This window comes from Enterobacter wuhouensis, from assembly GCF_004331265.1.
GTDB classification, from domain to species: domain Bacteria; phylum Pseudomonadota; class Gammaproteobacteria; order Enterobacterales; family Enterobacteriaceae; genus Enterobacter; species Enterobacter wuhouensis.
In genome coordinates, this window is sequence record NZ_SJOO01000001.1 from 1 (window position 1) to 110,241 (window position 110,241).

The following is a 110,241-nucleotide window of genomic DNA, read 5'->3' on the forward strand; positions in this document are numbered from 1 at the left end:
AGGCGCATATTAATGACCCCGCTAAATTGTGTCAACACTAAAATTAACGTGCTGATTCAATTGATTAATTAACCCGCAAACTGCTGTTTTAGTGTACCTGAGCGGAGAGATTATCGCCATACTCGCCGTTTTTACGTAAACGCTGCAGCGGGTCCTGCTGGTAAAAATGGCAGAAACGTTGCCACAGCGCCGGAAAGCGTGGGGCAAAAAGCTCAGGCGCGCTGAAGAAATATTCGGACAGCACGGCAAAACACTCTGCGGGATCGGTTGCGGCATAGGCGTCGATGCTGGCCGCGCTCTCACCCACGAGATCAATCTCGTCCTGGATGTTGTCCATTGCCGCATGCAGATCATGCTCCCAGCCCGCGACCTCGCGCAGCGGGATGAACGGCACGCCGCTGGCCCGGTCCCCGTTGCGGGTGTCAAGCTTATGCGCTACTTCGTGAATAATCAGGTTGAAGCCCGAGGCGTCAAATGAATCCTGAATATCCAGCCAGTTGAGAATGATGGGACCCTGCTGCCAGCTTTGCCCGGACTGAACCACGCGCTGGTTATGCACCAGGCCGATATCATCCTGCCACTCGTCGTCCACCACGAACGGGGCAGGATAAATGAGCACTTCATGAAAACCATCCAGCCATTCGATACCCAGCTCCAGCACCGGCAGGCAGAAAAGAAGAGCGATACGCGTATTTTTGAGGGGGTCCAGCTCAAAACCCTGCAGGGGAACCAGGCGCTTTTGCTGCAAAAAACGATCTGCCAGTTGGATCAGTTTTGACTGTTCATCCGGCTGGAGATTAGCCAGAACGGGTATCGCCAGCGCTTCATCCCACGGCAGCGCCATGTTTCGACCAGCTTCATTCGATTTCCAGGGCCACTTAATCATCGTTTTGCTCGCAAACTCGTCACTTGAACAAAATTGAAAGGTCAGGTGCTACACACGTTACCACTTCGCTTGTCATCCACGGTAGTGCTTTACCACTATGTCATTCATTTTGTGAAGTATGTCGTAGCATCCCTCGCCATCCAGGAGGCTAATTCATCCGCGCGAACGGGCGGCGAGAAGAAATACCCTTGAAAGTAATCCACTTTCTTTTTCCGCAGATACTCAACCTGGTACGACGTCTCCACCCCTTCGACCAGCACGCTTAACTTCAGCGATTTGGCCATATCGATGACCAAATCAATGAGCCGCGTTGAGGTATCCTCATACGTCAGCCCGTTGATGAATATCTTATCAATTTTAATCAGGTCGATGGGGAGCGCATTAAGATAGTTCAGATTCGAATAGCCGGTGCCAAAGTCATCCAGTGCGATGGTGACGTCATGCGCCTGCATCAGGGCGAGGGTTTCCTTGAGCGCCGCCACTTTCTCAAAAGGTTCGCGCTCGAGGATTTCTGCGGTCAGGCGAATACGTTCTTTCGGAAACCGCCCGAGAAAGGTGCGGCAATCCTCAATAAACGTATCGCTTTGAATATGTGAGGTGGTGAAGTTAAAGCTTACGTGAAAAGGGTTTTTGCTCGTTGCCAGTATGGCCGGCAGCTCGAGCGCGGCCTGCGCCATCAGATTACGGGTGAGTGGAATAATCAGCCCGCTCTCTTCCGCCATCGGGATAAAGCTTGCCGGTGAAACCAGCTCGCCTGACGGAGTGGCCCACCGGGCAAGCACTTCGACACCATAAACGTCGCCCGTATCGCTGTGCACAATCGGCTGATAGAGCGGCACAATTTCATTCTGCTCAATGGCCAGTTCAAGATCTTCATAGGGATTAGGCTCGCGAATAACGTATCGCCACAGCACGGCGGCGGTAATGAACGTCATTAGCACGGTCAATAAGACCAAAATCCAGACAATCGGCACGTTGAACGCCACCAGTACGGCTGCACAGAGCAAAATAGCCAGCATGCAGCACAGGGCGAAAATTATCTTAACTTTCTGTTTTGCCATAATTTTTATAGCCTATAAAGTGACATTTTTCGCAGCGTATTTCTCGCAGGCGTCCGTGCGGTTTTCCTTTTTCCGATTACGCCTCGGCGGCGGGGCGGTTGCCGCTTATGCATAACTCGCTATTATGAATGCATACATTTCCCGAAAGCGCTAAGGATTGCCAGAAAAAAATGCCCGTCAATTTTGACCTTAACGATCTTTATGCCTTCAGAGCCCTGGTGGAATACGGCAATTTCCGCATTGCCGCAGAATCTATCTGTCTCTCCCAGTCCGCGCTAAGCCGACGCATTGAGAAGCTGGAGACGGCGGTCGGCGCGAAGCTGTTCGACAGGACCACCCGACGCGTGGCGCTGACGTTTTTCGGGCAACGCTTTGCCGAAAGCTGCGGGCAGCTTCTGGGAAGCGTGGAGTCGATGCTGGCAGATATCGATAAAGTCAGCGAGGAACGTACCGGATCGATCACCGTTGCCGCAGTGCCTTCGGCGGCCTGCCATTTTATGCCGGAGGTGATCCGCCAGTTCCACGCCCGCTATCCGCGCGTGCGCATCAAGCTTATCGACAGCAGCGCGGGCAATGTCATTGAGGCGGTCGCCAGCGGCCAGGCGGATTTTGGCATCTGTTTTGCGAGGAGCCTTCAGCCGGATATCACCTTTATCCCGCTGGTGGAGGATGTTTATGTCGCCGCGTGCCGTCGCGATCATCCCCTGGCGGGGCGAAGGAGCCTGACATGGCAGGCGTTCTACCAGCAGGATTACATCAGCCTGGATATCACGTCCGGGAACCGTAATTTGCTCGACCAGATGCTCGGCCATATAAAGCCAGAGCGGCCAGGGATTTGCGAAACCCGCCACGTCACGACCATGCTGGGTATGGTCGAAGCGGGGATTGGCATTGCTGCCGTCCCCGCGATGTCGATGCCGCGCTCTGAGCATTCATTTCTGACGCATATCCCGCTGACCGAACCCGAAGTCAAACGCACCGTTGGGCTGATTCGGCGCAGCGGGCGCATTCAGTCGTGGATTGCCGCCGAGCTTGAAGCGCTCATTACGGAACGCTATCGCGAGGTGTAGCGACGGGGATCATCCCGGTTGCGGAGATGGTTTCCCGTGCCTTCGCAGAGGAGAGGAAATCCAGCAGCGCCTTGCCCTCGGTAGGGTGCGCCGCGCGGGCGGTCACCGCCCCGGCAAAACGGGTAATGTACTGCAGATTATCCGGCAGCTTGCCGACAAAGGTCACGCCGGGAACGGGCAGCAGCTCGCTTACCTGCTGGAAACCGATGCTGTCTTTGCCTTTCGCCACTTCGGAGGCAACCGGAATACGCTCTACCCTGTGCGCTTTTCCCTCCATTTGCTCATTAATCCCCAGCGTTTTGAACAGCTGGCTTTGTACGTACCGGCCGCTGGCGCTGTCGGAGTAGGCGACGGTGCTGGCCTGCAGCAGGGTCCGGCGCAGGGCGGTATCCGTTCCGATGTCCGGCACCGGAGACCCCGCTTTTACGACCATGCCAATCGGCGAATCCGCCAGCTCAACGCGAGAACCGTCTTTGACCATCCTGTCGTGCGCCAGCGCGTCCAGCGCGTCGCCAACCATAATCACCACGTCCGCACTTTCACCTCGCGCCAGGCGGTTGGGGATGGCCTGGGGCGTTTTTCCCATCGACGGACCCGATATCAACACGATGCGATCGCCGCTTTGGGCTTCATACCGTGGCGCCAGCTTTTCCAGTGCGGCTTTGAAACCGCCTGAAATCATGACCGTCACCTCCTGAGCCAGCGCGCCTGCGCTGGCCGCCATCAGTACCAGACCGGTCAGTCCTGAACGCATAAATGGGTGCATAATTTTCCCTCTGTATTAACGTGCGGTTTGCAGGGTTAAGGCGCTGCGACGATAGAGATAGAGCGTTGCCAGCAGCGCGCAGATCGCGGCGAAGCTCATCCAGTATCCCGGGGAGGCTTTATCACCGGTGTACTCAATCAGGGCCGTTGAAATGACGGGCGTAAACCCACCAAAGATCGCGGTGGCGAGGCTATACGCCAGAGAGAACCCGGCGACGCGCACCTCAACCGGCATGATCTCCGTCAGCGCCGGGATCATCGCGCCGTTATACAGGCCGTACAGGAAAGAGAGCCACAGCAGCATGCTCAGCATCATGGAGAAGCTCGGCGCCTCTGCCAGCAGCGTCAGGGCCGGATAGCTGGTCGCCAGCGCAAGCAGCGTCATGGCAATCAGCACGGGCTTACGTCCGAAACGGTCGGACAGCGCGCCGCCTATCGGTAGCCAGATAAAGTTGGCGATGGCGACCAGCAGCGTGACCAGCAGGCTGTCAGAGGCGCTAAGCATTAAGACTTTTTTACCGAAGGTTGGCGCGTAGACGGTGATCAGATAGAACGCCGTGGTGGTCATCGCCACCATCAGCATGCCCGCGACCACAACCGGCCAGTTTGCCAGCAGGGTAGTAAACACCTGACGCATCGCCAGGGTATGGCTGCGGGCGCGGAACGCGTCGGTCTCTTCCAGCCTGCGGCGCAGGAAAAAGATAAAGGGCACAATCATGCAGCCGAACAGGAACGGAATGCGCCAGCCCCACTCACGAATGGCGCTCTCTTCCATCAGCGCGTTCAGCGCAAAGCCCATTGCGGCGGCCACCATAATTGCTACCTGCTGGCTGCCGGATTGCCAGCTGGTGAAAAATCCCTTGCGGCCCGGGGTGGCAATTTCGGCAAGATAGACCGACACGCCGCCAAGCTCTGCCCCGGCGGAAAAGCCCTGCAGCAGTCGCCCGACCAGCACCAGCAGCGGAGCCCACAGGCCGATGCTCTCATAGGAGGGGATCAGCACAATCAGGAAGGTTCCGGCCGCCATAATCGACAGCGTAGTAATCAAGCCTTTGCGCCGACCCACCTTATCGATGTACGCCCCAAGGACGATTGCGCCGATGGGGCGCATCAGGAAGCCTGCGCCGAAGACGGCGAAGGTCATCATCAGCGAAGCAAACTCGCTGCTTGCCGGGAAGAACGTATGCGCGATGTAGGTGGCATAAAACCCGAACAGGAAGAAGTCAAATTGCTCAAGGAAATTGCCCGAAGTGACGCGAAGTATCGCGCCCGCTCTGGCGCGAACGGTTGCAGGTAAGGGTGAGGAAATCATCGTAGTCTCCAGTTTATTATTGACGTGTTGTCCGTCTGTTTCTGAAAACTGGATCAGGAAAGGTAAATAGATAAGCGCATTTGGCACATAGGCTGATGCGTTCTGTGCATCAATGGCAATATGTTGTTGGGAAGTTATTTGCTTAACAATAACTTAACAAAAAGGGCGGTTATTGAATCTCCGGGTTTATGTAAGTCATTGATATTGCGATTTTGTGAAGTCGCGCAGGGGAAAAGCCAGGCGTAGCCTGGCTTACAGGATTCAGCGCAGCGCGTTGGCAATGGCGCTAAACATCAGCGATGCCTCCAGCGGCTGGGCGCTGAATGACGGTTCCGCCTGGGGCCAGGTGGACCACTGAACGATCGTCAGGTTTTCCGCTGGGTTAACCATGATCATCTGGCCAAATATCCCCAGCGCCCAGAGCGAGCCTTTCAGCGAGGCCTGCGCGCTCGGCTGAACGTTGGCGGCATTGACCGGTACTTCGTTGTTCCACCACTGATAGCCGTACAGCCCTTGAGGATGCGCGTCCGACACCGATCCTGTGGCACGGGTCCAGCGTGACGACTCTTTCACCCAGCCGTCAGGCAGGATCTGTTTACCGTTCGGCAGCGTGCCGTTATGCCGGATAAACTCGCCAAAGCGCCCCCAGTCCTCAAGAGTAGCGTTGAACCCGTGGGCGCCGACATCGTGCTGACCTTTGCTATAGGCATGCCACACGCCGTCGCTCGCCATGCCGTACGGCTGCCAGATGCTTTGCTCCAGATACGCGGCGAGCGTCATGCCGGTGGCGCGCTCGAGCACGTCACCCAGCAGCCATGCGCCGCCGGAGGAGTAGGACCAGTGCTCTCCGGCCGGGTGTTCACGGCGTAAGCCTGAAACCAGCTTGCGCACGCAGTCGTAAGTACCGGGCCTGGCTTCGCACTCGGTGAGCTGCGCGAAGTCGGAGTTCGGGTTGGTGTAATCCTCATTCCACGCCACGCCCGAGGTATGGGTAATCAGCTGCTTCAGCGTCACGCCGTCCCAGGCGGTGCCCTTTAAATCCGGTTCGTATCGGGTGATGAGATCGTCCAGCGAGTGGATTTTGCCCTCTTTAATCGCCACGCCGACCAGCGCCGATACCACCGATTTGCCCACCGAGCGCGACGTCCAGAGCGTGGAGTCGGTGTTGCCTTCGCCGAGATATTTAAAGGCGACCTTACCGTCTTTCAATACCAGCATGCCGCTCACGTTCTGGCGCTTAAGGTAATCCTGAAGGCTGTAGGTCTTACCGTTCACCTGATAGCGGGCATCCGTCAGGGGTTTCTCTGCCGCCAGCAGCGGCGTGGCGTTGCCGTGACGGAACACATCGCCGGCGTAGTTGCGGTAATCATTGCGAAAGCCGACGACGCGATCGGCCTGGCTCCAGGTGAGCATGCTGTGCGTGTCCGGCAGTTTGCTATCGAAAGGAGCCGGACAGGCGTTCAGTTCGGTGCCTTTGCAGGCGGCCATGGCGGCAGGGGATAACAGGCTGCCGAGAACCAGGCCCGCCAGCAGGGTGATGTTTAACGGTGTGTTTTTCATATCGATCTCATTTAGCTCTTAAGTGACTTCAGTTTAAGAACCTGAGGCCTATAATAAAAAACGCGTAATGGGGGAAAATCCCCCGAAATTTCACATGGAGAAGAGTGTGGCGACGTTGAGCTATTCCTTTGCGCAGCTTGAGGCGTTTACCGCCGTGGCCGAGCACGGCAGCCTGAGCCAGGCGGCGGTTAAGCTGAAAAAAGACCGCACTACGCTGCGCGATCTGATTGATTTTCTGGAGGATGGACTGGGATATGCGCTATTCCTTCGCGAAGGACGCACCCTGCGGTTAACGCCGGAGGGGGAGCAGCTTCAGCGGCAGGCACATCTGCTGATGCGGCAGGTGAGGGCATTTGAAGCCTTCGCCCGGGAGGTGCCCGCCAGCCCAGCGCAGGGTATTTCCCTCGTTTACGATCCCTTTACCCCGAGAGCATTTTTACAGACGCTGATTGCCGACATGGCTAAACGCAACATCCGCCTGAGCCTGACCTGCGCCTCGCGCGATGAAGCGGAGAGCCTGCTTGCCGCGGGCAGGGCGGATCTCGGCATTTGCCAGGCGCGCAACCGCAGCGTGGGCAATGAGATGGAGTGGCGGGCGCTCGGGGCGATTGATATGGATTTCTATGCCTCTGCGACGCTTTTTACGGATATCACCTCCCCGCTGTCGCTGCTCGATCTCTCTCTGGTGCCGCAGGTGATTATGCACGCGGCCTCAGACGAACCGGTGGCGCGCCGCCTGCAAATCTCAGGGCACACGATTTTTACCAACGAGCTGGAGATGCTGCGTGGCCTGCTGGTCCAGGGCTGCGGCTGGGGATTTCTGCCGACGCATTTTCATGCGGCCGAGTGGGAAAACGTAAAAAGGCTGCGCACCGAAGTGGGCAGCCAGGGGATTAGTCAGACGATGGTCACCATCTGGAAGCCAGGCAGCGACAAGCGCGCCATCATTGCTGACGCGCTGGGGCTATTGCCGGACCTGTGGAAGCACTCAGCGCTGTGAACAGCCTTTGCACTGTTTGTTCTGGATCTGCTGGAAGAAATCATTGCCTTTGTCATCCACGAGGATAAACGCCGGGAAGTTTTCCACCTCAATTTTCCAGATCGCTTCCATACCCAGCTCAGGGTAGGCCACGCACTCCAGGCTCTTGATGCTGTTTTGCGCCAGCACCGCCGCCGGGCCGCCGATGCTGCCGAGGTAGAAGCCGCCGTGCTTGTGGCAGGCGTCCGTCACCTGCTGGCTGCGGTTGCCTTTTGCCAGCATGATCATGCTCGCGCCGTGGGATTGCAGTAAATCCACGTACGAGTCCATGCGGCCTGCCGTGGTCGGGCCGAGTGAGCCAGACGCGTAACCTTCCGGCGTTTTGGCCGGGCCCGCGTAGTAAATCGGATGATCTTTGACGTACTGCGGCAGTTCTTCCCCGTTGTCGAGCAGCTCTTTCAGCTTCGCGTGGGCGATATCGCGTGCCACGATGATGGTGCCGTTCAGCGACAGGCGGGTGGAGACCGGGTGCGCGGAAAGCTGCGCCAGGATCTCGCCCATCGGCTTGTTCAGGTTGATGCTCACCACCTCGCCTTCGCCCTGCTGGCGCAGGGATTCAGGAATGTACTGGCCCGGATTGTGCTCCAGCTTCTCGATCCAGATCCCGTCGCGGTTGATTTTTGCCTTGATGTTGCGGTCCGCAGAGCAGGAGACGCCCATGCCGATTGGGCAGGAGGCACCGTGGCGCGGCAGGCGGATCACGCGGATATCGTGGGCGAAATATTTCCCGCCGAACTGCGCGCCAAGGCCGAGGTTCTGCGCTTCCTGGAGCAGTTCCTGCTCGAGCTGAACGTCGCGGAACGCCTGGCCGTGCTCATTGCCTTCGGTCGGCAGCGCGTCGTAGTAGCGGGTGGAGGCCAGCTTCACGGTTTTCAGCGTGGCTTCCGCTGAGGTTCCACCGATCACAAACGCGATATGGTACGGCGGGCAGGCCGCGGTGCCCAGGGTGCGCATCTTCTCAACCAGGTAGTTTTTCAGCTTCGCCGGGGTAATCAGCGCCTTGGTTTCCTGGTAGAGATAGGTTTTGTTGGCTGAACCGCCGCCTTTGGCCATGCACAGGAATTTATACTCGTCGCCGTCCACGCTGTAGAGGTCAATCTGCGCGGGCAGGTTGGTGCCGGTATTCACCTCTTTATACATATCCAGCGCGGCGTTCTGCGAGTAGCGCAGGTTGTCTTCAATGTAGGTGTTATACACGCCCTGGCTCAGGGCCGCTTCGTCACCGCCGCCGGTCCAGACGCGCTGGCCTTTTTTGCCCATAATGATCGCGGTGCCGGTATCCTGACAGGTTGGCAGCACGCCTTTTGCGGCAATTTCAGAGTTACGCAAGAACTGCAGGGCAACGTATTTGTCGTTCTGGCTGGCTTCCGGGTCGTTCAGGATCGCGGCAACCTGCTTCTGATGGGAAGGACGCAGCATAAACGCGGCATCGTGGAAGGCCTGCTGCGCCAGCAGGGTAAGCGCTTCCGGCTCCACCTTCAGGACTTCCTGACCGTCGAACTCGGCAACGGAGACGTGCTCGTTGGTCAGCAGATAGTATTCGGTGTCATCGTGCGCGAGCGGGAAGGGGTTCTGGTAGAAAAACGGTTTATTCGACATAGCGTATCGCTCCATAAAAATAAAACCGCCGGAGGAGAAGTCCGGCGGTCAGGAATCAGAACATCATGGACATCCATGGATAGCCAATCAGCAGCAGGGCCGCCAGGAAGATGGCACCGAAGATGGTGCCGAGGCGCCAGTAGTCTTTGGTTGGCAGGTAGCCGCTGCCGTAGTAAATCGGGCTTGGGCCAGTACCGTACGGGGTGATGATCCCCATCACGCCCAGCGAAGTCACCATCAGCAGGACAAACACTTCCATATTCATGCCCGGAATGGTGGAGGCGATGGTCAGCATCGCTGGCAGCAGCGCGGTAGTGTGCGCGGTGGTGCTGGCAAACAGGTAGTGCAGCAGGTAGAACGCCAGCAGCAGGACGATGGTGGCCACACCCGGCGAGATACCGCTCATTAACAGACCGCCTTCTTTACCCAGCCAGGCAATGAAGCCGGTGGAAGAGAGGCCGTCCGCCAGCGCCACCAGCGTGGCGAACCAGACGAAGGTGTTCCACGCGGCTTTGTTACCGGTGATATCGTTCCACTCCAGTACGCCGGTCCACAGCATCAGGCCCACGATGAGCAGGGCAGCCATTGCCGGTTCAATCCACGCGGCAGCGAAGATCCACATCAGCAGCGCACAGCATACGAACACCAGCAGCAGAATTTCGTTGCGGGACAGTTTGCCCAGTTTTTCCAGCTCGCGGGTCGCCCACAGCGGTACTTCGTCGTTCACCTTCACTTCAGGCGGATAGAACCAGTAGGCCAGCAGCGGCATGGTCAGGATCAGCAGCACGCCCAGCGGCAGGAAGGCGATGAACCAGGTACCCCACGAGATGTTGATCCCGACAGTGCTTTTCACCAGCGCCAGCGCCAGCAGGTTAGGTGCCAGAGCAGAAAGGAACATCGAACTGGTGATACAGGCCGCGGTGATCGCCACCCACATCAGGTACGAACCAATCTTACGCGCGCTTGGGTCATTAGGTTTTGAACCGTACAGCGGCGGCAGGTTAGCGATGATTGGGTAGATTGTCCCGCCGCTTCGCGCGGTGTTGGACGGCGTAAACGGTGCCAGCAGCAGGTCCGCGAAGGTGATGGCGTAGCCGAGCGTCAGGCTGCGGCGGCCGAGGTATTTCACCAGGATCAGCGCCAGACGGCGGCCGAAGCGGGTTTTGTCATAGCCCGCGGCGAACATAAAGGCGCCGAAGATCAGCCAGACGGTGGAGTTACCAAATCCGCTTACCGCCCATTTAAAGGAGGCACCCGCCAGCTTGAATTTTGGGTCAGCCAGCTGTTCCGGGCTGAACAGCACCCACTGGCTGCACAGCGCAATGGCGACAACGCCGGTCAGACCGATCACCGCGCCCGGCAGCGGTTCGAAGATTAGCCCGACGATCACGCCGACAAAGATGGCGAAGTAGTGCCATGCGTAAGGCGGCAGCCCTTCCGGGACGGGAACAAACAGCAGCAGCACGGCGACGATAATCGGCAGCGCCATCATGAGCAGACGTTTTGCGTTCCCGTCTGTTGCTTTACTCGCCGCAGGAGGCGTTACAGCAGTTTTTGTATTCATAGTTTCACGTCTTAAGTTGTCAAAAATTCGTCGTACGGTGAAAACACAAATTCTGTTTTTTTAGTTTCTTTGCTTTTTTTAGTTATTAAAGGTGTGGATTCGTATTTTCAGTAATAGCGATTTAACGCATTTTCGTGAGCGCTAAATTAAAAAATGATGATGTTTTTATATTGCGCCTTTGGATGCCATAACTATTGATCGCGATCAAAAAAACAGAATTGAAGGCGTATTTTTATGCTTTTTAAAATAACCACTTTGGCTGGTGTGGTTATTATCTGATTTTTAGTAATCTATTTATCAATTTGATAACATATCAAAAATGGAATCATCTTTATCTATTGATTTATAGGCTTATTTTGTGGTTTTGGTGTATTGGTTTGACCATTGATAATTTAACGAACTTTAAATTGTTGTGAATTGATGAAACATCTTCACTAACACCAATGTGTTATTAATGTTATTGCAGGGATTAAATAGTTTTTTAACTAACGTAATGGCTTTAGAAACTAAAAAAAGCATTATATTAATATCATGACATCGGCATAAAACATCGAAATAAAATTCAGCCCGATAACGAATTCTTAATTTTTAAAAGTTTGGAGTTTCTATTATGAGCACTAACGAACGCATTCTAAGCCCCTTCACTTTACCGAATGGCACTGAACTGAAAAACCGTTTGTTAATGGCGCCTATGACCACCTGTACGGGCTATTATGATGGTACGGTCACCAGCGAGCTGGTGGAGTACTACCGGGCACGTTCAGGCAGCATCGGCACCATCATTGTGGAGTGCTGCTTTGTTGACGATCTCGGTCTTGCTTTCCCTGGCGCGATTGGTATCGATAGCGACGAAAAAATTGCCGGTCTGGCGAAAATCGCTGAGGCCATCAAATCCAAAGGGTCTAAGGCGCTCCTGCAGATCTACCACGGTGGCCGCATGGTCGATCCGAAACTGATCGGGGGCCGTACGCCGGTTGGCCCAAGCGCCGTTGCTGCACCGCGTGACGGTGCCGCGACCCCGGCTGCGCTGACCGCAGAAGAAGTAGAAGGCATGATCGGCAAGTTCGGTGAAGCCGTGCGCCGCGCGATTCTGGCCGGTTTTGACGGCGTGGAGATCCACGGGGCGAACACCTATCTGATTCAGCAGTTCTATTCCCCGAATTCAAACCAGCGTGACGACGAGTGGGGCGGCAGCCGCGATAACCGCGCGAAGTTCCCGCTGGCCGTGCTGGACATCACCCACAAAATGGTGCGCCAGTACGCCGACGATGCCTTCATTATTGGCTACCGCTTCTCGCCTGAAGAGATGGAAGTCCCCGGCATTCGCTTTGACGACACCATGTACCTGCTGGAAAAACTGGCGGCGCGCGGCGTGGATTATCTTCACTTCTCCGTTGGCGCTACCCTGCGTCCATCCATTGTGGATACGCAAGACCCAACGCCGCTTATCGAGAAATACTGCGCGATGCGTTCCGAAACCCTGGCTCAGGTGCCGGTGATGGGCGTGGGCGGCGTGGTGAATGCCGCTGACGTCAATGAAGCCCTGGACCACGGTTACGATCTGATTGCCGTTGGCCGCGCGACCATTGCCTACCCGGACTGGACCGACCGCATCGCGGCAGGCGAAAGCCTTGAGCTGTTTATGGACAGCACCCAACGCGAGGCGCTGAACATCCCTGAGCCGCTGTGGCGCTTCTCGCTGGTGGAAGCGATGATCCGCGACATGAGCATGGGCGAATCCAAATTCAAACCCGGTACTTTTATTGAGAAAGTGCAGGACGACGTCAACGAGCTGGTGATTAACGTCAGCCTTGAGACCGACCGCATTGCCGATATCGAGCTGGCATCAGGCCCGAACGACGACGTGGAGTTTGTCACCAGCTTCGAAGAGATCCGCACCCGTATTCTGGATGCCAATACCCCGCACGTGGACGCCATCACCGGCGCGACCAGCCAGAGCGAAGCGGTGAAAAAAGCGGTGTCGAAAGCGATGCTGAAATCCAGCAAAGCGCTGGCGGCGGAAGAGGGCGTTGACCCGAACGAAGCGAAAAGCGTAGACGTTGTCGTTATCGGCAGCGGCGGCGCAGGGCTGGCGGCAGCCATTCAGGCCCACGACGAAGGCGCAAGCGTGCTGATCGTCGAAAAAATGCCGACCATCGGCGGGAACACCATCAAAGCCTCTGCCGGGATGAACGCGGCGGAAACCCGCTTCCAGCGCGTGAAGGGCATTCAGGACAGCAAAGAGCTGTTCTATCAGGAAAGCCTGAAAGGCGGCGGTAACAAGAACAACCCGGAACTGCTGCGTCGCTTTGTGGAGAACGCGCCGGAGGCCATCGAGTGGCTGGCAACGCGCGGCATCATGCTGAACGACATCACCACCACCGGCGGGATGAGCATCGACCGCACCCACCGTCCAAAAGACGGTTCTGCGGTGGGCGGCTATCTGATCAGCGGCCTGGTGCGTAACGTTAATAAACGTAATATCGATGTGATGCTGGATACCTCCGTCAGCGACATCATCTTCGAGAACGGCGAAGTGACCGGCGTGCGTCTGACCACCGAAGAGAACGAAACCGTCACCGTGGCAACCAAAAGCGTGATTGTGGCGACGGGCGGCTTCAGCGCCAACAGCCAGATGGTGGTCAAATACCGTCCGGATCTGGAAGGGTTCGTCACCACCAACCACAAAGGGGCAACGGGGGGCGGCATCGCGCTGCTGGAACGTATCGGCGCAGGCACCGTGGATATGGGCGAAATTCAGATCCACCCAACCGTTGAGCAGAAAACCTCGTACCTGATTTCCGAATCCATCCGCGGCGGCGGGGCGATTCTGGTTAACCAGAAAGGGGAGCGCTTCTACAACGAAATGTCGACCCGCGATAAAGTGTCGGCGCAAATTATCGCGCTGCCGGAGAAATACGCGTACATCGTCTTCGATGAGCATGTCCGTACCAAAAACAAAGCGGCGGATGAGTACATCGCGAAAGGTTTCGTGACCAGCGCCAGCTCGCCGAAAGCTCTGGCGGAAGCGCTGGGTATGGACCCTGACGCCTTCCTCGCAACGCTTGAGCGCTACAACGGTTTCGTTGAAAAACAGCACGATGATGATTTTGGCCGTACCACCGCGCTGCGTGCGCCAATCAATGAAGGGCCGTTCTACGCCATTCAGATTGCGCCGGGCGTTCACCACACCATGGGCGGCGTGACCATTAACACCGACACCTGCGTGCTGGACAGCAACCACAACGTGCTGCCCGGGGCGTTTGCCGCCGGTGAAGTGGTTGGCGGTATCCACGGCGGTAACCGCATCGGCGGTAACGCAGTGGCAGATATCATTATTTTTGGTACGCTTGCAGGACATCAGGCGGCTATGCGTTCGAAAAAGCAGTAAGACCCCTGTGTTGTATGCCGGACCCGCGCAGCGCGATCCGGCATTTTCCCCGGCGGCGCGGTGCTTGCCGGGGCTACATCTAAGGACTCATGCTATGCCTGATGACCATCGCGTTTACAGTTATTCCGCCGTCCTGATGGGATCGCCCATCCTCCTCAAACTCTTTTCCCATGATGAAGCCCTCGCGTCGCGCGTCTTTCGCCTGATTAAACAGTATGAAGATCTGCTTACCGTCAACCGCGCGCATTCGCAGGTGATGGATATCAACCATGCTGCCGGCCAGCATCCGGTTGCGGTTAGTCGTCCGGTGTTCGAGCTTATCCGCTGCGCGAAAGCGGCGAGCATGCTCAAGGACAGCGCTTTCAACCTTGCCATCGGCCCGCTGGTGAAGCGCTGGAAAATTGGCTTTCGGGGTGACAGCGTTCCGCCTGCCGATGAAATTACGGCGCTGCTGGGCATAACCGATCCTGCGGATGTGGTGCTGAATGAACCGGACAGCAGCGTCTTTCTGGTGAGAGAGGGAATGGAGATCGACCTCGGAGCAATCGCCAAAGGCTATATCGCCGACAGGGTGCGGGATTATCTGCGAAAAGAAGGGGCCGATCTGGGATTGATTAACCTCGGAGGAAATATCCAGACGTTAGGCTCGCCGGAAGGGGGCTGGAGCGTAGGGCTGAAAAAGCCCTTCGCGGGTGATGCGCTGATTGGCGCGATGACGGTAGAGAACAGGTCCGTCGTCACTTCGGGAACCTATGAGCGCTACTTTGAGCAGGACGGCAAACGCTATCATCACATCCTTGACCCGCGAACCGGGTATCCGCTGGACAACGAGCTGGACAGCGTCACCATCGTGTCGAAGGACTCCATCGACGGGGATATCTGGACCACCCTGATGTACGGCATGGGCGTGGAGAAAGGCTGTGCCGCGCTGCGCGCACGCCCCGATATCGAAGCCATCTTTGTGACCAAAACAAAAGAAGTGGTGATCTCTTCAGCGCACCACTTCCGCTTTGCCTTGCTTGACGACAGCTATCGCGTTACTGGCAGTACTGTTTAAGTAACGCCGTCTGCTCGGGCTGGAGACGATAGCGATACACCGGACGCCCGGTGGCGCCGTAGTGGATGCTGGTGAACAGAATATTAATCTGCGCCAGCCAGATCAGGTACTTGCGGCAGGAGACGCGCGAGATGTTCACCGCATTTGCCAGATCGTCGGTGGAAAACTCCGTGCCGGGGTGGGCGTCGATCCACTGGCAAATGGTGCGCAGCGTTTGCGGAGTTAATCCCTTCGGCAGCTTCTTGCTGTCCGCCAGCTCTGGCGCGCCGCCGTGCAAAAGCCTGTCCACATCTGCCTGCTCATAGTACTGGTGCGAGCCCATCAGGCTGTGCTTTGCCTTCCAGCCGTTCAGCGCCTCTTCAAAGCGCGGGAACTGGAAGGGCTTGATTAAATAATCCACCACGCCGTAGTGCATGGAGGTCTGGATCGTAGTCGCATCGGAGGCTGAGGAGATCATAATGACGTCGATCGGGCGGCCTGAGGCACGGATGATCGGCAGCAGATCCAGGCCATTATCCTGCTGCATATAGACATCCAGCAGCACCAGATCCACCGGCTGGTCGGGATTGCTGATAATGGCCTCAGCCTGGTTGAGCGTGGAGGCGACGCCGCAGCAGCTAAAACCCTCAACGCGGTTGACGTACAGACGGTTGAGGTCGGCTACCATGGCGTCATCATCGACAATTAATACATTTATCACGCGATATTCCTCTCGCTATCCCAGGGGATGTGAACAAAAAATTGGGTAAATACGCCAGGTTCAGACTCAACGGAAATGTCACCGCCCAGATTCTGAATTTGCTGACGCGCAAGGAACAAACCAACGCCCCGGTTTTCACCTTTTGTTGAGAAGCCCTTGGTAAAAATATCGTCCAGCTGGACGGGATCGATGCCGGGACCGTCGTCGCTGACTTCGCAGCTGAGCCAGCCGTTTTGATAGTGTAACAGCAGAGTGATTTCGCCTTCCGGCTGGCCTTCCATCGCGTCCAGCGCGTTTTCGATCAGGTTGCCGAGGACGGTAACCAGCACCGCAACCTGCTCTTCATTGGCGGTATCGGGTATCTGGCACTCGTCTGCCAGGCTAAGCGTAATGCCCGCTTCTTTCGCCCGGTTGATTTTACCCAGCAGGAACCCGGCGATCACCGGCGATTTCACCTTGCTCTGGATAGTGCCGATATCCGTCTGATAGTTTTGCGCCGTCTGGATGATGTACTCTTCCAGCTTGTCGTAGCGCTTCATGTGCAGCAGGCCCAATATTACGTGCAGCTTGTTCATAAATTCATGGATGTGGGCGCGCAGGGCATCGACATAGTTGACCATGCCGTCGATACGCTGCATCAGCTGGCTGATTTCCGTTTTATCGCGGAAGGTCGCGATCGCCCCAATCACCCGGTTTTGACTTTTGACCGGCACCATATTGCACAACAGAAGCCTGCCGTTGCAGCTGATCTCCCGGTCCTGTCGGGCGACGCCGGTTTGCGACACCTCGCGCAGGCTGGCCAGCAGCGGGGCGCTGGCATTCTCGGATTGCTGGCCGGAAGGCAAAAGCAGGATCTCCCTGGCGGTGTGGTTGATCATCGTCACGCGCCCATGATTGTCGACGGCCAACACCCCCTCACGCAGCGACTGCAGCATCGCCTGCCGCTGCTCAAACAGGGCGGAGATTTCGTATGGCTCAAGCCCAAACAGGATGCGCTTGAGCACCCGCACCAGCCCCCAGATGGCCAGCGAACTCATCAGGATACTGAACAAAATGGTCCACACGGCGTTCAGGCGCCCGCGCGCGATCTGGTTCTCAACTTTGTGCAGCGAGATACCGACGACGACAACGCCGATTTGCTCATGCCGGGCGTCATAGACGGGTGTGAAAACGCGTAGCGCCTCGGCGAGCGCGCCCCGGTTAACCGAGACATTCTCTTTTCCTTCCAGCGCGGGCGTCAGATCGTCGCCGATAAAGTGCAGGCCCAGCAGCGCTTCGTTGGGATGCGAGTAGCGAATACCGCGCATATCGGTCACCACGGTAAAGAGCAAATCGTTGCGCTGCGTTACGGCCTGAGCGATGGGCTGAATGATATCGGCCTGAGGCGCCTGCATCAGGCCACGCTTAACCTCCGGGCTATCGGCAAACGTCCTTGCGATCCCCAGCGCCGTATCTTTGACGTCATCGCGGGTGGCTCGCGTGATTTGGGCCGAATAGAGCGCGAAGACCAGCAGCAGCACGGAACCAATAATGGCACACACCATCAGCGTGACCAGCGTGTTCAGCTTCATTGGGCGCTTGCGCGTCAGGGGAAAGGGCTGCAAATCGCTCATCAACACTCCGCGATATTTATCAAAGGGCTAATTATCGCTGATGACGGGCGTTTCATAAAGCCATGCGTTTTCGTGATGCTCCTCGCAGGTCAACCATATAAAACACTTTATAGTGTGTGGGAACTCATAATAAGGAGGCTGTTTATGAGCATTATGCTTACCGGTTCGGTCAAGGAAAGACGGCACGCCAGCACGATGAATATCGACAGATTGTCCACGCTGGACATGCTGAACGTCATTCACCAGGATGATGCCCAAATCTCTGAAGCTCTCACCCCCTGCTTAACAACAATTGCCCGCACGGTGGATAACGCGGCGGCGACGCTGAGTCACGGTGGTCGTTTGGTCATCGTTGGTGCAGGCCCATCCGGCGATGTGGCAAAGCAGGCGGCCGATGAGTATGCGCCTGGTAAAACCCCTGTTATTGCTATCACAGCAGGCGATGATGCCGGAAGCTACGAGCGCGGCGTCGCCGATCTACAGGCCATGAAGTTTGGCGAGCACGATATGATGCTGGCGGTGACCGTCAGCGGAAAAACGCCGTGGGTATGGGGGGCAATGCGACATGCGTGGTCGCTTGGCGCAACGGTTGCCGTCATCACCAGCGATGCGAAAAGTGAGGCTGCACAGCTGGCGAGCATGGTGATTGCGCCCGATGTAGGGCCGGACGTGGTTGCCGGGTATATCAATACCAAAGCCGGGATCGCGCAAAAAATGATCCTGAGCATGGTGACTACCGGGCTGGCGATCAGAACCGGGCGCGTTTACAGCAATCTGCGCGTGGATCTGGAGGCGAGCAGCACGAAGTGGGCCGAGCGTCAGATCGCGATCGTGATGGAAGCGGGGGGATGCACCCGGGCGGTGGCGAAGGCCGCGCTGGAGGCCTGCAACCATAACTGTAAAACGGCGGTGCTGATGGTGCTCACCGGTCTGGACGCCTGGAAAGCGCATGACCTGCTGGCGCAGAACAATGGGTTTATTCGCGTGGCGCTGCAGGAAGCGCCGTAGTGATGCTTTGGATATAAAAAAGCCCGCGAATGCGGGCTTTGACGTTTTTGGGGATTAGAACTGGTAGGTCATGCCTACGCCAACGATGTCGTCGGTCGCAATGCCGTTTGCTTCGTAGAAGCTTTCATCGTTGTCCAGCATGTTGATTTTGTAATCAACATAGGTGGAGAAGTTCTTGTTGAAGGCGTAGGTCATGCCCAGGTCGATGTAGTTAACCAGGTCCATGTCGCCGTGCTGACCCTGTGGATTGGAGCCGTTACCCAGGTAAGACATGTCCTTACCTTTGGAGTAAACCCATGCCAGGGAAGGGCGCAGACCGAAGTCGAACTGATACTGGGCCACGGCTTCGAAGTTCTGGGTCTGATCCGCAATACCGTAGTCACCGTACGGCGTCATGTTGCGGGTTTCGGCGTACATCATCGCCAGGTATACGTTATTGGCATCGTATTTCGCGCCCAGTGTCCATGCTTCTGCGCGCTCACCGCCCGCATAACGCGCGCTGTAGCGCTTGCCATAAGCTTCTTGCTGATTTGAACGGTCAGAAGAGGAGTAAGCCGCACCCAGGCTCAGGCCAGACAGGTCGCCAGAGAAGTCGTAGGAGGTAGACATGCCAAAGCCGTCGCCGTTCTGGAAACGTACGTCTTTATGACCGTTTTTGGTTCCTTCCTGATCTTCCGTTGCATCCTGTCCTTCATTCGCACCCTGGTACTGCAGCGCAAAGTTCAGGCCATCAACCAGACCGAAGAAATCTGAGTTACGGTAGGTAGCCAGACCGTTAGCACGGCCATTCATAAAGTTATCGGTCCAGGTATATGAATCACCGCCGAATACCGGCAGCATATCCGTCCAGGCCTCAACGTCATACACTACGCCGTAATTACGGCCGTAATCAAACGAGCCGTATTCGCCATATTTCAGGCCAGCGTACGCCAGACGGTTAAATGATTTGTCGTTCGCGCCTTCGGTATCGTTGGCGTAGGTTTTATATTCCCACTGACCATAACCTACCAGTTCATTAGTAATCTGGGTTTCGCCTTTGAAACCAATCTGCACGTAGGTTTCGTCGCCGTCGTCGCCCGCGTTATCAGAGAAGGTATGACGCGCATCGACTTTGCCATACAGGTCGACTTTGTTGCCGTTCTTGTTGTACATCTCTGCCGCATTTGCTGCGCCAGCCATTAATAAAGCGGGTACCAGAATTGCCAGAACTTTTCTTTTCATTATATATTCCCTTTAAATATAATTCATCTGAATATATGTAATTACCCTCCGTAATTACACCGTCGATACTATTCTACGGATTGTTATTTTGGTTCAAAAATAAATGTAATTAAATTGGTAAAAACATTGCAAAATATTTCAATTAATCTCTTTATTTTTCTCATGAATTAATTAATTGAAAATATAGGAGGTAATTATTATTAAGTATTTCGCATGTCTATTTTTTAACTGAGTTAATTTGGCTATGTTATAATTCACCCCATAATTTTGTGTAACAGGAAGGATTGATGGAACTCACTCAGTGGCAGCAGCGCTTCGAATCCTGGCTTAATGAACATCACGCTTCCGACGACACCGCGCACGATATTTCGCACTTCCGGCGCGTCTGGTTGACGGCGCAGAAAATGATGCCTCATCACAGCGTTGACCCGCTGGTGGTGCTGACCGCCTGCTACTTTCACGACATTGTCAGCCTGCCGAAAAATCATCCCGAACGCAGCCGGTCCTCACGGCTGGCCGCGCGTAAAACGCGCGAGATTTTGCAGCGCGATTTTCCGGACTTTCCCGCAGAGCGCTACGCCGCCGTCGAACATGCTATAGAAGCGCACAGCTTTAGCGCGGGGATCGCCCCCCTCAGCGCGGAAGCGAAAATTGTTCAGGATGCCGATCGGCTGGAAGCCCTGGGGGCGATCGGTCTGGCGCGGGTGTTCGCCGTATCCGGGGCGCTGGGCGTCCCGCTGTTTGATGCGCGCGATCCCTTTGCAGATTCCAGAGCGTTAGATGACAAAGCCTTCGCGCTCGATCACTTCCAGACGAAGCTGCTGCGCCTGCCGGAGTCGATGCAAACGGACGAGGGGCGCGAGCTTGCCCGCCACAATGCCGATTTTCTGATTCAGTTTATGGCGAAACTGAGCGCCGAACTGCAGGGTGACTGCCTGGGGCTGGATAGCCAGGTATTGAGCCGCTTCCGCCGCAGTTTGCGTTCATGAACTGTGGTAATCTGTTTCCAGTCTTTATTGTGCGGTTAATAGAATGCAGGAAAATCGATCAGTGACCGAGCCCGCGCCCCAGCAGGCCGAGAAATCAACGGCAACGGTGCAGGCGTTATTGCACCAGCTGCTGGCCATCTATGATGTCAAATCCCTGGCTAACCAACTGGTGGCACAGGGCGAGAGCCACTGGAGTCCGGCCATCCTCAAGAGGCTGCTGACCAGCGAGCGCGCAGGGCACCGCCTCAGCGAAGGAGAGTTCCGGTATCTGCAAACCCTGCTGCCGCGTCCTCCAGCGGCGCATCCCAGCTATGCTTTCCGATTTATCGATCTGTTTGCCGGTATCGGCGGCATCCGCCACGGCTTTGAGGCCATCGGCGGCCAGTGCGTGTTTACCAGCGAGTGGAACAAACATGCGGTGCGCACCTATAAAGCCAACTGGTACTGCGATCCCGATGCGCACAGCTTCAACGCCGATATTCGCGATGTGACCCTGAGCCATAAAAGCGACGTATCCGATGCCGAGGCGGCCCGGCATATTCGCGACGCGATCCCGGCACATGACGTGCTGCTGGCCGGCTTCCCGTGCCAGCCTTTTTCGCTCGCCGGAGTATCTAAAAAGAACGCGCTTGGACGCGCCCACGGGTTTGCCTGCGACACCCAGGGAACGCTGTTTTTTGATGTGGTCCGCATTATTGATGCCCGCCGTCCGGCCATATTTGTGCTGGAAAACGTTAAGAATCTTAAAAGCCACGATGGCGGTAAAACCTTCCGCATCATCATGCAGACCCTGGACGAGCTGGGCTACGACGTGGCTGACGCAGAGCACATGGGCGCAGACGATCCCAAGATTATTGACGGTAAGCACTTCCTTCCGCAGCACCGGGAACGCATCGTGCTGGTGGGCTTCCGCCGCGACCTCAATCTGAAGGGCGATTTCACCCTGCGCGATATTCCGGCGCTGTACCCGGCGCGCCGTCCAGCCATTGCCGACCTGCTTGAGCCCGCCGTCGATGCGAAATTTATCCTGACCCCGGTGCTGTGGAAATACCTTTACCGCTACGCCAAAAAGCATCAGGCAAAAGGCAATGGCTTTGGTTTTGGCATGGTCAACCCCAACGATCCGCACAGCGTGACCCGCACGCTCTCGGCCCGCTACTACAAGGATGGCGCAGAGATCCTTATCGACAGAGGCTGGGATAAGGCGCTTGGCGAAAAAGACTTCGACGATCCCCACAATCAGCAGCATCGTCCGCGCCGCCTGACGCCGCGCGAATGCGCGCGACTGATGGGGTTTGAAGCGCCGCAGGGCTACAGCTTCCGCATTCCGGTGTCGGATACGCAGGCGTATCGTCAGTTTGGCAACTCCGTCGTGGTGCCTGCGTTTGCGGCAGTCGCAAAGCTGCTGGCATCGCGCATCAGGCAGGCCGTTGCGCTGCGCCAGAGCGAGGCCGTCAATGACGGATGTGCACAATAAAGCAACGCGGAGTAAAAACATGCGTGCCATCGGCACGCGTGATACCGCAATTGAAAAGCGGCTGGCCGGGCTGCTGACCGAGGCCGGTTTTGAGTTCCGGGTTCAGGACGCGGCCCTCGCCGGACGGCCTGATTTCGTCATCGACGCGTATCAGTGCATTATCTTTACCCACGGCTGTTTCTGGCATCATCACGACTGCTACCTGTTTAAGGTTCCCGCCACGCGCACTGAATTCTGGCTGGATAAAATCGGCAAGAACGTCGCGCGCGACCGGCGCGATCTGTCCGCCCTTATTGCGCAGGGCTGGCGGGTGCTGATCGTCTGGGAGTGCGCGCTGCGCGGCAGGCTAAAGCTCAGCGATGCGCAGCTGACGGAAAGGCTGGAAGAGTGGATCTGCGGCGGCGGTCAGACCGCGCAGATCGATACCCAGGGTATTACGGTTTCTCCACCCCGCACGGGGTGATAACCGGCTTTGCGGGCAGGAGATATTTGCCCAGCGTCACCAGCACGACGGCAAAGACAATCACGCCCAGCGCCAGCCACTCCACCGGCGACAAGACTTCACCGGCAAAACTGGTGCCGAGCAGTACCGCGACGACCGGGTTAACGTAGGCATAGCTGGTAGCAACCGCGGGCGAGACGTTGCGGATCAGGAACATATAGGCATTAATGGCAATGATAGATCCAAACAGCGCCAGATAACCGACCGCCAGGAAGCCAGAGAGATCCGGCATCGTCGTCAGCTTTTCGCCCGTCAGCGCGAAGGCAGCCAGCAGCACAATCCCCGCAGCCAGCATCTCAATCGCACCTGCCATCATGCCGGAGGGCAGCTCAATGCGTGAGCCGTACACGGAACCAAAGGCCCAGCTCATCGACCCGATAAGGATCAGCAGTGCTCCCCACGGATTACCGCTCAGGTTACCGCCGCTGTTGAGCAGGATAATCCCGGCAAGCCCGATGCCGATGCCCAGCCATTCCAGCTTGCGGGTACGAATGCCAAAAAGACGGCTGAAGCAGAGCGTAAACAGCGGAACCGTGGCAACCACCACCGCGGCAATACCGGAGGGGACGTTCTGGTGCTCGGCGACGGTGACAAAACCGTTGCCCACGGCCAGCAGCAGCAGGCCAATAAGAGCGGCGTTAAGCATGGGGCGCAGAGAGGGGAGCTTATGCCCGCGCAGCAGCAGGAAGGCCAAAAGCAGCACGCCGGCAGACAGGAAGCGAATTCCCGCCATCATCAGCGGCGGCCAGCTTTCCACCCCGATACGAATGACGAAATAGGTGGAGCCCCAGATGATATACAGCGAAAAAAGCGCTCCAATGAGCGGTAATAATTGCCGGAAACGCATAATCCCTCACGACGAAATAAAAAGGTCGCTGATAGTAAACGTCAAAACTATCGGCGTGGCGAGTCCTTTAATTGTGTAGTTGATGTGAATTTTTTGTTGACGTGAGGTGCCTGTTTCAGGGTTTGCGCTTTTGCTCCATACTATTCACTTAATTACCAAAAAAAGAAGGATAGAGATTTTGGCAGGAAGTAGCTTATTAACATTGCTGGATGATATTGCCACGTTACTCGATGACATTTCGGTGATGGGAAAACTGGCAGCCAAAAAGACGGCGGGCGTGCTGGGAGACGATTTATCGCTAAACGCGCAGCAGGTGAGCGGGGTAAGGGCGAACCGCGAGCTGCCGGTGGTCTGGGGCGTGGCGAAGGGGTCGTTCCTCAACAAGGTGATACTGGTTCCGCTGGCGCTGCTGATCAGCGCGTTTATTCCCTGGGCAATCACGCCGCTGCTGATGATTGGCGGGGCATTTTTGTGCTTCGAGGGCGTTGAAAAGGTGCTGCACACCTTTGCGTCGCGCAAAGAAAGCGATACGCCAGAGGTGCGCCAGCAGCGCCTTGAGGCGCTGGCGGCGCAGGACCCCAAAACCTTTGAGCGCGATAAGGTGAAAGGCGCTATTCGCACCGACTTTATACTCTCGGCTGAGATCGTGGCGATTACGCTCGGTATTGTTTCGGAAGCGCCGCTGCTCAATCAGGTGCTGATCCTCTCCGGGATTGCCATTCTGGTCACCGTGGGCGTCTACGGCCTGGTGGGGCTGATCGTCAAGCTGGACGATATCGGCTACTGGCTGGAGGAAAAATCGAGCGCGGTTGCCAGGGGTATCGGCAAAAGCCTGCTGGTGCTGGCACCCTGGCTGATGAAGAGTTTGTCCATCGTGGGTACGCTGGCGATGTTCCTCGTTGGAGGCGGCATCGTGGTTCACGGTATCGCACCGCTGCACCACGCCATCGAAGGCTTCGCCTCTGAGCAGGGGGCCGTGGTGGCCGCCGTTCTGCCGATGCTGGTCAACCTGGTGCTGGGCTTTATCATCGGCGGCATCGTGGTCGCGGCGGTAAAGCTGGTCGAAAAGATGCGCGGCACGTCGCACTAATTGTTACCCGCAGCAGGATGCAGAAAGGCCATTCCTCGTCTAAATTGAAAACGTTTCACCCTGATACAGGAGGCAGGTATGGTCTTTGTAGTCAGTGATGAAGTTAAGCCTAAGAACGGCGGTCCTCGCATGATTGTCACCGGTTACGCCAGCGGAATGGTGGAATGCCGCTGGCATGATGGTTACAGTATCCAGCGGGAAGCGTTTCGTGAAGACGAGCTTCAGCCGGGAGACGGAAGGCAAAAGCGCGATAAGGCTTAATCACGTAACGCCCGGTTTTACCGGGCGTTTTTACTGACCATACGAGCGAAGGGTAGCAATCAGGGAGAGAGTGTGCAGCGCGATACTTATGTTTTAAAACGGTCTTTTCTGCAATGGCTGCACAAGCGCAGCAATCCTGGCCTGATAGTTAACCTCTGTTTTTTGGTCGTCCTGATCTTCTCAACCCTCCTCACCTGGCGCGAGGTAGTGGTGCTGGAAGAAGCCTACATCTCCAGCCAGCGCAACCATCTCGCTACGGTCGCCACGTCACTGGACAGGCAGCTGCAGTTCAGCGTCGACAAGATGCTTTTTTTTCGCAACAGCATGCGCGACGCGCTGCAGACGCCGCTGGCATTTGGCGTACTGCACGATGCCGTCGGGCGTTTTGAAACGTTACGTCACACCGCCAACTGGCAAATCGCCGTCGATAAAAACCGCACGCTCCCGATTAACGGCGTTTCCGATGCCTTTGTTGAAAAGACCACGCTGCTCAACCGTGATGAAGAGCATCTGACCAACGAGCTCTCCGCCGCGCTTGAAGTGGGCTATCTGCTGCGGCTGGCCTCGTCCGGCACGCGGAAAGAGGAGAGGGTGGTCTATGTCTCGCGCGCCGGATTTTTCCTCGCAACGGATACGCCTGCACGGCCGCAGGATATTTCTCCCCGCTATTATCAGCTGGTCACGCTGCCCTGGTTTAGAGAGCAATCTGACCGGGATAACCGTGCGCGGGCGGTGCGCTGGTTCATTTCACCCGCCTCAGTCTTCGTCGGCAACCAGCCGTTCATTACCGCCAGCGTCCCGATCTATTACAACCATTACTGGTATGGCGTGGTGGCGATGGACTTCACCTTTGCAACCATGAAGCGCCTGCTGGTGGATGCCATGGACGATCGCGCCGAAGGGGAGTATCAGCTTTACGATACCCGCCTGAATATGATCGCCACCTCGGAGACGCCCGCAGCCACGGGAAATCAGTTTGACGAGCGTGAGATGGCGCAGATTGCACGTGCGATAGAAACCGATACCCAGGGCGGGATTCGTCTTGGAAGCCGTTTTATCAGCTGGGAGCGCCTGGACCACTTCGATGGCGTTGTCCTGCGGGTACATACCCTTCACGAAGGCGTACACGATGAGTTCGGCAGCATTAGCATCGTGCTGGCGCTCCTGTGGGCGCTATTTACCGCGATGCTGCTGATCTCCTGGCTGGTTATCCGTCGGATGGTCAGCAACATGTACACCCTTCAGCACACGCTGCAGTGGCAGGCGTGGCACGATCCCCTCACCCGGCTGAATAACCGTGGCGCGCTGTTTGAGCGGGCAAAAATGCTGGCTAAGCAGTGCCAGCAGCAGTCGCTGCCGTTTTCCGTAATCCAGATCGATCTCGACCACTTCAAAAGCATTAACGACCGGTTCGGCCACCAGGCGGGCGATAAGGTGCTGTCGCACGCGGGAGGACTGATTGCCAGCGCGCTGCGTCCCAACGACGTCGCGGGACGCGTGGGTGGGGAGGAGTTTTGCGTTGTGCTGCCGGGAGTCGGGCTTGCGGAGGCGAGCGCGGTGGCTGAACGCATCCGCGCGCGAATCGACAGTAAAGAGATACTGGTGCAAAAAAGCACAACCCTGCGCATCAGCGCGTCGCTTGGCGTGAGCAGCGCGCAGGAAAAGGACAACTACCAGTTTGAACAGCTACAGTCTATTGCAGATGCACGCCTGTATGAGGCCAAGCAGGGCGGGCGTAACCGGGTTGTGTCGAACGGTCACGAGAAGAAGTGATTGAGCCCTTCACGCCAGCCTGCCGGGCCGGAGTGTTGCGTATGATACACCCGGGCCGGGTTATCATCCTTGAGCGTAATGCCGTGGCGGTTGATACCCTTTATCGCCACCGCGAAGTCCACGCTGTCCAGAAGAGGGGCATCATTGGGGCCGTCGCCGAGTCCTAGCGTCGTGGGCACGGCGCCCTCGCGCGCGCGGTATTGCTCAACCAGCCAGCCGATCGCCACGTCCTTACCGCAGCGCGCGTCCAGCACGTGCCAGAAGCGTGCTCCCTGCAGGCACTGCAGGCCATGACCGGCCAGCGCCTCTTCAAAACGCACCATATTCTCATCGCTGTCGCGCCAGATAAGGGTAACGGAGGCTTCGTGCTGGCGAGCAAGCAGAGAACGATGTCGGTTCAGCCCCGTCCACTCGGCGATTACCCGCTCATCCACATCGTCAAAGGTGGTGAATTTGAAGCCTGTCTGCTCGCGAAGTTGCGCAAGTAGCGGATAAATCTCGTTATGCTTCATCCCGTTAAGATGACGCTTAACACTCTCCCAGCGCACGTCTGGCTGAATCACCGCACCGTTTTCGGCAATAAAGGGCAGGCCTTCCATGCCGAGATCCTGCTGAATATCCAGCATTTCGGCGGCCGTCTTGCTGCTGCAGAGAATGACCGGCACCTGATAATTTTGCAGTTTATCCAGCCAGGGTTGCGCTGGCTGCCATTCATAGGTGTGAATATCCAGCAGCGAGCCGTCAAGATCGGAAAAAATCAGCAGCGGGTCCTGAAGTGAAAGCATAAGGTCTCCTGATACAAAATGGATGTCATCCTAAGAATATTCCTAAAAACATTCCGGGTGGCGAAGCGAAAGAGATGGAACCGATCCCGGCAAACCCGCGCGCGATGCATGCTGAACAACATAAGAAAAATTTATATGCATAAAATATAATATTCACTATGAGAATATATCCTTGTCATACAAATTCGTTGGGGATAATGTTTTGCGTACATCAGATTTCCTGGTGTAACGAATTTTCAAGTGCTTCTTGCATAAGCAAGTTTGATCCCGGTCATCCCCATGACCGGGATTTTTTTCGCCCTAACGGTTCGCTTCAGACACGCTAAAGTCATGGATGTCGAGTTCAAAGGCCTCGGCCAGCTCGCGGTAGGTGTGGTAGTCCCTACCGTTGACGATGACCCTTTCGGACCGATCGTCGGTGCGACGGACGTCAGACTCGCTTATCTCATTGATGGCAGCCAGCAGGGCATCGACGTCCACTTCAACGTCGCGTTTGATGGTGTCGCTGTACGCTTTCTCGGTTTTCATTACGGAGTCCTCATTCAACCGTGTTCACGGTAAGTATAGACTGCACACAAAAACGCCATTCGCGCCCCGTAGCGATGTGTGTTTTTGCGTTTTGTTCTACACTGGCTCAAAACCACAGGAGGAACGTATGAAGGTCAACGATCGGGTAACCGTTAAAACGGACGGTGGGCCGCGCCGCCCGGGGGTGGTGCTGGCAATAGAAGAGTTTAGTGAAGGCACAATGTACCTGGTATCTCTGGATGACTACCCGCTCGGCATCTGGTTCTTTAACGAACTGGGGCATCCGGACGGCATCTTCGTGGAAAGAGCAGAATAGCATCACGTCGGGCGGCCATCTGCGTGCCCGACCCCTGCTGTAAACGCAAAAATCTCTGGCAAGGCCAGAGATCGTGTAGGGTACTAAAGGTTAAAAAATGACTAGCGCATATTGACGAAAATCCCGTTCGTCACATTATCCGTCAGGCGAACGACGTGATAGATCACTTGCTTATTATGCGTTTTAATTTTCCGTTTAATATTTCCTTTATGTGACGAAACGGTCTTGGCTTTGATATTCATCTGGTCAGAAATTTGAATCGTCCCTTGTCCTGCCATCCACATCCTCAGCATGCTGGATTCAGTCCTGCTTAATGAAAGCGTGGGTAAGTTAATCGCTCCTACATTCTTAACTTCTTTATTCAAATAATCACCCAGAATGTCATCCAGCGACTCTGGCTTTATCGATTTAGAACTGATCAATAAATTTTTTCGGACCAATAAATACTCGTCGAAGTGAATATTAGCGATAGCCATAAACACAATAAACAAGGTCTTAGGATGCTGATTAATGATTTGCTTAATGTGCTGACTGTTGGCCGGATCGTGAATAAAACAGTCCTCATTAATAAACACCACGCCTGGCTTGTGTTCATCACAAGCGGCTGCGAGTTCGTCAACGGTGTGTGCATCGTTGATGTCTCTCTTTCTTACCCCTCTGCTTGCCAGATACCCGGTTAACCCTAGCCGGGTGTAGCTGCATAAATCCATAATGATCGTTGACATGGCATACCCTCACTCAATGCGTAACGATAATTCACCATCTGCCTGAGAGCTCATAAACAGCCATACGGGATGGAAAAACGTAATAAAACCTGTGAGCATGACAAAGACTTTCAGGCGGACTCACTATCCCGTAAAGTTACGTATAATTTGCCAGGAATCTTCTTAAAGTAAAGTAAATATTAAGTATTGTGAGGTGCTTAGAAACAATTAAACCGCGTCAGATATATCCTGGTAGATGTTTTTCGTGATTTATTTTAGGAATATCCTCAGAGAGACAATATAAACGGTGAGGTCTATTATTTACGCGGCAGTTCGCTGACAATATCCGCTAACAGATTGAATATCTCGCTGAATAAATGTTCGCAGAAGGGGGCGATAAGTGGCATTAGCAATGACATTAATAAAAGACCGACGGTCAGCGTGACCGGAAAACCAATTACGAATACGGACAATTGCGGTGCCATTCTGTTCAGTAAACCTAATGCAAGGTTAACCGTCAGCAGCAGGGTGATAACCGGCAGCGCCAGCATCAGCCCGTTGAGGAAAATCAGCCCTGCGGCGCGCACGAGCGCCAGAAACGCATTGCTGTTCACCGGGTTCTCGCCAATCGGCAGCGTGTGGAAGGTATCAACCAGCATAGAAATGAGCCACAGGTGCCCGTTGAACGACAGGAACAGCAGCATGGCCAGCAGATCGATAATGCGTGCCAGCACGGGCATGTTCAGGTGGCTGCCGGGATCGACGAAGGTGGCAAAGGATAGCCCCATCTGCAGGCCGATCAGTTCCCCGGCGGTACGCACGGCGGCAAAGGCGAGCTGCATGGTAAAGCCGACGGCGACGCCAATCATAACCTGCTGCAGCGCAACCCATACCGCATTGGCCGAGAAGATCGGAATGTCGACGGGGGGCAATGACGGGGCAACGATGATGGTTATGATAATGCCCAGCCCGACCTTAACGCGCTTGGGAATCGATTTTTCACTCAGAATAGGGGCCGTGGAAATCAGCGCCATAATGCGCAGCATCGGCCAGAAGTAGAGGCCGAGCCACTGTACCCATTGATCGCTGGTGATCTGCAGCATCGTTGTCTCAGCCGATGATGTACGGCAGATTGGTAAACAGGTTGCGCATATAGTCCAGCAACAGGTTCAGCATCCACGGGCCGGCGACAATAATCGCCACGAACACGGCGATGATTTTCGGAATGAACGACAGCGTCATTTCGTTAATCTGCGTGGCGGCCTGCAGAATACTGATAATCAGGCCGGTCACGAGCGCGACAAGCAGCAGCGGCGCGGCAACGGCAATCGCGACCTTCATCGCCTCCGTGCCCATCATCATGACCGATTCGGGTGTCATCGCGCGCTCCTCAACTGTAGAAACTTTGCGCCAGGGAACTCACCAGCAGCTGCCAGCCGTCCACCAGCACGAAGAGCATGATCTTGAAGGGCAGGGCAATGGTGGCGGGCGGCACCATCATCATGCCCAGCGCCATCAGGACGCTCGCGATAACCAGGTCGATAATCAGGAACGGGATAAAGATCGTAAAGCCAATCTGGAAGGCGGTCTTCAGCTCGCTGGTCACGTAGGCGGGCAGCAGAATACGCATAGGCACGGCTTCAGGCCCCTGCAGCTCGCCCGTGTTGGCAAGCCGGGCAAACAGCGCTAAATCCGCCTCGCGCGTTTGACGCAGCATAAATTCGCGCAGCGGCTGCGCCCCTTTTTCCAGCGCGACCTGCATCGAGATTTTATCTTCACTGAACGGCTGATAGGCGTCGGTATAAATCTTATCGATCACCGGCGACATAATGAAAAATGTCAGAAACAGGGCCAGGCCAAGCAGCACCTGGTTCGGGGGGGCGGAAGGCGTACCCAGCGCGTTACGCAGCAGGCCAAAGACGATAATGATGCGGGTGAAGCTGGTCATCATCAGCAGGATCGCCGGAATAAAGGTCAGCGAGGTGATGAATACCAGGGTCTGTACCGGGAGCGACCAGCTTTGCCCGCCACCGGCCATCGGCGTCGATATCAGGCCCGGCAGTTGCGCGTGCGCGGCAGGCGCGAACAGGACAAGACCCGCAAGCGTAAGGGATAACAAACGGCGCATCAGGATCTCCCGGAACGCTTTAGCAAACTCTTCATCACGGACTGAAAATCCGCAGGGACTTCTGCGCTCTCGTCACCGGTTTGGGGTGCAGGCGGCAGTTTATGTAATACGCTGATATTGGAGGACGTCACGCCCAGAACCAGACGGGCGTCCTCGACCTCGACGATGACCACGCGCTCGCGCGGCCCCAGCGACGCGCTGGCGCTGACCTTCAGCCCGCGAGTGCCGGCGGTTTTACCCGCCAGGCCAAAACGCTTTGCCAGCCAGGCCGCGATAAGAATAAAGGCAATAATACCGAACAGCGCGCCGCTCACCTGGAGCAGCGGTGAACCGGGAACGGCAGAGGGTTGTGATACTGTTGCCTGGGTTTTCATTCTTAACGGCTCAGACGACGCATACGTTCAGAGGGGGTAATGATGTCGGTAATACGCACGCCGTATTTATCGGCGACGACCACGACCTCACCCTGGGCAATCAGATAACCATTGATCAGAATGTCCAGCGGCTCGCCCGCTAAACCGTCCAGCGCCACCACGGAACCCTGCGTCAGGCGCAGCAGCTCTTTAATGGTCATGCGGGTGCGGCCCAGCTCTACGGTCAGCTTAACCGGGATATCCATAATCAGGTCGATATCCTGCAGCGTGCCGCTCACGTCGCCGCCGCCCAGCTGCTGGAATACCGCATCCGCCGCGCTTTTGCTCGGGGTGGATTGTTGCTCGTTTAACGCGTCAGCCCACAGATCGTCCAGTGCTCCGCTGTTCTCATCGGACGGATTGTTCATGTCACTCATTTGGGCTGTTCCTCATTCAGCGAATTCAATATCGGGTTGATCAAGTGCTCAACGCGTAACGCATACTGGCCGTTAAGTGTGCCGTACTGACTGGTCAGAACCGGGACACCATCCACATGGGCAATAATGCGGTCGGGTTTTTCTATCGGCAGCACGTCGCCGGGTTGTAATTTCAGTATCTGGGATAGCCGCAGCGGGATATCGGCAAAGCTCGCGATCAGCTCAAGCTGCGAGTGCTGCACCTGGCGCACCAGGTTTTCGCGCCAGTTCTGATCTTCGTGACGAGAGTTTTCCAGCGGCGGGTTAACCAGCAGCTCGCGCAGCGGTTCGATCATGCTGAACGGCAGGCAGATGTTGAACTCGCCGGTCAGGTTGCCGATCTCCACGTGGAACGGGGTATTCACGACGATATCGTTCGGCGAGGTGGTGATATTGGTAAATTTCACCTGCATCTCGGAACGCACGTACTCCACTTCCAGCGGGTTAATCGCCTTCCACGCGTCGCTATAGGACTCCAGCGCCAGCTTCAGCATGCGGTTAATGACGCGCTGCTCGGTATGGGTAAACTCGCGGCCTTCCACTTTGGTCGGGAAACGTCCGTCGCCGCCGAACAGGTTATCCACCGCAATGAACACCAGGCTTGGCGAGAACACCACCAGACCCGTGCCGCGCAGCGGCTTCAGATGGATCAGGTTAAGGTTGGTCGGCACCGGCAGGTTGCGGGCAAACTCGTGGTACGGCTGAATGCGGATCGCGCCGACGGTGATATCCGGACTACGTCGCAGCAGGTTAAACAACCCCATACGGAACTGACGCGCAAAACGTTCGTTGATGATCTCCAGCGCCTGCAGACGTTCACGCACCACGCGGCGCTGGGTATTCGGGTCATAGGGACGAATATTATCGTCGCCCGTCAGCCCCGGCTGGGGATCGTCACTCTTATCGCTGTCGCCGTTAAGCAACGCATCGATTTCTGCCTGTGAAAGAATACTGTCGCCCATGTCGTTACCGCAGAATGAAGGCTGTATACAGAACGTCAGTGACTTCCTGCTTAGGTTGGCCGTTTACCAGCGGGGTCGCCAGCGTTTGCTTAATGGCATCGACCAGTTTTTGCTTACCGTCATCGGTAGCGAGCGTAGACGCGTCCTGGCGAGAGAACAGCAGCAGCAGACGGCTGCGCACTTCCGGAAGATAGTCGTTCAGACGAGCACGGGTCGCTTCGTCCTTCAGGCGCAGGGTGATACCCACATAAAGCACGCGATCCGCATCGCCCAGGTTCACGGTAAAGGTATCCAGAGGGAAGAATACCGGTGCCGGCGGCGGAGGGGGTTCAGCTTTGGCTGACGCAGTGGAAGGTTCCTGCTGCATACGCCAGTAACTGTAGCCCGCGGTAGCGCAGGCGGCGAGCGTGATCAACACCAGCAGCGGGATCCAGATGGAACGCTTACTTTTTTTGGTGATAGCGGAGTCAGTCATCTGATACGAGCTTCCTGTTTCGGTACAGCTTAATACGGTGATTATCCCGTGTCCGCCTTATCTCAAAGCGTGGAAAAGACGGGGATAATCACGCTACCTCTGGCGTTTAGGCGAAGATATCTACCGCGCCGTTGCCGCGCGCGGCGGATTGCAAGGCCGCCGGGACAGCCAGCAGCTCGTCATTTTCGTCGTTAAAACCCTGCTGGCCGGAGCGTGAAGACTGTTGCTGCTGCTGAGAAGCAGACTGCTGCTGGCCGGAGAAACTCTCGCTGCTGACGCTGCTTTGTGACAGCTGTATACCGCTTTCCGCCAGCGACGTGCGCAGCATCGGTATAGCCGCCTCCAGCGCCGCGCGCACGTGGCTGTGCGGGGACATCATCTGCAGCTGGGCCTGGTTATCGTCCAGCTTGAGCGAGATCTGCACCTGGCCGAGATCGTCCGGATGTAAACGCAGCTCCGCCGTCTGCTGGCCCTGCTTCGTGAACAGCGTGATGTGCTGGCTCAGGTTCTGCTGCCATTCTGGCGTGCCCAGCGGCTGGCTGAGTACGGGTGCCGTGGCGACGGTGGCGGCAGGCTGGGCGGTTGCCTGGCTCGTGACGACAGGGGCCAGCGTGGCCGTCGGCGCTGTTGTGGAAGAGGCGCTGGCGAGATCCTGCTTCTCTGCCGCGACGGCGACAGCCGGTGTCGCCGGCACGCTGGCGGGTACGGCGGTATCGACGTTTTGTGCCTGATACGGCGCGGCGGTCTGCGCTTTTTCATGGCCCGTCAGCGCGTTGCTCAGGGTCGGCTGCCCCGCACTCTTTTGCGTCAGCGCGGCGGCGGGCAGGGCTGAGATGTCGCTACTGCCTTCTGCCCGTGGCGTGACGGGTGTGGTCGTCTGCTGGTGCGGCAGCATGGCCATCAGCGCGCTCAAGCCCGCAAGCTCTTCTTCGCTGAGGTCGGTTTTCGCGTCGTCTTTTGCCGCGGACGTGGTCAGCGACTTGAGGGCATCGCCGTGAGAGGTGGGCATCAGCCCGGACGCGAGCGTTTGCAGCGAGGTGGCCTGCAGCGCGTCATCGTCCGTCAGCGTCGTCTGACGAGCGAGCAAATCGGCAATTTTTGCCTGCAGGGTGGTATTTCCCTCGGCGTCCTGCGCGACCTTAGAGAGCTTGCCGCCTGCGGCTTTCAGATCGGCCAGCGTCAGCGGCGCCTCTTTGCCCTGAGCGCTTGCGTCGGACAATGCGCCCGCCAGCAGCGCAAGAAAGTCTTGTGCGCCGTCGGCCCCTTTACCCGTCTGCGCGCCGCCTGACGTATCGCTGTCGGTCATCAGCAGTTGTTGCAGTGTGATCATTCCGGTTTCCTCATTGATGCGCGCTGGGCAAACTCATCCATTTTCTTCTGATCCTGACGGTTTTCCGCCAGGGTTGCGGCCGCGATCTGCCTGTCCTGTAACGTCTGCCAGGCCTGCAGCCGCTGCTTTTTCTCGCGCCAGAAATTGAGCGCGGTGTCGACTTTTTGCGTCCACTGGTTCAGCTGCTGGCGATGCTGCTCAATCGCCTTTTCCAGGGTCTGGATAAACTGCTGATAGTTAATCCAGCGCTGGCTGCCAATGCCCTGCGTCATGTCGGTATTCAGGCTGGTGCGATACTCGTGCTGGTAGTCGATTAACATCTTCAGCTGCTCTTCCGCCTGCTGGCACCCGCGCCGCATTGCGCCAAGCTGCAGTGCGGCATCATCCACTTCTTTTTCAGCCAGATCTTTTAGCGTTGATAACGCGCTATTTTGCGCCATAACCTTCGCCCTCCACCTGTGTTACGCCTGCGGGAAAATCAGCTCCAGAGCCTGGATCGAGTCATCCCAGTCGGCGCGTTCAAAAATACCCTGTTGCAAAAACGCCTCCAGCTGCGGCCACAGGGTAATCGCTTTGTCGAGCATCGGGTCGCTGCCTTTGGCATACGCCCCGACGCTCACCAGGTCGCGGTTGCGCTGGAAGCTGGAGAGCAGTTGTTTGAAGTTACGCACGCGGGCGTAGTGCTTCTCGGTTATCAGCGCCGTCATTGCGCGGCTGATGGACGCTTCAATATCGATGGCCGGATAGTGCCCGGCTTCGGCCAGACGGCGCGACAGCACGATGTGACCGTCGAGGATCGCACGCGCGGAGTCGGCAATCGGGTCCTGCTGGTCATCGCCTTCGGTCAGCACCGTATAAAACGCGGTGATAGAGCCGCCGCCGCTGATGCCGTTCCCCGCACGCTCAACCAGCGCCGGGAGCTTGGCAAAAACCGAGGGCGGATAGCCTTTGGTCGCGGGCGGTTCGCCGATGGCCAGCGCGATTTCACGCTGCGCCATCGCGTAACGGGTCAGGGAGTCCATGATCAGCAGGACGTGCTGGCCGCGGTCGCGAAAATCTTCGGCGATGCGGGTCGCGTAGGCGGCACCCTGCATACGCAGTAAGGGTGATACATCCGCCGGGGCGGCGATCACCACCGAGCGGGCGCGGCCTTCCGCACCCAGAATGTTTTCGATGAAGTCTTTCACTTCGCGCCCACGCTCGCCGATCAGCCCGACGACGATCACATCGGCCTGGGTATAGCGCGCCATCATGCCGAGCAGCACCGACTTACCGACGCCAGAACCGGCGAACAGGCCCATACGCTGACCGCGCCCCACGGTGAGGAGGGCGTTGATCGGACGCACGCCGGTATCCAGCACGTGTTCGATGGGGGTACGCTGCAGGGGGTTAAACGGCTGGGTGATCAGCGCGCCGGTTTCGGTGGTGTCCGGGGAGGGCAGGCCGTCGAGCGGCTTGCCGCTGCCGTCCAGCACGCGCCCCAGCAGGGCCGGACCGAGCGGTAACTGCTTGCCGCTCTGCAGACCGTCGCCGGAACTGTTTTTCGCATAAACGCGCGCGCCGGGCAGGATGCCTTCCACCTCTTCAAGCGGCATCAGGAACAGGCGCTGGCCGTTAAACCCGACCACTTCGCTTTCGACTTCACGCATTTCCAGCCCGTCCTGACGTTCAATCACGCAGGTTGCGCCCAGCGGGAGCTGGAGGCCGGTCGCTTCGAGCACCAGGCCGGTCGCGCGGGTTAATCGCCCGTAACGACGAACGGACGGCAGCTGGGCCATCTTCGTCTCAAAATTATCGAGGGTGTTGAGCCAGCGCGTAAGGCGTGCGGTCATCAGACGACTCCCGGCGCCGCCAGGCGGCACAGTTCCTGCCAGCGGGTGGCAACGCTGGCGTCCAGATCGCCCTCATCGGCAGAGACTTTACAGCCACCGTGATGCAGGGACGGATCGCCGCGCAGCCGCCAGCCGTGCAGGCTTAACGTGGCGCCCAGGCTCTCCTCGACGCGCTGGAGATCGTCCGGGTGCACGCGCAGCTGCGGCTTGCCGCTGAACAGCGGCTCCTGCTGGAGCAGCCCCTGGATCTGCTTAATCAGCGCCGAGTTATCGACGGTTGGCGTCTGGCCGATGACCTGACGCGCGGCTTCCAGCGCCATCTGCATCAGGCGCGACGCGATCACGCTGTCGAGCGCATCCAGCGTGTGCTGGAACTCGCTCACCAGCTGCTGCATACGCGCATGAATAGGCGCCTGCTGCTGGCGCGCCTGCTCTATGCCTTGTTCAATGCCTTTGGCAAGGCCTTCCTGATAACCCTGCTCCTGGCCTTTCATCCGGCCTTCGTTCATACCGGCGTTGAAGCCCTGCTCGTGCGCCTGCATCTGCATCTGGGCCAGCATCTGCGCACGCTGTTCTTCCTCGCTCAGCTCCGGTGCCACGGCCTCGCTGTCGCCCTCGTCGGACGACAGGATGGCGGGGGTAAACTCGGAGAGGGGAGGCGCCAGATCGTCAGGCGTCCAGCGCTTCCACGGCAGCTCGTTAGACATAGGTGTCGTCTCCGCTGCCAATCACCATCTCGCCGGTTTCCGCCAGACGACGAACGATAAGCAGGATCGCTTTCTGCTCGTTTTCCACCTGGGACAGACGCACAGGGCCGCGGTTGGCCAGGTCGTCGCGCAGGATGTCTGCCGCACGCTGGGACATGTTGCGCAGGAACTTCTCGCGCAGCGGCTGCTCGGCACCCTTGAGGGCGATAAGCAGCGACTCGGAATCCACTTCCTGGAGCAGGCGCTGGATGCTGCGATCGTCCACTTCGACCAGGTTTTCGAACAGGAACATCTCGTCGATGATTTTCTGCGCCAGCTCGCCGTCGAATTCGCGAACCGCCGTAATGACCGCTTCTTCCTGCTGCGTTTTCATCAGGTTGATGATCTCCGCTGCCGTTCTTACGCCGCCCATTTTGCTGCGCTTGAGGTTCTGGCCGTCGAGCAGGTTGTTCAGCACTTCGGTCAGCTCGGCCAGCGCGGCCGGCTGGACGCCGCCAAAGGTGGCGATACGCAGCATCACATCGTGGCGCAGGCGCTCTTCGAACAGCGCCAGGATATCGGCCGCCTGGCCGCGCTTGAGGTGGACCAGGATGGTGGCAATAATCTGCGGGTGCTCGTCGCGAATAAGGTCGGCGGCACTCTGCGGCTCCATAAAGTTGAGCGTTTCGATACCGCTGGCGGTATCTCGCGTTTCCAGAATATCTTCCAGCAGGCTGGCGGCACGCTCTTCGCCGAGCGCCTTGACCAGCACGGAGCGCAGGTATTCGTTGGCGTTGACGTTGAGCGCGGCAAACTGTTCGGCTTCCTGCTCAAACTCCGCCAGCACTTCGGTCAGCTGCTTGTTGGAGATCTGACGCACGTTGGCCATGGCCGCACTGAGAATTTGCACTTCTCTTTGCGAGAGGTGTTTAAACACCTCTGCCGCGCGATCTTCGCCAATGGTCATCAGCAGGATGACGCTTTTATCCGTACCCGTAAGCGTATTACTCATGTTCGTTACCCATCCAACCGCGGATGACCAGCGCGACGACGCGCGGATCGTTATCTGACATTTCGCGAATGCGCTGGCTCATCACCTCAGCGCCCATGCGCTGGTTAGCACGGCGCTGCTGCATCTGCTCGTCCTTGCTGAGACGAACCTCAACCGCTTCTTCCACTTCCTGGCGATTGTTCATCTGTTCCTGTGCGATCTTCTCAGCGGCGGCACGACGCTGGAGCTGAGGACGAACGCCCTTACGCCACAGCAGCCACGCGACGATCAGCACCAGCAGCCAGCGGCCAGCCGACATCAGCTGATCGATAAACGCCTGCTGTTGCCAGAACGGCAGTTCACCACCCGTTTCATCCACCGAGTTAAACGGTGAGTTGACCACGTTAAGCGTGTCGCCGCGCTTTTCGGAGTAACCCATCGCTTCGCGCGTCAGGTCTTCAATCTGCTTCATCTGGTCGGCGGTGAGCGGCAGCGGTTTACCGTCCGGCAGCGTTTTGTAGTTCACCACCACGGCCACGGAAAGGCGCTGAATATCGCCCACGTTCAGCTTGGTGTGGCGAATCGTGCGGTCGACTTCATAGTTAGTCGTTTCGTTACGGCTGGTGGTGCGTGGACCAGAGCTGTTCGCCGTCGTGGTCGTCTGCGGGTTATTCTGCTGACCGTTCTGCTGGTTTGCAGGAGGGGTAGAAATTGGCGCTGAGTTTGCCGGAGCAGGCTGGTTAGCCAGCGCGCCCGGTACGCCACCCGGATATTGACCGCCAATCTGTTCGTTCGAATTAATCTGGCGGGAGCGCATAACGGCCTGAGACGCGTCGCCGTTCGGGCTGTACTGCTCTTCTGTTTGCTCTTTATTGGCGAAATCTATCTGTGCGGTGACCTGGGCATGCACGTTGCTGTTGCCCACGACCGGGCCGAGGATCGCTTCGATACGGCGCTGCAGGCGGCCTTCCACATCGGCGGCATATTTCAGCTGCGCATCATTAAGGTCACGACCGGCGCTGTTGTTTTGCGTCAGCAGATGGCCGCTCTGATCGACCAGCGTTACGTTGCCCGGCGGTAAACCCGCCACGGCGCTGGAGACCAGGTGCGTGACCGCGCTGATTTGCCCTTCGTCCAGGGCACGGCCCGGCTCCAGGTTGACGGTAATGGAGGCGGAAGGGGATTTTTGCTCGCGGACAAACAGCGACGGTTTCGGCATGGCAAGGTGCACGCGGGCACTTTTCACCGGGCCTAAGGTTTCAATGGTACGAGCCAGTTCGCCCTCCAGCGCGCGCTGGTAGTTAACCTGCTCGCTGAACTGGCTGATACCGAATTTTTCCTGATCCAGCAGCTCAAAACCGACCGCGCCGCCTTTCGGCAGACCCTGCTGCGCCAGACGCAGGCGAAGTTCATGCACCTTATCCGCAGGCACTTCCAGCGCGCCGCCGTTATCAGCGAAGCGATAAGGGATGTTCATCTGGGTAAGCTGGGTGACGATGGCACCGCCATCCTGGTCGGAAAGGTTGCTGTAAAGGGTACGGTAATCAGGGCTTTTCGCCCACAGCACCATCGCAACAAGGATCGCAATGGCGGCAGCGCCTGCCACGATCAACGGGATTTTAGGGTTCGCGCGAAGGCGGTTCATCCACTCGAGTGATTTATTCTGTGGCGCTGTCGATGCTGTTGCACTCATTGCGCACCTCTTAAATCCTGGTGGTTTACGTTATTCGTGTAGAGAAACAAAACTGACTCCCGGGTCGGCAAACACGACAAAAGTTCCATACTGATGGCCCTGCCATTATTTGATGATTCGGGATTTTCTATGCGTCAAATAACCTGGTTTTTTAACGCTATTTACCGCCATTATCTGATTGACAAGCTGTTAGTCTTGACCGGGTAAAAAACCATCCAGGGGAAAGACATGGCTATACAGGGCATTGAAGGGGTAATCAGTCAGCTGCAGGCAACCGCGATGACGGCCCGTAACCAGAACGTGATGGACGAGCAGCCCACCATCAGCTTTGCGGGGCAACTGAACGCCGCCCTGGACCGTATTAGCGATAAACAAACCGCGGCGCGTACTCAGGCGGAGAAGTTTACCCTGGGTGAACCGGGCGTGGCGCTGAACGATGTGATGGCCGATCTGCAAAAAGCGTCGGTGTCCCTGCAGATGGGGATTCAGGTGAGGAATAAGCTGGTGTCGGCCTATCAGGAAATGATGGGCATGCAGGTTTAGGTTATCTAACCTAATGATATTTATTATTAATAATCATCCGATCCCACTGCGTGGGGCATGGATGGGGCAAACTCACTCAATTTCTGGTTGAGGATGAGTACCTGGTCCTGGTTATTTTCAGCCATCCAGGATCCGTATACCCGGTAAACCATTTGCGCGTCGGTGTGGCCCATTTGCTTCGCGATGAAGTTCGGGTTCGCACCGGCAGCTAACGACCAGCATGCATACGTGTGTCGGGACTGGTATGCTCTGCGATAGCGAATCCCGGCGCGTCGCATTGCCGCTTCCCACGACTGGTTAATCGATCCCACTGCGTAATGATGCCCGGCACGGCCATTACGTGATGCAATCTGCGGGTTGAACACGAACGTGCACGGATGCACATCGGTGCGGCCATATTCGCGCAGTTTCACCTCAACCTGATACTGCTTACCCAGGCGGGTTAATTCAGCCTGATTCTTCAGCACGTCGATAGCTGGCTGAATGAGGTTGATGATGCGGTCCGTTCCGGCCTCCGTTTTCGGAAGGGTGAACTCCTTCGTTAACGTGTGGTTCCGTCGGATCATCATCGTACCCGCTTTCAGGTCGATATCTTCCCAGGCCAGCGACACGAGTTCGCCGTGGCGCACACCGGTGTAGACGGCCAGCGACCACATGTTTTTCAGTTGCTGATTAGCGCAGGCGTTAATCATCCTGACGAACTCATCACGCGTCAGCGGGTCAGGCTCGCAGCGCGACCGCTTAAGAAGGGCTATCCCAGTGAACGGGCTCGCCCGGACATACCCGCTGTCAGCGGCAAACTTAAACATCCCGCCCATGATCTTCATGTAGTTGTTGACCGTTCTGACGGAGCGACCTCTTACCGGCGTTTTCTGTCCTGCCTTCAGGGTGTGATAACCGGTCAGCAATTCCTTCCTGATAAACAGCAGATCTTCCTGCGTTACTGCAGATACCAGCCTGTCACCGCCGATCCTTGGTACCATGTTGCGCGCTATAGATGAATAGCGAGACATCGCGTTGGTGCTGATCTCCATGCGTTTCAGTTCAAGCCACTTGTTAGCCAGCTCCAGCACGGTGATTTCCTTGCTCTCTACCCCAAACTTTCTCAGGTTCGGTGAATCTGGAAACTGGGCGGCATAGTTGAAGTTACCTGTCTTTATCGAAAAGCACACCGACGCGCGCAGCTCGCCAGCGATCTTTCTGTTTTTTGGTGTATCCGGCACGCCGAGGCTTTCACGCACCCGGCTTCCTTTATAGATGAACCATATGCGGAGCGTACCGCCATGATTCTCCACGCCTGTTGGGTATGCTGACTTAGCCATTATTCCCTCCTGACGTCCAAGAGCCCGCTAAGCATAAACGGATCTTCATTGGCGCGCACCTGGCTGTTTCTTTGACATGCTCTCAACCCACTGGTCGACAGCCTTGCGGTTGTACATGCATTCGCTGTTTTTCTTCGGTACGCCGTCCGGTGAGACGTGAAGGTATTCCCGGCCTACCATCCAGCATTTTTTGCGGGCCCGCTCGATAGTGCCCGGGCGAAGGCCGGTAATCTCGACGAGCTTTTCTTCGGTTACCCAGTCGTTGGGCACGATTAAGGTCATTTCGCTCATGGGTGTCTCCAGGCAATAAAAAACCGCCACAATGGGCGGTTTATTTTCAAACTCTAAATTTCACCGTAACTGTTTTTTATAGAACTCTGATATGGATTGCATTTTTTCTAATGGTACGACATTAGAAAATTCTTTATTTTTCCCATCAATCTTTAAATCTTCAAATATTGAATGGTGGAGGGAGTATACGAAGTACTCCTTGAAGTTAATTTTCTTCACATTGTTGGTGTTTATAAAGAAATCAAACTTCAGAAGATGTTTGTAGCGTTTATCAATTCTTTTAATATCTGCAATGGAAAGATAAAGCAAAGAAATTATTCTAAGTGTCTCTCCAATGTTTTCCTCTTTTAAAGGCACTTTATAATTATGTCTTACGACAATTTGATTACATTCATCTGCTTTTTTTGTGAGTGAGTCAATAATTTGCTTATCTAAAGCATCACTTCTATTTTGATAACCTACATAAGCATTTATTGCAGCGGCTATTGCTGCGCAAGAGGCTGCAATGGCTGAGAAAGTAGCGGGCTCTAACATTGATCTTCTCTTTTTATGGATGAAAATATGCAGTTTACTATAACCATTACCTTATATGAATGTAAGCATGCTTACAACTACTCATAAAGACATTAATATGATGTTTTTTTCAAGTTAGGGCTGCTTATCTTGTCACTTTCAAATCCCATGGTATAGCAGGGGTAGGATATTTATCAGGATATCAAGCGATGATTACCCGATTGTACGTTGCGTTTAGGTTGGAAAACGGTAATGGTCTGTTCGTGCATCATTTCTTCAAGAGCACTGACTTGATCGATTATTCGTTCATGTTTACACCCAGCTTCCCTGTCACGTTGCGTATAACGGCGCTTAAACGTAATGCCTGCAGGCGCCGATCGACGAAGCGGTAGGGGTATGATTTCCCTTTCGCAGTGGCTATGCATTCTGATTCATTTAAAACATCTCGGACGTAAATCTTATTGAAAGGGATTGGATTATCGCCGATTTTGTTGAGGATTAGACCATCCAGTTCTATATGTTTGCTCATTGCTCGGCTCCAAACCGCCCGTTAAGGCGGCCAGTTTTGACGACGAACTCCAGGAGGGTAACTCCCAGAGCTTCAATTTTCTTGTGATGCTTGTTGATGATGGGAGGCACCGTTTCGTTCCAGTTTGGCTTTGGTTTCTTGCGCATGGCCTGTTGGATTTCCTCGGTGCAGCGGCGGCAGGCGGCGCGGATGGCGTTTACATTTGCTGGCGTCATAACCCCTCCATATAGGCCCGGATAAATTCAGTCGCTGCCTGTGCGTTTATGGCGTTACCGTAGCCTTTGAGTCGGCCGACGCGGTTGCTATTTGCCACTCTTGCCACCCCGGACTCGACTCGTCCCAGGCGCGCGGCAGCCCCATCAACCAGCGGGAATGTGCCGGGTTCAACTGGACGCCATTTGCCATCTCGACATAAGAGCCAGTCCGCATCTCGCCAAAAACCGTTAACCTCAAGGGGCCGCATGTGTAAGCCTGCCTCGGCAGTTGGTCCAGCCGAACCTTCTCGTCCCGCTGCGCAGTCATTCCCGACGAGTCTTTCCAGTCGCGTGAAGTTGGCGTTACCCACCCGACAAATAAAGGAGCCGCCTGACCCAATGTCAGCCCGAAGCCGTTCCCATTCCCGTGGCTCGCTTTGCAGCGTTCCCGTCGCTCTATAAGTAGTTGCAGGTTTTTCGGCTCGAACTCGTTCGCCGCAGGAGTGGGCCACCCAATAAGCCCGCTCTCTGATGTGCGGCGCACCGATGCCCGCTGCCGCAAACGGCACAAGCCCGAAGGCGTATTCCATTCCTTCCAGGTCAGCTTGTACAAGGTCGAACCATGCGTTAGCGTTACCTGCTGCAACCTGTTCGCCAAAGACATGCTCAGGCCTGCGCTCGCTGATGAGGTGGAAGAAGTGGGGCCAAAGGTGCCGCTCGTCAGCAAACCCATCACCTTTGCCTGCCGCGCTGAAAGGCTGGCACGGGCAGGAGCCTGTCCAGACTGGTTTATCGTCAGGCCATCCGGCGAGCCGCAGGGAATGAGACCAGACGCCAATTCCGGCAAAGAAGTGGCACTGCGTGAATCCTCGCAGGTCGTCAGGTGTGACATCTTCAATACTCCTTTCATCTACTTCACCGGGCGCGATATGACCGCCGGCGATCAGGTTACGCAGCCATTGCGCAGCGAACGGGTCGATTTCGTTGTAATAAGCTGCTGGCGTCATGCGGCCTCCCTGCGGGCGAGAAGTTTTGCCCCGAAAGCCATAAGCTCGTCCCGGTCCACAGTTGCGAAGTGGCAGTGTGTACGCGGGTACGGTCGCCATATGATAAGCATACTGCCTTTGTTATTTCCGCTGACCGGTTTACCGGTGACCGGGTTGATAAATGCCAGCCGCCCGGCGGTGATGAAGCGAACCTCGCTTGCGGTCTGGATCGCTTCTTTGAACCAGCCAACCGAAGTGTCTGCCGGTACCAGCATGACCGTGCCGATTTGATTGGCGCTCTCGGCTGCAGCCTTTTTCACGAAAGGTGTGATGTCGCTGTAGGGAGGGTTAAGCCAGACGTTGCCTGGAATGCTCAGGTAATCAGCCCAGGGCGTTTCCAGCGTGTTCTGCTCGGCGGTGATGAACTTCCGGCACAGCGCGTTATGCGGCGCCGCGGCGGCATCCAGCTGGAAGCAAAACTCAGCATCAAGGGAAGCGAAAAGAGCTGGTGGAGTGCGCCAGAGGTCGCGCTGATCCGCTGGCGTGTTGCTGCCGGTGTAATCAGTCATGCCGCCTCCTGCCTTTCCCTATATTCCTCACCGAGCCGCTGCGCCTTTAATGGATTGCTGACCACTTCACCCCATGGCATTAGCCAGCCGTTACCAATGAAGGGAAGGCACAGTGTGCCAACCCTGATGTCGTCGTGAGCGTGAGTCATAGGATGGACTCCATTTCGTCGATGTAGAGGCCCTGAGCAATCAGGCGGCGACGGCGGGCGGCACGCGCTATGCTCTCCTGCCGTCTACCTTCCTGCGATTGCTCAATGGCGCGCCGGGTGAACAGCCGCGATTTACCTTGTGGTGTTACGACCTTTGGCTTCGTGACCAGGTCGAATGTCCGGTCACAGATGCCGTCCTCGTTGAGCCATTTTTCCGACCCAACTATCTGCGCTATCTGCCCGGTGCCGCGGGTAATGCCGTTGGCCACCCGGTTAAACTCAATGAGCGTTACGCCAAACTTCTCTGCGATTTCGCTGCCGGTGACCGGGCGACCCCGCGTCTGAATCATCCAGATAACGCGTTCACGTAGGCCGGAGAATTGCCCGGTTCGCCCGGGCCTGCGATAGAAGGGTGTGCGTTTCATGCTGCACCCTCTGTGATTTTCTGAATTTCAGATTCCAGATCTGCAATGAAGCTCTTAACCTCAGACTCGATTTCGCGCGCCAGCTCTTCATCGAAATGAATGCGCTTCTTGAAATAGGCGAGGTCAGGCGGCAGGCGATCATCGAAACTAACGAAATCACACCATTTCCGCCTGGTGCACATCATCTGCGCATGCATTTGCAGCATGTACTGGCGCTTTGGCTCGCCAGTTTTCAGCGTTTCAAGATGGGTCCAGGTGTTGGGGCATTTGATTTCGATAAGCCCGTCGTCGTTGACAAGTCCGTCCGGGCTGGCTGCGAATCCGGGTATGGTTGGGTGATCGATGAGTCCAACTTCAGTGATTGCCGCATCGAACTCATTCAGCGCGTACATTTCGCGCGCCACTGGCTCAAGTTCAGTGCCGCGCATCATCGCGGCATTCGAAAAACCTTCCTCCAGCTTCCCGGTCAGTCGTTGGCAAATCAGCTCGGCCATGTAGTTCTGGCGGCTGGTGGAGTAGCCCGACTTAGTCCGGGCCATGACATCAGCCAGTCGACTGGCTGTGACCTTGCCGCAGCGCGCAGCAAACCATTCAGGGGTGCGTTGCTCCATCATTCAGCCTCCGCATCTGCGACATTGACAGGTTCGGCGTTGTCGACAGCAAGACTCATGTCATACATGCGTCGCTTCTCAACTGCGCCGATAACCTGCTTCTCTTCAGCACTCAGCGCCACCCAAAACTCCTGATACTTAACGGTTCCAAGGCGTGCAGCAGACTCACCTTTTGAAATCAGATCCGGGCGACGGCTATCTGATTCATGGCCCGCATGAACCTCTGCCGTTGTTCCTTCAATAACTCGCTCCGCCTCGTCCTGGTCGAAGATGCCAGCGAAACCAAAGGCCAGGCGCGCGCACTGGATAAGCGTCTTGTGGCGAAGCATGCGGGTAGGGTGGGACTGCCATGGCTGAGTGTTGCGTTTGCACTCGCCCATGTACTCGGTGACGATTGTCGGGTGCTTGCGGTCTTTGCGGTAAATCTTGCAGGTGCACGCGCCTTCCTCTTTGTCGTAAGAGAACTCCATGCCGTCAAACTGAGGATGTTCGTTGATAATGCGAGCCCATCCATCAACGCCGACGACCGGTACAATCCCACCTTTATCTGGGAATGCGTAAATCTCTTTGGTCCATGGGTTCAGGCCGTACTGGTTGGCGACGATCAGCAGGGCTGTGAATTGCTCGTCCGTGACGTTGCCACCTTTGAATGCTGTATTCTTCAGCGTATTCATCAGGTCTGTACCGGCATCCATGCCGAGACGTGCGGCCAGTTTCCCGGCCATGGTGGAAAGTGCAGTACTCATTGTTAAATCCCTCAAAAATTAAAACGGGCAGCCGGTACGGTGGTCCCAGTCGTATTCCGCCTGGGCGTAAGCAACTGCCGAAATGAAATCGTTGTAGGCTTCGCCAGCTTTATCGCTGCGAAGTCCTTCGTATGGGCTGGAGTCAATCGGGACCGAGAAGTGGAAGAGGCCGGACGGCTCTTTTGGCATCATGTCGATGATTTGCTGCGCCCGGTCGTCGATCCACTTCTCTTTCTCGTCTGTGAGCTGCTGTTCAACCCAGCGCCGATCTTCGATTCGGTCGTAAGTGAAGTATGCGTTCATGGCTGAACTCCTGAAATTTGGATGTGCAGATCCCGCCCGCGTAATGCCAGGCCGATCGGTTGAATAGGGTGGTTAGTGCTGGATAGGGTTGCCGTGACCGTCCAGAAGGACGTCAATCACGCAGTCACTGAGGCGGATGATTTCTGCATCGGTGTGCAGGTACACCCATTTGCGCTCCTGAATGACTGCTGAGACGCGATAGGTGCGGCCTTCATGCATAGCCATCATGCCGGGCGTGACGCACTGGCGAATAAGCGGGGTGGTGCCGTAGTGGTGCATCATACCTTCACCTCAACCTGGTTCAGGAGTCCAGCGATATGCATCTGCCAGCGGTTAAGCTTCAGCTTTTCACGCGGTGCCGATACTGAAGTCAGCTGCCACTCGTTATCGTTGAGCTTTTTGGCGGTGTATTGTTTGCCGTTGTGGGTGACTGTCATGATGCCTCCCGCTTTTCTTTGATATCGGCGCGGAGGTGAATCTCTTTCCCATCAGCTGTCGGGAATATCAGGATGTCATCACGAACCGCGAGAAGATGGGCCACTGCAAATAGCGCCTCGTCTGTGACATCAAATTTCTCGCCGGTGAACTCACGAACGCCAGGCGCCAATTTGCTTGGCTTTGATCGACCCGCGAAAATTCGCTTCGTCAGGCCTGAAAAACCTACTGTGATTGGGTTGCTCATAAATCCTCTTGGCCTTATCGCGGCGAACGGAACGGTTAATACAAGACTTCTGCGCTAATGGGCGGTGGATGGCCGCCGGTTGTCATAACTAAGCCGCCTCGGTGAAGAGACTGAGGTATGAAAAAAGCCGCTGTTTAGGCGGCTTTGTATAATTGATGCAATAAAAAACCCGCAGATGCGGGTTTGATTATTTAATAGGGTTCGTAACCACCAGGCCTTGCTTCGGCTGATCTACCCCCACACGATGTGCCATCGGAGGCTATATCATTCGAGTATTCGCAATTACCTTTGTATAAGGTTTGCGTTGTGCCAGTGCCATTTGCTCCGGCAGCCGCAGCTCCCACTACAACTGCGCCGACTGCAACGCCAGCTAGTACTTTACTGCCGATATCTCCCCAATCCGCATGCTCGTCATAAGATGAATCGTATGCAGATAATCGAGCATTACACTCATCAACCGATGCTCCTCCATCTCTGCAATTTTGATACATCAAATCATTGGTAGAGGAAGCGCATGCGCTGAGCGTGGAGATCATCAACGCGATAACAACGGGTTTCATCAGTTAGCCATGTTAGTTTCAAAGTTAATTTATGCATATTCTACATATCTCATTCAGCAATTAATTGATTTTGAGATGAGTTTTACAGCATATGATTGGAGTTTAAGGTGATTGTACAGATAGCAATGAGTTTGGGGTTAATTGCCTTAAATCATTGCTTACGCTCGAGTAACTCATCTGTTTCAATTTGCCGTATCGCAAATGGTGGGGGCGGTTAGCCGCTTGACCGAATTGATCAACTGCCCAAAAAGACTCTCTGATTCAGCCCAGCCCACTCAACTACGAATGGACTGGAATAAATCTGTTTGCGCTTCGCACCTCTCATCCCGCCAGTGTTGCCCGTTCCCACGCCTTTATCGCTCTCGCGAGGGGGTAGCCTCACACCGACCGGATCGCGCCCGGTGCTATGCCGAATTTGTACGTTGGGGTCTAAACAGGATTACTGAGTGCTGTTCCGACTTAGCATATTGTTAAAAAGCAGGCGACTTGCTGTCCGCCGCTGGCTAACTTCGCTCAGCTGTCGATGTTTCGTTTCGATGGATTGATAATAGCTATGAGTATTGTTTATAGCAATACGTATTGATATTAAATAATAGCAACCGCTATTAATGCATTGATAGCTAAAGGAATTTAATTTGATATTTTTTCGTGTGAGTGAGATTCGGAGCGTGTTTTCACTGGGGCGGGAATTGCTGTGATAGGCGGGCTAGCTGCAGGCAATAAAAAACCCAGCGCTATGGCTGGGTTCTTCTCAACTGATAAAATTATCGGGTAACCATTACCGTATTGTTCTGGCCTGCCTTTACTGACGCAGCGGACATCAGTGCACCGCCTTCAGTCACCAACCCGTAAGTGGATGGACGCATCCAGGTAACGGTGGTTTGAACGTAATATTCGCCAGGGGCAATGTTATCGAACTCAAACTTACCCTGGGCATCAGCAATGGTGACCTTCTCATACTTCGCGGCACGCATATCTTCTTTGTCGCAGCGGGTAAGCCCCATGCAGGTGGTGAACTGGAAATCGGTATAAGAGGTTTTTGGCATCAGGATCACCTGGCTGCCGGCCGCTACTTTTACGTCTCCGCCCATTGTCTTGAGGAAGGCCTGACCAGTCAGTTTCTCAGAGCCATCAAGCTTCAACTTGTCATACTCGGCCTGCGGGAACGGCGGGAGGTTTACTGGTTTAGGAATTGACATGCACCCAGAGAGAAGCGCAGCTGCTGTCGCTGCAATAATTAACTTTTTCATGATAATCCTTGCTGTGAAAAGCCGTTAGGCAAAAATGTTAACCGTGTTTTCTGTATGTTTGAGGCATGCTGCCAATCACTTTACCGAACACAAGTATCCTGTTCATTTCTTCTTTTTCAATAGGATCCCATGGGCGGTATGTCTGGTTGTCTGAAATGACCAGAAGCTTGTCTTTCATCTTTTGCAGGCGTTTAACGTGTGAGGTGTCGTCGTAGATGAAGGCGTAAATTCCATCGCCATCAAAGTGCTGAACGCTGATATCGACGAAGAGTAAGTCGCCTGGCTCAATCGTCCCGGACATGCTGTCACCGCGAACATTGATGATTCTGATCTGCTCCGCCTTCCTGCCATTGAACATCTGGCGAGCGTCTTCGACTGAATATTCCACGGATCGTAGCACCTCTACAAATTCGCTATTGATGGCCCCTGGCCCAGCGCTTACGTAAAAGTCTAGCGCTTCAATGCGGAATGTGTCAGTAGGCCCAGGCTCGGTTTTTGGCTGCGAAATTGCGGGCGTTTGACCATCGTCACGCATTGGTCCAACTCCGGTTGAAAGCCACTCAGAGCGAACGCCAAGCGCATTGGCGATCTCAACGATTTTAGTTGAGCCGCGGGCATTGCCACTGGTCAGCCTCCAGATAGTGGGCTGAGCAACTCCAGACGCCTTAGCCAAAGCGCCCTGAGACATGCCAGATAGTTCCATCGCCTGATTAAGGCGTTCTGCAAGAGTTTCTTTTTTCATGACTTTAAATTTATACGCTTGCGTATTGATGGTCAAAACACGTTTAGCTATTGCCTAAACCAATACGCATTGCTATTATCAATTTACACCAATACTCATAGGAATTGGAATATGACGAACAAAACCATCCAGCGCGCCATTGATATCGCTGGTAGCCAGAAGAAATTAGCCGACCTGTGCGGCGTGGCGCAGCCGACGGTATGGCGCTGGTTGCACGGTGGCGGCATTGATGCCCGCTACGTAATGAAGATTGTCACTGCAACCAACGGCAAGCTTAAACCAGCAGATATCCGTCCAGATCTCGCCCAGTTGCTTGGGGCGAATAACACAGCCGCTTAACGGCGGCCCAAACAACGAAAGGGAAAGCAATGCATTCACTTGCGTATCAACACAATACCGGAATACACCCGGGAGCGATGATAAACCGCGCTCAAGCTAAGGCGGTGCCGGACCACGAAAAGATCCGCGATGCGGTCCGGGCATGGTCTTCGGCGCTGGACAATCAGGACGTCGTTTCGGCGCTGATCATCAACGAATACCGGGAGCAGGGCGGGACCGCCATCAGCTTTCCGGACGACATCAGCCGGGCGCGCCAGAAGCTCTTTCGCTTCCTGGATAACCGCTTCGACTCCGAGCAGTACCGCGAGAACGTGCGCCATCTGACACCCGCAATCATGGCGGTCCTGCCGCTGGAATTTCGCAACCGTCTGGCGCCGAAGAACGACACGATGTCGCTAATCGCCTCTGCAATGAAAGAGTGTGCCGAGGCTAAACAGGCAGTGCTTCTGGACGCTCCAGAGCATCAGAAGCTGAAAGAGGTAAGCGAGGGCATAGCGTCACTATTCCGTCTCATGCCGGAGCAGGTAGGGCCGCTGATGACGATGGTCACATCGATGTTGGGGGTTATGTGAGAACTACAGAAATGGCGAAAGCCGGTCTGCGGGAACAGAACCGACTTTCTGGTGCAACAAACGTCAGTCAATTGCGAGGTCATTATGACAAACGCTAATCCAAAAAGCCAGGCGCAGGAGGTTTAACTGTGTCGAACGTCGCTTACGCAAATTTCGCGGCGCACTCAGCCGCAAGGAGCAACAGGATGGAGAACCAGAAGTCTGGTTACGTCCCGTTGTACCGGAGCATCAAGAAGAAGTCCTGGGCTAAGGATGTTTTCCTGCGCGCGCTGTGGGAGAACCTGCTCATAGACGCAGCCAGACAGCCCTACACTGCATTCTTCAAGGGCAAGCAATGGCCTCTGCAACCCGGTCAACTGGTCGTCACTGCTGCAGATCTTGGCCTTCAGTTGTGTGACCGTCAGGGCAACCCGACAAGCCGCGACGCAGTGGAGAGAATGCTGTCAGTTTTCGTCCGCGAAGGGATGATTTCCATCGAGGGAGAGAAGCGAAAAGGCAGGGTGATCACCATCACAAATTACGTCGAATATGCTCAAAAAATGGACGATTTACCCGCACATAAAGCCGCACATACAGGCGCACATGACGAGTCCAGTAATGGCGGGGGTTCAGATGGGTATGCCGCACATAAGGCCGCACAATTCCCCGCACATCATGAACAAGAAGGTAATAACAAGAATATAAATAACTCTACGTCCGAGAATTCTGACGAATCCTCTGACAAGCCAGGAAAGAAACCTCCTGTGTTGAAATCTGAAGCAGCAATTCAGAGCGGCACAAAATGGGGGAACTCTGAAGACCTACGCTGCGCTGAATGGCTGTTCGCCATGGTGCAGAACATTTCACCATCTGCCAAAAAACCAAACTACGCATCGTGGGCTAACGACATCCGCCTGATGCGCGAGCGTGACGATCGTACCCATTACGAAATCGCCGCCCTGTTCAAATGGGCCTGTAACGACAAGTTCTGGAAGGGGAATGTTCTATGCCCGGCAACGCTGCGCGACAAGTGGACCCAACTCGATATCAAACGCAACAAGCAGCAGACAGGCGAAGAACCTGGCAAGCCGGAACTGGACTTCAACAACACTGACTGGGCCTATGAGGTGATGCGATGAAATCTCTTGCAGAGCAGATGCGTAACCACGACCGCGAGCAGATGAGCCGCATGGCCCATAACCTGCCAGAGCAGTACCAGGAGCGTGCGTCTGTCGAGCAGGTGGCTCAGGTATTCAACAAGCTGTTCAACGAGCTGCGCGCCGCTTTCCCGGCCAGTATGGCGAACTTCCGCAACCAGGACGACCTGAACGAATTCCGCCGTCAGTGGCTGCTGGCGTTTCAGGAGAACGGGATCCACTCAATGGCCCAGGTCGATGCAGGTATGCGCGTCGCCCGCCGCCAGGAGCGTCCATTCATGCCTTCGCCGGGCCAGTTCGTCGCCTGGTGCAAAAAGAGTGGCGGGGCGCTGGGTGTCACCGTTGACCAGGTGATCGCCGAATACTGGGACTGGCGGAACCGTTCGTTCGAATTCACCTCCAGTGAGCAATTCCCCTGGTCGCAGCCGGTCATGTACCACATCTGCGTCGAGTTGCGCCACCGCAGCACAGAGCGCCAGTTAACGCATGGTGAGCTGGCACGCGAAGCGGGCGATCTGCTGGATATGTGGGAGAAGCGCGTTACCGAGGGTAAACCAGTGCCGCCGGTACGCCGGGCAATTGCAGCACCGGCTGCCCAGCACGGGCCGACGCCGATCCAACTGCTCCAGGCGAAGTACAATCGCAACAAGTCGAACGGGATGGTGTGAGATGACGACAACAATTCGTGACCAACTGATGGCTGCACTGCGTAACAACCTGGGCCTCAATTCAGCGCTTCTGGCCTCCCTGGTTGGCATGACCAGCAAAAAGATATCGGGAACGATTAGCTCTTTGCTGGCTGATGGGCTGATTGCCTGTGAGGGGCGCTACGGCCAACGCATTTACCGATTGACCAGCTACGGCATGCGCTACGCGGCCGACACCGTTCCCGCCAGGAAGATTGGCACGACGCAACTGGTGCAGCGCACAGAGACAAACGTGATCTGCCCGGAGTGCCGCAACAGTGCGGTGATGAAACGAATTTTGATGGTTTGGGGGAGGGTAGGGGTATGAGCGTGAAACGTTATGAAGCTAATGGGTCATCATCGGTATCTGAAGATGCAAACGGCAGTCTTGTTGATTACAGCGACTACGCAGCACTTCAGCAGAAGCTTGCAGCGTCTCAGCGCGAGTTCCGTGCTGCTGATGCGACTATCGAGAATCTGCAGATGCAGGTTGAGAAGCTGGCTGCGGAGAATGCGGGGCTGAAGTCGGTCATTGAATACTGCATTAATCCCGACAATCAGCCTGAATACCATGACCAGGGTATGGGATGTGGAGTTGAAGACCGCGGCTACCAGCGAGACGGTTATTCGGCCTGTTACTACGGATGGGAGTCGGCAATTGAACGCGTCTACTCAGAGGTTATCCCCGATGCCATTCCAGAAACCCCAGCCACCGATGCTTTCCTGGCTGAAGTGCGGGCGCAGGGCTTGGAACGCTTGGCGAAAGCTTGGTATGCGATTGCAAACGAAACATCCCCAGGAATTAGCATTAGCGAGTCATCTCGTCTGAAATATCGGCAACGCGCCGATGACGTAGCTGATTTCGCGAATGAAATTCGCAAGGAGGCCGCCCAATGAGCAACATCGACAAACGCGAACTGAGAAAAAAGCTTAATCGGCGCCTGAATGATGCTTTTGGTTTTCAAAGGACATCTGGAGGAAAGCACACCACGATCAGCTTAAGCATTGATGAATGTAAATCCGTTCTCGTGGCGCTGGATGAGCTGGAAGCCAAAGACAAGCGTAATGCGGAGCTGGAAGACCTTCTTGAAGCTGAAATTAAGTCATGGATGCAACGGTACGATAGTGCAAATAACCGAAGAGAAGCCGCAGAGAAGCGGATTGCTGAGCTATCAAACCACCTCCAATGCGCGCACGCCTTTATCGAACATACAGAGGCGTTTGGACACGCAGCTTCAAACGGGATTCTGTGCTGTGGTGATGCGCAGTGGAATATTGATGCGTCTAAGTTGGCACTGGCCGCAGCCGGTAAAGGAGAGTGAACATGTCTTTAACACACGACGAACTTTGTCAGATCGCTTACTCCTTCCTGAAACGAAATGGCTTCAAGATCTGCTTTCATGATCGTTTTGTTGCAGTGACCAGCACCGGAGAGCAACCAGACGCGATGGGGTTCAGAAATTTTGCCTCCTGCTTGATAGAGGCTAAATGCTCACGCGCTGACCTTCTCGCTGACAGAAAAAAACGCTTCAGGCAGAACCCTGAACTTGGCATGGGTGACTGGCGGTTCTTCATCAGCGAGCCTGGAATCATCACTGTCGATGATTTGCCTGCCGGGTGGGGATTGCTGCACGTGGTAAACGGAAAGGTGCGAAAAGTTCATGGGTGGCCAGCGGGTAACTGCTGCTGGGGAAGCCCAGAAGATAAGCCATTTACAGGCAACAAGCAGGTTGAATGCGACTACATGCTGTCTGCATTGCGCCGCATGGAGCTGCGTGGCCATCTCAATGAAATTTATGACGGCGTAATAGTCAACAAACCAGAAGGAAACGCAGCATGAGCACTATTACCAAAGACCAGGCGCAGAAAATAATTGAAGCAGCCGATGAGGTTATTACCGCACTGGCCGGAACAAACGAGGATGTTCACCCCGAAAGCGACAACATGCTCCGTTTATGGGATGACTTGAATGATCGTTACGCACCGCCCGAAGTTGTGCGAGAGCTGGCGCGTATCGCGCTGGCATCGCTCGAAGCGGAGCCTGTGGCGTATACCGACGCAGAGGAACTACGTTTTCCCCACGCTACAAGTGACATGTGGCCTGCCCCCTTGGGTCATGGGATGGACTTGCCGTTATACACCGCCCCGCCAGCACCGGCAGTTGACGCTGATGATAATTTCTATTCGTGGTTCGGTAGGGAATGGCATGAGCATTATCAGCAGAACCAATACACCACTACAGCTAAGCAAATGCTTGGTGTTATGGCCGAATCAGCATGGAAAGCTGGTCGCCGCGCCGCCATGCTTAACCAGGAGAAGAGCAATGGATAATCGCTACGAAATAGCAGAGCAAAACGGAATGAGCCGAGAGTTTGCTGACTGGTTCTTTGATAACAAAAAAGCTGGCTGTGGAAACGTCTGGTTAATGATGATGGCGGCAATGTGGGAAGGGTGGCAAGGCTGCGCCGCCATGCTTCAGGGTGACGCAGGAAACTCTCCGGTGATTCCGGATGGTTGGGTGCTGGTGCCGGTTGAGCCGACCATGGCGATGCTGGACGAGTTCGACTCAATTATTGACTACGGCGCGGAAGACTCGAAGGAAGCATGGAGCAGACTTATCGCAACAGTGCCGCAGCAGGAGGTGAAGCCGTGACCTTCAACCGCTACGTAATCACCGTGGTGCTGCCGAATCTGATTTTCTGCAAATTAGTAGGCAAGCCAACTCTTGCAATCGAGAAGGCCGCGCGCAAAGTTCGCCTGGCGTGTGGTCGCCGCATGGAGCGCGTTATGAGGGATGCTCCGCCAAAGCGGAGGAATGACGAGCAAATTGACGATAATTAGCATAGATATAAATCAAGGCCCTTAGTGGCCTTTTATTCTATGATAAACGGACTTTGTTTGAGAGTGACACCATGAAGCCCAAGAAGCTAAATGCTGAGCAGCAATACAAATTAGATATTGAGTTGGTCAAGAAGAAGCCTGCGAACCGGACCGAGGCAAAAGCCCATTTGGCGGCACAGTTGAGGATCAGCAAGTACAAGGCGCAGAACTCATCCAAAATTCGCGTTGGCAGCTTCAGAGGAAAAAAGAAGGTGCATTTCAGTAATGCCGAAGAAGAAGCCAGGGCAGCACTAAATAAAGCAAATGCCATTAGATTTTCCCAAGGGGAAGTCGAGTCCGTCGATACGGATCGAATCCCAGAAAGTAATAAACGCTGGCGCGGGAGAACTGCTGACTAATGTCTGACTGGAACATTGCTGCGAAGCCACAGGAAGAGCGCGACAAGGTAAACGTTGACCTGGCAGCCTCCGGCGTGGCGTACAAAGAGCGCCTAAACATGCCGGTTATCGCTGAGGTGGTAATGCGAGAGCAACCAGAGCATTTGCGCGATTACTTCCTCGAGCGCCTGAAGTTTTATCGTGAGAAGTCGATATTCTTACCAAAACCATCTGATCCAAGATATGTCGATATGGCAGATCAAAATACGAAAAAGTAATAACAATATGAAATTAAACAAAATATCTAAACCAGATGAAGAGCGTGGCTGGTCATTTGACCAGGCCAAGGTAAGAACAGACCTATTTCATCTTTTATCTATTTTTTTAGCAGAAAAGCAACTTGCAGACGAATTAACAGGTACAGATGATCCGTTGTGGATATTGGCATCTCTCGGTGAACCTGAAACTACTCGATTGCTAATCTCAACAGCTATAGTTGGCCGGGTTCTTGACGACAAGAGGCGACGGGAAGAGCATAGGGAAGAAATCACTGTTGGAAAATTGTTGATGAATGATGCCGTTACTAATCTGAGTATGAGAGAGGCGTTTAACAAAATCATTCATGCGGTTGAGTTCTCGCTATTTATGTCAGAACCTAACGAAAGGGGTTTTTGCTACTTAGCTCCCATGATTGAGGTTTCTGGAACGTTAGGGAGAAACCAATGGAGTGCCGAGATCGATATCATCGAATACGTCAGGCAATTTCAAAGGGTATTTTTGTCAGAGTGACCACTCTCGCTTTGATTTTCCACAATCAACCCGCCATAATTAAGTCGTAGTCGGCCTGAACACCCGATTGCGACTTCTGCGCATTTAAGGGGACTTAAATGCGACAACAATCTGAACTCCTCACCTTGTCACAGATGCAGAAATGCACCTGCGATTTTCTGCATTCTGCGTTACCTCTCGGAGGTGGCGCATGAAACAGCACTACTGCATCGTTAACGATACCGTCAAAGACAACCTCATAGCATTCATCCGCACCATTCCGGTAAACCCGCGTGCGCCGATGGTGGTCGAGGCCCGGGAAGAAACGCGCACTGACAAGCAAAACCGTCTGATGTGGCCGCTGCTGAAAGACCTGTCTGATCAGGTTGTCTGGCACGGCGAAAAGCTGACCCGTGAAGAGTGGAAGGACCTCATCACCGTTCTGGTGAACCAAACCCAGGACCAGGAACAGAAATCCGCGCCAGGCATCAACGGCGGCCGCGTTTATTTCGGCGTCCGCACTTCGAAATCTAGCAAGCGCTACATGGTCGACGTCATCGAGGCGATTTACTGGTTCGGCACCGACCGCGGCGTGAAGTTCTCCGAAGCATCCAGTAAGCGCATCGCCTGGGCGCAAGAGTGGAGGGCTTCCCGTGGGTAGTCCTCTAGCACGCGTCATCACAAACGAAATCTTCCGCGTTCCGGCGCGCCGCCAGCGCAAGCCAGCGGTTAAGGCGTCCGATATCCCGACCCTGAAGGACTACACCGCCAGCCTGGTGGATCAGAAATGGCTGCGCCTCGCGGCACGGAGGAATCATGCGTAAACCATCCCGCCGTAAGTGCAAAGTATGCGGTGAATACTTCGTGCCGAAATTCCACGATATCCGGATCCGCTGGTGCTGCCCGGAGCACGGAGCAATCCTCGCAATGGAAGAACGCGAGAAGGAGAAGGTGAAAGCCGCGGCGAAGCGCATCAAGGAGCAGAAGGAGGCAGAGAAGGCCGGGCGCAAACGCCGAAAGGAACGCCTGGCTGAGCTTCGGCCTGCCGGTTACTACAAAGCGCAGGCTCAGCAGGCATTCAACGCCTACATCCGCGCGCGCGATGCTGATTTGCCATGCATCAGCTGCGGTGAGACCAATCCGCCTGATCTGCATGGCGGCCAGTGGGACTGCGGCCACTTCAAAACGGTCGGCGCTAATCCTGAACTGCGCTTTGAAGAGCGCAACGCCCATAAACAATGCAAACCCTGCAATGCCGGGGCTGGGAAATACACTGCCAAAGAGGCGACTGTCGCGCAGCAATACGAAGTTGGCCTGGTCGCTCGTTACGGCCAGGAATACGTCGACTGGCTCAACGGTCCACACGAAATGACCAACTACCGACGTGAAGACTTCATCCGGATCCGCGATGAGTACCGCGCCAAGCTCAAAGCACTGAAACAGCGGGAGGCCGCATGATTTACGACCTCAAGCTTCCGCATTGGGCTTCACTGCTTAACTGCCCATTCTGTGGTGGTGAGGCAGAACTGGTTGCCGATGGCGATGGTGTTTATGCCGGATGCGCTACCAAGCAGTGCCTGATTAAGCCGATAACAGAAACCTACCCAACAAAGCGAGACGCAATCCGCGCATGGAATCGGAGGCCATCATGACCAGAGACGAGATAACCCGGTACCAGGCAGAAAGCGTAAAGCGCGCCAGCATGCCGCCAGTAGCAAAGCACAGCCAGAATCAGACCAAAACCAATCAGTCTCAGAAGGAAGCCGCATGACTATCAACTTATCGTATGTACGCCAGCAGCTCATCCTTGCCACTGCCGATATGAGCGGTGCGACGAAAGGCCAATTGATGGCCTGGCTGGAGAATGCTCAGTTCGATACCAAGACCTTTAAGCGCAAAAAGCCGCGTGTGATGGATGAGGAGACCGGGAAAATTATTACGCTAGATAACCAGCCCATTCCTGGGAAGCAGTCTCGTGCAAAAGGCTCTCACATCCCTCTGGTCAATCATGTTGAATTCTGTACCGCTTCATGGCGTCGGGCGCTGATGTCACTGGAGGAGCACCAGAAGGCGTGGCTGCTGTGGAACTACAGCGAGAACATCCGCTTCGAGCACCAGGTGGCGATTACCCAGTGGGCATGGGCTGAGTTCCGGGAGCAGCTCGGCGCGAAGAAGGTGGCGGGCAAGACGATGGAACGCCTGAAGAAACTTATCTGGCTGGCGGCCCAGGACGTTAAGGCTGAGTTGGCGGGGCGGGATGTGTATCAGCATCAGGACCTGGCGGCTATGTGCGGCGTTAAACCTGATAACTGGTGCCATAACTATGCCGATTACTGGCGGGCCATGTGCACTATCTTTAAGCGGCTTGATGGCAATTCTCTTCTCTGCACTGTGAGAACAAGATCACAACAAAAGGCGACTTTTTCGCAGCAGGGTATTGCAAAAGTCAATTAAATAGCATACATTTCATGTAAATCTGATATCGTCGCCATAGCTTCGTAGGTCGACAAAGAATTAAGAGCCTCGCCATCGTGCGGGGCTTTTTCGTTTCAGGGTCAGAAGCACAGCGGTTGTGCGTTCGGCTGTTAACCGAATGGTCGAAGGTTCGAATCCTTCCTGTCCCGCCAAATTCGCCGGTCTAGTTCAGTGGCAGAACGGCAGCCTTGTAAGCTGCGCGTCAGAGGTTCGATTCCTTTGCCCGGCACCAGAACCCACTACCTGGGACCCTTCGGCCAGAGAGCTGACATTGCCTTACCCTCACATTGCCAGCCTGTCGCTGGCTTTTTTATTTTCAGGCTCCGGGAACCATCATCGACACGCCTACTTGTTAAATCGTCCCGAGGGCCTGACCTAATCAACCAGCACCAAGCAGGTGCGAACATGAAGAAAACCACTATGCAAGACAGACCAGATACCTGGGCGGTGATGCTTGCGTGGCTTGTAAACCACAAAAACGAAGCTGGCTATTCGGTACTGGCTTTTGTCATGTCGATACTCGCTACCTCGCGCGGCGCGAAATCAAAGTGGAAAGACCGGATCGCCGGCGCAACGATGTGCGGGATCCTTTGCTTTTTCGCTCAGCCGACACTTACGGCTATATGGGCAATCTTCAACTGGAATTTCCCCCCTGAGCTTTGCTGGCCGATCTCGGCTGGCGTCGGGTATGTGGGGGTGGATTCTCTTTTCGCCTATGCGCGCCGTCGCCTTGGCCTGAATGAACCGGGAGACAAAGCAAATGCTGACCCTCAGTAAATTCCAGCAAGCAACGGGCACCAGTGCGGCACTGGCCGGTAAGTGGTTTCCAGTCGTACTGGCGGCAATGCAGAAGTACGACATAATCACGCCGTTAAGGCGGGCTCACTTTCTCGCACAAGTGGGGCATGAATCATCTGGCTTCGTGCATGTGGAAGAAAGCCTTAATTACCGCTACGGCGCATTGCTGGCGATGTTCGGCAATCGTATCAGCCAGGCGGACGCCTTTAAATATGGCCGCGTTGACTCGGGCCAGAATGCTCACCCGGCCGACCAGAAAATGATTGGCAGCATCATCTACGCCAACCTGAACGGGAACGGCGATCGCAACAGTGGTGATGGATATCGTTACCGCGGGCGCGGCCTGATTCAGGTGACGGGGAAAGCGAATTACGCCGCGCTGGTGAAGCAGCTTGGCGTTGATATCGTGAAGAGCCCGGAACTACTTACTCAGCCTCAACATGCTGCTGAATCCGCAGCTGCCTGGTGGAGCAATCACGGACTTAACGCTATCGCTGACTCAGATGATGTTAGCCGCATCACCAGAATCATCAACGGTGGTACAAACGGACTGGAGGACAGGAAAGCCCGCTTGACTAAAGCTAAGGGGGTTTTATGTTCGGGTTAATCAGTTTATTCCGCATTTTCAAAAATAATGCGCACATTCTCATTCCTTGCGCGTTCATCATCCTTGTCGCTATCTGCCTGTGGGGGCTTAACACTCGCAACTACCAGCTGACGGCGACGAACGACAGGCTGACACAACTTAACGACAGCAAGGATGTGCAGATCAACGACCTGAGGGCTAAAAATGACGATCTGGCGGGGAGCGTTAAAGAGCTTGCTGGCGCCGTTAACAGGCAAAACGTGGTCATGTCTGAGGTCGCAGAGCAAAGGGCTGAATCGGCCAAGCAGAACCGTATGCTACAGAGCGAGATTAAGCGCTACCTGGCGGCAGATAAGTGCGCTGCTGCTCCTGTTCCTGATGCCGCTGTTGAGCGGTTGCGCGCAGCAGCAGAAGCCGCCCGTGGAATACCGGGTGATAAAGCAGCCGACCCTGAACCTTCCGGCGGATCTGACGTCGCGCATTGATGTGCCAGATCTGCCCGATAAACCTTCGTATGGTGACAGCGTTTCGATGAACGCAACACTTTACGGGATCGTCGGCCAGTGCAATTACGACCGGGCGGCAATTCGAAAAATTGAGAAAGGGCGAAATGATGAAAACCAACCAGTGCAGTGAAGGTTTCGATAACCCATCCAAGTTCCGTGAGGAATGGGATAAGCACACCCAGGGGAAATAGAGCCTCATCCCTGAGGTTCTGACACGGTCTCTCCTCTGGACTTTAACCGTAGCAAATTCTCACAGCCTCGCATCCGCGGGGCTTTTTTTATGCGCATCTCACGCGCACATCAACGAGAGCCTTTCAGTAAGCGAGCCTGAGAAAAGCCGTTATAGGTGGCGACCTCTCTCGGGCGGCTTTTCTGTGAGACAGGCTCACTTTCTAAAAGGTAAATACGCTATGAATAGTCTCGAAAGCTATTTCTATTATGATGAGTCATCTCCTAGCTATTTGAGAAACAGGGTAACTCGCAACTCCAAATCAAAAGCAGATATGCCTGCGGGTACTAGAAACCATACAGGACACTATCAAGTGATGCTGAATGGCGAAAGATTACAGATTCATCGCATTGTGTATGAACTGTTTTTTGGAGCAATTCCAGATGGCATGCTCATCGACCACATTGATGGAAACCCAAGCAATAATTCTATTGAAAATTTGAGATTAGCGACAAGTCAGCAAAATTCTTTCAATAGGAAATTGCAGAGCAAAAAACAGCCACTGCCGAAGGGAATATCCAGAGGGTATGGCGGAAAATATATTGCTCAGGTGTGTATTGGAAAATCAAAAATCAGGAAGTCATCGACAGATATTGATGCTCTTGCCTCATGGCTGGAAGTTAATCGAAAGAGCCTGCATGGAGATTTCAGCTGTAATGGCTAACCCTTCACTGAGGGGCTTCGATAATGGATATCCCCAGCAGAGGATAATCAACCAAATATCCCCGCAAGCGGATAAAGAGGCTCTCAATGTCCGATATCTACATCATCAAACTGACTACGAACGACGGCGGCGAGTACACAGGCAAGATGTCACGACGTCAGGCTGAGCTGGTGAACGGTTTTGTACCGCTGGCGACGGAAACGGGCCAGTGGCTGTATTTCGCTCCGGCCGATGTAAAGCGCGTGGAGTTTACGCCATTACAGGCAGAGCAGACTGAACAGTTAGACGAGATGGCAGAATAGCCGAAACAGAGGCGACCACGCCAATAGATCAGGCCGCCAATTATAAAAATGTTTATGGATCACTCGCGCTGTATTCTTTCCCATTCAGCCTTGTAATGCTCCTTTTCGTCGATGCATGAAGGGCATAGCAGCCCTCCATAAAACATTTCATTTTCAATAGCACTTTCGAGATCATCACCCTCAAGTATGACTTGACAGCCGTTATGATGTCCTCCCGGGTTGGTTACTCCATCACACTTCTCGGTTAAGAAAGGGTCTAAAACTGCCTGTTGATTTGCGGTTAGGCTGTCGTATCCATTATCAACTGCTCTCTGGGCTAGCCCTGAAACCATCCTATTTTGATTATGAAAACGATCATGTTGAAGCATCGCATCAAGAAGTGATTCTGTAGACATTAAAACTCCTTTTAACTTGGAATAAACATGGCACTCACTGACAAACAAGAAATGTTCTGTCGCGAGTACCTCATCGATTTAAACGCCACGCAAGCGGCTATTCGGGCGGGGTACAGCGCTAAGACAGCTAACCGCACTGCGTCCGAAAACCTGTCAAAACCTGACATCCAATCCAGAATTGCCGAACTTAAAGTGCAACGCAATGATCTGGTTGGCATAAATGCGACATATGTCCTGAATCGTCTGGTTGAGATAGACCAGATGGACGTGCTGGACATCCTAACCTCGACCGGTGAGCTTAAGCCGGTGTCTCAGTGGCCGAAGGTCTGGAGGACGACGCTATCCGGGCTGGATGTCGTTGAGATGTCAGCCGAGGGGAATACAGCCGCGCTGCTCAAGAAGATAAAGTGGCCTGATAAGGTGAAGAACCTCGAGCTGATTGGTAAGCATATCGACGTCCAGGCATTCCGTGAGCAGGTGAAAACAGAGCACGTTGTTGATTCAATATCTGACCTGATGGATTCACTGTCTCAGGGGGCGTAATGAAACCTGAGCACATCAAGCTGCTGTCCGACAAAGACTGGCGGCTGAATAACCTTTACTGGATCACCGACAAAGAGGGAAAGCCTACGCGGTTCAGGATGACGCCTGAGCAGCGGGAATACTTCGAGGGCATCCACACCCGCAACATCATCCTTAAAGCTCGTCAGCTCGGATTCACCACAGAGGTGTGCATCATCCAGCTTGATGCGGCCCTGTTCGAGTCGGCGAAGTGTGCCCTGATTGCCCACACGCTGAATGACGCAAAGCGCCTGTTCCGAGAAAAGGTGAAGTACGCATACGACAAGCTGCCGGCAGAGATAAAGGCGGCCAACCCGGCCAGCAATGATTCGTCTGGTGAGCTCGTATTCAAGAAGGGCGGCTCGCTCTACGTCAGCACGTCATTTCGTGGTGGTACGCTGCGCTACCTGCACGTTTCCGAGTTCGGGAAGATATGCGCCAAGTATCCAGACAAAGCCCGTGAAATCGTCACTGGTGCGTTTGAGGCGGTATCGACTGGATGCTTCGCTACTATCGAGAGCACGGCAGAGGGCCGGGCGGGTTACTTCTTCGATTACTGCCAGACGGCAGAGAAAGCGTTGCTGCAGGGCAAAACGCTATCCGCGCTGGACTGGAAGTTTTTCTTCTTCTCCTGGTGGAAGAATCCGCAGTACGCAATCGACCCGGTGGAATCACTGCCGGTACGCCTGCTTGAGTACTTTGCTGAGATGGAGGCGAAGCACGGCGTGGTCGTCAACGAACGCCAGAAAGCCTGGTATTACGCCAAAGAGAAAACCCTCGGCGATGACATGAAGCGCGAATACCCGACCATTCCGGCCGAGGCGTTCCAGCAGTCTGTCGAGGGCGCGTATTACGCCAAACAGTTCCGCTGGCTCTACACCAATAAGCGAATTGGGCAAATTCCGGACAACTCGCACCTCCCGGTTCATACGTTCTGGGATATCGGCGTGGGCGACTCCACGGCGATCTGGTTCGTTCGCGAGGTAGGCAATGAGTTCCACATCATCGACTACTACGAAAACTCCGGCGAGGGGCTGAGGCACTACATGAAGGTGCTGAAAGACCGCGGCTATGAGTACGGCGAGCACTGGGGCCCGCACGACATTGAGAACCGTGAATTCGGCGCTGATGCCAAATCGCGTAAAGAACTTGCGCAGGAAGGCTATGAAATCGACGGCCAGGTTTACTCGATGACCTTCAATGTTGTCCCCAAAACGGGTGTCGATACCGGCATTGAGTCGGTGCGTGAAATCCTCCCGTCCTGCGTCTTCGATGAGGAGAAATGTGCCGAGGGCATATCTCACCTCGAAGGCTACCGCAAGGAGTGGGACGACAAGCGCGGATGCTGGAAAGACAAACCGCTTCATGACTTCACATCACACGGTGCTGACGGCTTCCGTTACTTTGCAGTAGCGAAGAACAACCACAAGCAGGTCGGCGCAGTATTCTTCTAAGGAGCTCATCAGTGAGTGAACAACAAGGCGAGGTTTCATTCCTCGTTAATGCCCTTGCTGATGCTATCGGGCGGCAGCGCATGCTGTACGCGGGCCAGCCAGGAAACACCAAACGCACGAAGTTGTGGGATGAGTTCGGCTATCCAAACAGTCTCGAGTTCGACCGCTACTATCGGGCCTACGAGCGCAACGCGGTGGCGTTTGCCGCAGTCCATAAGCTTCTTGATTCGTGCTGGGTTGATAATCCGACGATCATCGACGGCGACGACGGTAAGGAGTCAACTGAGACAACGGACTGGGAGAAGTCAGCCACTAAGTTGCTGAAGAAACACTGGCCGAAAATTAAGGATGCGGATCGCCGCAATCTCGTTGGCCGGTACTCGGCATTGCTCATTCAGTTCCGCGACGGAAGGGAATGGAGTGAACCAGTAGACAGGTCGGTGGTTGCACGACTGAAAGATAAGGCCATTGTTAAGCTGATTCCCGCGTGGGAATCGCAGATCAAGCCAGGCAACTTCGATACCGACACGCTTTCAGAAACGTACGGCCAGCCAGTTTCGTTTAACTTCAACGAGCAGCCAGTTGGTGATGATGGCACGTATGGCCCGGTGCGCGGCGTTACCGTACACCCCGAGCGAATCATCATCCTCTGCGAAGGCTCAGAAGACGAAAACATGCTGTCTGGAGTGCCATTCCTGCGCGCTGGGTATAACAAACTGCTCGACCTCGAAAAGGTATCTGGCGGTAGTGCCGAAGGGTTCCTGAAAAATGCCAGTCGCCAGCTCGGGATTGCGTTCGACAAAGAAACCAACATTGCGAACCTGTCAAAGCAAGCCACGGAATCTGGCTACAAAGACCTGGGCGAGGCGCTTAACGACAAAGTCGCCAAGATGAACCGTGGCACGGATGCGGCCCTGGTTATGCAGGCCGGCACGCCGTCTGTTCTCTCCGTTGCGGCGGCAGACCCATCCCCGACTTGGACAGTGGCCGCCAACGAGTTTGCATCTTCGATTCAGTGCCCGTTCACCATACTGTTTGGTCAACAGACGGGGCGACTTGCTTCCGATGAGGATAAAACAGACTGGGCTAAGCGCTGTAACGGCCGCCGCTGGGGATTCCAGTCGACGATTGTAGAGAGCGTGCTTGAGCGCTTCTGGACCGTAGGTGTCATTGACCCGCCATCATCCGGAGAGGTCACGCTGGCATGGTCTGATCTGCTCGCGCCGAGCGAAAAAGAGAAAATTGCCAACATGCAGGCAATGGCTGTCGTGGCGAAAGATACCCAGCAGGCATACGGCACACCGGCGGTGGATGAAAACGAAATCCGCGCAGTCGGCGAGCTGGAGCCTCGCAAGGTCGTTCAGCCACCTAACCCTGATGTAAAGCAAACCGATAAGGATCCGCTGACAGATGATGATGACAGCGCAAACCAGAACCGGGACGCCAATCGTACCGCGCAATAAAGCTGACCCTACGCAGTCCTCACGGCAGGTCAGCAGGATGTTTAACGATATCGAAGATAGGTATCTGAACATCAAGCGCAGGCTTAAGGCTCTGTTTGATCTGCGGCTGACCGGGCAGCAGCGTGAGGCGAACGCACAGCAGTACTGGATGATGTGCAACAACGAGGGCGCAGAGCCTTCGCTGTATGAGGTCAATGCCGGTAAGTTCATATATGACATGACCGCCGCTGAGTTGGCCGACCTGCTGCAGGTAGTTCAGTCGATTCTGGATGACGAGCTTCTCGATGGTGGCAGCCAGAACCTCTGGGCTCTGGACTACGTCATTGCGGAGTATGACCGCGGCACGCTAAACGCTTTCACCAACCTGTCGGTTCAATCGCAGGTGTACGCCAGCCAGACGACGCTACAGCAGCTTTTAAGCAGCCCGGGATACCTGAACCAGATAGCGGCGGCCAGGCTGACAACGTTCAGCGACTGGAAGGTTATCAGCGACGCCGCCCGCGGCGATCTGACCAACATCATCACCGATGCGGTAGCGCGCGGCGTGAATCCTCGCGAGACGGCCAGCGTTATCAGCAAGCGTCTCGATGTTTCGATGTCGAAGGCAAAGACCATCGCTCAGACTGAGCAGGTCGGCGCGCTGCGGCAGGCACAATGGAATGAAACGGACTGGGCCGCTGACCGGCTTGGGCTGAACACCGGCCTGCTGTGGCTGTCAGCGCTCAAACCAACGACGCGAACCTGGCATGCCAGCCGCCACGGCAAGGTCTACACCACCGTAGAGGTGCGGGACTTCTACGCTCAGAACGGCAACCGGTACAACTGCTATTGCAGCCAGATACCTGTGCTGCTCAACGACGACGGCAGCATATTCAACGAAGGGCTGGCGGATAAGCTGAAGAAAGAGCGTCAGCAATGGACAGTCAAGGAGGCCGCGTGATTTATCCATGTGATGCCGCCAATGCAGTGGAGATATTGAACATTCACTACTCATTCGCAGAAACCATATGCCGCCCAAGAAAAAGGCTCAAGGCAATTGCTCAGGGTCTGATAGTCCATGACAGGATGCTAGCCGATTGGGACGTAGACAGGAAAAGCGACGAGTATCGCCGAAGAGTAACACCGAAATCACACCAATGAGGACCCAGCATGAAACGCAACCGCGTGAACGTGCTGACCGTCGTCAACTCCGCTTCAAACATCACCACTGAAACCATCGACGGCAAGCCACATATCGTGGTTCGCGGCATCACGCCTGTCGTGGACGATATCGTGATGAACCGGAAGTTGTACCCGGCAGCAGAAATCGAAAAGGCCTACAACACGCTTGAGCGTAACCCGATGCCGCTGGGCCACCCGAAAGTGGACGGCAAGCATGTGTCGGCGCGCGATGTCCGGGCGGTGAACGAGTATCACGTCGGGGCCTGGCTGCAGAACGTCAGTCACAATGACGGCAAAGTGAAGGGCGACATGTACGTTAACCGGCAGTACGCCGAATCCAGCGAGAAGGGCAAGCGCCTGATTAACCGTCTGGATGAGATGCTGGCCGGTACCAACTCCGCCCCGATCCACATCTCCACCGGCCTGCTGTATTCCGGCATCGCTGCCAATGGTGAGTCGAAGGGCAAGAAGTACAACGAGATCGCCACAAATATGATGTTTGACCATGTGGCGGTGCTGCTTGATGAGCCTGGTGCCGGTACTCCGGAGGAGGGCGTGGGGATTTTCGTTAACTCGGAAGGTGATGAGCAACAGATTGAAGTTGCCCGCTTGGCTGATGGCATCGACTGCACCCGCGACGGCCTGCTCAACAAGACCAAATTCTTCTTCACCAACGCCTCCAATTTCTCTTTCGACGACATCTCCCGAGCTATCAGCGACAAGCTGCGCGAGGGTGATGCCGAAGATAAGTGGCTTTGGCCTGAAACGGTGTGGCCGGACAACTTTATCTACCGCAATGACACCAAATACCTGAAGCAGAAGTACCTCATCGATGATGACGGCAAGGCCGTGTTCGTCGGCGAACCTGTAGAAGTCGTGCGCAAACCCACTGAGTACGAGATTAAAACCAACGGAGAGAACGATCCGATGAAAGAACTGATTATCAATGCGCTGCAAGCCGCTGGTAAGCCGACTGAAGGCAAGTCCGACGCCGAGCTGATGGACGCATACAACCAGATGAAGGCCGAAGAAGCCACCGCCAAGAAAAAAGGCGATGAAGAAATCGACCCGGAAACCGGCAAGCCCAAGAAAAAAGAGCAGGCCACCAATAACGAAGAGATGCCAGCGTGGGCGAAAACACTCGCCGATCGCGTGGACGTCGTTTTCAACAGCCTGAACGCGAACGCCGACAAAGAGAAAGGCGAAAAGCGCTCAGCTGTGAAGTTGGCGATGAACATGAGCGATGAAGAAGTCGCAGATCTGGACGGTAAGGCGCTCGACGCTATGTACGCCAAGTGCCAGACCTCTTTCGGCCTGAACGGCGCATTCCGCAACCAGGCTACCAACACCCAATCAGTCAGCGAAATGCCGGAGTAAAAAATGGCTAAAGACGGAAAACACGTAATTCACGCCGGTGGCGTATTCCCTAATCCGCTGCTCAACCGTGAAGGTGCGGCGGCCGTAGCAACCAAGCCCGGCATCATTGGTTTCTTCTCTGCCGGGAAGTTCACTGCGTCTGTTGCCGGTGATGAAGAGGCGATTCTTTATGTCGCTGATTTCGATTACCTGCGCTGTCAGACGGTTGAAGACTCGATTCCGGCGAACGAGCTGGTCGTTGGCATTCATCCAATGCAGGGCATGTTCCTTAACGTTCGAGCTGCTGCCGGTACGTACAAAAAAGGCCAGCCGTTATCTATCGTCAACGGCCAGGTTAAAGCTCACGCCAGCGGCGAATCCATCCGCGCATTTGTCGAAGAAGACGTGGCGTATACCGTAGCTGCAGGCGATCTGCTGCGCGTCGTTATCAAGTAAGGAGCACCTGAATGCTTGTATTTTCTCGCTCTATCGGTGAACGCACCGGTAACCTCGAAGTCAACCAGGCACAGTTCCGTGAACTGGAGATGGCGCGCAACATGAGTGCGCAGTCTGTCGCTGACTTCATTGCCCGAGCTCGTTTTGGTGAGAATGGTCGCCTGGATGCAGTCAACGCCGTCGACGACATCCGCCGCATGTACCGCGCTTATGATCAGACTGTATTGGCGCAGTTTGAACCGAACACCGAGTTCACCCTGTTCAACGACCTGATGCCGCTGTCCCGCTCTGTTCGCCTGGAAGAGTCCGTGTATGAATATGCGCGCACCGGCGGCCGTGGCTGGGCGCACACTTCCATGTCAGGCCAGATCGGTGCGGCGCTGGATGCTCGCGCGTACAGCTTCGACGGTACGATGGTGCCGGTGCACGACAGCGGCTTCAAATTCCACTGGCGTGACCCGATCTTCAATAAAGGGTCTGCTCTGGCATCACTCGCCGATGCGCAGCGCGGCTCTGTTGATGATGTGCGCCGTAAAATCGTGGACTACATGTTCAACGGTTTCCGCGACTCGGAAGGCAACTTCGTTACCTTCGACGGCAAGACCTGGAAGGGCTTGAAGGCCGATGAGCGTGTCGGCCAGGTTGATTTGGGCGCATCTGGTCTGAATATCGACTTCTCCAGCCGTACCACAACCGCAGAACAGAACCGAAACGGTGCGATCGCCCTGCGTGACACCATGAAGATCACCAATAACCAGTACGCACCGCAGACCTGGTATGTTTCCAGCGAGATCATGTCCAACTGGGAGCGCTATTACAGCGACAATTACCAGTCTGGCACCATCCTGCAGGAAATCCTGAAACTGTCTGGCATTGCTGCGGTGAAAGAAGATGCAGAACTCACCGGAAACCAGATTCTGGTCGTACCGCTGACTGCAGGCGTTATTGCCCCGATCACCGGCCAGGCCGTAGGTACTGTTGCTGACCCTCGTCAGTTTTACAACAGTGACTACATCTGGCGCACCTGGGGCGCAATGGGCCTGATGGTCAAGCAGGATATCAACCTCAAACATGGTGTGCTCTTCGCGAGCAGCTAAGGAGAAAATTGAATGGCACTGGTAGAAATCACAGCAGGTAACGTCTTCGCTGGTGCCAACCTCCGCAAACTGGAGGTTGGTGCAGTAGTTGAAGTCGACGATGCAACGGCTGCTCGCTGGAAATCGTCTGGCAAAGCAAAGGACACTGACAAGAAGAAGGGCGAAAAGTTGGTGTTTGAGGTGGCAACGCCGTCGGCACCTTCAGGTGAATTGTCTGAACTGCAAAAGCAACTCGCCGACGCGCTGGAGCAGAACCAAAAGTTGGTCGCAGATGGTGAGGCAAAAGACAAGGCTCACGCCGACGCGCTGGCAGCAGAAACAAAACGCGCTGACGAAGCCGAAGCGGCATTGGCAGAAGCAACCAAGAAGGCGAAATAACCATGGCTGACCCAATCACAGCGGCAGACGTGCAGGCGTACCTCGGTGAATTGGGTTACACCATTCCCATGGCGTTGCTGGATCCAATTCTCTGCGCGGTCAACAAAATTATCCCGTGCCTCGATGGTGCTGGCTATGACGAGTGCACCGCGAAGCTTATCCTGATGTACGCCGCCGCGCTTATGGCTACGTCGTCCGGCGCGCGCCGCCTCAAATCCCAGGGGGCGTCGTCCGGAGCGTCCCGCTCTTTTGAATATGGCGACGACAGCATTACCTGGCTGCGCGACTCACTGGCAAGGCTCGATACCAGCGGTTGCACCGGTGGGTTGCCGATCAGCGCCGGTAACAGCGTAGGCCTGTTCATGGTGGTCGGGGGCTGCTGATGAAATACAAACCAGTGACTGAAGGTAAGCCGAAGCCGCTCACCCGCGTCTGGGTCGAAACTGACACCGGGCGGGAGACTACCGGCTACGTGAAATCAGACGGTGAGTGGCATATCAACTGTGAGCGCATCCGGGCGACTGGCGCGAAGGTGCTGAGGTGGAAAGAATGAAGCGAGGCGGGTTACTGAAAAACAGCAGGCTTTACCGTGTTGGCGAGGTAGTCATGGGCTCGATCATCCCACCAAATGCCCTAAAGCGAAGTGAACAACTGAAAGGCCAGTGTGGAAACGTGACGGTTGTCCTGAGTTGTAAGGAGGGCTGATGTCATCGGTAGCGAACTGGTCATACACAGCAACGGCGACCATCTGGCGTAAACAGAACGGCGGAACCGATGAATACGGCGATCCAATTAATGGGTACGCCGCACCAGAAGTAATCATGTGCGATTACGAAGGCGGCCTGTCAAAGCGCATCGGCAGCCTGGGCGCTGAAATCGTCGTGAAGAATACCGTCTGGACGGAGTTCGCGCTGGCGGATGCAGGTGATTACCTGCTGATTGGCGTATCGACCGAAGCGGACCCGGTTGTCGCCGGTGCCGACGAGGTGCGGCAGGTTATCCGTTATGCCGACACGTTCGAACGCCTGGCGGATGATTACGCCATCCTGACGGGAGTGTAGCAATGGGCATCAAAGTGCGCGGCGTTAAGCAGTCGAAAGCCGGGCTAAATCGCATCATTAATGACGTGAAAGGGCGCAGGGTTGTCCGGGCGCTGCAGTCAGCAATGATAATCGGCAGTTCACAGGCTGCGCTTTATACGCCGATCGACACCTCAACGCTGCTTAATAGCCAGTATCGGGAGTTGATTAACAACGGCGTTCGGCTGACAGGTCGGGTGGGGTACACCGCGAACTACGCTGTTTTCGTTCACGATCCGAACGTGCCACAAACCTTCCGCCGCGCGACCGCGCAGAAAGAGTTCCTCACTAAAGGCTTTGAAGATACTCGCAGCCAGATTGATGCCGTAATGCGCAAGGAGCTTTCAGTATGACACCAGCCATGTACGAGCGCGTGCGTAACTATTTCGTTGATGCTGGCCTTACTACTGGCTTCATCGTTCAGTTACTGGCATGGGACGATACAAAGAAGTTAGCCGACGCATTCATCGTGTTCAGGCCTAACGGCGGTACCGACATCCGAAATGACCTCGGATCTGATCACTACGTGCTGGTGGATGTCATCTCCGCCAAGGACAAGCGCCGGGCTGCCGCAGATAAAGCCCAGGAAATCATAAATTATGTCGAACAGAACGACATTACGGATGAGTGTCTTGGCCTGATTCAAAATCTCGGCAACATGCCAGCGCCTATCCTGACTGAGGAGGGCCGTCTGGTCTTCCGGCTTCAGTTCATGTGTGTCTACGGCGAATAAACCCATCACCAACCCATCAGGCTGCCATCCGGCGGCCTTTTTTATTTGAGAGGTACACATGCAAGGCTGTGCTAATGATTTTGGCAAGCTGATCGGGAAAGTAGCTGTGCTACGCATGGCCTATGGCTGCCCCGACGCAGTGCCAGCGCTTTCCGAGTGGAAGCGTCTCGGCGCTATGACGACCAAGGGTCTCGATTATTCGATGAACACTATTAACTCCGAGGCTGATGACTCCAAGGGGCTGGTTGAGAACCTGGTCAATAACATGGACATTACAATTTCTGGTGAGGGCGAGGCTCGCAAGAGGGACAAAAGCACAGAAATTGGCGCCTGGAGAATGGGCAAATACATCTTCGATGAAGTGCAAGCCGGTCGACAGCCGACGCTCTGGGTTAGATTTGATTTTGCTGGCGAAGATGCTGGCACTTACATTATGGGTTACTTCAACACAACCTCTTGGTCTGGTGACTTTGGCACAAACGACATTGCCACCTTCTCCGGCGAGTGGAAGGTCTACGACGCTGACACCGTTGTGTTTGAAGTCGCTGATTCCATCGCGGCCACTGGTGTTGAAGTTACGCCTGCAACTGCATCTTTGGTCGTTGGTGCAACCCAGCAGCTGAGCGGTGCAGTTCAGCCAACCGATGCGACTAACAAAGCGATCACCTGGACGACCTCGGCTCCATCTATCGCAACCGTCAGCTCAACCGGCCTGGTAACGGCCGTCGCCGCCGGCACCGCGACAATTACGGCTACAACCGCAGATGGTGACTTCACCGATACCTGTGCTGTTACCGTGACTGCTGCACCGTAATCACTACAAAGGGCGGCGTGCTGCCCTTGATACTGGTTATGGAGAACGATATGACACCTTTGAAAGAGATTGGCGAGTGCTTGATAGGCGCTGGAGAGCGGGAATATTTCTTCCGTCCGTCTTTCCGTAGCATGACGCGCATTGGCGAGCCAGACCATATCGTCAGGACGTTCTATGCGCTGTTTAATGACGACGTGGCGAGGATGCTTGAAGCGGCGCGAGAAATTCACAGCGCTATACCAGAGCATCAGCGCAAGTTTTACGCCCACTATTTCGGTGACGTCTCGGTTCCACGTTGGGCGCTTGATGCTGCAGGCTCTGCCGCTTTTGTACGTGAGGCTCTTCTCTCGGCCATCAATGTAATTCAGTCCTGCTGCGATGAAGATGTTTCCGAGTTAACAGGCTGGAGTGAACTCTCTCGCACAGGCCGTCGTACATTCGTATGGCGCCGCGGCGCGCTCCCGCCTGAAAACCTGATCCTCATAGCCCAGTCTCTCATCATGCATGGCATTATCGGCCGGGCCAGGGTTCGAAAACTCCAGAAGCATGAAGGAAAGGAAACGACTCCAGAATTCAATGCGACTGAATACATTATGGCAGCCCGCAATCACTTCGGTATCAGCAGGGAAGAGGCGATGGAGCTCACCATGACCGAATTTGCAATGATGCTTAATGCCAAATACCCGGACCAGAAAGGCTTCACCAGGGAAGAGTACGACGCTGTTATGGACGATGACGATCGCCGTTGGCAGGAAATGATTGAGCGGGAAAGTAACCGTTTAAAAAACTAAACTGCGAATTGTAGGAGTTAATAAATTTTGTTGGAAAGATTAGAATAATCCGGACTTTCTCCTCAGGGTTATAAAATGTTGACTCCCAAGCAAAAGGCTATTATCTGGGCTCTTGGTATAATCTTTGGCGTACCTACGAGCATTTATGGTGTCCAATGGACTTTAACTAAATTTGCGAAACAGCAAGTAAATTGCCTTTCAGATGCATCGCAAGCTGCCATCGAATTAACTGAAAAACCAATAAGCGAACAAGGCGATGGCAGCCAACTTTCTAAAGGCTTTACTACGTGTAGAAAAAAGATAGACCCAAATAAAGGGACTGTGGATTTCTTCAAAGAAGAGATTGATAGGCACAAGTCAAAAACCTAACCCGCTCCGGCGGGTTTTTTACGCCCGGAGAAAAGTGATGTCAGAAAAAGCAGGCGAGATCTATTACGACATCGAGGCCGATGTTTCTGGCTTGCTGAAGGCGCAGGGAAAGGCCAATAAGTCACTCGACTCAATCGGCAACTCTGCCACTAACGCAGCCAAAAAGATGGATGAGCTGCAGACCAATATCAACCGCGTGGCCGGCGCTATTGCGGCTTCACTCGTTGTTGACTGGGGTAAGGCGTTTCTCGTTGCTGCTGACAACATGAGCCAGCTCAACGCACGCATTGAGCGTCTGACAGGCAACGCTGCAGCGGCATCGCAGACAATGCAGGCCTTGATGCGCATAAGCTCTGCAACCGGCGGGTCGCTGCAGGACACCGCAAAACTGTGGGAAACGCTCAGCACTGCACTTCGCGATACCGGCGCAACAAACGGCCAGATCATTCAGCTCACCGAAACACTTCAGAAAATCGGGCGTATTGGTGGATCCTCATCCGAGGAAATGGCGAATGCGCTCCGTCAGTTCGGCCAGTCAATTTCCTCAGGCACTGTCCGGGCGGAGGAGTTCAACTCCATCCTCGAGCAGATGCCTGAACTGGCGCGGCAGATCGCCGCCGGGATGGGTGTAAGCATCGGTGAGCTGCGACAGCTGATGCTCGACGGGAAATTGACGGCGGAAGATGCCCTCAACGCCATTCAGAAACAGACCGGATCAGTAAACGCTGAGTTTGAGAAACTCCCTCGTACGCTTTCCCAGGCCAATACAGCGCTTACAAACTCATTTCTGTCGATGATTGACTCTGTTAACCAGGCAACAGGTGCAAGCACAGGCCTGGTTGCGGTTATCGACTCTATGACCGCTGCACTGGACAGGCTGGTGGGAAAAGCGGCATCGGCAGACGCTCAGATCTCTGATTTGAACAGCACAGCCGAAATGTTCACGCGTCGGGCGCGCACCTGGTCCTGGCTTGGACTTGATGGCTGGGAAGCGCAAAACAAAGCCCTGGCCGGGCTGAGCAATAAAGCCGCCATGCTGGTTGGCGATCTGGCTGCTGTTTCCAAAGCATCACAGACCGCGGCTAACACAAAGCCGATCGAGATTAAAACGTCCGGTTCAGCTACTGGCAGCAAAGCGAAAGGCGGAAAGTCTGCAGCTCAGAAAGAAGCTGAGCAGTACGCTAAAGCGCAGGAGACGGTTAACCAAAAACTGGACGAACTGAGGCAGAAGGCCGAGTTGTCAGCTGGCAGTGTTGGTGAGTTATCGCGAGCTCAGGCCGTGCTTAATGCACAGCAGTCTCTCGGTAATGATGCGACACAGGAACAGGTCATTCTGGCCGGGCAATACGCGGCTAAAGCCTGGGATAACGCCAACGCATTGCGCGCCCAGACCAAGGCAGAAAAGGAGCGTACTGACGCTGCCAATAAGTTCAGCACCATCCAGGGTAAAACCAGCAAAACTGCCGGACTGGATAGTCAGTATCAGAAAGACATCGCGGATATCCAACAATACGCCCAACTTTACCCGCAGAAGATCGGAGAGGCTGAGGCGGCACGCGCTGCTATCGAACAGCAATATCGTGATCAGCGTAACGCGGCGATGTGGGAAGAATGGGCTCAGCAGAACGCGGCCACACAGGCAGCGGCTGCGGCTTTCGATTCACTCGGTTCGGTTGCCAGTAACGCGCTCACAGGAATCATCACAGGCAGCATGTCTGCCAGCGATGCAATGCGAAGTATTGGTATGACGGTCCTGAACAGCGTGGTTAATTCGTTCGTCCAGATGGGCATCGAGTGGGTTAAGTCCGCAATTATGGGACAAGCGGCCCAAACGGCTGCTATCGGCACGGTGACTGCAGTGCAGACGGCAGCAGTGGCAACACAGACTGCTACCAGCACAGCGGCGGCGGCAACGACTGCGGCGGCATGGACCCCGGCGGCGATCCTTTCCTCAATAGCCTCAATGGGTACGGCTGCAGCGATCGGTCTCGGCGCGGTGGCCGGCGTTATTGGCGCGAACCTTCTCGGTAAACGTAAGAACGGCGGTCCGGTAACGGCGGGCGGAATGTACCAGGTCGGCGAAGGTGGCATGCCGGAGATTTATCAGGCCAGCACCGGTAAGCAGTACATGATACCGGGCGACAACGGCAAGGTGATTAGCAACAAGGACATGACTGCAGGAGGTAGCGGCGGAGTGGTAATCAACATCCAGAACTACACGTCATCCTCTGTCGATGCTCAGGCCGGTACAGATTCAAACGGCGGGCTTACCGTTGATGTCGTCGTGGCAGACCTGAACAACGGCGGCCCAATCAGTAACGCCATTACCAGCAACATGAACGTAAAACGCACGCCTAGGGGGCAGGGCTGATGCCAATTATCGACTATCCCGACTGGCTCCCGCTGGCGCAGAAGGCCAGCAAAAACATGACGCTCGATACCGGGTTCCAGACAGATCAGCCAGCGGTCGGTCCGGCCATCTTCGAGAATCAAACCGACGACCTGAAAGTGACCTGGTCGCTGACGTGGATATTCACCTTGGCGCAGGAGCGCGCTTTCCAACAGTGGCTGCGCAGCCCGAACTATCTCAACCGGGGCCTGAACTGGTTCCGGATGAATATCAACCTGGGCGGCAGCGGTCTGCAGCTGCAAGAGCTTCATTTCACGCAGATGCCGGTGCAAACCAGTATCGACGGCGGGGTGGTGACCTGGACGGGGACCGTTATTGCGAACCACCTCTACAACGCCGACGACGAATTCGACGACATCATTGTTGAACTGCCGCCGCCGTGGGATTCATGGCTGGATATCGTTGTCACTGGCTATCCGGACGGACGCGATCCGGAATCACTACCGAGGGTGCCGTAATGCCGAGCCTAAGGGAGTACAAGCAACAGCGCCCTATTCGCGGCAGTTACGACACAATTACCTTTTACCATCCTTCCTTCGGTTATGTGCGGCTTGTAGACAAACAGTTCTTCGAGAAAACGCTTGCAGGTCAGGTATACAGGCCAGCGCGCTTTGAAATCGAAGAGAGCCAGCAGAGCGGCACGCCGGTGATCGACGCCACTGTTAAGTTGGGGCGGCTTTCATCAGATATCAAAACGCTGATGAAAAAATGGAAGGGAGTGTCAAGGTTGTCACCAATCACGGCTACCAGGCAGATTTTCGATAGCGGAGATACATCTGCGCCTATGAAAAACTGGACGCTTTTTGTGAAGACTGTTGACGTTGATTCAGATTCCGCATCTGTAACTCTTTCCATTACCAACCCATTAAATAACAACATCGGTCGCCTTTATGATCCAGTCGAATACACAGGACTTCAGTACCTATGATTTTATCAGCGGGATGATCGGCGTGCCGTGGGCTAATCGTGCCTGTTCGTTCGAGAAAGTCGACTGCTGGGGATTGTGCGTGCTGTATTACCGGCACGTTCTCGGAATTGAACTGCACCAGACGCCGGACTACGAAGCCGGTGAGGACTTCTTCACCTGTTATCAGGGTGACGTCGTTTTCTGGCGCCAGGTAGATAAGCCAGTCGAGGGCGGGATATTCGTCGGGTACCGCGGCGCGCAACCGGCGCATGTTGGCCTGGTGCTGAACCGTCAGGCGCTGCATTCACGCGGCGAGAATGGAAGCGTGCGCATGGACTCGTTGCTGGTCATTCAGCGGGCATTTACAAAGGTGGAGTATTTTTCGTATGGCGTTGATTGAACTTCAGCGTTTCCCGGGAACGCCAAAAGAACGCTACAGGGTGCCAAACGGCACCCTTTTTTATGACTGGCTGGCGACAAATGACGCTAATTTTCACCGCGACCTGCTGATTGTCCGCAACGGCGTGAAGCTTACTGACGATGATGAGCTGGCGTTTGAACTTAGCGAGCTGGACACCATTCAGATTTTCGATCAGCCCAAAGGCATAGTTAGCGACATCCTGAGCCCGATCTTCAAAGTCGTCGGAACGGTGTTCGCCTTCCTTGCGCCAAAGCCGGCCATCGCAAATACCGGCGGTAACACTGTCGATTCTCCAAACAATAGCCTGACCGGTCAGACAAACACGGCCCGCGTCTATAAAGCCAAGCCGGACATTTACGGACAGGTGCGTTCTTTCCCGGACCTGATTCAGGAATCGCTGTTTGAGTACATCAGCACAGGCGTACGAGATGGCGGCAAGAAGTACGTGACGGAATGGATGTGCATCGGGATCGGCAAGTACGATTACGAGTCTGTGCGATACTCAGAATCGAGCCTGGGGAGTATGGCGGGGGCCGAATACCATTTCATTCAGCCGGGTGAGGTAATCCCGTCAATTAACGAAGGCTACAGCTTCGATGACGTAGACGGGCAGGAAGTCCCGGGCGCGAACCAGGGCGAATCTTTCCCTGTTGAAACCGCTACAGCCAACACAGTGGTCAGCGGCACGTATGCCGGTGGTCAGATAGCTGTGAAAATCGTCAAACAGGCGGAGTTTGACTACTTCATGGGCCTGGTATTGCCGCATGCGGTCACGTTCGACATAAACGTCACTTACGCGACTGCCTCCGGTTCGGTAACTACTGACGCAACGTTCTCCGGCACGCTTGTTTCAGCTGTAGAGACCAACGACGGTGCGGTGATAAACCCGGTCCGCTGGTACACCTTCACAATGAGCGATTTGGATGGCCCGCCTGATATCCCCGCTACCGCAACGATCAACACGACAAAGTTCGTGCTGAACGATAACGAAGCGCTGGTTGTCGGCCCGTTCTTCTCACCTGTCGAATCAACGCAGTTGTGGATCCACACACAAAGCAGCCTCGGTCCGAAGAAACAGACAAACTGGAAGGTAGTGTTGTGGAAAATTGATGACGACTACAACATGATCCCCGGCACCCAGCAGACGCTGGTTTTTCAGCAAACAACCTGGCACAAGCAAGACAGCGAGACGTTCTACCGGACCGACAAGATAGTGCCGACCGGCGGCTTCGGGAAGTACGCCATTAACCTGCAGCGCACCGATAACTCTGGTGATGCGTCAATACTCAAACTTGAGGAAATACACGCCGTAAACGTGCGCACAAACGTTGTCCATCCAACTGATACCCTGGTGCGAGTGAAGGTGAGGGCGACGGAGAACGCGCTTGGCAGCCGGGACCGCAAATACAACGCCCTGGTGACGCGTCACACCATCACGTACGACCTGGACACGCAGACAGTGGATTACACGCCGCGGCCGTCGCGCTCGTTCGCTGATGCGGTGGCGCACACCTGGCTGATTATGGGGGAGCAGCCTGTCAGCAGCATTGACCTGTACGGGCTGTACTCGATTGCTGAAAGCCTGCCTGATGAGCGCCTGGGTTACTTCGACTACACGTTTGATGACGAGAACGACTCGCTAGGCGACCGCGTGCAGGCGATCTGCAATGCGGCAAGCGTTGTTGCGTACTGGGACGACGGCGTGCTGACGTTTACTCGTGACCAGAAGGTTGACTATCCGGCTGCCGTATTCAACCGGGCCAACATGAAGACGGACGAGTACAAAATGACGTACGAAGCCACTCTTCCAGGTGGCTACGACGGCGTGCAGGTGTCCTACGTTCACCCGACAACGAACAACAAGACGTACATCAACTACCGCGTGCTGAACGGCGCTATCGTCGAACAGGAAGCTGAGAATCCGAACAAGCTGGAGATCGTCGGATTTCGTAACGAGTACCAGGCGCGGGAGCGCGCGCTGCGAGAAACGAAACGCCTGATGTACTCCCGGGTGAAGATGAATGCCAAAGTGTTCGAAGACGGGATTATCCAGGTTGGGAGCGTCATCCAGATGCCCGACATCTACGACAGCAACCAGCAGGGTGGATACGTCACCGGCCGTTCCGGGAATAACTTCGATACAAGCGAGCCGATCACGTTTACCGGCTCGATGTATGTGCTTGTTACCGACAGCCTGGGTAATCCGACCCTACGTTATCCGGCGACGGCCCGCAGCGATACGAAGTACGGCTTCATCGCGGCAATACCCGACATTCAGCTCAACATATGGAACGGAGACACTGTGCAGCTTCCGTCGCGCTATCTCATTGCGACAGTGGAAGAACTGGACAGCCAGCTATGGAAGGTCAGCAGCATCAAGCCCAACACAGATAACACTGTATCTCTGACTGTCGCTGAGTATAGCGACGCCATTTACGAATAAGAACCGTCCCCGACCACCAAGACCCGGCCAACGTGCCGGGTTTTTTCATGGAATAAATATGACTACGCAACCTACCAATTTGCCTGTTCCAAGTGAATCCCCTCGCGAACTGAAGTTTAACGCCGGGAAAATTGATGAGTTCGTTACCTCGCTGGTAAACACCTATGTTGACCGGTTCGGGAATGCACATTACACCATCGAAGGACTGCGCTGGCTGGCGCAGCAGGCGATTTCCCAGTATGGGTGGATCCCAGTCGACTCTTTCCAGGATGGCGCAGATATCACTCTTCCAAATCAGGCCCTGCGTGATGAGGTTACAGGTGAATACTACCGTTGGGATGGGGCATTGCCTAAGCACGTAGACGCTGGGTCAACCCCGGATACCTCTGGTGGTGTGGGCCCCGGCAAATGGTTAAGCATAGGCGACTCTTTGCTAAGATCTGCACTTATTAACAAAGTCATTGATGGCAATAATCAAGCGTACGGTACGCTTTATCGCACGTTGAAATACTTCGGTGCTGTAGGAGATGGGGTGACTGATGATACAGCAGCTTTGCTTGCTGCTGATGCGTACAGCATTTCATCAGGCGAGCCAATTCGAGTAACAAATGGCGTTTATAAGATACTTAATGCAAGTATTGGCGGTTGCTATGTCGGAGATAAGGGTTCTATTTTCTTTGGTGAAATAGGTGCTCTGGATAACGTAATAATTGCAAAATCTGGCCTACGTATGAAAAACATTGAGGTTAGAAAAAAACAGACAGCATGGGGTTTGCACGGAGCGTTTGGGAATTGCATCAGAATAGGGAACTACGAGCAGCCTTCTGATGGCTCTACCCCTGTAAGTGACGTGAATATTGAGAATGTTGTTATGTCTGCCGTACAAACATCTTACGCTAATCAAGGTATGGAAATCCTTGGTGACGTGTGGGATGTTACCCTCACCAATTGTAAAGCTGTTGGTCCAATAGGTGCCGCTCTCATTGCCCACTGGGGCGGGGATGTGGGTACTACAGGAGATAGTACAAACGTAACCTATTCTTATCATCCTCATGGTCTCCATATAACTAATTTTAGATGCGAAAAAGATTCGCTTGGTCTTTTCCCTAATACAGGAATAGTGTTTTCAGCCTGTTATGATGTTGTATTAGAGGGGCTCTATGGCTATGGGATGGATAGGCTAATAGATGTTACCCCTGGCGACGTTTATAATGAAGTGGCAGTAGCAAGAGATAAAGATAAACCATGTACGGGGATTAGAATTAACGGGGTATATGCTGATTCTCCAAATCCACTTAATACAGGTGTAGCGTGCGTAAGAGTTTCAGGTAATCCTCAAAATATCAGAACAAGTAAGATTAAATACTATGGTAACGACTATAACGCTCATTTCGACGTGAGACTTAGTTTTACTATTAAGGCCAATGACGTTGTTTTCTCAATACCGTTGGTTCAGGTTCAATATTGTTCTAATGCCACTGTTCAGGGGGCAGTGATCGGCGGTGGCAGATCATCTGCTTGGCCATTGCAAACAGACTATAATCGAAACTGTAGCATTGAAGTATCATGCCCTACAGCAGTAAAAGCTTTCCATCGAGATAGAGGTTCTCAGAAAACTGATTTTACAGTTGATATAAATCGAGACCGTTCCTTAGCATACGCATCTGATGACTACGGCATTTTGGCTCAATCATTCATATCCAGTAATTTCACGATTGACACCGCTTCGGCGTCTGGGTCGACAACAATAAATGTCCGGGGCGGGGGATCGGATGCGGTTGTGATGGCTGGTTCAATTGTCAGAAATGCGGGTGGGGGTGCGATAGGTCGTCTGATTAAAACGACACGGATTCCATTAGGGACATCAAATATCACTTCCTTACAAACGACACCATTAAGTGCTTCTATAGGTGCTGGCCTAGGTGTATTCTTCAGTTTGGAAGAAGAAGAAACAACGTTTAATGGTTCTGTCTCTGGATTTATGAGGGCTGTTCAGTTATTAAATGCCAGGGGTATAAGTTTTCGCGATATGAATTTATCTAACTCGCAGCGATCCCATGTATATTTCTCAGGGGATTGTAGAAATATCTTATTCGATGGATGCAGGTTTACAGGTGCAAACATGGCTAATGATGGAGTTGAGCCTTACGATGCTACGTGTTCAGCATCAGAAACATTAAGAGCAATTACTTTTAGAGCTTGTAAGTTCGAAATTTCAAACGTTACAAATGTAACTGCGGGGGTGTATTTGCCAACAACTAATCATTCTGGATGTTCAGTCTCCGGTTCTGATTTTGGTACCTTCTCCACAGCCGGGATGAGTGTATCAGTGAGCCTTGTTGCATCCGCATATAATATGTTTAGAAATTACGATAATTTTGCAACTTCAGGTACGGTTCTTCATACAGGCTCACCATCTGGCACTTATATTGGAACACGCTTCGTTGGTGAGGATGGGACTATTCCGTCAACAGGCAATTGGAAAAGAGGTGATATAATTAGAACGACAAACCCTACAGCGTCTGGTTTGGAAGGATGGATTTGTGTGGCTACGGGTTCTCCAGGCACATGGAAAGGCATGGGTAGCATAGGTGCTTAATAATCAATCAATTGATAAATCTAAAGACAAGGCGCTGAAAATGCGCCTTGTTTTATTTTTTATTGATTATTTGAACTTTTTCAATATTCCGCAGCCGTATATTCCAATCCATCCGCTAACTACATCATCTTTAGATACTTCCGGGAACTCAATCCCTGTATAATTTATGCCGGAAAGTGTTATGAATTTATTAGGAACTTTTTTTTCAAATGTTTTGCCGTTTCTTAGTTTTAATTTAATGAATATGCTTCCTGCACATACCGATGACGCGTTGCTTGGGTTTTTATAAAATCCAATCGCAATTGTTGTTGTTCTTTTGAATATTATCTCATTTAGAGAAATAGACTTGATGGTTAAATTGCTTCCTAAATTTAAAGGAGATTTAAGTTCTGAAGGGGATAAAACTGATGAGTAGTCAAAAAATGCTGTTCTATCCAGATCTACGCTATTCATTCCATAGTATTTTCCCATGGCTTTGTTGTTATGAAATAGGTCGAATTTATCTTCTGGCCTGTACAGGCCAGAAATATAAAAATTCGGGATTGAGATGTTATTCAACCCGTGGTTTCTCGCAGAAATGATAGACATTATTCTCAGCTGGTTTTGCTTTTCCGTCATAGCGTATACAGAATAGTCTTTTGTACAAGAATAAGCCGCATTTACAACCAAAAAAGCAGTTAATAGATTAATTGCAAATTTATTTCTTGAATTTTTGTATGCAAGTATCAGTGTGCTTGAAGTAAAGAGCAAAAGAAATACAAACCCCCCAACGTAAGATCGGCTCGGCGTGTATGGCGATACTGCTAAAATAATATTTGAACCAAAGAATGCCAGGAGGAATATCAATGGAAAGTAAATATTATTTCTTGCTTTTAATTTATAATTAAATATATAAATACAAAGGAATAAAATTCCTAGTGCAATAACTAACCATGATGACAGTATAGAATATGGCATCCTTTCCAATAAATGAATTTTCAGCTTGCTAAATATACTAAGGGCATTCCAATCATCAAAAGAATTTGATGATGCGCGTACAAAATTCCCTGGCGCCAATAAAAGAAAAGCTGAGCCGATACTTAAAGGAATGGTTGTTAATATAAGAAACTTTATATCTTTTATCTTATTAATAATTAGGTAGGCATTGATAGCGGTTATTGCAAATAAAAGAATCAAAGATGTGTTTTCATTTGAGCATCCAGCCAAGAGACCCAACACCGATAATGATATGTAGATTAATTTGTTGCTTTTTTTTACGATTGTCAATATATAGACATAAATGAAGGATAAAACCAGCAAATTTGTCCAAAGATAGTTAGCGCTACCAACAACCCAAAATGTTGATTGTCCCAAGCTAGGGTTACCTAGCCAGTACAAGCAGAAAATTACCAGTATGTATGTTGGGGATAATTTCACATCAAAATACAGACATGGGATACTAACTGCAAGAAAAATCAATGAGGTCGCGGCAAATGCATTTATTAATGAAATAATTAAATGGTCATTAATTAACAATAACGATGAGGAAATGTAGTCAGCAACAATGCGCCCACTCCAAGTCATGTAGTGATGATAATGCTCATCTATTGATAAGCCCTTCAAAAAATACCCAAAATCATCAGAATGCATTGGGGTTTTTAAAGAGAATGAAAAGAATATAATAAATATAACAAAAGCAGTTGCTATTGATAACTGAGACTTATTTAAAATCATTTTTTAACCTTTAGCACATATCGCGGTCTATGTTTTACTTCGGTGTAAATCCTTCCGATATATTCCCCTAGCACTCCGATGCCAATAAGTTGTATTCCACCCAAGAATAAAATTGACACCAGAAGAGAAGGGTATCCACGTACCGGGTTCCCGAAAGCAAGAGTGTCTATTATCATCCACGCTCCGTAGAGAAAGGACAGGCTGGCCACGAAGAGACCAATGTAAGTCCACATGCGGAGAGGAAAGGTAGAGAAACTGGTGATTCCCTCAAGTGCAAGGTTCCACAGTTTCCATCCATTAAATTTCGTGTTGCCTGCTACCCGCTCCGCGCGGGCATATTCAACAACATCGGTGCGGCCGCCAACCCAGCTTAGTACACCCTTCATGAACAGGTTACGCTCAGGCATGAGCTTAATATTTTCCACAACCTCTCGAGACATAAGGCGGAAGTCACCTACGTTTTCCTCTATCTGCGGATTACTTATTTTGTTGTGTAACTTATAAAACCATTCAGCGGTTTTGCGCTTCAGCCTGCCATCGGTTGAGCGGTCGGAACGTTTGGCTAGCACCATATCTGCCCCGGCCTGGAACTTCTCAATCAGATGCGGAATTACTTCAATTGGGTCCTGCAGGTCAACGTCAATCGGGATAATAGCTTCGCCGGCAGCGTGGTCCAGCCCAGCAAATAGAGCCGGCTCTTTGCCGAAGTTGCGAGTGAATGACAGCGGAATCACAAGCGGATCAGCGATAGCTAGCGCGTTTATGATTGACTCTGTCGCGTCTTTGCTACCATCATTAATGAATACTATCTCGACTTCATGTTTCTGAAGTCCTTCAAATTCTCGAACCGTTTTATAAAAAATCGGTATCGCGTCTTCTTCGTTGAAGACGGGAACGACCAGAGAAATTTTCATTTCGCATCCCTAAAGACAATGAACTTTGAATAGACGAAACCGCACACCAGACTGATTGCGGAGAAAAGAATTAGAGTCACGATCGGAGCCATACCGGACTTATCTGCAGCCCAACCTACTGCCGCGCTCAACGAGCCCATAAACCCGACATAGAGCATGTAGCGCATGGTCGTTGTAGAAGACTTGAATGTAAATCTGGCATTTGCGAAGAAGCTAAATGACACCGCCACTACAAATCCGGCGAAGTTAGCGAGAGCTTGTCCTGTATGGAATACGTAGATGCACATGGCGAACACCACCCAATGAATGAGCGTGTTGATGACACCTATTGATGTGTACTTGGCGAATAGCTTTAACATTATATAAATCAGTCAATTCGGAAAGGTCTGAAGTGTAGCACCAGATGATCACTTGATCGACCCTCACATTTAGCGATACTGTATATGCATACAGTTATTTTGTGAGGGGATTATGCCACGCACAGCAGACATACATTCCGCCTTTGTCACGGCTATACAGCTTAACCCGAAGGGCTATCGCTACCTGAGCACTGACCGCTTCATAGAAAAGCTACGGGGATTCAACTGGCACTTTACCCGGGCCGATGCCAACTCCTGGATAGAGCGCTACCAGCCAGACTTCACGGATAAGACAACTGACGGGACCGACAATCATTACTGGATCCTGCGCAACATGGGGAGGGTTCATTGATGGGATTTCCTTCACCGGCTATGGATTACGTCGAGCGCCAGCTTTCTCCTGCCATTCTTTGCAACATGGGGGCAGATAGCAGGGTGCTTGAAACTGATGTTGGGTTCGCAATAGTTGAGCCGGCTACGAAAAAAACGCCTGGCGATGTGTTACTTATCCTTTGCGACGGCCACACGCAGTTTGCCAAGCTCATGGGAAAGGCGCTCATTACAGATGATGGCGAGGCAATTGAAGGTAACGCTCTGGAAGAAGTAGAGGTGCTGGGGCGCGTGACGTTCTTCATCAACCGCGCAATTGATGACGGATTACCGATATGATTACCAGACTTAAGGAAGCGGCTGGATCAGCTCCGGACCCTGGTTTTTCACATTGCCCACCGCGCGCGTCACGGCATGCCAGATAAACTTGTCGGCGGGCACTGTACCGTCGGCAATTATTTCCTCAGCTTCTTTCCCGCCTACATCCTGACGCATCCATTCGCGCGCAGCTTCAGGTGACAGAACAAGCGGCCGGCGGTCGTGAATATCGACCAGGCCTTTGTCAGCTGCAGACGTCACTATCAGAAATCCTTCCGCTTCATCGCCGCGTTCGAAAGGTGTGCTGCCGATCGCCGCCATGAAAATGGGCTGTCCGTCGGCCCGGTGAATGAAGTAGGGCTGTTTCTTGTCGCCTTCCTTCTTCCATTCGAACCATCCATCGGCGAAGCAGATTGCCCGGCCATGCTGCCAGAGAGGTTTGAACATTCTGCTGGTGGCCGCCGTCTCGATGCGCGCGTTAATCAGCGGCTGCTTATCCCACCACCCGGGCGCGTACGACCACAGAACCGGATCGAGATGCAGCTGCTCGTCTCGCTCGCTCAGGAGTAGGACTTTGGTACCGGGCGCCACGTTGTACCTCCCAATAGGCTCAGGGTCGTATGCGATGTCACGATCGCCTTCGTCGGCGAGATATGCCAGGTATTCTTCACGGGTTTGGGCTTGTGCAAAACGTCCACACATAGAAACCTCCAGTCGAATGTCAGACTGAAAGTATAGGGCAGGGAGAAAAAGAGGGGGCAGTGGGGCATGGGTGGGACACAAATCAGCACTCGTTCTAAGGCGAGCTTAGACGACTGATGTTTTCGACGACTTTAACCATCTGTTATTTCGTGCGCTCTTGGACGATCTTTGTCGATTATGAAAAATGTATGCTCATGTGATGGGGATGCAGGTTTAAAACCGGGACATCTTACGCTGGCAGCATCACCGCTTTAATGCCACAATATTTTTTTCTTCGAATGCAGGAAAGATGATGAAAAGAATAGCAATTGCGGGTGCGCTGCTGGCGCTGACCGGGTGCGTTCAGGTAGATAACTATCAGGATGTGATCAAGCATCCCGTCCCGGCGCAGCTTGCAGGATACTGGCAGACGAAAGGGCCGCAAAGCAAGATGGTGAGTCCTGAAGCGATTGCCACGCTGGTCGTGACGGAGGAGGGCGATACCCTGGACTGTCGTCAGTGGCAGCGCGTTATCGCCGTGCCCGGTAAAATTATGCTGCGTTCAGACAGTTACTATAACGTGACCCGCAAGCTGGATATCTATCCGCTTGAACGTGAAGGGATGACGCTTGAGTATGATGGTATGGAGCTGCAAAAGGTTGATCGCCCAACGGTGGAGTGCGCCGATTATCTGAGCAAAACTCCGCTGGAGAGTAAGCTACCGTAGCCGTTTTTGCCGGGTGGCGCTGACGCTTACCCGGCCTACAAAACCGCCGTACCGTATGCCGGGTCAGGCGAAGCCGTCACCCGGCATTGTTTCTACAGCGCATCCTCTATTACCCACACGCTGACGCTTCCGCCTTTGCAGGTAAAAATGCCTTCTCCATCCGCTGCGGTAGTGACGGTGTCCTCGCGGTTGCCCAAAAAGTCGCGCCAGCGTTTATTACCGTAATTTTCGCCCAGGCAGATCGTTTTCTCACCGTCGTCACCGTTTGAGAGGACGACCACGCAGCCCGGTGCGTCATCGGTACCGCTGCGGCTGAATGCGATGCAGTTTGAGTGGTCAAAGAACAGCGTCTGAACGCCGTGGGCAAAGCGCTGGCGGGCGAGTATCAGTTCGTGCAGCTGTTCAATCACCGGCATATCAATATGATAGGTTTCCCCGTCCCCGCCGGTATCGTCATAGCTTGCGCCAAACAGGTCCGGATAGAACACGCTCGGCACGCCGTTTTCCCGCAGCAGGATCAGCGCGTAGGCGAGAGGCTTAAACCAGGCCTCCACCGGAGCTTCCAGCGCCTGTAAAGGCTGGGTGTCGTGGTTGGCAACCAGCGTCACCGCGTGAAAAGGATCGGCTTCCACCAGCGTGCCGGTGAAGATTTGGCTCATGTCATAGTCGCGCCCCTGGCGAGACGCTTCATGGAATTTCATCTGCAGGGGAGCGTCAAACAGCATCGTTTTGCCCTCCACCTGATTGATATAATGCTGCAGCTTATCAACCTCGTGCGACCAGTATTCCGCCACGATAAACAGCGGCTGCTCAGCGACTTCCTGAACGTGTTCAATCCACTCTTTATAGAACCAGGCGGGAATGTGCTTCACCGCGTCCAGACGAAAACCGTCGCACTGAGTCTGCTCCATCACCCACCGCGCCCAGTACTTGATCTCTTCCGTGACGGCATGGTTACGAAAGTCGATGTTTTCGCCCATCAGATAATCGAAGTTGCCCATTTCATCATCGACCTGGTCGTTCCAGCCTTCACCGGTATAGTCGTTGACGATCTTAAAGATGCTGTCCTCGTTGGGATTTTCGATGTGGTCGATACCGCTAAAGCATTTGTAATCCCAGATAAACTGCGAATATTTCCCCGCCCGAGCCGGGAAGGTATAGCGTGTCCAGGCTTCACACTCGATGATCTCCTCGTCGATTTGCGTTCGGTCCTGTTCATTGACGCGCTGCACGCGGACGGGCTCTTTCTCATCCGCGCCCATTTTGTGGTTAACCACGACGTCGAGCAGCACGGCGATATCGTTGCTTTTGAGCGCGTTAATGGCTTCCAGCAGCTGGGCCTTATCACCGTATTTGGTGGCGATGCCGCCTTTCTGATCGAATTCGCCAAGATCGAACAGGTCGTAGGAATCGTAGCCCACAGAGTAGCCGCCGGATGCGCCTTTATACGCCGGAGGAAGCCAGATCATATTGATGCCAATCTCGTTCAGATTGGGGGCCAGAGCCGTAACCTCGCGCCACAATTCACCGCCAGCGGGGTAATACCAGTGAAAACATTGCAGTAAGGTTGGGTTGCGCATGCACTTTCTCCATGAAGTCGCGAAACTCAAGTATGGAGTAGCTTTTGCAGAATTGCCTGGCGAACGAAGCGGTGAATGTTCGTTCGCCAGCTAACTGGCTAATTGATATCGCTATTACTTTGCGGGACCAGAACGTGACCGCCCTGGTTGCCATAGGTGGAGAGAACCGTTTTTTGGATGGAGGACTGGCCAACCAGCTTTGCCAGTTCATCCATTCTGGCCTGCAGCAACGTTTTGACCTGGCTTTCGTTATCCAGGATCACGCGTAAGGTTGGACGAAGCTGCTCCTGCAACTGCACGGAAGGTTCAATTTCCTGCGTGAGGCGAGCCAGCGAGTGCACCGCGTTAACGTAATCGGTTTCACAGGTGATGAGATCATCCCAGAGCCCCTGACGAGCCAGGCGTAACATGAGCTGGCTCTGCTCAAGGAGTTGCTGATAAAGGGTATAAAGTTGCGGTGCATTACTCATTAGACGGCGTCCTGAAACGGTTGTGGCGAACCGGCAACCTCCTTCCACCCGTCAGCGATATTGCGCAGCAAATTTTCCACCTCTTCGATGGCGCTGGCGTCGTTATTCACGTTGGCGTGCAGGAGGCGACGTACCATATAGGCATAGAGAGCGATCAAGTTTTGAGTAAGCTCATCGCCATTATTTTCTACCAGACCAACCTTCAGTCCGTTCTCGATAATGTTGATAGCTTTCGACAGCGCCAGCCCCTTTGCCGGGATATTGCCGTCCTGCAGGAACAGACGCGCGCGTACCAGCGCGCTGAGGGCTCCATCAAATAGCATGATAACCAGCTGCTGCTGGCTGGCGCTCATCACCGCGCTTTCGACTTCTATTTTTGCGTAGGCTTGCGTGCCTTTTGCGCCGTACATGTTATCCCCCTCGGGTCTGATTAGCGTTTACTACTTGCTGCTGGACGTATTTTCGAACTGCTGCGTCAGGTAGCTGCTGGTGTTATTCAGCGAGGTCATCAGTACGTCCAGCTGGGTAAACTGGGCTTTGTACTGCGCCACTCTTGCATCTATACGTTCGCTCACGGCGTTGTATTGATCCGTTAGCTTGTTCAGCGTTTTGCTGACGCCATCTTTTGCCGCCTGGATGATCCCTTTACTGGAAAGCCAGTCGGTCAGGTTGGTGGCCATGGTGGTGGTGATGCCGGTGGTTTTACCGTCGCCCACAACCAGATCTTTCACTGCGGTCGGGTTATCCGTCAGCGCTTTTTTCAGCTTGGTGCTGTCCAGTTCCAGTTTTCCGGTACTTGGATCTGAGGTGATGCCTACCTGTGACAGCGTTTTGTAGGCGGTTCCGCCAACGGTGTTCCCCAGCATGGTTTTCAGCTGGGTCTGGATTGTACGCAGCGTGCTGTCACCCAGCAGGGCACCATTGCTGGAGTCCTGTGCATCCGTTCCCGCATCGACTGCCGTATATTTGGTCAGAGATGCAAAGCTGTCCTGCAGCGTGTTGTAGGCATCCACCCAGGCCTTCATCGCCGTTTCGGCTTTAGACGTATCTTTGGTGATCGTCAGCGTCTGGTTGCCGCTGGTCACGTCATTCAGGTTCAGGGTGATATCTTCCAGCGCATCACTGATGGTGTTGCTGCTGTTCTCGATATCAACATTGTTGACCTTCAGCTGGGCGTTCTGCGCGGTGACGCTTTCGGTCATGCCGTTGCTTGCATCGGTGCTGGTGCCGTTGTAGCCCATAAAGGATTGCAGGGCGCTGTCGCCGCTCACGCTGATGCTGACCGCGTTGTCCGCACCGGTTTCGGTGGAGGTGATAGACAAACGATACTGACCGTTACCCACGTTAATAATACTGGCGGTGACGCCCGCATCGGCTTTGTTGATGGCATCACGAATGCCGGTCAGCGAGGAGTTTGCAGCGCTGATATCCACGGTCACCGGATCTTTACCGTTGCCAGGGGTAAAGGTAATTTTGCTGTCCGCCGTGGCAATGGCGGTTTTACTGTCCGCCTGGGTACTTTTGGTGGTCAGCGTTTGCGCCTGCGCCAGCTGTGTCACGCTGATCGTGTATTTACCCGCAATCGCGCTGCCGGTCGTGGTGGCGCTAAAGGCAGTGGTACTGCTAGCCGTGCTGGTTGCCGTAAACAGGTCGGCTTTATTCAGCGCGGTGTTGGCGGTCTGAAACGCTTCCAGTGAACTCTTCAACGTGCCGTAAGCGCTAAGCTTGGCGGTATAAGATGTCTGTTGTTTGGAAATCGGCGTCAGCTGCGCTTTTTCGGCCGTGGTCAGACTATCCAGAATGTCTGCTAACTTAAGACCCGAACCAATCCCCAATGATGAAATACTTGCCATATTTATTCCTTAATCTATCGACACGTAGAACGAATAGTGGGGTTATCGGCTTTTATGGGGGAAAGTTTACGGTTAATTTCTTTTTTTTAATGGCGGGAATAACGGTAATAGAGAAGAGTATTTCCGTGGCTAAAAAAATTCTCGAGATCCTGAAAAAAAATCTAAAGGTTGTTTTGGACCAGACGATAACACCTTTGACGGCGATGAAGCCGAAGGGTGGAAACCCAAATCTAACCAAACAGATTTGATGAACAACAGGAAACGAAATCATGGCACAAGTCATTAATACCAACAGCCTCTCGCTGATCACTCAGAACAACATCAACAAGAACCAGTCTGCTCTGTCTTCTTCTATCGAGCGTCTGTCTTCTGGTCTGCGTATCAACAGCGCTAAAGATGACGCTGCGGGCCAGGCTATCGCTAACCGCTTCACTTCTAACATCAAAGGTCTGACTCAGGCTGCACGTAACGCAAACGACGGTATCTCTCTGGCGCAGACCACTGAAGGCGCACTGTCTGAAATCAACAACAACCTGCAGCGTGTTCGTGAGCTGACCGTTCAGGCAACTACCGGTACTAACTCCGATTCTGACCTGTCTTCAATCCAGGACGAAATCAAATCCCGTCTGTCTGAAATTGACCGCGTATCTGGTCAGACTCAGTTCAACGGCGTGAACGTACTGGCTAAAGATGGCACCATGAAGATTCAGGTTGGTGCAAATGATGGTCAGACTATTTCCATCGATCTGCAAAAAATCGACTCTTCTACTCTCGGCCTGAACGGTTTCTCAGTCTCTAAAAATGCTCTCGAAACTGGCGAAGCGATCACTCAACTGCCGAACGGTGCTAATGCGCCAATCGCTGTTAAGATGGATGCGTCTGTTCTGACCGATCTTAACATTACTGATGCTTCAGCTGTTTCTCTGCACAACGTAACTAAAGGTGGCGTAGCAACGTCTACTTATGTTGTTCAGTATGGCGATAAGAGCTATGCAGCATCTGTTGATGCGGGTGGCACAGTTAAACTGAACAAAGCCGACGTAACATATAATGACGCAGCGAATGGTGTTGCTAATGCCACCCAAGCTGGTAGCCTGGTTCAGGTTGGTGCTGATGCAAACAACGATGCAGTTGGTTTTGTTACCGTTCAGGGTAAAAATTATGTTGCTGATGACTCATTAGTGAATGCTAATGGCGCTGCTGGCGCTGCAGCTACTAAAGTAACAATCGATGGCGCGGGTACTAACCAAGCTAAGATCGAACTCAGCCAAAATGGTGCTACTGCTGCAACAGCAGAGTTTGCTGGCGCATCTACCAACGATCCACTGGCTCTGCTGGACAAAGCTATCGCATCTGTTGATAAATTCCGTTCTTCTCTGGGTGCGGTTCAGAACCGTTTGAGCTCTGCTGTAACCAACCTGAACAACACCACTACCAACCTGTCTGAAGCGCAGTCCCGTATTCAGGACGCCGACTATGCGACCGAAGTGTCAAATATGTCTAAAGCGCAGATCGTTCAGCAGGCCGGTAACTCCGTGCTGTCCAAAGCTAACCAGGTTCCTCAGCAGGTTCTGTCTCTGCTGCAGGGCTAATCGCCTGATTCGCTCAAACCCCGCTTCGGCGGGGTTTTTTTCTTCTTGTATTCATTCGTAACCCCCAAATAACCCCTCATTTCACCCACTATTCATCCAATTAAAACCCCTGCAGAATCGGATAATCATGCCGATAACTCAATTAACGCAGGGCTGTTTATCGTGAATTCACTCTATACCGCTGATGGTGTAATGGATAAACACTCGCTGTGGCAGCGTTATGTTCCGCTGGTGCGTCACGAAGCATTGCGCCTCCAGGTGCGTTTGCCGGCGAGTGTGGAACTGGACGATCTGCTACAGGCGGGCGGTATCGGGTTATTGAATGCAGTTGACCGATACGACGCTCTGCAAGGAACGGCATTTACTACTTACGCAGTTCAGCGTATTCGTGGTGCGATGCTGGACGAGCTGCGCAGCCGCGACTGGGTGCCGCGCAGCGTTCGCCGCAACGCGCGCGAAGTGGCGCATGCGATGGGGCAGCTGGAACAGGAGCTGGGACGCAACGCGACGGAAACCGAAGTGGCGGAACGTCTGGGCATTCCTGTTGAAGAGTATCGTCAGATGTTGCTCGATACCAATAACAGCCAACTCTTCTCTTATGACGAGTGGCGCGAAGAGCATGGCGATAGCATCGAGCTGGTGACGGATGAGCATCAGCAAGAAAACCCGTTACACCATTTACTGGAAGGTAATTTACGCCATCGCGTAATGGAAGCTATTGAAGCATTACCGGAACGTGAACAGCTGGTGTTAACCCTTTACTACCAGGAAGAGCTCAACCTCAAAGAGATTGGCGCTGTTCTGGAAGTGGGGGAGTCGCGGGTGAGCCAGCTGCACAGCCAGGCCATTAAACGCTTACGAACAAAGCTGGGTAAGTTATAGATGATTGATTCATCTGAAAAATGCCGCACAACGTATTGACAACCAGGAGTTATCATGACGGTGCAGCACGCTAAAAGACGGCCTTTAAGCCGCTACCTGAAAGACTTTAAACACAGCCAGACGCATTGCGCCCACTGTAACAAGTTACTTGACCGAATCACGTTGGTTCGCCGCGGCGAAATCGTAAATAAGATCGCGATTTCTCGTCTCGACACCCTGATGGATGAATCAGCCTGGCTCGAAGAGCAAAAAGAGTGGGTGGCGCTTTGTCGTTTCTGTGGCGATCTCCACTGCAAAGAGCAAAGCGACTTCTTCGACATTATCGGCTTTAAGCAGTTCCTGTTTGAACAGACCGAAATGAGCCACGGCACCGTGCGTGAATACGTGGTTCGCCTGCGCCGCCTGGGCCAGCATTTAACCGTGCACAACATTTCTCGCGATCTGCTGAGTACCGGCTATCTTGATGAAAATCTGGAGCCGTGGCTGCCGGCAACCAGCACCAACAACTACCGCATTGCGCTGCGCAAGTATGCGCAATATAAGGTGCAAATGCCCGGCGTGTTAAAGCAGAAAGTCCACGCGGAAACAACTTCTGATATATATTAAAAATGAATAAGATGTAGCGCAGTCGCCTTTGACGTTGCAGGCGATTTCACTACACTACTCAAAAATTCCACTGTATCGGGGTATTTATGAAATTAGCACTTCTGGGTCGTCAGGCGCTGATGGGTGTCATGGCCGTGGCGCTGGTCGCGGGCATGAGCGTGAAAACGTTCGCAGCAGAAAACCTGCTGAATAAAGTCAAAGAGCGCGGTACGCTGCTGGTTGGGCTGGAAGGAACCTATCCTCCGTTCAGCTTCCAGGGCGATGACGGAAAACTTACCGGTTTCGAAGTGGAATTTGCGGAAGAACTGGCGAAACATCTTGGGGTTAAAGCGTCCCTGAAGCCGACCAAGTGGGACGGTATGCTGGCGTCGCTGGATTCCAAACGTATCGACGTGGTGATCAATCAGGTGACCATTTCCGACGAGCGTAAGAAGAAATATGATTTCTCGACGCCGTATACCGTGTCCGGTATTCAGGTGCTGGTGAAGAAAGGTAACGAAGGCAGCATTAAATCCGCCGCCGATCTGAAAGGTAAAAAAGTCGGCGTGGGTCTGGGCACTAACTACGAAGAGTGGCTGCGCCAGAACGTTCAGGGCGTGGATATCCGCACCTATGATGATGACCCGACGAAATATCAGGATCTGCGCGTGGGCCGTATCGACGCCATTCTGGTTGACCGCCTGGCGGCGCTGGATCTGGTGAAGAAAACCAACAATACCCTGGCCGTCGCCGGTGATGCCTTCTCCCGTCAGGAGTCTGGCGTAGCCGTTCGTAAAGGCAACGAAGACCTGGTGAAAGCCATCGATGCCGCCATCGCGGACATGCAGAAAGACGGTAGCCTGAAGGCGCTGTCCGAGAAGTGGTTCGGGGCAGACGTCACTAAATAAGTCTCTGACCGACAAAAAAAGGCGCTTTTAAAAGCGCCTTTTTTATTTCTGACGCCACAACGTGCATAATAAAAACATGCATAATTACAGTGTTACCGGAGAACCCATGTCCCTGCAAAATTTAACGCGCTTTCCCCGCCTCGAGTTTATCGGTGCCCCCACGCCGCTGGAGTACCTGCCGCGGTTTTCTGACTATCTGGGGCGCGATATTTTCATTAAGCGTGATGACGTCACGCCAATGGCGATGGGCGGCAACAAGCTGCGCAAGCTGGAATTCCTCGCCGCTGACGCGCTGCGCGAAGGGGCGGACACGCTGATAACGGCAGGGGCAATCCAGTCTAACCACGTTCGCCAGACGGCGGCGGTGGCGGCAAAGCTAGGGCTGCACTGCGTGGCGCTGCTGGAAAATCCAATTGGCACACGCGCAGAGAATTACCTCACTAACGGAAACCGTCTGCTGCTGGACCTGTTTAACGTGCAGGTCGAAATGGTCGATGCGCTAACCGACCCAGCCGCGCAGCTGAATGAGCTGGCCACCCGCCTGGAAGCGCAGGGCTTTCGCCCGTACGTTATTCCGGTTGGCGGATCGAACGCGCTGGGTGCGTTGGGGTATGTTGAAAGCGCGCTGGAAATCGCTCAGCAGTGCGAAGGCGCGGTGACGCTCTCTTCAGTCGTCGTTGCGTCCGGCAGCGCGGGAACGCACGCGGGGCTCGCCGTTGGCCTGGAACAGCTGATGCCGGACGTGGAGCTTATCGGCGTCACGGTGTCACGCAGCGTGGCGGATCAAAAACCAAAAGTCGTAACGCTGCAGCAGGCGGTGGCAGAGCAGCTTGAGGTCAACGCGAAGGCCGATATTCATCTGTGGGATGATTACTTTGCGCCCGGCTACGGCACCCCCAACGATGAGGGGATGGAAGCGGTAAAATTGCTGGCGCGCCTGGAGGGCATCCTGCTCGATCCTGTGTATACCGGCAAAGCGATGGCGGGGCTTATCGACGGCATTGCGCAGAAGCGCTTGAAGGATGAAGGGCCAATTTTATTTGTACACACCGGCGGGGCACCCGCGCTGTTTGCCTATCATCCTCACGTCTAAAAATCAGGTCGAAAAATAATAATGCAAGAAAGTATTCAACTGGTTATTGATTCGCTGCCGTTCCTGCTCAAGGGGGCGGTGTTCACATTACAGCTCAGTATCGGCGGAATGTTCTTCGGCCTGGTGCTGGGGTTTATGCTGGCCCTGATGCGCATGTCGCCCGTTTGGCCGGTGCGCTGGCTGGCGCGGGTTTATATCTCGGTGTTTCGCGGTACGCCGCTTATCGCCCAGCTGTTTATGATCTACTACGGCCTGCCGCAGTTCGGCATTGAGCTTGATCCTATTCCCGCAGCGATGATTGGCCTGTCGCTGAACACGGCGGCTTACACCTCGGAAACCCTGCGTGCGGCGATCTCCTCCATCGATAAAGGACAGTGGGAAGCCGCTGCCAGTATCGGGATGACGCCATGGCAAACCCTGCGCAGGGCTATCCTGCCGCAGGCGGCGCGCGTGGCCCTGCCCCCGCTGAGCAACAGCTTTATTAGCCTGGTAAAAGATACCTCGCTGGCGGCCACCATTCAGGTGCCGGAGCTTTTCCGTCAGGCGCAGCTCATTACCTCGCGCACGCTCGAAGTGTTTACGATGTATCTGGCGGCCTCACTCATCTACTGGGTCATGGCGACGGTACTGTCCGCGCTGCAAAACTACTTTGAAAACCAGCTTAACCGTCAGGAGCGTGATCCAAAATGAGTGCCATCGACGTTAAAAACCTGGTGAAAAAATTCCACGGGCAAACCGTTCTCCACGGGATCGATCTTGAAGTCGAGCAGGGCGAAGTGGTAGCGATTATCGGGCCGAGCGGTTCAGGGAAGACGACGCTGCTGCGCAGCATCAACCTGCTCGAACAGCCGGAGGGTGGAACGATTCGGGTGGGGGATATCGCCATTGATACCGCGAAATCCCTTAGCCAGCAGAAAGGATTAATTCGCCGTCTGCGCCAGCACGTGGGCTTTGTCTTCCAGAGTTTTAACCTGTTCCCGCACCGGACGGTGCTGGAGAACATTATTGAAGGTCCGGTTATCGTGAAGGGCGAGCCGAAGGACGAGGCCACAACCCGCGCGCGCGAACTGCTGGCAAAAGTGGGGCTGGCGGGCAAAGAGACCAGCTATCCGCGCCGGCTGTCCGGCGGGCAGCAGCAGCGTGTTGCCATCGCCCGCGCGCTGGCAATGCGTCCGGATGTGATCCTCTTTGATGAACCGACCTCCGCGCTCGACCCTGAGCTGGTGGGCGAGGTGTTAAACACGATCCGTCAGCTTGCGCAGGAAAAACGCACGATGGTTATCGTTACCCACGAAATGAGCTTTGCTCGCGACGTTGCGGACCGGGCCATTTTCATGGATCAGGGGCGTATAGTGGAGCAGGGGCCAGCCAAAGAGCTGTTTGCGAACCCGCAGCAGCCGCGTACTCGTCAATTCCTCGAAAAATTCCTCATGCAATAGCATTTTTGCACGCATTTGCTCCAGTTCTTTCTGCTGGAGCAAATTATTCTCCCCTCGGCCCTGTCCTTATGTTTTTTTATTCCGTAATGCTCGGATAAACCTTATTAAAATTGAAGTTAATTCCATATTTGCCGATATTTTATGGCTAGAAATAAGTTTTCTGTGTTAGGTTATATTCACCATAATAATGATTATCTTTATCAGGGGCTTCATTCAGTAAGTATGAGGGATTCAGACTTTTTCACCTGGCGACGGGAATGCGTCCTCCGGTTTCAGGGATTGACCTGTGCCGACGAGGTATATCAAGAACTCCAGCAACAAACACAGGCGCTTGAGTTTGATTATTTCTCGCTCTGCGTTCGCCACCCGGTGCCATTTACGCGCCCGCGCGTTTCCGTACATTCCAGTTATCCGCGCGAGTGGATGGCGCAATATCATTCAGAGAACTATTTCACCATCGACCCGGTGCTAAAACCGGAGAATTTCATTCAGGGGCATTTACCCTGGACAGATGAATTATTCACTGATGCCCCACAATTATGGGATGGCGCACGGGATCACGGTTTGCGTATGGGAATAACGCAGTGTTTGATGTTACCCAATCATGCGCTCGGATTTCTGTCGGTGTCGCGTACTAGCGCGCGGGCTAATCGGTTGGGCAGTGAGGAAATTGAGCTGCGCTTGCAAATCCTGGTGCAAATGGCATTGGCGTCACTGCTTCGCTTTGAACATGAGATGGTCATGCCGCCTGAAATGAAGTTCAGCAAGCGCGAGCGGGAAATTCTGAAGTGGACGGCGGAAGGGAAGACTTCTGCTGAAATAGCCATCATTCTCTCTATTTCCGAGAATACGGTTAACTTCCATCAGAAAAATATGCAGAAGAAATTCAATGCGCCAAACAAGACGCAGATAGCCTGTTACGCTGCGGCCACCGGGCTTATTTGACAAGACAGGGCGTTCTGCGTGCCAGACGAGATAACGGCTGAATGCAATGCATCCAGCCGTTTTGTTTTACTGGCGGTAAGCCTGTTTAATTTGCTTAACGGTATTGGCAAATACCGCTGACTCGACCTGGTCTTCCATCTGCGCGATTTGTTTTTCCATCTTTATGATCACACGACCAGCATCAGCCTGGCCCATAGCCTGCAACATAAGCGTTAGCAGTGACTTCAGGCAGTTTACTTCCTGCGCCAGCTCTTGGTTATTCTCCGCGGTGGCGAATTCAGGTGTGCTCATTTATTTTCCTCATTATTAAACAGCGCTCGAGCGCGACGATGAAAGTTAAGGCCGCGGAGTATACCACAAGCAACGTCAAAAAAATGCAGTGGTTGATTTATGTACTTTTCCGTTGATTGTTTATTTGCGTAAACACATGACAAGGGTAATCTGGCCGGGAGTTTATCGGCTGCTAATTGTTTTACGCCGGTTCGTTTGCCGTTAATTATTGTTACAAAAATTTAAGCACTGGTCTTTTGCATAAGCAATTACCTGGTTTTTTGTAACCTTTTGAATACAGGTGCTTAAAATTAGCCGCAAACGCACGGGTTCTGCGGGCCGACTTTCCACTATCTGTACAGGCTAATTTCCAAAAACGAGAGCGAAATCGTGTCGCGGGTTTTTTAACGTTTTAATCTTGCGGGGAAAACCGTTAATATAAACCCAATTAGCAGTCAGTAGCGTTATCCCTATTCTGGAGACATTTCCTTTGATCAACGTCCTTCTTGTTGATGACCACGAACTGGTGCGCGCAGGGATACGACGCATTCTTGAAGATATAAAAGGTATTAACGTTGCCGGTGAGGCCTGCTGTGGGGAAGATGCCGTTAAATGGTGCCGCACCCACTCGGCCGATGTTGTGTTGATGGATATGAACATGCCCGGTATCGGTGGGCTTGAGGCAACACGCAAAATCGCCCGCACCTTTGTTGATACTAAAGTCATCATGCTGACCGTGCATACCGAAAACCCATTGCCCGCTAAGGTGATGCAGGCTGGCGCTGCCGGCTACCTTAGCAAAGGTGCTGCACCGCAGGAGGTGGTTAACGCCATTCGCTCCGTTTTCTCCGGGCAGCGCTATATCGCTTCAGACATTGCGCAACAAATGGCGCTCAGCCAAATTGAACCTGAGAAAACGGAATCGCCGTTTGCCAGTTTGTCCGAGCGCGAGTTGCAGATTATGCTGATGATCACCAAAGGTCAGAAGGTGAATGAGATTTCTGAACAGCTGAATCTCAGCCCGAAAACGGTTAACAGCTACCGCTATCGTATGTTCAGTAAACTGAACATTCATGGTGACGTCGAGCTGACTCACCTGGCCATTCGTCATGGTCTGTGCAATGCGGAGTCGTTAGTAAATCAGTGAATGAAGCGTTCGATTCAAAAGCTTTTCTGAAAACCGTTACCAGCCAGCCAGGCGTCTACCGCATGTATGACGCTGGCGGTACGGTTATCTATGTGGGTAAGGCAAAAGATCTCAAAAAACGCCTGTCCAGCTATTTTCGCAGCAATCTGGCCTCGCGTAAGACTGAGGCGCTGGTTGCCCTTATTCAGAACATCGATGTCACCGTTACGCACACAGAGACGGAAGCGCTGCTGCTTGAGCACAACTATATAAAGTTGTATCAACCGCGCTACAACGTGCTGCTGCGCGACGATAAGTCCTATCCCTTTATCTTTCTGAGTGGCGATACGCATCCCCGACTCGCCATGCACCGTGGTGCAAAACATGCGAAGGGTGAATACTTCGGACCTTTTCCCAACGGTTATGCCGTGCGGGAAACGCTCGCGCTGCTGCAAAAAATCTTCCCGGTTCGACAGTGCGAAAACAGCGTCTACCGCAACCGTTCGCGTCCGTGTCTGCAGTACCAGATTGGTCGCTGCCTGGGGCCATGCGTCGCGGGGCTGGTGAGCGAAGAAGAGTACGCGCAGCAGGTGGAGTATGTACGCCTGTTTTTAGCCGGCAAAGACGACCAGGTGCTCACCCAGCTGATTACCCGCATGGAAAAAGCGAGCGCTTCGCTGGAGTTTGAAGAGGCGGCGCGTATTCGCGATCAGATCCAGGCGGTGCGTAGGGTGACCGAGAAACAGTTCGTCTCGAATACCGGTGACGACCTTGACGTGATCGGTGTCTCTTTCGATTCCGGGCTGGCCTGCGTCCACGTGCTGTTTATTCGCCAGGGCAAGGTGCTCGGCAGCCGCAGCTATTTCCCGAAGGTGCCCGGCGGCACGGAGCTCGGAGAAGTGGTGGAGACCTTTGTGGGTCAGTTCTATCTGCAGGGGAGTCAGATGCGCACGCTGCCTTCTGAGATCCTGCTCGATTTTAACCTCGACGATAAAACGCTGCTGGCGGATTCGCTTTCCGAGCTGGCGGGCCGTCGGGTTAATGTTCAGACTAAGCCTCGCGGCGATCGCGCGCGTTACCTGAAGCTGGCGCGTACCAACGCGGCCACGGCGCTTACCACCAAACTCTCGCAGCAGTCGACGGTTCACCAGCGCTTAACCGCGCTCGCAGAGCTGCTCAAGCTGCCGGCGGTGAAACGCATGGAGTGCTTCGACATCAGCCACACGATGGGAGAGCAGACGGTAGCGTCATGCGTGGTATTTGATGCTAATGGGCCGCTGCGTGCTGAATATCGCCGCTATAATATTACCGGGATTACGCCGGGTGATGACTATGCGGCGATGAATCAGGTGCTGCGACGCCGCTATGGCAAGGCTATTGAAGAGAGTAAGATCCCTGACGTGATCCTTATCGATGGCGGGAAAGGGCAGCTCGGGCAGGCGAAGGCGGTATTTGAGTCGCTTGACGTTGAGTGGGATAAAAACCACCCGCTGCTGCTGGGGGTGGCAAAAGGCGCCGATCGTAAAGCCGGGCTGGAGACGCTGTTCTTCGAGCCAGAAGGTGAGGGGTTTAGTCTTCCGCCGGATTCGCCAGCCCTGCATGTTATCCAGCATATTCGCGATGAATCTCACGATCATGCGATCAGCGGGCACCGTAAAAAACGGGCGAAGGTCAAAAACACCAGCACGCTGGAGACAATAGAGGGCGTTGGTCCAAAACGTCGCCAGATGCTGTTGAAGTATATGGGCGGATTGCAAGGATTACTCAACGCCAGCATGGAGGAAATTGCAAAAGTGCCGGGTATTTCGCAAGGGCTGGCAGAAAAGATCTACTACTCGTTGAAACATTGAGGGCTCTGTAGCAACATAGAGCTAAATTTTACTGACAACAAACAGTTACCGTCATTATGCGATTTAATATCCCTACGTTGCTCACTCTTTTTCGCGTCGTGCTTATCCCGTTCTTTGTGCTGGCATTTTATCTGCCGGTTGTCTGGGCGCCGTTTGCCTGTGCGTTGATTTTCCTGGTCGCCGCCGTTACCGACTGGTTTGATGGCTATCTTGCGCGCCGCTGGAATCAAAGCACGCGCTTTGGTGCCTTCCTCGATCCTGTGGCGGACAAGGTGATGGTGGCTATCGCGATGGTGCTGGTGGCCGAGCATTATCACACCTGGTGGGTAACGCTGCCTGCGGCAACGATGATTGCCCGCGAGATCATTATTTCAGCCCTGCGTGAGTGGATGGCGGAGCTGGGTAAGCGCAGCAGCGTGGCGGTGTCCTGGATCGGCAAGGTGAAAACTACGGCACAGATGGCCTCTTTGGTGTGGATGCTGTGGCGTCCGAACGCATGGGTAGAGTGGGCGGGGATTGGCCTGCTGTGGGTTGCCGCAGTGCTGACCCTGTGGTCCATGCTGCAATATTTGAACGCTGCACGTGGAGATTTGCTTGAACAGTGATCGTTTCGCCGTAATTTTCAGCAAACGATCCGGGGATGCAAAAAATAACGTTGACTCATAACAGCATATCAGTAGAATGCAACGCATCGAACGGCGGCACGGTTAGCCGGACGACAATGAAATCAAGTGGTTAGACATTACTTGATATCATGCGGGAATAGCTCAGTTGGTAGAGCACGACCTTGCCAAGGTCGGGGTCGCGAGTTCGAGTCTCGTTTCCCGCTCCAAATTAAACGCATCGGCAGTTGCGGGTGCAGGTCGAAAGACAAAAGATTTAAGGCGCGTTAGCAAAGCGGTTATGTAGCGGATTGCAAATCCGTCTAGTCCGGTTCGACTCCGGAACGCGCCTCCACTTTCTTCCCTGGCCGGATGGTGGAATCGGTAGACACAAGGGATTTAAAATCCCTCGGCGTTCGCGCTGTGTGGGTTCAAGTCCCACTCCGGCTACCATGGGAAAAAAAGAATAATCAAAGCAATAAGCAGTGTCGTGAAACCACCGAAAGGTGGTTTTTTTGTGCCTGTTTTTCACCAATCCTACGATGGTTTTTTATAAACGCATACCCCGCTAGCTTTTTGTTCTCCACAATTTTTTTATCCTGTCATCAATCGCTATCTGTCTGGTGTTCTTAATGCCGGAAAATGCCTCTTTCTCCTCCCGACTCCCTTCCAGATCTACAATGCCCTTTTACTTTCAGGTTGTGGGAAGTGAAATCATTCGATAGGTGAGAGAGCTTTCATGGCTGCGAGTTAATCCTCGTGCCATCGCGCGCTACTACGCAATCGCGGACAATAGCCGCAGGATTTTAAGTTCAAACAATATTGCTATATGTGCGTTTCAGCGCTTGTGCGTCATCTTTATGAGTTAAAAGTTACCAAAATAAAGTAATGGTATTAAGAGGTAGATTCTTTCACTGTGCTAGGTGAGTACTACTTCATGTGAACCAAGAACTTTGTTAGCCGACCCGGTAATAAGCTCAGCGGGACTGACCTATGTAGATTCTGACGGTGCTTACTGAAGTGCAGAAAACTACTGATTCACTTAGCCACGCACCTCAACTTCTTGGGGACGTTATGCCTTAAAATCCATTGATTCATCAGGGGACAATACAGGACGACAGGTTCAATCTCCCTCACAATTATGGAATCTTGCATTGTTAAAAGGGTTTTTAACAATACAGTGAGAAGTTTCTATCCTAACATTTACAGCTCGTGGGGTTAACAAGACGGGTTTATGTTGATTATTGCATCATTAAGCAACCATATAGTAGCCACGAGAATTGACCAGACTGGTTGAGGTGGAAAGGATTTCTAAGCTGATTAGCAATGAGACCGCAGTGCAAATATTTTCAGATTAGTTGTTTCTGATTCTTGCCATTGTATTGGAGGTATTGACAGCGTTTTAACTTGCAATATTGAAGAGAACTGGTTTATGCATATAACGGAAATCGGGAAATCGGGAAACATATTTTAAAAAAAGCGCCCTGGAGAGGGCGCTTGATTATTTTTTATCCACATAACCTTTTCTTAAATTGATGAAAGGTTTTTCTATAAGCGTGAAAGTTATTATAGATACCATGATTATGGCTGGCATTATAATAAACGCTGTCGTTATTACTGGGTTAAAATCTTTTATGTACGCACCTAAATTCTGTTGAATAAATCTACCAACTGGTATGTGCATTAAATACATTGAGAAACTCAATGCACCAAGATAAGAAAGACAACTATCTAAAATGGGTACTATTTTAAGAGGTAGCATAATATATGAGTAAGCTACAAATGCCCATAAAACAGCCTCAATAGTTAAACTAAAATTAAATATTATAAAGGGACTTTTTCCTGAAACTGTATACATTGATATAGCAATAACAGAGACAATTAACATTGCAAAAGAGGGTAATAGCATCCGTTTTTTTGATTTTTGAGATAAATAAATATGCCCGGTTATTATTCCAATTAAAAATTGGTCAAGCCTGCCGACAAGAGATTTGTATAACTCGTGGTAGGTTGAATCGCCGTAAGAATTTACAATCATGAATTTTATAAAAATTATCATGGCGAGCATGTTGAATGCATATTTGATTCCATATCTACCGATAAATAAAGCGATGAATGGGAATATTAAATAGAATTGAAATTCAACTGCAAGTGTCCACATTGGCACTAATATAGGTTCTTTACCCATCCATTCATTTGCCGAAAAGCCAGTGTTGAATTGTAGTAAGACCAGTCTAAGAATGTCTGCGATACTAACCATCGAACCATGGATAGTCATAGCGATAAAGAAAACAAATATAACTAGCGGGAATATCCTCAGGATCCTGTTTGTGATGAATTGTTTATATTCAACTTTATTTCTTCCGGCATCTGTTATTACACAGAAGATAAAGCCAGAGAGAACAAGAAAAAGGCTTACCCCTGTTGCTCCTGAGTTAATCCATTGGTATAAGAACCAGGAAATACCATTACCATTTGGATCGAAAGAGGGTATGTTCCCTCTGAAATGGAGAAACGCAACAAGTGAAGCCGCAACAAACCTTAGATGATCTAATCTTGAAAGGTAACCTAAGTTTTTTGTTTGCACATTAAGCTCTTAATTTTAGGGTGGAAATTTTTATTCTACCATTATAGACACAATTTTTCACAACTAGTAGATAGTCGTATTTTCAACTACCAGTCATTTTAGCCTTGAGGAGCAAAACTAATTTCCCTTTGGTAGCCAGTTATGATGATGAAAAGGCTCTCAGACGAGGATGCAGGGCTGTCGTACAGCACATCTTATGGCAGCTTTGATAACTACCTACCATAGCTTCTTGATGCGTTGAGCCAAGCAATGTGGCTGCTATAGAGGTGCTTGGGGGCCTCTTATCGGGTCTACTGACCAACCTGCTTCATCTCTCTTAGAAAACAATGATGGCAAGCTTGAAGGGAGTTGGAAAATGCATACCACCAAAACTAAGCTCAGAGCAGCAGTTCTGGGGCTGATCCTAAATCCTCGTTCACTTCCTGAATGGGGGAGAAGGCAACAGCCTGACTACCATCTAAAGATGGTAGCGGCAGTAAGACGATTTATCGTGGTGGAAAACGGTGTATGGTAAACCGGCGGTGCGTGTCGTGATGTTGACGCTGGTGAATTGCGACCAAATCTAAGCTATTTAAAGTAAAACATTGCTGGTACACACAGTGAATGCAAAATCAAGGTTCCACTGACCGAACTGCAAAAGCCTGGATTGCTTTATTCTGCCTGTACCACTTTGGACTTTGAGACTAATTCTCGTCTATGTACTAAAAGCACATCAATTCCAGTAACATTTAACGTACATGTGAAGTGATTCGATGATGGAATAAGGGGGATGGAGGAAACTCCTGCCCGATTAAAGTTCAGAAGAGCGACTGCTATGGTCAGAATGAGCGGTGTGTATAGGAGAGCATTTTTTAAATAATGAAAAAATAGCTGAATATTCCTGAAGCCTCAATTTTCTGAAGGATACCGATACCGAAGAATCCCTAGTTACATCCCGGGATATTCTCCACCGAGAAATAACCCATAATTTTCCTGTTACTTCACATGTTGCTCGTGGGCTGATCGACTACGCGTACCGTTTAGTTCATGGTGCCATGCATGCCGATTTTAACAGACCGGGTCCAACAAATGAAAGTTCCATTGCAACTGGCTCAATGATATATTGTCAGACCGTTCTACTTATCAAGTCGCTGTAGGCAGTCAATGAGAAGGTTGGCAATATTTTGGTTAGCATATGGCGGATGGAAAGTGATCGAAAACGGCGGTTTTTATTATCCTCTTTTCGGACGGCTTATGGTAATAATCTTAAATTCTTGTACTATATTGGGTAAATAGTTATGAGTATTTTGAGCGGCATTATATTTTCTTGATTTTAGCTACCTATTCAAAATCCCGCAGCGTTCACGCTGTGTGTTTTAGATCTCACTCCAACTCCCATGGGAAATAAAGAATAATCAGTGTTGTAAAACCACCAAAAGGTGGTTTTTTGTGCCCGGTATTTAACAGTTAAACCCCACCCAAATACGCCTTCCTTACCTCCTGGTTCCCCAGCAGCTCTTCGCCGCTGCCGCTCATACGAATGTGCCCATTGACCATCACATATCCACGGTCGGCAAGTTTTAGTGCGTGATGCGCGTTTTGCTCTACCAGGAAAATGGTCATGCCGTTGCGCGCCAGCTCGCGCAGGGTCTGAAAAATCTGTTTAACCACAATCGGTGCCAGACCCAGGCTGGGTTCATCCAGCAACAGAAGCTTAGGGCGGCTCATCAGCGCCCGGGCGATAGCCAGCATCTGCTGCTCGCCCCCCGACATGGTCATGGCGCGCTGTTTGCGGCGCTCCTTGAGGCGAGGGAAGAGGTCGAACATATTCTGCATATCCCCGGCTGCAAACTGATTACCAATCGGGATGGTGCCCATAAGCAAGTTCTCCTCAACCGTCATATCCGGGAATATTCGCCGTCCTTCAGGCGCCTGGGCGATACCGCCCGAGGCCACGTAGTGGGTGGATTTGTGGCTGATATCGCTCCCGCAAAAAAGGATCTGCCCGCTACGGATGCGCGGCTGCCCAAAAATTGACATCAGCAAGGTCGATTTCCCCGCGCCGTTGGCCCCAATCAGGGCGACAGTTTCACCTTTATTCACCTCAAGAGAAACCTGCTTCAGCGCCTGAATAACGCCGTAGAACACGTCTACCTCGCGAAATGCCAGCATGGGTTCACTCACAGGCTGACCTCGCTTTCATCCGTGCCCAGGTAGGCTGCAATAACCTTCTCATCATGCTGGATCGCCGCCGGTTTCCCCTGCGCAATGACGTCCCCGTGATCGAGCACGATAATGTTGTCCGAAATATCCATCACCATCCCCATATCGTGCTCAATCAGTAACACCGTGATCTCATGGCGATCGCGCAGAAAGCGGATAATGCTGCTTAACCTGTGCGTTTCAACCGGGTTCAGGCCCGCGGCTGGTTCATCGAGACAGATCATCTCCGGTCCGGTACACATGGCGCGCGCGATTTCCAGCCGCCGCTGTTGCCCGTACGACATCTCGCCCGCCAGACGATTGGCGCAATCCACTAAATCCACCACTTCCAGCCAGTAGTAAGCCCTATCCAGCGCGTCGCTTTCTGCCCGCCGGTAAGCAGGCGTGTTCAGCACGCCGGCAAGCAGATTGCGATTCACGCGCATATGCTGTGCGACCAGCAGGTTCTCCACGACCGACATCTCCCGAAATAGCCGGATATTCTGGAAGGTGCGCGCGAGACCCGCGCGGTTAACCAGGTGGGTGCCGCCGAACATTTTGTAGAAAATACGTTGCCCTAGCTGCGCCGGATTTATCCAGTCGCCCGGCTGAAATTTTTGTCCAAGCACCTGTATAACGTTGGTCGTTTTACTGCGCGTGTTGAAAAGTATGCTGCCGCCTGAGGCCTTATAGAACCCGGTCAGGCAGTTGAACACCGTCGTTTTCCCCGCGCCGTTTGGGCCGATCAGCGCGGTAATCGATCCGCGCTGCACGCTTAGGTTAACGTCGTTTAACGCCCTGATGCCGCCAAAGTGCATCATCAGGTGCTCCACGCTTAAAATTGTTCCATTCATGGCGCTACCCCCTTGCGCACGCCGAAGCCGCTCCGGTTAATGCGGATTAGCCCGCGCGGACGCCAGATCATCATCACCACCATCAGCATGCCAAATAACAAAACCCGGTACTCCGCAAAGCTGCGCAGCAGCTCCGGCGTGACGGTAAGTACAAAGGCGGCCAGCACCACCCCAAGCGTCGACCCCATCCCGCCCAGCACCACGATGGCCAGAATCAGCGCAGACTCGAAAAAGGTGAAGGAGGTCGGATTAACAAACCCCTGATAGGTCGCGAAGAACACGCCGGCAATCCCCGCGGTTGATGCCCCGAGCGTAAAGGCTGAGAGCTTAACCAGAACATGGTTTAACCCCATTGAGCGGCAGGCGATTTCATCTTCCCGCAGCGCTTCCCATGCCCGACCAATCGGCATTCTCGTCAGGCGATGCTTGATGTAGAGCACCAGCATGACCACAAGAAACAGCACCGCGTAGATAAAGATAAACTTCATGTTCGGGTTGTAGGTCAGGTGGAAGAACTCATGGAACGGAACGCCGCCCTCCCTGGCGCGGCGACCAAATTCCAGGCCGAAAAAGGTTGGAGGAGGGGCCGACACCCCGTTTGGTCCGCCGGTGAATGTCAGCCAGTTGTTCAAGACCAGGCGGATAATTTCCCCAAAGCCGAGCGTGACGATGGCCAGATAGTCACCGTGCATGCGCAGCACGGGGAAGCCGAGCAGCGCGCCCGCGGCAGCGGCCATGATGGCGGCGAGGGGGAGCA

The 110,241-nt window shown here is 53.7% G+C and carries 133 protein-coding genes, 5 tRNA genes and 1 pseudogene (1 of these 139 only partly in view); 80 read left to right on the forward strand and 59 right to left on the reverse strand.

Translation table 11 applies throughout. The features are described from left to right. Positions 1-88: 88 nt before the first annotated feature. Positions 89-886 carry a DgsA anti-repressor MtfA gene (gene mtfA / locus E0L20_RS00005; RefSeq protein ID WP_131632103.1) on the reverse strand — a complete coding sequence of 266 codons (798 nt, stop codon included), beginning with the start codon at positions 884-886 and terminating at the stop codon, positions 89-91. Between the two features lie 104 nt (positions 887-990). Next, the gene (locus tag E0L20_RS00010) at positions 991-1,947 is read right to left on the reverse strand and encodes an EAL domain-containing protein (protein WP_131632104.1); all 957 of its coding nucleotides are present in this window, start codon (positions 1,945-1,947) and stop codon (positions 991-993) included. Positions 1,948-2,117: 170 nt separating this feature from the next. Between E0L20_RS00010 and psrA the strand changes: the two genes are divergently transcribed. After that, positions 2,118-3,017 (forward strand): L-proline-binding transcription factor PsrA, encoded by a 900-nt coding sequence (psrA, locus tag E0L20_RS00015; protein ID WP_131632105.1) that lies wholly within the window; start codon positions 2,118-2,120, stop codon positions 3,015-3,017. Here psrA and E0L20_RS00020 read toward each other — a convergent pair. The 3 genes from E0L20_RS00020 to E0L20_RS00030 all read right to left on the reverse strand — a co-directional run bounded on the left by E0L20_RS00020 (position 2,992) and on the right by E0L20_RS00030 (position 6,654). Beyond that, the gene (locus E0L20_RS00020) at positions 2,992-3,783 is read right to left on the reverse strand and encodes a substrate-binding domain-containing protein (protein WP_131632106.1); all 792 of its coding nucleotides are present in this window, start codon (positions 3,781-3,783) and stop codon (positions 2,992-2,994) included. The genes psrA and E0L20_RS00020 overlap by 26 nt on opposite strands. A 15-nt stretch (positions 3,784-3,798) precedes the next feature. Further along, the gene (tcuC, locus tag E0L20_RS00025) at positions 3,799-5,094 is read right to left on the reverse strand and encodes an MFS transporter (RefSeq protein ID WP_131632107.1); all 1,296 of its coding nucleotides are present in this window, start codon (positions 5,092-5,094) and stop codon (positions 3,799-3,801) included. A 261-nt stretch (positions 5,095-5,355) separates the two neighbouring features. After that, positions 5,356-6,654: a serine hydrolase domain-containing protein gene (locus tag E0L20_RS00030; RefSeq protein WP_131632108.1), complete on the reverse strand. Its 1,299-nt coding sequence runs from the start codon at positions 6,652-6,654 to the stop codon at positions 5,356-5,358. Positions 6,655-6,748: 94 nt separating this feature from the next. Between E0L20_RS00030 and E0L20_RS00035 the strand changes: the two genes are divergently transcribed. After that, positions 6,749-7,654 (forward strand): LysR family transcriptional regulator, encoded by a 906-nt coding sequence (locus tag E0L20_RS00035; RefSeq protein ID WP_131632109.1) that lies wholly within the window; start codon positions 6,749-6,751, stop codon positions 7,652-7,654. On the opposite strand, the gene fumA is transcribed toward E0L20_RS00035, so the two are convergent. Together fumA and E0L20_RS00045 are read right to left on the reverse strand one after the other, a co-directional pair. Next, a complete protein-coding gene (fumA, locus tag E0L20_RS00040; RefSeq protein ID WP_131632110.1) occupies positions 7,643-9,292 on the reverse strand; it encodes a class I fumarate hydratase FumA in 1,650 nt (549 codons plus the stop codon). The genes E0L20_RS00035 and fumA overlap by 12 nt on opposite strands. Before the next feature lie 55 nt (positions 9,293-9,347). Then, positions 9,348-10,856 (reverse strand): anion permease, encoded by a 1,509-nt coding sequence (locus E0L20_RS00045; protein ID WP_207389429.1) that lies wholly within the window; start codon positions 10,854-10,856, stop codon positions 9,348-9,350. A gap of 610 nt (positions 10,857-11,466) precedes the next feature. On the opposite strand from E0L20_RS00045, the gene E0L20_RS00050 reads away from it, so the two are divergent. Together E0L20_RS00050 and E0L20_RS00055 are read left to right on the forward strand one after the other, a co-directional pair. Then, positions 11,467-14,247, forward strand: coding sequence for a flavocytochrome c (locus tag E0L20_RS00050; RefSeq protein ID WP_131632111.1), 2,781 nt, complete (start codon positions 11,467-11,469; stop codon positions 14,245-14,247). 94 nt (positions 14,248-14,341) lie between these two features. After that, on the forward strand, positions 14,342-15,304 hold the full coding sequence (locus E0L20_RS00055; protein ID WP_131632112.1) for an FAD:protein FMN transferase: 963 nt from the start codon (positions 14,342-14,344) through the stop codon (positions 15,302-15,304). Here E0L20_RS00055 and dcuR read toward each other — a convergent pair. Then, on the reverse strand, positions 15,285-16,004 hold the full coding sequence (gene dcuR / locus E0L20_RS00060; RefSeq protein ID WP_131632113.1) for a two-component system response regulator DcuR: 720 nt from the start codon (positions 16,002-16,004) through the stop codon (positions 15,285-15,287). The genes E0L20_RS00055 and dcuR overlap by 20 nt on opposite strands. Further along, on the reverse strand, positions 16,001-17,617 hold the full coding sequence (locus E0L20_RS00065; protein WP_131632114.1) for a sensor histidine kinase: 1,617 nt from the start codon (positions 17,615-17,617) through the stop codon (positions 16,001-16,003). The genes dcuR and E0L20_RS00065 overlap by 4 nt, the downstream gene beginning before the upstream one ends. 144 nt (positions 17,618-17,761) lie before the next feature. Between E0L20_RS00065 and E0L20_RS00070 the strand changes: the two genes are divergently transcribed. Beyond that, positions 17,762-18,625, forward strand: a complete 864-nt coding sequence (locus tag E0L20_RS00070) for an N-acetylmuramic acid 6-phosphate etherase (RefSeq protein ID WP_131632115.1) — start codon at positions 17,762-17,764, stop codon at positions 18,623-18,625. A 54-nt stretch (positions 18,626-18,679) separates the two neighbouring features. On the opposite strand, the gene ompC is transcribed toward E0L20_RS00070, so the two are convergent. After that, positions 18,680-19,846, reverse strand: coding sequence for a porin OmpC (gene ompC / locus E0L20_RS00075; RefSeq protein WP_131632116.1), 1,167 nt, complete (start codon positions 19,844-19,846; stop codon positions 18,680-18,682). 287 nt (positions 19,847-20,133) lie between these two features. On the opposite strand from ompC, the gene E0L20_RS00080 reads away from it, so the two are divergent. The 3 genes from E0L20_RS00080 (at position 20,134) to E0L20_RS00090 (ending at position 22,775) form a co-directional block, all read left to right on the forward strand. Then, positions 20,134-20,835, forward strand: coding sequence for a phosphohydrolase (locus E0L20_RS00080; RefSeq protein ID WP_131632117.1), 702 nt, complete (start codon positions 20,134-20,136; stop codon positions 20,833-20,835). A 61-nt stretch (positions 20,836-20,896) separates the two neighbouring features. Beyond that, on the forward strand, positions 20,897-22,312 hold the full coding sequence (locus E0L20_RS00085) for a DNA cytosine methyltransferase (RefSeq protein ID WP_131632118.1): 1,416 nt from the start codon (positions 20,897-20,899) through the stop codon (positions 22,310-22,312). After that, on the forward strand, positions 22,293-22,775 hold the full coding sequence (locus tag E0L20_RS00090) for a very short patch repair endonuclease (protein WP_131632119.1): 483 nt from the start codon (positions 22,293-22,295) through the stop codon (positions 22,773-22,775). The genes E0L20_RS00085 and E0L20_RS00090 overlap by 20 nt, the downstream gene beginning before the upstream one ends. Here the strand turns inward: E0L20_RS00090 and yedA are convergent. Further along, on the reverse strand, positions 22,747-23,661 hold the full coding sequence (yedA, locus tag E0L20_RS00095; RefSeq protein ID WP_131632120.1) for a drug/metabolite exporter YedA: 915 nt from the start codon (positions 23,659-23,661) through the stop codon (positions 22,747-22,749). The genes E0L20_RS00090 and yedA overlap by 29 nt on opposite strands. Before the next feature lie 175 nt (positions 23,662-23,836). On the opposite strand from yedA, the gene E0L20_RS00100 reads away from it, so the two are divergent. From E0L20_RS00100 to dgcQ, 3 genes are all read left to right on the forward strand, one after another. After that, on the forward strand, positions 23,837-24,751 hold the full coding sequence (locus E0L20_RS00100; RefSeq protein WP_370967785.1) for a DUF808 domain-containing protein: 915 nt from the start codon (positions 23,837-23,839) through the stop codon (positions 24,749-24,751). A 78-nt stretch (positions 24,752-24,829) separates the two neighbouring features. Beyond that, positions 24,830-25,012 carry a YodC family protein gene (locus tag E0L20_RS00105; protein WP_131632122.1) on the forward strand — a complete coding sequence of 61 codons (183 nt, stop codon included), beginning with the start codon at positions 24,830-24,832 and terminating at the stop codon, positions 25,010-25,012. Positions 25,013-25,084: 72 nt separating this feature from the next. Continuing rightward, positions 25,085-26,785 carry a cellulose biosynthesis regulator diguanylate cyclase DgcQ gene (dgcQ, locus tag E0L20_RS00110; protein ID WP_131632123.1) on the forward strand — a complete coding sequence of 567 codons (1,701 nt, stop codon included), beginning with the start codon at positions 25,085-25,087 and terminating at the stop codon, positions 26,783-26,785. Here dgcQ and E0L20_RS00115 read toward each other — a convergent pair. Together E0L20_RS00115 and yodD are read right to left on the reverse strand one after the other, a co-directional pair. Further along, complete coding sequence (locus E0L20_RS00115) at positions 26,770-27,570, reverse strand: mannosyl-3-phosphoglycerate phosphatase-related protein (protein ID WP_131632124.1); 801 nt, start codon at positions 27,568-27,570, stop codon at positions 26,770-26,772. The genes dgcQ and E0L20_RS00115 overlap by 16 nt on opposite strands. A gap of 300 nt (positions 27,571-27,870) precedes the next feature. Beyond that, complete coding sequence (gene yodD, locus E0L20_RS00120) at positions 27,871-28,098, reverse strand: YodD family peroxide/acid resistance protein (RefSeq protein ID WP_131632125.1); 228 nt, start codon at positions 28,096-28,098, stop codon at positions 27,871-27,873. Between the two features lie 127 nt (positions 28,099-28,225). On the opposite strand from yodD, the gene dsrB reads away from it, so the two are divergent. After that, on the forward strand, positions 28,226-28,414 hold the full coding sequence (dsrB, locus tag E0L20_RS23915; RefSeq protein WP_207389430.1) for a protein DsrB: 189 nt from the start codon (positions 28,226-28,228) through the stop codon (positions 28,412-28,414). A gap of 101 nt (positions 28,415-28,515) precedes the next feature. On the opposite strand, the gene rcsA is transcribed toward dsrB, so the two are convergent. From rcsA to fliF, 14 genes and pseudogenes are all read right to left on the reverse strand, one after another. Continuing rightward, a complete protein-coding gene (rcsA, locus tag E0L20_RS00130) occupies positions 28,516-29,139 on the reverse strand; it encodes a transcriptional regulator RcsA (RefSeq protein ID WP_131632127.1) in 624 nt (207 codons plus the stop codon). Positions 29,140-29,428: 289 nt separating this feature from the next. Next, positions 29,429-30,221, reverse strand: a pseudogene (gene fliR, locus E0L20_RS00135) (flagellar biosynthetic protein FliR); the annotation flags it as partial. Positions 30,222-30,228: 7 nt separating this feature from the next. Continuing rightward, positions 30,229-30,498, reverse strand: a complete 270-nt coding sequence (gene fliQ / locus E0L20_RS00140; RefSeq protein ID WP_003859587.1) for a flagellar biosynthesis protein FliQ — start codon at positions 30,496-30,498, stop codon at positions 30,229-30,231. A 10-nt stretch (positions 30,499-30,508) separates the two neighbouring features. Beyond that, positions 30,509-31,246 carry a flagellar type III secretion system pore protein FliP gene (gene fliP, locus E0L20_RS00145; RefSeq protein WP_131632129.1) on the reverse strand — a complete coding sequence of 246 codons (738 nt, stop codon included), beginning with the start codon at positions 31,244-31,246 and terminating at the stop codon, positions 30,509-30,511. Continuing rightward, positions 31,246-31,620 carry a flagellar biosynthetic protein FliO gene (fliO, locus tag E0L20_RS00150; RefSeq protein WP_131632130.1) on the reverse strand — a complete coding sequence of 125 codons (375 nt, stop codon included), beginning with the start codon at positions 31,618-31,620 and terminating at the stop codon, positions 31,246-31,248. Before fliO ends, fliP begins: the two co-directional genes overlap by 1 nt. A 2-nt stretch (positions 31,621-31,622) precedes the next feature. Continuing rightward, the gene (gene fliN, locus E0L20_RS00155) at positions 31,623-32,036 is read right to left on the reverse strand and encodes a flagellar motor switch protein FliN (protein WP_028019594.1); all 414 of its coding nucleotides are present in this window, start codon (positions 32,034-32,036) and stop codon (positions 31,623-31,625) included. After that, positions 32,033-33,037, reverse strand: coding sequence for a flagellar motor switch protein FliM (fliM, locus tag E0L20_RS00160; protein ID WP_131632131.1), 1,005 nt, complete (start codon positions 33,035-33,037; stop codon positions 32,033-32,035). Before fliM ends, fliN begins: the two co-directional genes overlap by 4 nt. Before the next feature lie 4 nt (positions 33,038-33,041). Further along, positions 33,042-33,512, reverse strand: coding sequence for a flagellar basal body-associated protein FliL (gene fliL / locus E0L20_RS00165; protein ID WP_131632132.1), 471 nt, complete (start codon positions 33,510-33,512; stop codon positions 33,042-33,044). A 106-nt stretch (positions 33,513-33,618) separates the two neighbouring features. Then, positions 33,619-34,842 (reverse strand): flagellar hook length control protein FliK, encoded by a 1,224-nt coding sequence (fliK, locus tag E0L20_RS00170; protein ID WP_131632133.1) that lies wholly within the window; start codon positions 34,840-34,842, stop codon positions 33,619-33,621. Next, positions 34,839-35,282 (reverse strand): flagellar export protein FliJ, encoded by a 444-nt coding sequence (gene fliJ / locus E0L20_RS00175; RefSeq protein ID WP_131632134.1) that lies wholly within the window; start codon positions 35,280-35,282, stop codon positions 34,839-34,841. The genes fliK and fliJ overlap by 4 nt, the downstream gene beginning before the upstream one ends. 21 nt (positions 35,283-35,303) lie before the next feature. After that, positions 35,304-36,674, reverse strand: a complete 1,371-nt coding sequence (gene fliI / locus E0L20_RS00180; protein ID WP_131632135.1) for a flagellar protein export ATPase FliI — start codon at positions 36,672-36,674, stop codon at positions 35,304-35,306. After that, on the reverse strand, positions 36,674-37,381 hold the full coding sequence (gene fliH, locus E0L20_RS00185) for a flagellar assembly protein FliH (RefSeq protein ID WP_131632136.1): 708 nt from the start codon (positions 37,379-37,381) through the stop codon (positions 36,674-36,676). The genes fliI and fliH overlap by 1 nt, the downstream gene beginning before the upstream one ends. Continuing rightward, complete coding sequence (gene fliG / locus E0L20_RS00190) at positions 37,374-38,372, reverse strand: flagellar motor switch protein FliG (RefSeq protein WP_089599455.1); 999 nt, start codon at positions 38,370-38,372, stop codon at positions 37,374-37,376. The genes fliH and fliG overlap by 8 nt, the downstream gene beginning before the upstream one ends. Continuing rightward, entirely contained in the window at positions 38,365-40,044 is a 1,680-nt protein-coding gene (gene fliF, locus E0L20_RS00195; protein WP_131632137.1) for a flagellar basal-body MS-ring/collar protein FliF, read from the reverse strand. The genes fliG and fliF overlap by 8 nt, the downstream gene beginning before the upstream one ends. A 228-nt stretch (positions 40,045-40,272) precedes the next feature. On the opposite strand from fliF, the gene fliE reads away from it, so the two are divergent. Next, positions 40,273-40,587: a flagellar hook-basal body complex protein FliE gene (fliE, locus tag E0L20_RS00200; protein ID WP_131632138.1), complete on the forward strand. Its 315-nt coding sequence runs from the start codon at positions 40,273-40,275 to the stop codon at positions 40,585-40,587. A 26-nt stretch (positions 40,588-40,613) separates the two neighbouring features. Here fliE and E0L20_RS00205 read toward each other — a convergent pair whose 3' ends face one another. The 17 genes from E0L20_RS00205 to E0L20_RS00285 form a co-directional block, all read right to left on the reverse strand. Further along, positions 40,614-41,909 carry a tyrosine-type recombinase/integrase gene (locus E0L20_RS00205; protein WP_131632139.1) on the reverse strand — a complete coding sequence of 432 codons (1,296 nt, stop codon included), beginning with the start codon at positions 41,907-41,909 and terminating at the stop codon, positions 40,614-40,616. Between the two features lie 45 nt (positions 41,910-41,954). Beyond that, positions 41,955-42,200 (reverse strand): excisionase family protein, encoded by a 246-nt coding sequence (locus E0L20_RS00210; RefSeq protein WP_014070846.1) that lies wholly within the window; start codon positions 42,198-42,200, stop codon positions 41,955-41,957. Between the two features lie 60 nt (positions 42,201-42,260). Next, positions 42,261-42,734: a hypothetical protein gene (locus E0L20_RS00215; protein ID WP_131632140.1), complete on the reverse strand. Its 474-nt coding sequence runs from the start codon at positions 42,732-42,734 to the stop codon at positions 42,261-42,263. 504 nt (positions 42,735-43,238) lie between these two features. Next, on the reverse strand, positions 43,239-43,457 hold the full coding sequence (locus E0L20_RS00225; RefSeq protein ID WP_131632142.1) for a hypothetical protein: 219 nt from the start codon (positions 43,455-43,457) through the stop codon (positions 43,239-43,241). Continuing rightward, a complete protein-coding gene (locus E0L20_RS00230) occupies positions 43,454-44,443 on the reverse strand; it encodes a DNA cytosine methyltransferase (protein ID WP_131632143.1) in 990 nt (329 codons plus the stop codon). Before E0L20_RS00230 ends, E0L20_RS00225 begins: the two co-directional genes overlap by 4 nt. Beyond that, complete coding sequence (locus E0L20_RS00235; protein WP_131632144.1) at positions 44,440-44,991, reverse strand: phage N-6-adenine-methyltransferase; 552 nt, start codon at positions 44,989-44,991, stop codon at positions 44,440-44,442. The genes E0L20_RS00230 and E0L20_RS00235 overlap by 4 nt, the downstream gene beginning before the upstream one ends. Beyond that, positions 44,988-45,140: a DUF1317 family protein gene (locus tag E0L20_RS00240; RefSeq protein ID WP_131632145.1), complete on the reverse strand. Its 153-nt coding sequence runs from the start codon at positions 45,138-45,140 to the stop codon at positions 44,988-44,990. Before E0L20_RS00240 ends, E0L20_RS00235 begins: the two co-directional genes overlap by 4 nt. Next, positions 45,137-45,565, reverse strand: coding sequence for a regulator (locus tag E0L20_RS00245; protein ID WP_131632146.1), 429 nt, complete (start codon positions 45,563-45,565; stop codon positions 45,137-45,139). The genes E0L20_RS00240 and E0L20_RS00245 overlap by 4 nt, the downstream gene beginning before the upstream one ends. Further along, positions 45,562-46,179: a lambda exonuclease family protein gene (locus E0L20_RS00250; RefSeq protein ID WP_131632147.1), complete on the reverse strand. Its 618-nt coding sequence runs from the start codon at positions 46,177-46,179 to the stop codon at positions 45,562-45,564. The genes E0L20_RS00245 and E0L20_RS00250 overlap by 4 nt, the downstream gene beginning before the upstream one ends. Next, positions 46,176-46,922 (reverse strand): phage recombination protein Bet, encoded by a 747-nt coding sequence (gene bet, locus E0L20_RS00255; protein WP_131632148.1) that lies wholly within the window; start codon positions 46,920-46,922, stop codon positions 46,176-46,178. The genes E0L20_RS00250 and bet overlap by 4 nt, the downstream gene beginning before the upstream one ends. 18 nt (positions 46,923-46,940) lie before the next feature. Next, a complete protein-coding gene (gene gamL, locus E0L20_RS00260) occupies positions 46,941-47,225 on the reverse strand; it encodes a host nuclease inhibitor GamL (RefSeq protein WP_131632149.1) in 285 nt (94 codons plus the stop codon). Positions 47,226-47,297: 72 nt separating this feature from the next. After that, positions 47,298-47,507 (reverse strand): hypothetical protein, encoded by a 210-nt coding sequence (locus E0L20_RS00265; RefSeq protein ID WP_001514158.1) that lies wholly within the window; start codon positions 47,505-47,507, stop codon positions 47,298-47,300. Then, positions 47,504-47,662 carry a hypothetical protein gene (locus tag E0L20_RS23830; protein ID WP_165500669.1) on the reverse strand — a complete coding sequence of 53 codons (159 nt, stop codon included), beginning with the start codon at positions 47,660-47,662 and terminating at the stop codon, positions 47,504-47,506. The genes E0L20_RS00265 and E0L20_RS23830 overlap by 4 nt, the downstream gene beginning before the upstream one ends. Next, positions 47,659-47,907 (reverse strand): DUF7446 family protein, encoded by a 249-nt coding sequence (locus tag E0L20_RS00270; protein WP_022651079.1) that lies wholly within the window; start codon positions 47,905-47,907, stop codon positions 47,659-47,661. Before E0L20_RS00270 ends, E0L20_RS23830 begins: the two co-directional genes overlap by 4 nt. 191 nt (positions 47,908-48,098) lie before the next feature. Continuing rightward, on the reverse strand, positions 48,099-48,467 hold the full coding sequence (locus tag E0L20_RS23950; protein ID WP_242673369.1) for a hypothetical protein: 369 nt from the start codon (positions 48,465-48,467) through the stop codon (positions 48,099-48,101). 764 nt (positions 48,468-49,231) lie between these two features. After that, on the reverse strand, positions 49,232-49,717 hold the full coding sequence (locus E0L20_RS00280; RefSeq protein WP_131632150.1) for a lipoprotein: 486 nt from the start codon (positions 49,715-49,717) through the stop codon (positions 49,232-49,234). A gap of 37 nt (positions 49,718-49,754) precedes the next feature. Further along, positions 49,755-50,459, reverse strand: coding sequence for an XRE family transcriptional regulator (locus E0L20_RS00285; RefSeq protein ID WP_131632792.1), 705 nt, complete (start codon positions 50,457-50,459; stop codon positions 49,755-49,757). Between the two features lie 111 nt (positions 50,460-50,570). Between E0L20_RS00285 and E0L20_RS00290 the strand changes: the two genes are divergently transcribed. The 28 genes from E0L20_RS00290 to E0L20_RS00420 all read left to right on the forward strand — a co-directional run bounded on the left by E0L20_RS00290 (position 50,571) and on the right by E0L20_RS00420 (position 62,738). After that, the gene (locus E0L20_RS00290; RefSeq protein WP_045348771.1) at positions 50,571-50,798 is read left to right on the forward strand and encodes a helix-turn-helix domain-containing protein; all 228 of its coding nucleotides are present in this window, start codon (positions 50,571-50,573) and stop codon (positions 50,796-50,798) included. 29 nt (positions 50,799-50,827) lie between these two features. After that, entirely contained in the window at positions 50,828-51,370 is a 543-nt protein-coding gene (locus E0L20_RS00295; protein WP_131632151.1) for a toxin YdaT domain-containing protein, read from the forward strand. 185 nt (positions 51,371-51,555) lie between these two features. Further along, positions 51,556-52,488 carry a replication protein gene (locus E0L20_RS00300; protein ID WP_131632152.1) on the forward strand — a complete coding sequence of 311 codons (933 nt, stop codon included), beginning with the start codon at positions 51,556-51,558 and terminating at the stop codon, positions 52,486-52,488. After that, on the forward strand, positions 52,485-53,174 hold the full coding sequence (locus E0L20_RS00305; RefSeq protein ID WP_131632153.1) for a replication protein P: 690 nt from the start codon (positions 52,485-52,487) through the stop codon (positions 53,172-53,174). Before E0L20_RS00300 ends, E0L20_RS00305 begins: the two co-directional genes overlap by 4 nt. Before the next feature lies 1 nt (position 53,175). Next, a complete protein-coding gene (locus E0L20_RS00310; protein ID WP_131632154.1) occupies positions 53,176-53,520 on the forward strand; it encodes a DUF977 family protein in 345 nt (114 codons plus the stop codon). Then, a complete protein-coding gene (locus E0L20_RS23955) occupies positions 53,517-54,089 on the forward strand; it encodes a hypothetical protein (protein WP_242673370.1) in 573 nt (190 codons plus the stop codon). Before E0L20_RS00310 ends, E0L20_RS23955 begins: the two co-directional genes overlap by 4 nt. Next, positions 54,086-54,514 carry an ead/Ea22-like family protein gene (locus E0L20_RS00320; RefSeq protein ID WP_131632155.1) on the forward strand — a complete coding sequence of 143 codons (429 nt, stop codon included), beginning with the start codon at positions 54,086-54,088 and terminating at the stop codon, positions 54,512-54,514. The genes E0L20_RS23955 and E0L20_RS00320 overlap by 4 nt, the downstream gene beginning before the upstream one ends. 2 nt (positions 54,515-54,516) lie before the next feature. Then, the gene (locus E0L20_RS00325; RefSeq protein WP_131632156.1) at positions 54,517-55,032 is read left to right on the forward strand and encodes a hypothetical protein; all 516 of its coding nucleotides are present in this window, start codon (positions 54,517-54,519) and stop codon (positions 55,030-55,032) included. Continuing rightward, positions 55,029-55,523: a hypothetical protein gene (locus E0L20_RS24225; RefSeq protein ID WP_242673371.1), complete on the forward strand. Its 495-nt coding sequence runs from the start codon at positions 55,029-55,031 to the stop codon at positions 55,521-55,523. Before E0L20_RS00325 ends, E0L20_RS24225 begins: the two co-directional genes overlap by 4 nt. Next, positions 55,516-55,845 (forward strand): hypothetical protein, encoded by a 330-nt coding sequence (locus E0L20_RS00335; protein ID WP_131632157.1) that lies wholly within the window; start codon positions 55,516-55,518, stop codon positions 55,843-55,845. Before E0L20_RS24225 ends, E0L20_RS00335 begins: the two co-directional genes overlap by 8 nt. After that, entirely contained in the window at positions 55,842-56,033 is a 192-nt protein-coding gene (locus tag E0L20_RS00340) for a hypothetical protein (protein ID WP_131632158.1), read from the forward strand. Before E0L20_RS00335 ends, E0L20_RS00340 begins: the two co-directional genes overlap by 4 nt. A gap of 71 nt (positions 56,034-56,104) precedes the next feature. After that, a complete protein-coding gene (locus tag E0L20_RS00345; RefSeq protein ID WP_131632159.1) occupies positions 56,105-56,431 on the forward strand; it encodes a hypothetical protein in 327 nt (108 codons plus the stop codon). Next, positions 56,431-56,688 (forward strand): DNA polymerase III subunit theta, encoded by a 258-nt coding sequence (locus E0L20_RS00350; protein ID WP_131632160.1) that lies wholly within the window; start codon positions 56,431-56,433, stop codon positions 56,686-56,688. Before E0L20_RS00345 ends, E0L20_RS00350 begins: the two co-directional genes overlap by 1 nt. Positions 56,689-56,695: 7 nt before the next feature. After that, positions 56,696-57,199, forward strand: coding sequence for a hypothetical protein (locus E0L20_RS00355; protein ID WP_131632161.1), 504 nt, complete (start codon positions 56,696-56,698; stop codon positions 57,197-57,199). Positions 57,200-57,389: 190 nt separating this feature from the next. Next, positions 57,390-57,839, forward strand: coding sequence for a recombination protein NinB (locus tag E0L20_RS00360; protein WP_058677202.1), 450 nt, complete (start codon positions 57,390-57,392; stop codon positions 57,837-57,839). Beyond that, positions 57,832-58,002, forward strand: a complete 171-nt coding sequence (locus E0L20_RS00365) for a NinE family protein (RefSeq protein ID WP_131632162.1) — start codon at positions 57,832-57,834, stop codon at positions 58,000-58,002. Before E0L20_RS00360 ends, E0L20_RS00365 begins: the two co-directional genes overlap by 8 nt. Then, positions 57,995-58,636, forward strand: coding sequence for a recombination protein NinG (locus E0L20_RS00370; RefSeq protein WP_131632163.1), 642 nt, complete (start codon positions 57,995-57,997; stop codon positions 58,634-58,636). The genes E0L20_RS00365 and E0L20_RS00370 overlap by 8 nt, the downstream gene beginning before the upstream one ends. Continuing rightward, positions 58,633-58,830 carry a Lar family restriction alleviation protein gene (locus E0L20_RS24230; protein ID WP_074165220.1) on the forward strand — a complete coding sequence of 66 codons (198 nt, stop codon included), beginning with the start codon at positions 58,633-58,635 and terminating at the stop codon, positions 58,828-58,830. Before E0L20_RS00370 ends, E0L20_RS24230 begins: the two co-directional genes overlap by 4 nt. Beyond that, positions 58,827-58,949 carry a hypothetical protein gene (locus tag E0L20_RS00380; RefSeq protein ID WP_131632164.1) on the forward strand — a complete coding sequence of 41 codons (123 nt, stop codon included), beginning with the start codon at positions 58,827-58,829 and terminating at the stop codon, positions 58,947-58,949. Before E0L20_RS24230 ends, E0L20_RS00380 begins: the two co-directional genes overlap by 4 nt. Further along, positions 58,946-59,632, forward strand: a complete 687-nt coding sequence (locus E0L20_RS00385) for a bacteriophage antitermination protein Q (RefSeq protein ID WP_131632165.1) — start codon at positions 58,946-58,948, stop codon at positions 59,630-59,632. The genes E0L20_RS00380 and E0L20_RS00385 overlap by 4 nt, the downstream gene beginning before the upstream one ends. A 98-nt stretch (positions 59,633-59,730) precedes the next feature. Beyond that, positions 59,731-59,805: transfer RNA gene (locus E0L20_RS00390), tRNA-Asn, on the forward strand. A 5-nt stretch (positions 59,806-59,810) separates the two neighbouring features. Further along, positions 59,811-59,885, forward strand: a tRNA-Thr gene (locus tag E0L20_RS00395). A 173-nt stretch (positions 59,886-60,058) separates the two neighbouring features. Next, positions 60,059-60,430 carry a phage holin family protein gene (locus E0L20_RS00400; protein WP_048961198.1) on the forward strand — a complete coding sequence of 124 codons (372 nt, stop codon included), beginning with the start codon at positions 60,059-60,061 and terminating at the stop codon, positions 60,428-60,430. Further along, a complete protein-coding gene (locus tag E0L20_RS00405) occupies positions 60,414-61,058 on the forward strand; it encodes a glycoside hydrolase family 19 protein (protein WP_131632166.1) in 645 nt (214 codons plus the stop codon). The genes E0L20_RS00400 and E0L20_RS00405 overlap by 17 nt, the downstream gene beginning before the upstream one ends. Then, positions 61,046-61,522 (forward strand): Rz lytic protein, encoded by a 477-nt coding sequence (locus E0L20_RS00410; RefSeq protein WP_131632167.1) that lies wholly within the window; start codon positions 61,046-61,048, stop codon positions 61,520-61,522. The genes E0L20_RS00405 and E0L20_RS00410 overlap by 13 nt, the downstream gene beginning before the upstream one ends. Next, positions 61,416-61,673 (forward strand): Rz1-like lysis system protein LysC, encoded by a 258-nt coding sequence (gene lysC / locus E0L20_RS24235; protein WP_427854493.1) that lies wholly within the window; start codon positions 61,416-61,418, stop codon positions 61,671-61,673. The genes E0L20_RS00410 and lysC overlap by 107 nt, the downstream gene beginning before the upstream one ends. 280 nt (positions 61,674-61,953) lie before the next feature. Then, positions 61,954-62,436: an HNH endonuclease gene (locus E0L20_RS00415; protein WP_131632793.1), complete on the forward strand. Its 483-nt coding sequence runs from the start codon at positions 61,954-61,956 to the stop codon at positions 62,434-62,436. An 86-nt stretch (positions 62,437-62,522) separates the two neighbouring features. After that, a complete protein-coding gene (locus tag E0L20_RS00420) occupies positions 62,523-62,738 on the forward strand; it encodes a hypothetical protein (RefSeq protein ID WP_131632168.1) in 216 nt (71 codons plus the stop codon). A 59-nt stretch (positions 62,739-62,797) separates the two neighbouring features. On the opposite strand, the gene E0L20_RS00425 is transcribed toward E0L20_RS00420, so the two are convergent. After that, positions 62,798-63,133, reverse strand: coding sequence for a hypothetical protein (locus E0L20_RS00425; protein ID WP_131632169.1), 336 nt, complete (start codon positions 63,131-63,133; stop codon positions 62,798-62,800). A 27-nt stretch (positions 63,134-63,160) separates the two neighbouring features. Between E0L20_RS00425 and E0L20_RS00430 the strand changes: the two genes are divergently transcribed. The 22 genes from E0L20_RS00430 (at position 63,161) to E0L20_RS23965 (ending at position 83,625) form a co-directional block, all read left to right on the forward strand. Continuing rightward, a complete protein-coding gene (locus E0L20_RS00430; protein ID WP_131632170.1) occupies positions 63,161-63,676 on the forward strand; it encodes a terminase small subunit in 516 nt (171 codons plus the stop codon). Next, positions 63,676-65,148, forward strand: coding sequence for a terminase large subunit (locus E0L20_RS00435; RefSeq protein ID WP_131632171.1), 1,473 nt, complete (start codon positions 63,676-63,678; stop codon positions 65,146-65,148). The genes E0L20_RS00430 and E0L20_RS00435 overlap by 1 nt, the downstream gene beginning before the upstream one ends. A gap of 11 nt (positions 65,149-65,159) precedes the next feature. Then, complete coding sequence (locus E0L20_RS00440; protein WP_131632172.1) at positions 65,160-66,611, forward strand: DUF1073 domain-containing protein; 1,452 nt, start codon at positions 65,160-65,162, stop codon at positions 66,609-66,611. Further along, a complete protein-coding gene (locus tag E0L20_RS00445) occupies positions 66,565-67,551 on the forward strand; it encodes a phage minor head protein (RefSeq protein ID WP_165500678.1) in 987 nt (328 codons plus the stop codon). Before E0L20_RS00440 ends, E0L20_RS00445 begins: the two co-directional genes overlap by 47 nt. Before the next feature lie 209 nt (positions 67,552-67,760). Next, positions 67,761-69,149, forward strand: a complete 1,389-nt coding sequence (locus E0L20_RS00450) for a DUF2213 domain-containing protein (protein WP_131632174.1) — start codon at positions 67,761-67,763, stop codon at positions 69,147-69,149. Positions 69,150-69,152: 3 nt separating this feature from the next. Then, positions 69,153-69,584, forward strand: coding sequence for a hypothetical protein (locus tag E0L20_RS00455; protein ID WP_131632175.1), 432 nt, complete (start codon positions 69,153-69,155; stop codon positions 69,582-69,584). Between the two features lie 11 nt (positions 69,585-69,595). Continuing rightward, entirely contained in the window at positions 69,596-70,681 is a 1,086-nt protein-coding gene (locus tag E0L20_RS00460) for a major capsid protein (RefSeq protein ID WP_131632176.1), read from the forward strand. Positions 70,682-70,693: 12 nt separating this feature from the next. Then, positions 70,694-71,059 carry a hypothetical protein gene (locus E0L20_RS00465; RefSeq protein ID WP_131632177.1) on the forward strand — a complete coding sequence of 122 codons (366 nt, stop codon included), beginning with the start codon at positions 70,694-70,696 and terminating at the stop codon, positions 71,057-71,059. Positions 71,060-71,061: 2 nt separating this feature from the next. Continuing rightward, on the forward strand, positions 71,062-71,442 hold the full coding sequence (locus E0L20_RS00470) for a DUF7370 family protein (protein WP_131632178.1): 381 nt from the start codon (positions 71,062-71,064) through the stop codon (positions 71,440-71,442). Next, complete coding sequence (locus E0L20_RS00475) at positions 71,442-71,612, forward strand: 50S ribosomal protein L13 (RefSeq protein WP_131632179.1); 171 nt, start codon at positions 71,442-71,444, stop codon at positions 71,610-71,612. The genes E0L20_RS00470 and E0L20_RS00475 overlap by 1 nt, the downstream gene beginning before the upstream one ends. A 151-nt stretch (positions 71,613-71,763) precedes the next feature. After that, positions 71,764-72,120 (forward strand): hypothetical protein, encoded by a 357-nt coding sequence (locus E0L20_RS00480; protein WP_131632180.1) that lies wholly within the window; start codon positions 71,764-71,766, stop codon positions 72,118-72,120. Between the two features lie 2 nt (positions 72,121-72,122). Further along, positions 72,123-72,491, forward strand: a complete 369-nt coding sequence (locus tag E0L20_RS00485; protein WP_131632181.1) for an HK97 gp10 family phage protein — start codon at positions 72,123-72,125, stop codon at positions 72,489-72,491. Beyond that, on the forward strand, positions 72,488-72,871 hold the full coding sequence (locus tag E0L20_RS00490) for a phage tail termination protein (protein WP_131632182.1): 384 nt from the start codon (positions 72,488-72,490) through the stop codon (positions 72,869-72,871). Before E0L20_RS00485 ends, E0L20_RS00490 begins: the two co-directional genes overlap by 4 nt. Positions 72,872-72,929: 58 nt before the next feature. Continuing rightward, on the forward strand, positions 72,930-73,685 hold the full coding sequence (locus tag E0L20_RS00495) for an Ig-like domain-containing protein (protein WP_131632183.1): 756 nt from the start codon (positions 72,930-72,932) through the stop codon (positions 73,683-73,685). Positions 73,686-73,735: 50 nt separating this feature from the next. Further along, a complete protein-coding gene (locus E0L20_RS00500; RefSeq protein ID WP_131632184.1) occupies positions 73,736-74,476 on the forward strand; it encodes a DUF6246 family protein in 741 nt (246 codons plus the stop codon). Positions 74,477-74,551: 75 nt separating this feature from the next. Next, positions 74,552-74,845 (forward strand): hypothetical protein, encoded by a 294-nt coding sequence (locus tag E0L20_RS00505; protein ID WP_131632185.1) that lies wholly within the window; start codon positions 74,552-74,554, stop codon positions 74,843-74,845. 37 nt (positions 74,846-74,882) lie between these two features. Further along, positions 74,883-77,216 (forward strand): tape measure protein, encoded by a 2,334-nt coding sequence (locus tag E0L20_RS00510; RefSeq protein WP_131632186.1) that lies wholly within the window; start codon positions 74,883-74,885, stop codon positions 77,214-77,216. Beyond that, entirely contained in the window at positions 77,216-77,713 is a 498-nt protein-coding gene (locus E0L20_RS00515) for a hypothetical protein (protein WP_016245414.1), read from the forward strand. The genes E0L20_RS00510 and E0L20_RS00515 overlap by 1 nt, the downstream gene beginning before the upstream one ends. Continuing rightward, complete coding sequence (locus E0L20_RS00520) at positions 77,713-78,183, forward strand: hypothetical protein (protein WP_131632187.1); 471 nt, start codon at positions 77,713-77,715, stop codon at positions 78,181-78,183. The genes E0L20_RS00515 and E0L20_RS00520 overlap by 1 nt, the downstream gene beginning before the upstream one ends. A 13-nt stretch (positions 78,184-78,196) precedes the next feature. After that, positions 78,197-78,562, forward strand: coding sequence for an NlpC/P60 family protein (locus tag E0L20_RS00525; protein WP_131632794.1), 366 nt, complete (start codon positions 78,197-78,199; stop codon positions 78,560-78,562). Next, the gene (locus tag E0L20_RS00530; protein ID WP_131632188.1) at positions 78,549-81,026 is read left to right on the forward strand and encodes a host specificity factor TipJ family phage tail protein; all 2,478 of its coding nucleotides are present in this window, start codon (positions 78,549-78,551) and stop codon (positions 81,024-81,026) included. Before E0L20_RS00525 ends, E0L20_RS00530 begins: the two co-directional genes overlap by 14 nt. Positions 81,027-81,084: 58 nt before the next feature. Beyond that, on the forward strand, positions 81,085-83,625 hold the full coding sequence (locus E0L20_RS23965) for a tail fiber/spike domain-containing protein (protein WP_242673372.1): 2,541 nt from the start codon (positions 81,085-81,087) through the stop codon (positions 83,623-83,625). Between the two features lie 66 nt (positions 83,626-83,691). Here E0L20_RS23965 and E0L20_RS00540 read toward each other — a convergent pair whose 3' ends face one another. Genes E0L20_RS00540 through E0L20_RS00550 form a run of 3 tightly spaced genes read right to left on the reverse strand, consistent with a single transcriptional unit; the run spans position 83,692 to position 86,611 of the window. Beyond that, entirely contained in the window at positions 83,692-85,338 is a 1,647-nt protein-coding gene (locus tag E0L20_RS00540) for a DUF6056 family protein (protein WP_131632189.1), read from the reverse strand. Beyond that, positions 85,335-86,252, reverse strand: coding sequence for a glycosyltransferase family 2 protein (locus tag E0L20_RS00545; RefSeq protein WP_131632190.1), 918 nt, complete (start codon positions 86,250-86,252; stop codon positions 85,335-85,337). The genes E0L20_RS00540 and E0L20_RS00545 overlap by 4 nt, the downstream gene beginning before the upstream one ends. Continuing rightward, positions 86,249-86,611: a GtrA family protein gene (locus E0L20_RS00550; RefSeq protein WP_131632191.1), complete on the reverse strand. Its 363-nt coding sequence runs from the start codon at positions 86,609-86,611 to the stop codon at positions 86,249-86,251. Before E0L20_RS00550 ends, E0L20_RS00545 begins: the two co-directional genes overlap by 4 nt. 112 nt (positions 86,612-86,723) lie before the next feature. Here E0L20_RS00550 and E0L20_RS00555 point away from each other — a divergent pair, with 112 nt between their 5' ends. Both E0L20_RS00555 and E0L20_RS00560 read left to right on the forward strand, forming a co-directional pair. After that, the gene (locus E0L20_RS00555) at positions 86,724-86,963 is read left to right on the forward strand and encodes a hypothetical protein (RefSeq protein WP_131632192.1); all 240 of its coding nucleotides are present in this window, start codon (positions 86,724-86,726) and stop codon (positions 86,961-86,963) included. Continuing rightward, complete coding sequence (locus E0L20_RS00560; protein ID WP_131632795.1) at positions 86,963-87,280, forward strand: hypothetical protein; 318 nt, start codon at positions 86,963-86,965, stop codon at positions 87,278-87,280. Before E0L20_RS00555 ends, E0L20_RS00560 begins: the two co-directional genes overlap by 1 nt. 9 nt (positions 87,281-87,289) lie before the next feature. On the opposite strand, the gene E0L20_RS00565 is transcribed toward E0L20_RS00560, so the two are convergent. Next, a complete protein-coding gene (locus tag E0L20_RS00565) occupies positions 87,290-87,961 on the reverse strand; it encodes an SOS response-associated peptidase (RefSeq protein ID WP_131632193.1) in 672 nt (223 codons plus the stop codon). Positions 87,962-88,253: 292 nt separating this feature from the next. On the opposite strand from E0L20_RS00565, the gene yedD reads away from it, so the two are divergent. Next, the gene (gene yedD / locus E0L20_RS00570; RefSeq protein WP_131632194.1) at positions 88,254-88,667 is read left to right on the forward strand and encodes a lipoprotein YedD; all 414 of its coding nucleotides are present in this window, start codon (positions 88,254-88,256) and stop codon (positions 88,665-88,667) included. Between the two features lie 92 nt (positions 88,668-88,759). Here the strand turns inward: yedD and amyA are convergent, their stop codons facing one another. The 4 genes from amyA to fliD form a co-directional block, all read right to left on the reverse strand. After that, a complete protein-coding gene (gene amyA, locus E0L20_RS00575; RefSeq protein WP_131632195.1) occupies positions 88,760-90,247 on the reverse strand; it encodes an alpha-amylase in 1,488 nt (495 codons plus the stop codon). Between the two features lie 98 nt (positions 90,248-90,345). Beyond that, positions 90,346-90,717 (reverse strand): flagella biosynthesis regulatory protein FliT, encoded by a 372-nt coding sequence (gene fliT / locus E0L20_RS00580; RefSeq protein WP_131632196.1) that lies wholly within the window; start codon positions 90,715-90,717, stop codon positions 90,346-90,348. After that, positions 90,717-91,127 (reverse strand): flagellar export chaperone FliS, encoded by a 411-nt coding sequence (gene fliS, locus E0L20_RS00585; protein WP_131632197.1) that lies wholly within the window; start codon positions 91,125-91,127, stop codon positions 90,717-90,719. The genes fliT and fliS overlap by 1 nt, the downstream gene beginning before the upstream one ends. 30 nt (positions 91,128-91,157) lie before the next feature. Next, positions 91,158-92,570, reverse strand: coding sequence for a flagellar filament capping protein FliD (fliD, locus tag E0L20_RS00590; RefSeq protein ID WP_131632198.1), 1,413 nt, complete (start codon positions 92,568-92,570; stop codon positions 91,158-91,160). Positions 92,571-92,839: 269 nt separating this feature from the next. Between fliD and E0L20_RS00595 the strand changes: the two genes are divergently transcribed. From E0L20_RS00595 to sdiA, 8 genes are all read left to right on the forward strand, one after another. Then, the gene (locus E0L20_RS00595) at positions 92,840-94,162 is read left to right on the forward strand and encodes a FliC/FljB family flagellin (RefSeq protein WP_131632199.1); all 1,323 of its coding nucleotides are present in this window, start codon (positions 92,840-92,842) and stop codon (positions 94,160-94,162) included. A 162-nt stretch (positions 94,163-94,324) separates the two neighbouring features. Further along, entirely contained in the window at positions 94,325-95,044 is a 720-nt protein-coding gene (locus E0L20_RS00600; protein WP_131632200.1) for an RNA polymerase sigma factor FliA, read from the forward strand. 54 nt (positions 95,045-95,098) lie between these two features. Continuing rightward, complete coding sequence (gene fliZ, locus E0L20_RS00605) at positions 95,099-95,650, forward strand: flagella biosynthesis regulatory protein FliZ (RefSeq protein ID WP_131632201.1); 552 nt, start codon at positions 95,099-95,101, stop codon at positions 95,648-95,650. An 86-nt stretch (positions 95,651-95,736) separates the two neighbouring features. Further along, entirely contained in the window at positions 95,737-96,537 is an 801-nt protein-coding gene (tcyJ, locus tag E0L20_RS00610) for a cystine ABC transporter substrate-binding protein (RefSeq protein WP_131632202.1), read from the forward strand. 106 nt (positions 96,538-96,643) lie between these two features. Further along, complete coding sequence (dcyD, locus tag E0L20_RS00615; protein ID WP_131632203.1) at positions 96,644-97,630, forward strand: D-cysteine desulfhydrase; 987 nt, start codon at positions 96,644-96,646, stop codon at positions 97,628-97,630. A 21-nt stretch (positions 97,631-97,651) separates the two neighbouring features. After that, positions 97,652-98,320, forward strand: a complete 669-nt coding sequence (gene tcyL, locus E0L20_RS00620) for a cystine ABC transporter permease (protein WP_131632204.1) — start codon at positions 97,652-97,654, stop codon at positions 98,318-98,320. Then, positions 98,317-99,069, forward strand: a complete 753-nt coding sequence (gene tcyN, locus E0L20_RS00625) for an L-cystine ABC transporter ATP-binding protein TcyN (protein WP_131632205.1) — start codon at positions 98,317-98,319, stop codon at positions 99,067-99,069. The genes tcyL and tcyN overlap by 4 nt, the downstream gene beginning before the upstream one ends. A 222-nt stretch (positions 99,070-99,291) precedes the next feature. Further along, positions 99,292-100,014 (forward strand): quorum-sensing transcriptional regulator SdiA, encoded by a 723-nt coding sequence (gene sdiA / locus E0L20_RS00630; RefSeq protein ID WP_131632796.1) that lies wholly within the window; start codon positions 99,292-99,294, stop codon positions 100,012-100,014. 66 nt (positions 100,015-100,080) lie between these two features. Here the strand turns inward: sdiA and E0L20_RS00635 are convergent, their stop codons facing one another. After that, positions 100,081-100,305 carry a DUF2594 family protein gene (locus E0L20_RS00635; protein WP_038416317.1) on the reverse strand — a complete coding sequence of 75 codons (225 nt, stop codon included), beginning with the start codon at positions 100,303-100,305 and terminating at the stop codon, positions 100,081-100,083. After that, a complete protein-coding gene (locus tag E0L20_RS24240) occupies positions 100,292-100,372 on the reverse strand; it encodes a hypothetical protein (protein WP_427854499.1) in 81 nt (26 codons plus the stop codon). Before E0L20_RS24240 ends, E0L20_RS00635 begins: the two co-directional genes overlap by 14 nt. 402 nt (positions 100,373-100,774) lie before the next feature. On the opposite strand from E0L20_RS24240, the gene uvrY reads away from it, so the two are divergent. From uvrY to E0L20_RS00665, 6 genes are all read left to right on the forward strand, one after another. After that, positions 100,775-101,431: a UvrY/SirA/GacA family response regulator transcription factor gene (gene uvrY, locus E0L20_RS00640; RefSeq protein WP_131632206.1), complete on the forward strand. Its 657-nt coding sequence runs from the start codon at positions 100,775-100,777 to the stop codon at positions 101,429-101,431. After that, positions 101,428-103,260: an excinuclease ABC subunit UvrC gene (gene uvrC / locus E0L20_RS00645; protein WP_131632207.1), complete on the forward strand. Its 1,833-nt coding sequence runs from the start codon at positions 101,428-101,430 to the stop codon at positions 103,258-103,260. Before uvrY ends, uvrC begins: the two co-directional genes overlap by 4 nt. A 56-nt stretch (positions 103,261-103,316) precedes the next feature. Further along, positions 103,317-103,865 (forward strand): CDP-diacylglycerol--glycerol-3-phosphate 3-phosphatidyltransferase, encoded by a 549-nt coding sequence (gene pgsA, locus E0L20_RS00650; RefSeq protein WP_131632208.1) that lies wholly within the window; start codon positions 103,317-103,319, stop codon positions 103,863-103,865. 151 nt (positions 103,866-104,016) lie between these two features. Beyond that, positions 104,017-104,092: transfer RNA gene (locus E0L20_RS00655), tRNA-Gly, on the forward strand. 51 nt (positions 104,093-104,143) lie between these two features. After that, positions 104,144-104,217: transfer RNA gene (locus tag E0L20_RS00660), tRNA-Cys, on the forward strand. Between the two features lie 11 nt (positions 104,218-104,228). Beyond that, positions 104,229-104,315 (forward strand) — tRNA-Leu (locus tag E0L20_RS00665). A gap of 1,048 nt (positions 104,316-105,363) precedes the next feature. Here E0L20_RS00665 and E0L20_RS00670 read toward each other — a convergent pair. From E0L20_RS00670 to livM, 4 genes are all read right to left on the reverse strand, one after another. Continuing rightward, a complete protein-coding gene (locus E0L20_RS00670; protein WP_131632209.1) occupies positions 105,364-106,449 on the reverse strand; it encodes an acyltransferase family protein in 1,086 nt (361 codons plus the stop codon). 1,446 nt (positions 106,450-107,895) lie between these two features. Beyond that, entirely contained in the window at positions 107,896-108,612 is a 717-nt protein-coding gene (locus E0L20_RS00675; protein WP_131632210.1) for an ABC transporter ATP-binding protein, read from the reverse strand. After that, complete coding sequence (locus E0L20_RS00680; RefSeq protein WP_131632211.1) at positions 108,609-109,484, reverse strand: ABC transporter ATP-binding protein; 876 nt, start codon at positions 109,482-109,484, stop codon at positions 108,609-108,611. Before E0L20_RS00680 ends, E0L20_RS00675 begins: the two co-directional genes overlap by 4 nt. Further along, positions 109,481-110,241 carry the 3' portion of a high-affinity branched-chain amino acid ABC transporter permease LivM gene (gene livM, locus E0L20_RS00685; RefSeq protein ID WP_131632212.1) on the reverse strand. Its footprint extends 514 nt past the window's final position, so 761 of the gene's 1,275 nt are visible here — the last part of the coding sequence; its start codon lies off the right edge, out of view; its stop codon occupies positions 109,481-109,483. Before livM ends, E0L20_RS00680 begins: the two co-directional genes overlap by 4 nt.

Coding starts and splice junctions, on each gene's coding strand:
- mtfA (WP_131632103.1), bottom strand. CDS start 886: ATGATTAAGTGGCCCTGGAAATCGAATGAAGCTGGTCGAAACATGGCG.
- E0L20_RS00010 (WP_131632104.1), bottom strand. CDS start 1,947: ATGGCAAAACAGAAAGTTAAGATAATTTTCGCCCTGTGCTGCATGCTG.
- psrA (WP_131632105.1), top strand. CDS start 2,118: ATGCCCGTCAATTTTGACCTTAACGATCTTTATGCCTTCAGAGCCCTG.
- E0L20_RS00020 (WP_131632106.1), bottom strand. CDS start 3,783: ATGCACCCATTTATGCGTTCAGGACTGACCGGTCTGGTACTGATGGCG.
- tcuC (WP_131632107.1), bottom strand. CDS start 5,094: ATGATTTCCTCACCCTTACCTGCAACCGTTCGCGCCAGAGCGGGCGCG.
- E0L20_RS00030 (WP_131632108.1), bottom strand. CDS start 6,654: ATGAAAAACACACCGTTAAACATCACCCTGCTGGCGGGCCTGGTTCTC.
- E0L20_RS00035 (WP_131632109.1), top strand. CDS start 6,749: ATGGAGAAGAGTGTGGCGACGTTGAGCTATTCCTTTGCGCAGCTTGAG.
- fumA (WP_131632110.1), bottom strand. CDS start 9,292: ATGTCGAATAAACCGTTTTTCTACCAGAACCCCTTCCCGCTCGCGCAC.
- E0L20_RS00045 (WP_207389429.1), bottom strand. CDS start 10,856: ATGAATACAAAAACTGCTGTAACGCCTCCTGCGGCGAGTAAAGCAACA.
- E0L20_RS00050 (WP_131632111.1), top strand. CDS start 11,467: ATGAGCACTAACGAACGCATTCTAAGCCCCTTCACTTTACCGAATGGC.
- E0L20_RS00055 (WP_131632112.1), top strand. CDS start 14,342: ATGCCTGATGACCATCGCGTTTACAGTTATTCCGCCGTCCTGATGGGA.
- E0L20_RS00065 (WP_131632114.1), bottom strand. CDS start 17,617: ATGAGCGATTTGCAGCCCTTTCCCCTGACGCGCAAGCGCCCAATGAAG.
- E0L20_RS00070 (WP_131632115.1), top strand. CDS start 17,762: ATGAGCATTATGCTTACCGGTTCGGTCAAGGAAAGACGGCACGCCAGC.
- ompC (WP_131632116.1), bottom strand. CDS start 19,846: ATGAAAAGAAAAGTTCTGGCAATTCTGGTACCCGCTTTATTAATGGCT.
- E0L20_RS00080 (WP_131632117.1), top strand. CDS start 20,134: ATGGAACTCACTCAGTGGCAGCAGCGCTTCGAATCCTGGCTTAATGAA.
- E0L20_RS00090 (WP_131632119.1), top strand. CDS start 22,293: ATGACGGATGTGCACAATAAAGCAACGCGGAGTAAAAACATGCGTGCC.
- yedA (WP_131632120.1), bottom strand. CDS start 23,661: ATGCGTTTCCGGCAATTATTACCGCTCATTGGAGCGCTTTTTTCGCTG.
- E0L20_RS00105 (WP_131632122.1), top strand. CDS start 24,830: ATGGTCTTTGTAGTCAGTGATGAAGTTAAGCCTAAGAACGGCGGTCCT.
- E0L20_RS00115 (WP_131632124.1), bottom strand. CDS start 27,570: ATGCTTTCACTTCAGGACCCGCTGCTGATTTTTTCCGATCTTGACGGC.
- yodD (WP_131632125.1), bottom strand. CDS start 28,098: ATGAAAACCGAGAAAGCGTACAGCGACACCATCAAACGCGACGTTGAA.
- dsrB (WP_207389430.1), top strand. CDS start 28,226: ATGAAGGTCAACGATCGGGTAACCGTTAAAACGGACGGTGGGCCGCGC.
- rcsA (WP_131632127.1), bottom strand. CDS start 29,139: ATGTCAACGATCATTATGGATTTATGCAGCTACACCCGGCTAGGGTTA.
- fliQ (WP_003859587.1), bottom strand. CDS start 30,498: ATGACACCCGAATCGGTCATGATGATGGGCACGGAGGCGATGAAGGTC.
- fliP (WP_131632129.1), bottom strand. CDS start 31,246: ATGCGCCGTTTGTTATCCCTTACGCTTGCGGGTCTTGTCCTGTTCGCG.
- fliO (WP_131632130.1), bottom strand. CDS start 31,620: ATGAAAACCCAGGCAACAGTATCACAACCCTCTGCCGTTCCCGGTTCA.
- fliN (WP_028019594.1), bottom strand. CDS start 32,036: ATGAGTGACATGAACAATCCGTCCGATGAGAACAGCGGAGCACTGGAC.
- fliM (WP_131632131.1), bottom strand. CDS start 33,037: ATGGGCGACAGTATTCTTTCACAGGCAGAAATCGATGCGTTGCTTAAC.
- fliL (WP_131632132.1), bottom strand. CDS start 33,512: ATGACTGACTCCGCTATCACCAAAAAAAGTAAGCGTTCCATCTGGATC.
- fliK (WP_131632133.1), bottom strand. CDS start 34,842: ATGATCACACTGCAACAACTGCTGATGACCGACAGCGATACGTCAGGC.
- fliJ (WP_131632134.1), bottom strand. CDS start 35,282: ATGGCGCAAAATAGCGCGTTATCAACGCTAAAAGATCTGGCTGAAAAA.
- fliI (WP_131632135.1), bottom strand. CDS start 36,674: ATGACCGCACGCCTTACGCGCTGGCTCAACACCCTCGATAATTTTGAG.
- fliH (WP_131632136.1), bottom strand. CDS start 37,381: ATGTCTAACGAGCTGCCGTGGAAGCGCTGGACGCCTGACGATCTGGCG.
- fliG (WP_089599455.1), bottom strand. CDS start 38,372: ATGAGTAATACGCTTACGGGTACGGATAAAAGCGTCATCCTGCTGATG.
- fliF (WP_131632137.1), bottom strand. CDS start 40,044: ATGAGTGCAACAGCATCGACAGCGCCACAGAATAAATCACTCGAGTGG.
- fliE (WP_131632138.1), top strand. CDS start 40,273: ATGGCTATACAGGGCATTGAAGGGGTAATCAGTCAGCTGCAGGCAACC.
- E0L20_RS00205 (WP_131632139.1), bottom strand. CDS start 41,909: ATGGCTAAGTCAGCATACCCAACAGGCGTGGAGAATCATGGCGGTACG.
- E0L20_RS00210 (WP_014070846.1), bottom strand. CDS start 42,200: ATGAGCGAAATGACCTTAATCGTGCCCAACGACTGGGTAACCGAAGAA.
- E0L20_RS00215 (WP_131632140.1), bottom strand. CDS start 42,734: ATGTTAGAGCCCGCTACTTTCTCAGCCATTGCAGCCTCTTGCGCAGCA.
- E0L20_RS00225 (WP_131632142.1), bottom strand. CDS start 43,457: ATGACGCCAGCAAATGTAAACGCCATCCGCGCCGCCTGCCGCCGCTGC.
- E0L20_RS00230 (WP_131632143.1), bottom strand. CDS start 44,443: ATGACGCCAGCAGCTTATTACAACGAAATCGACCCGTTCGCTGCGCAA.
- E0L20_RS00235 (WP_131632144.1), bottom strand. CDS start 44,991: ATGACTGATTACACCGGCAGCAACACGCCAGCGGATCAGCGCGACCTC.
- E0L20_RS00240 (WP_131632145.1), bottom strand. CDS start 45,140: ATGACTCACGCTCACGACGACATCAGGGTTGGCACACTGTGCCTTCCC.
- E0L20_RS00245 (WP_131632146.1), bottom strand. CDS start 45,565: ATGAAACGCACACCCTTCTATCGCAGGCCCGGGCGAACCGGGCAATTC.
- E0L20_RS00250 (WP_131632147.1), bottom strand. CDS start 46,179: ATGATGGAGCAACGCACCCCTGAATGGTTTGCTGCGCGCTGCGGCAAG.
- bet (WP_131632148.1), bottom strand. CDS start 46,922: ATGAGTACTGCACTTTCCACCATGGCCGGGAAACTGGCCGCACGTCTC.
- gamL (WP_131632149.1), bottom strand. CDS start 47,225: ATGAACGCATACTTCACTTACGACCGAATCGAAGATCGGCGCTGGGTT.
- E0L20_RS00265 (WP_001514158.1), bottom strand. CDS start 47,507: ATGATGCACCACTACGGCACCACCCCGCTTATTCGCCAGTGCGTCACG.
- E0L20_RS23830 (WP_165500669.1), bottom strand. CDS start 47,662: ATGACAGTCACCCACAACGGCAAACAATACACCGCCAAAAAGCTCAAC.
- E0L20_RS00270 (WP_022651079.1), bottom strand. CDS start 47,907: ATGAGCAACCCAATCACAGTAGGTTTTTCAGGCCTGACGAAGCGAATT.
- E0L20_RS23950 (WP_242673369.1), bottom strand. CDS start 48,467: ATGAAACCCGTTGTTATCGCGTTGATGATCTCCACGCTCAGCGCATGC.
- E0L20_RS00280 (WP_131632150.1), bottom strand. CDS start 49,717: ATGAAAAAGTTAATTATTGCAGCGACAGCAGCTGCGCTTCTCTCTGGG.
- E0L20_RS00285 (WP_131632792.1), bottom strand. CDS start 50,459: ATGAAAAAAGAAACTCTTGCAGAACGCCTTAATCAGGCGATGGAACTA.
- E0L20_RS00290 (WP_045348771.1), top strand. CDS start 50,571: ATGACGAACAAAACCATCCAGCGCGCCATTGATATCGCTGGTAGCCAG.
- E0L20_RS00295 (WP_131632151.1), top strand. CDS start 50,828: ATGCATTCACTTGCGTATCAACACAATACCGGAATACACCCGGGAGCG.
- E0L20_RS00300 (WP_131632152.1), top strand. CDS start 51,556: ATGGAGAACCAGAAGTCTGGTTACGTCCCGTTGTACCGGAGCATCAAG.
- E0L20_RS00305 (WP_131632153.1), top strand. CDS start 52,485: ATGAAATCTCTTGCAGAGCAGATGCGTAACCACGACCGCGAGCAGATG.
- E0L20_RS00310 (WP_131632154.1), top strand. CDS start 53,176: ATGACGACAACAATTCGTGACCAACTGATGGCTGCACTGCGTAACAAC.
- E0L20_RS23955 (WP_242673370.1), top strand. CDS start 53,517: ATGAGCGTGAAACGTTATGAAGCTAATGGGTCATCATCGGTATCTGAA.
- E0L20_RS00320 (WP_131632155.1), top strand. CDS start 54,086: ATGAGCAACATCGACAAACGCGAACTGAGAAAAAAGCTTAATCGGCGC.
- E0L20_RS00325 (WP_131632156.1), top strand. CDS start 54,517: ATGTCTTTAACACACGACGAACTTTGTCAGATCGCTTACTCCTTCCTG.
- E0L20_RS24225 (WP_242673371.1), top strand. CDS start 55,029: ATGAGCACTATTACCAAAGACCAGGCGCAGAAAATAATTGAAGCAGCC.
- E0L20_RS00335 (WP_131632157.1), top strand. CDS start 55,516: ATGGATAATCGCTACGAAATAGCAGAGCAAAACGGAATGAGCCGAGAG.
- E0L20_RS00345 (WP_131632159.1), top strand. CDS start 56,105: ATGAAGCCCAAGAAGCTAAATGCTGAGCAGCAATACAAATTAGATATT.
- E0L20_RS00350 (WP_131632160.1), top strand. CDS start 56,431: ATGTCTGACTGGAACATTGCTGCGAAGCCACAGGAAGAGCGCGACAAG.
- E0L20_RS00355 (WP_131632161.1), top strand. CDS start 56,696: ATGAAATTAAACAAAATATCTAAACCAGATGAAGAGCGTGGCTGGTCA.
- E0L20_RS00360 (WP_058677202.1), top strand. CDS start 57,390: ATGAAACAGCACTACTGCATCGTTAACGATACCGTCAAAGACAACCTC.
- E0L20_RS00370 (WP_131632163.1), top strand. CDS start 57,995: ATGCGTAAACCATCCCGCCGTAAGTGCAAAGTATGCGGTGAATACTTC.
- E0L20_RS24230 (WP_074165220.1), top strand. CDS start 58,633: ATGATTTACGACCTCAAGCTTCCGCATTGGGCTTCACTGCTTAACTGC.
- E0L20_RS00380 (WP_131632164.1), top strand. CDS start 58,827: ATGACCAGAGACGAGATAACCCGGTACCAGGCAGAAAGCGTAAAGCGC.
- E0L20_RS00385 (WP_131632165.1), top strand. CDS start 58,946: ATGACTATCAACTTATCGTATGTACGCCAGCAGCTCATCCTTGCCACT.
- E0L20_RS00400 (WP_048961198.1), top strand. CDS start 60,059: ATGAAGAAAACCACTATGCAAGACAGACCAGATACCTGGGCGGTGATG.
- E0L20_RS00405 (WP_131632166.1), top strand. CDS start 60,414: ATGCTGACCCTCAGTAAATTCCAGCAAGCAACGGGCACCAGTGCGGCA.
- E0L20_RS00410 (WP_131632167.1), top strand. CDS start 61,046: ATGTTCGGGTTAATCAGTTTATTCCGCATTTTCAAAAATAATGCGCAC.
- lysC (WP_427854493.1), top strand. CDS start 61,416: ATGCCGCTGTTGAGCGGTTGCGCGCAGCAGCAGAAGCCGCCCGTGGAA.
- E0L20_RS00415 (WP_131632793.1), top strand. CDS start 61,954: ATGAATAGTCTCGAAAGCTATTTCTATTATGATGAGTCATCTCCTAGC.
- E0L20_RS00420 (WP_131632168.1), top strand. CDS start 62,523: ATGTCCGATATCTACATCATCAAACTGACTACGAACGACGGCGGCGAG.
- E0L20_RS00425 (WP_131632169.1), bottom strand. CDS start 63,133: ATGTCTACAGAATCACTTCTTGATGCGATGCTTCAACATGATCGTTTT.
- E0L20_RS00430 (WP_131632170.1), top strand. CDS start 63,161: ATGGCACTCACTGACAAACAAGAAATGTTCTGTCGCGAGTACCTCATC.
- E0L20_RS00435 (WP_131632171.1), top strand. CDS start 63,676: ATGAAACCTGAGCACATCAAGCTGCTGTCCGACAAAGACTGGCGGCTG.
- E0L20_RS00445 (WP_165500678.1), top strand. CDS start 66,565: ATGACAGCGCAAACCAGAACCGGGACGCCAATCGTACCGCGCAATAAA.
- E0L20_RS00450 (WP_131632174.1), top strand. CDS start 67,761: ATGAAACGCAACCGCGTGAACGTGCTGACCGTCGTCAACTCCGCTTCA.
- E0L20_RS00455 (WP_131632175.1), top strand. CDS start 69,153: ATGGCTAAAGACGGAAAACACGTAATTCACGCCGGTGGCGTATTCCCT.
- E0L20_RS00460 (WP_131632176.1), top strand. CDS start 69,596: ATGCTTGTATTTTCTCGCTCTATCGGTGAACGCACCGGTAACCTCGAA.
- E0L20_RS00465 (WP_131632177.1), top strand. CDS start 70,694: ATGGCACTGGTAGAAATCACAGCAGGTAACGTCTTCGCTGGTGCCAAC.
- E0L20_RS00470 (WP_131632178.1), top strand. CDS start 71,062: ATGGCTGACCCAATCACAGCGGCAGACGTGCAGGCGTACCTCGGTGAA.
- E0L20_RS00475 (WP_131632179.1), top strand. CDS start 71,442: ATGAAATACAAACCAGTGACTGAAGGTAAGCCGAAGCCGCTCACCCGC.
- E0L20_RS00480 (WP_131632180.1), top strand. CDS start 71,764: ATGTCATCGGTAGCGAACTGGTCATACACAGCAACGGCGACCATCTGG.
- E0L20_RS00485 (WP_131632181.1), top strand. CDS start 72,123: ATGGGCATCAAAGTGCGCGGCGTTAAGCAGTCGAAAGCCGGGCTAAAT.
- E0L20_RS00490 (WP_131632182.1), top strand. CDS start 72,488: ATGACACCAGCCATGTACGAGCGCGTGCGTAACTATTTCGTTGATGCT.
- E0L20_RS00495 (WP_131632183.1), top strand. CDS start 72,930: ATGCAAGGCTGTGCTAATGATTTTGGCAAGCTGATCGGGAAAGTAGCT.
- E0L20_RS00500 (WP_131632184.1), top strand. CDS start 73,736: ATGACACCTTTGAAAGAGATTGGCGAGTGCTTGATAGGCGCTGGAGAG.
- E0L20_RS00505 (WP_131632185.1), top strand. CDS start 74,552: ATGTTGACTCCCAAGCAAAAGGCTATTATCTGGGCTCTTGGTATAATC.
- E0L20_RS00510 (WP_131632186.1), top strand. CDS start 74,883: ATGTCAGAAAAAGCAGGCGAGATCTATTACGACATCGAGGCCGATGTT.
- E0L20_RS00515 (WP_016245414.1), top strand. CDS start 77,216: ATGCCAATTATCGACTATCCCGACTGGCTCCCGCTGGCGCAGAAGGCC.
- E0L20_RS00520 (WP_131632187.1), top strand. CDS start 77,713: ATGCCGAGCCTAAGGGAGTACAAGCAACAGCGCCCTATTCGCGGCAGT.
- E0L20_RS00525 (WP_131632794.1), top strand. CDS start 78,197: ATGATCGGCGTGCCGTGGGCTAATCGTGCCTGTTCGTTCGAGAAAGTC.
- E0L20_RS00530 (WP_131632188.1), top strand. CDS start 78,549: ATGGCGTTGATTGAACTTCAGCGTTTCCCGGGAACGCCAAAAGAACGC.
- E0L20_RS23965 (WP_242673372.1), top strand. CDS start 81,085: ATGACTACGCAACCTACCAATTTGCCTGTTCCAAGTGAATCCCCTCGC.
- E0L20_RS00540 (WP_131632189.1), bottom strand. CDS start 85,338: ATGATTTTAAATAAGTCTCAGTTATCAATAGCAACTGCTTTTGTTATA.
- E0L20_RS00545 (WP_131632190.1), bottom strand. CDS start 86,252: ATGAAAATTTCTCTGGTCGTTCCCGTCTTCAACGAAGAAGACGCGATA.
- E0L20_RS00550 (WP_131632191.1), bottom strand. CDS start 86,611: ATGTTAAAGCTATTCGCCAAGTACACATCAATAGGTGTCATCAACACG.
- E0L20_RS00555 (WP_131632192.1), top strand. CDS start 86,724: ATGCCACGCACAGCAGACATACATTCCGCCTTTGTCACGGCTATACAG.
- E0L20_RS00560 (WP_131632795.1), top strand. CDS start 86,963: ATGGGATTTCCTTCACCGGCTATGGATTACGTCGAGCGCCAGCTTTCT.
- E0L20_RS00565 (WP_131632193.1), bottom strand. CDS start 87,961: ATGTGTGGACGTTTTGCACAAGCCCAAACCCGTGAAGAATACCTGGCA.
- yedD (WP_131632194.1), top strand. CDS start 88,254: ATGAAAAGAATAGCAATTGCGGGTGCGCTGCTGGCGCTGACCGGGTGC.
- amyA (WP_131632195.1), bottom strand. CDS start 90,247: ATGCGCAACCCAACCTTACTGCAATGTTTTCACTGGTATTACCCCGCT.
- fliT (WP_131632196.1), bottom strand. CDS start 90,717: ATGAGTAATGCACCGCAACTTTATACCCTTTATCAGCAACTCCTTGAG.
- fliS (WP_131632197.1), bottom strand. CDS start 91,127: ATGTACGGCGCAAAAGGCACGCAAGCCTACGCAAAAATAGAAGTCGAA.
- fliD (WP_131632198.1), bottom strand. CDS start 92,570: ATGGCAAGTATTTCATCATTGGGGATTGGTTCGGGTCTTAAGTTAGCA.
- E0L20_RS00595 (WP_131632199.1), top strand. CDS start 92,840: ATGGCACAAGTCATTAATACCAACAGCCTCTCGCTGATCACTCAGAAC.
- fliZ (WP_131632201.1), top strand. CDS start 95,099: ATGACGGTGCAGCACGCTAAAAGACGGCCTTTAAGCCGCTACCTGAAA.
- tcyJ (WP_131632202.1), top strand. CDS start 95,737: ATGAAATTAGCACTTCTGGGTCGTCAGGCGCTGATGGGTGTCATGGCC.
- dcyD (WP_131632203.1), top strand. CDS start 96,644: ATGTCCCTGCAAAATTTAACGCGCTTTCCCCGCCTCGAGTTTATCGGT.
- tcyL (WP_131632204.1), top strand. CDS start 97,652: ATGCAAGAAAGTATTCAACTGGTTATTGATTCGCTGCCGTTCCTGCTC.
- tcyN (WP_131632205.1), top strand. CDS start 98,317: ATGAGTGCCATCGACGTTAAAAACCTGGTGAAAAAATTCCACGGGCAA.
- sdiA (WP_131632796.1), top strand. CDS start 99,292: ATGAGGGATTCAGACTTTTTCACCTGGCGACGGGAATGCGTCCTCCGG.
- E0L20_RS00635 (WP_038416317.1), bottom strand. CDS start 100,305: ATGAGCACACCTGAATTCGCCACCGCGGAGAATAACCAAGAGCTGGCG.
- pgsA (WP_131632208.1), top strand. CDS start 103,317: ATGCGATTTAATATCCCTACGTTGCTCACTCTTTTTCGCGTCGTGCTT.
- E0L20_RS00680 (WP_131632211.1), bottom strand. CDS start 109,484: ATGAATGGAACAATTTTAAGCGTGGAGCACCTGATGATGCACTTTGGC.